This is a genomic window from Pseudobutyrivibrio ruminis DSM 9787, assembly GCF_900218035.1.
In the GTDB taxonomy this organism is placed as follows: domain Bacteria; phylum Bacillota; class Clostridia; order Lachnospirales; family Lachnospiraceae; genus Pseudobutyrivibrio; species Pseudobutyrivibrio ruminis.
The window spans coordinates 1-115,343 of record NZ_OBMR01000009.1 but is presented as its reverse complement, the minus strand read 5'-3'; the positions used below and the strand labels follow the sequence as shown (position 1 = coordinate 115,343).

The following is a 115,343-nucleotide window of genomic DNA, read 5'->3' as shown; positions in this document are numbered from 1 at the left end:
CTCTTCGACTTTTTTATTGATTTGTGTAAGCTCCATATACGAATTACGCATAACGATCATGTTGCTGACCATCAAGCGATTTTCACGTTCCATAAATTCTGATAGCTCGAAATACAAAACTGAAGCGATTTTATATTCTTCGATTTGTCCTACTCTTCTGTAGTAACGAATCTTCAGTGTAAGAAGCTTTCTTTCTAAGTTTTTGATAGATGTGTGCTTGGTTAAATCATCAAGAACTGTGTAAGCTTTAAAGAAATCATCGTATTTTTCAATTTTAAGAAGCATGTGAAGATAATCATAGAAATCATCAAACACATCCAAAATAGGCATGCTTGTGCTGGCATGCTTATTAACCATTTCAATCCAATAGTCTCTTGCTTCATCCTCGCCTATTGCCTGATGAACTCGTGCAAAATAGCAATAGATGATTATTCTGTCCATCTCCATTAGATATGGAAGACAATCTGTTCTGAGCTTCTTCTCGATTTCAAGACATCTATCTTCCCTGTCAAGATTTAAGTAAGCTCGTCCCATGCCAAGTAGGATGGCTGTGTAACTTTCAGTAAAACCATCCAAGCTCTTATGATCAAGAATATATCTATATGCAATTTCAGTATGAGAAATGGATTTCTGATATTCCTCGATGTTAAGGTACAATGAACCAAGATTCATGTGAATCATCCACTCTATATCTGGAAGTGAATAATCCTCACAAATACTGATTGCTTTAATGAAATAATCCAGGGCAAATGGAGCATTTCCGCGATTTAGAGATACAATGCCTAGCATATTATTTGCCATGGCAACATAGCCCCATTCTTTTACGTGCTCCATAGGTCCCATGCAAGAAAGCATTTCAGAATAGAAATTTGATGCGTCATTTAAAAGATAATAGGTTTCGCCCTTAGAAAAATAAGCATACCCAATAAGGGCATCATCCTTCATGCCCTTACCGTAAGCTAAAAGCTTATCGCAAGCTGATAAAACTGTTCCTGAGTCCTTGCCTCTATTTTTTTGTATTTCACCTATGAGAAGTTGAACTTCTCTGCTGTAGCTACGGACATCCATTAATTAAGCTCTCCCTACTAGTCTGTTAATCTCCTAAGCCTGCTTTAATACATTTGTTAATTTGGCAAAATCTTCAAGTGATAACGCCTCTCCTCGTACAGTTGGTACGAAACCACACTGCTCTATAGCATCAGCAATTTGCTCCTTTGAAAAATGAAGCCCATTGCTAAGACCGTTCAATAAAGTTTTTCTACGCTGATTAAATGATGCTCTAATAATCTGGAATAAAAGCTTCTCGTCACATTCAACTGGCGGATTGTTGTGACATCTCAGCGATATTACTGTGCTTGATACCTTTGGCTGTGGCATAAAGCAACTTGGTGGAACCTCACATATTATCTCTGGATTTGAATAATACTGAACCGCTAAAGACAAAGCTCCGTATTCCTTGGAACCAGGTCCTGTTTTCATTCTGTCGGCCACTTCTTTTTGTATCATGATTGTAATTGACTCAAGTGGTACATGACTTTCAAATAACCCCATGATAATTGGAGTTGTAATGTAGTATGGCAGATTTGCCACTACTTTTATCGGCTTTCCACCGTTTTTCTCAAGGGCCAATTTGTTAATATCAACCTTTAAAATATCCTGATTGATAACTGTCCAATTCTTGTATGTAGATAATGTATCATCCAAAATTGGGATAAGTGTTTTATCGATTTCCACTGCCACAACTTCCCTTGCTTCCTCGCATAGACGTTGTGTCATTGTTCCTATACCAGGGCCGATTTCCAATACGAAATCGTCTTTAGTGATGCCTGCTGCATCAATGATATTATCCAGGACATTGCCATCAATAAGAAAGTTCTGTCCATATTTCTTTTGAAATGAGAATCCATGAGCTTCCAAAACAGCTCGCGTATATGTTGGATTACTTAAATATGCCATATTTATTTCCTTTTACTTTTAGTATACACCCTCAAGGCGTTTTCATAGGTAACATCTTCCACTTCTTTTACAGATAGGCCCTTTAGCTCTGCAACCTTTTCAGCCACATGACTTAGATAGATTGAGCTGTTACGCTCGCCTCTATGTGGGACAGGCGCCATATATGGACAATCTGTCTCAAGAACAATGTTTTCAATTGGAATAGCCTCAACCGTCTCAACTAGCTTTCTGCCGTTCTTGAAAGTGACTACTCCTCCAACACCAATATACCATCCCATTTTCACATATTCCATGGCTATTTCCTTGGAATATGAATAACAATGGACAATACCTTTCAATCCTTGTGTATTATACCTAATAATTGTGTTTAAAGTGTCTTCTGCCGCATCTCTAGAGTGAATTATTACCGGTAAATTTAACTCCACTGCCAAATCCATTTGTCTGTCGAACCAAAGACGCTGTTTTGCTCTTTGTTCCGGCTCCTTCACCCAGTAATAATCAAGGCCGATTTCACCTATTGCAACAACCTTTGGATTTGATGAATTATCCCTTAGCCAATTGATAACATCTTCGTTAATTTCATCAATTTCCTCTGGATGTATTCCTATGGCTGCGTATACATTATCGTATTCCTCAGCCAGTTTTATACTTTCCTTACAGCCTCTAAAGGTTGCTCCTACATTTACAATATTACCGATATTGTTTTCTCTCAATAAATGAGAAAGAAGTTCGACTCTATCCTCGTCGAACTTCTCATCATCATAATGAGCATGTGTCTCAAAAATCATATTAACAAATCTCCGCGCCTGATGGCATTGACTTCTCTGGTGTCATGAGTGAAAGATTGCCTTCTGCATCCTCTGCGCAAAGAAGCATACCTTCTGAAAGAACACCTGCAAGCTTTGCTGGCTTAAGGTTTACAAGAACCATAACCTTCTTTCCAACCATCTCCTCTGGAGAGTAGTGCTTGCTGATACCTGAAACAATCTGTTTTGTCTGTGAACCAATCTTTACCTGTGAGCAAAGGAGCTTCTTTGAACCCTTAACTGCTTCACAAGAAACAACCTTACCAACCTGGAACTGAAGCTTCATGAAATCGTCAAATGTGATTTCAGGCTTTGCTTCGATATCGATGCCCTCTTCATCATCAGCATCTGCTTCCTCTGGCTGTGCTGGATGAAGCTCTGCAACCTTTGCCATAACCTCATCAAGGTCAAGACGTGCGAAGAGAATCTCTGGTGCATCTGTTACCTTGTCACCGTTTACATAGTGACCAAAAGTAGAAAGCTCATCGTAAGGAATTTCCTTAGCACCAATCTGAGCTAATACCTTTTCTGATGTCTCAGGCATGAAGGCCTTAAGAAGAGTAGCACCAATTGAGATACCCTCAACCAAGTTGTAGAGAACAGTAGCAAGTCTATCCTGCTTTGTCTCATCCTTTGCAAGTGCCCAAGGCATTGTCTCGTCGATATATTTGTTACATCTCTTGAAGAGATTGAATACTTCTGTAATAGCATCTGCAACACGAAGTTCAGCCATCTTTGACTCAACTGCTGCAACTGTACCTGTAACTACAGCCTTAAGATCTGCATCAACTTCCTCTGTAACACCCTTATCCTCAACAACGCCACCGAAGTACTTGTTGCTCATTGAGATTGTACGGTTTACAAGGTTTCCAAGTGTGTTTGCAAGATCTGAGTTTACACGCTCTACCATGAGTGGCCATGAAATAGCACCATCATTCTCGAATGGCATTTCGTGAAGAACGAAATATCTAACAGCATCTACACCGAAGAAATCAACTAATTCATCTGCATAGATAACATTTCCCTTTGACTTAGACATCTTGTCATCGCCACCATCAGCTGACTTTGTAAGAAGCCATGGATGTCCAAATACCTGCTTTGGAAGTGGAAGATCAAGTGCCATAAGGAAAATAGGCCAATAAATTGTATGGAAACGGATGATATCCTTTCCGATGAGGTGAAGGTCAGCTGGCCATAAAGCCTTGAACTGATCAGATGACTCACCATCACACTCATAACCGATACCAGTGATATAGTTTGTAAGAGCATCAAGCCATACGTAAACAACGTGCTTTGGATCAAAATCTACTGGAATTCCCCATGTAAATGATGTACGGCTAACACAAAGATCCTGTAATCCTGGAAGAAGGAAGTTATTCATCATCTCGTTCTTACGAGAAACTGGCTGAATAAACTCAGGATGTGTATTGATATAATCAATAAGCTTGTCAGCGTATTTGCTCATCTTGAAGAAGTATGCTTCTTCCTTTGCTGGCTGAACCTCACGACCGCAGTCTGGGCATTTGCCATCAACAAGCTGTGACTCTGTCCAGAAAGACTCACATGGTGTACAGTAAAGTCCTTCGTATGAGCTCTTGTAAATATCGCCCTTATCGTAGAGCTTCTTGAAAATCTTCTTAACCTGCTTCTCATGATCCTCATCTGTTGTACGGATGAACTTGTCATAAGATGTGTTCATTAAATCCCAGATATTTCTAACCTGACCTGAAACATTGTCAACAAACTCCTTTGGAGTGATGCCTGCTTCAGCGGCCTTTAACTCGATTTTCTGACCGTGCTCATCTGTTCCTGTCTGGAAGAAAACATCATATCCTTCCTGGCGACGGAAACGAGCGATTGAATCTGCAAGCACGATTTCGTATGTGTTTCCAATATGTGGCTTACCTGATGTGTAAGCAATTGCTGTGGTGATGTAATAATTGCCTTTGTTACCCATTCTTAACTCCTACTCTTCAAAAATATCCTCTATTTTTTCTCCACATGCACTACAGTACATGGAGCCATTTTTGACTAATGCGCCACACTTAGGGCAGGCGACACCGCCTTTAAGTGCCATGATATCATCTGATATCTCTTTGATTCGAAGAGTCACAGCGGTGATTCGTTTGATATCTTCGCTGTCCTCATCTTTGTGCTCTTGATAATATTTCTTGCCAAGCTTTTCATAAAGCTTGATAAGTTCACCTTCTTTGACCTTTTTGTCATACTGCAATTTGGTCATATCTGTGGCGTTTTGAGCTTTTTTTCCAAGGTCTTGGGTGGTACTTCTAATGCTATCTGAAAGATTGTCTAAAAGACCCATAAAATTACCTCCTTATTCAACCCTTTAAACTTTATGATTTTACCATAACACTGTACTTTTTACCACATTTAATCTATGCTACACCGCCATCTCTTACAATGATATAAGCAAGATATGCCACATAAAGTAGCAACATGATGATTCCATTAGCTCTATTGAGGTTCTTTTTCTTTAAACACATGATCCATACAACAGCTGAAAATGCTACAAGAATCAATGTATCAATAGCGTTTACTGTAAGGTAAGTCATAGGTGAAATAGCACCTGCTGTACCTAAAATCAAAAGAATGTTGAATACATTTGAACCAACAACATTTCCGATTGCCATATCAAGCTCGTTTTTCTTAGCTGCAACAATTGATGTAACAAGCTCTGGAAGTGATGTTCCAAGGGCAACAATTGTAAGACCAACAAGAGTTTCTGACATACCAAACTTAAGAGCTAAAGTTGTACATGAAGCAACAACCCAATCACCACCAAATTTGATAGCAACTGCACCACCGATAATGTAGATAATGCAAAGCCATGTTGGAATATCTACGATTTCTTTTTCTACATCCTCTTCAGCAAGCTCTGCTTCATGTGCTCTGTGATTTTTTGCGGTCTTTAGCATTGAACCAAGGAAAACAACGAAGACTACTAAAAGAATTGCGCCGTCTAAATGTCCAACTGAGCTTCCGATTAATCCCATGATCATAAGAGCAACTGCACATGCTACCGAAAATGGAAAATCCTTTTTGATTGTGTCATCAGCTACTTCAAGGGCTGAAAACAATGCGCAGCTACCTAAAACCACCATCAAATTAAAGATATTTGAGCCAATTACGTTTCCAATTGCAAGCTGATTGCTGTTTGCTAAAGAAGCTGTAACAGAAACTGAAAGCTCTGGAAGTGATGTTCCCATTGCAACGATTGTCATACCAATTACAAGTGCTGGAACATGAAGCTTTTTTGCTACTGCAGATGCGCCTTCAACGAAGAAATCCGCCCCCTTAATCAAAAAAACGAATCCTACTACCAAGAGAATCAAAGCTCCTGGTATTGTGCTAAAAAATGACATTTTGTTCTCCTCCTTTAAAACCCAAATGATATTCCATATAAATGCTCAAGCAAGATTTTCACGCCTAGGAAAATCAGGATAAATCCGCCTAATAACTGGGCCTTTGCCTTGAACTTATTACCAAAAATATTTCCCACATAAACACCACCTGCTGAAATAGCAAATGTGGTAAGCCCAATTATTAAGATTGCACGAAGTATGTTAAATCCTTCGTAGAATGAGAAAGTAACACCACAGGCTAATGCATCAATACTTGTGGCAATTGCAAGAAGTGTAAGCTCCTTGTAATTAAGTGGTGGATCCATGATTTCCACCTTATCCTCATCCTTCCATTCTTTGATTGCCTCAATAGCCATTTTGCCACCTATATACAACAGAAGTACGAAGGCAATCCAATGGTCATAGGCTGAAATCATATCAGCAAATGCGCTTCCCAAAATGAAACCAATCAGTGGCATCAACGCCTGAAAACCACCGAAGAATAGTGCTATCATAAACATTTGCTTTTTATTTACCTGCTTCATTGCCAGTCCTTTGCAGATAGCTACAGCAAATGCATCCATAGATAGACCTACACCGAATAAAAATATGTCTACTACACTCATATTAAACTCCTTTTTTTGTGAGGGCTAATATATAACAAAAAAAGACCCACGTGTAACCAAATCTATGGCTACACGTGAGTCTCACTATTTAATGTTTGCCAGGGAAAAACCCGAGTCTGTTGACAAACAACGCATTCGTTTAATAGCGCTAGCTACTCCCTCACGAGATGTATACAATATACTAAACATCCTCGCATAATGTCAACACTAGGATTTAATAGCACCATCTACAAGACCGCCCATAATCTGCTTTTGTGCAAATAAAAACAGGATTATCATTGGGATAATTGCAAGGAATGCTGCTGTCAAAATCAAATCCCACTGTTTTACATATGAGCCGATGAATGCTTGTACTGCAACCGGAAGTGTTTTCACCTTTCCGTTATGACCAAGCATCAATGAAGGCAGCAAGTAATCGTTCCAAATCCACATGCCGTTCAAAATTGTAACCGTCACAATTGGTGGTTTTAGAAGAGGGAAGATAACTCTAAAATAAATACCTTCTGGAGAACAGCCGTCAATTGATGCGGCTTCCTCAAGCTCGTATGGTATGGTCTTTATAAATCCATTTAAGATAAACACTGTCATTGCACCACCAAATCCTAGGTAAGCAAAAATAATACCAGGGAAGGATTGAAGCATTGTAATTCCAAGGAATTTTCCCACATCTCTAAAAGTTGATATAAGTGGAAGCATAACTACCTGGAATGGAATTATCATTGATGCGATAAATACCATGTATATAAATGCTGACCATTTCGTTTTATTTCTGCAGATTACCCAAGCTGCCATTCCACCAAATAGTGCCAGGAGCACTAGCGAAAACACTGTTACGATTGCTGATGTGGCAAAAGCAGACCAAAAACTAAAATTGGTATTATTAATTACTGATGTCAGGTTGTTCATCAATTTTTCCACTGACATACCAGCCACACTCACCGGATTACTAACTATATCATTTGCATTTCTAAATACATTAATCACTATTAGGAAAAATGGAAATAAAACAAGCATTGCAATGATAATAACTAAAACTCTAATTATGAAATCTATTACTGTAAATTTCTTTACCATTACATCTCCACCTCCCTCTTGTTAGATACACGAACCTGAATAATAGAAACAATTGAAAGGATGATGAAGAACAATACAGCTTTTGCCTGGCCAAGTGCGTAATTATTCTTTGTTATTGCTGTGTTGTAGATATTAAGTGCCAGCATCTGAGTTCCATTTGTAAGGTACTGTCCCATGAAGTTTACAGAGCCTGTTCCATTTGTTAATGCCATATTTACATCGAATTGCTTGAAGGCAGACTGCAATGTAAGGAATGTACAAATTGTAATTGTTGATGCAATCATTGGTAGCTTTATTTTAAAAAATGTTTGCACAGCTGTTGCTCCGTCGATTGATGCAGCCTCTATTACATCTGTTGGTACTGTTGTAAGTCCTGTAATGTAAATCATCATGATATATCCTGCATACTGCCAGATATAAACTAAAACAATTGCAAAAAATGCTGTGTTATATTTTGAAAGCATTGAGCTGTTATATTCAAATAATTTCAAAGTCCAATTTAAAACAACATTGTTAAAAACAAACTGCCATAAATATCCAAGTACGATACCACCAATAAGATTTGGTATAAAGTAAGCTGCTCTGAAAAATCCCACAGCTCTTATTTTGCTTGTACATAAAACTGCTAATGCAAGGCCTATTACGTTTACTGCAATCATATTTATGATTACAAATAAAACTGTTATTATAAGTGACCACAAGAAGCTGATTTCTGTAAACATTGCCTTGTAATTACTAAGCCCAACAAAAGCTGTCATTCTTATTCCGTTCCAATCTGTTGTTGAATAAAATAATCCCAGTCCAAAAGGAATAATCACTGTTACTACAAAGCAAAACAGCAGTGGAAATAAAAATATTATATTTATTATTGTCTTATGATGTTTTTCTGTTGGGTAGAAGTACAATCCTCCCAAAAAAGCTATTGCTCCAATTATTAATAAGGCGCCTCTAAATACAAACTGACTACCTGTAATATCCAGTGCTAATGCTGAAATTATTCCAAAGCAGCCTGCCGCCAATAATACTAATGACAAGGATTTTTTACTATCTGTATTCATGCCACTATCCCCCTGCAAATTCAATATGAGATGGAAAGCCTAGAGACTTCCCATCTCATAAGTTTAATTACTGTGCATATGCGTTTTCAGTTACCTGCTTGAATGTTGATATAAATTCTTCCTTGCTAAGAGTTCCTGATGCAAAGTCAGCAAATACCTGACCTGTGTAATTCTGTGAATATCCATCTGTCATTTCAAGCCAATGCCATGCTGATGTCTTGCCTGCAGCAGTGTACTCTGAAATTGTCTCAGCAAATGGATCATTTGCTACGTATGTGCATGACTTATATGGGCTGATAAAACCTGCTTCCATAACAAGAACTTCCTGAGCTTCATCTCCTGCCATCCACTGTAAAAATGCCTCTGCTTCTGTTACATTTCCACCGTTATATACTGCCCACCATGATGGAGAGTTTGTGAGGATTGTGTCGATTCCTTCTTCGAATGCATATGGAATCATTCCACATTCAAAGTTGCCTGCTTCTTTATATGCATTAGCGTCATCACCTGTCATTGTTGCACCAATCCAAGAACCCTGAGTTACGAAAGCATATTTTCCAGATGCAAAATTAAGAATCTGCTGATCATATGTGCCTGATACTAAAAGTGACTGGTCTGCGTATTCATTAAAGAGCTCAACCATATCTGCAAAATCAGCAAATCTTGCATCATCAAGCTTTCCACCATCACTTAACATATCGATGTATGTTCTATCATCTCTATCTAGACCCGCATCAAGGTAATTTCCAAAAAGATGATTTCCTGTTGACCAATATAGGTTAACTGGCTCTGCATAGTAACCAATTACAGCTGTAAGTCCAAGCTCATCCTTCTTTGAATCGATAGTTTCAAATGCTTTTCTCATAGATTCTGGTCCAGTGATTGATGCTGGATCAACTCCTGCTGCACTCAAAATGTCAGCATTGTATGCAAGACCAACTGCTTCTGTAGTGTATGGGAATCCGACCACCCCATCATCACTTGTGTATGCTGCATCTGTATCACTTACCCATGCCTGGTCGCTCATATCCTGCAGCAATCCATCCCAGTTATCAAAGTCTGCTGCCCCACCGCAAACGAAGATATCCGGCATATTATCTGACTGATAGTAGGCCTTGAGCTCACCTTGGATATCGATACCACCGCCCATTGATTCGATTTCCACATGAACGCCTGTCTCTTCTTCATACATTTCAGCAAGCTTCTTCAATTGTGAATCTACTTCGATTTTTCCGTTTACTAATCGAATAGATTTACTTGAATTTCCGCTGCTTGTACTTCCACTGCCAGTGTCGCCACATGCAACGATGCTTGCTCCCATAAGTCCTACCAGTAGTAATGATAATAACTTCTTCTTCATACCAATACCTCTCCTTCTTTTTTATTTTTAGAGCTTTTGCTCATTGGTACCTGATTAAATCTCCCAAACTCCTGCAAACCATGCTGGGACACTCATATCCATATTTAAATCCACATTATCGTAATTACGAATCAAGCAAGCCTTTCCTTCCACGTCAAAATCCAGCTTGTATTGCACCTCATTGGCACTTACATTACATACAACAAGTATCTTTCTGTCCCCAAACTGTCTTGTGTATGCAAATATATTTTCATCTTCCTTGTCTAAAAGCTGGTATGTGCCATATACGATAATGTCTGACCACTCGCTTTTTCTTCTAAGCTCAATCAGCTTTTGATAATAATAAAATACAGAATTGCTGTCCTCTAATTCTGATTTTGCATTGATTGTCTTGTAATTTGGATTTACTCCTATCCAAGGTTTTCCTGTTGTAAATCCTGCTTCTTTTGTTTCATCCCACTGCATTGGAGTTCTGGCATTATCTCGGCCTTTTGCTCTGATTCCTGCCAACAAATCCTCCTCTGTCATGCGATTTCCACCAACTAATTCCTTGTAAGCATTGATTATTTCAATGTCTCTACATTCATCAATTGATTTGAAAGGATAATTTGTCATTCCAAGCTCTTCGCCTTGATATATATAAGGCGTACCCTTCATCATGTGAAGAACTGTGGCGATGCACTTTGCTGATAGTGGTGAGTCATCTCCAAGTCTTGATACGATTCTAGGCTGATCGTGATTGTCCCAATACAACGAATTCCATGCCTGGCCCTCGAGCTCATTCTGCCATTTACTTAAGTTTGCCTTAAGATCTGGCAAGTAGAATCTTTTGGTTGTCCATTTTCCTCGTTCGTCGTAATCTAGTCCTGTGTGCTCAAATTGGAAAACCATATTCAGCTCAGAATTATCTAAATTTGCATATTTCTTTGCTTCCTCTATAGTTACGCCTGCGCACTCCCCAACTGTGATCAAGTCGTATTTTGAAAGCACTCGCTTTCTCATTTCCTGTAAATACTCATGAACTCTTGGGCCATTAGTTGTATTGGACAAATCCCCATAAAGGGCATCTCCTTCTTTTTTACCATCTGGTAATCCAGGCACTTTGGAAATCATTGATATTACATCCATTCTGAATCCATCAATACCCTTTTCACACCACCAAGTCATCATGTTGAATACTTCATCTCTGACTTTTTCATTGTCCCAGTTCAAATCCGGCTGCTTTTTTGAAAAGCAATGTAGATAATACATTCCTGTTTTTTCATCAAACTCCCATGCCGACCCTGAAAAACATGAGCCCCAGTTATTTGGCTCTTTGCCGTCCTTTGGCTCTCGCCAGATGTAATAATCTCTCTTAGGATTATCCTTTGAAGATCTGCTTTCGATAAACCATTTGTGCTCATCCGATGTGTGATTAACTACCAAATCCATTACGATTTTGATTCCATGCTCGTGAGCCTCTTTTAATAGGGCGTCGAAATCCTCCATATTGCCGAAATCATCCATTATGTCCTGATAATCTGAGATGTCATATCCATTATCATCATTAGGAGATTTATATATTGGACTTAGCCAAATTACATTTATTCCAAGCTTTTGTAAGTAATCTAATTTACTTCGTATACCATTTAAATCACCAATGCCATCACCATTTGAATCACAAAAAGATCTTGGATAAATCTGGTAAATGACACTTTCTTTCCACCATGCCTTTTCCATTCTGTCCTCCTTTAGTTATACGAATAACCTTATAACTAAAAATTAACCCAAGAATAATCTTGGGTCAAAGGTTATGCACATAACTATTACTATGTGACATATTTAGTTTTTTATTTTTATTAATATTTTACAACTGCCTACATGACTCCCTAATAACCAGCTCTACCGGCAGTTTTATGTCATGGTCCACTGGCTTATTCTTAATCATTTTCATCATGCTATCTACTGCAGATTCTGCTTTTTGCTGTACGTTTTGGCGTATTGTTGTAAGCTCTGGTGTGGATAGTTTTGAAAACAATATATCATCATAACCTGCTACTGAAATATCTTCAGGTACTGTTTTTCCATGCTCGTTTAAATATTTTATTACTCTTAATGCGTAGAAATCTGAAATACAAAAAACAGCTGATTTTTCTATTAAGGCTGGATAGATTCTGTCCAAACCTTCCTGCAGTTCTTCCCTTTTCATATCGATAATAAAGTGAGAGCTTTCATCGATTTCAATACCATTATCGATAAAGCTTTGGCGGAATCCGCGCCATCTATGTCTTGTATCTTCCTCATCATTGTCATCTAGCATGGCCACATTTGTATGACCTATCGATGCCAAATAACTGCCAATTTTGTAGCCACCATCATAATCATCAATAAAAACTTGCACCAGCTTATCGTACTCATAAACGAATGCCGCATCTAAAGTAACAATGGGTTTCACAAACTCCTGGCTGATTGCAATCATGGCTTCCTTGGTGTAGTTGCTTAGAATCAGTCCATCCAAATTCCATCTTAAGGCATCCTTAACAACTCGTTCTGGTGACTGGTCTAGAATAATCAAAATATATTTATCTCTTTTTCTAAATTCCTTTTCAAGATAGGAGAAGAGGATACTAAAATATGGATCACCCATAATATCCTTTTTATCGCTGGAATCCATTACCGCTACGCCAATTAAGCCTGAGCATCTGCTTACCAGATTGATTGCAGATTGATTCGTAATATATCCACTTTCCGCTATTTCTGCTTCAATTCGTTCTCTTACTTCCTTTGAGACCTTTTCATACTTGCCATGCAGTACATACGACACAGTTGCTGTACTTACCCCGCATGTTTTTGCAATGTCTTTGATTCTTACCATAGCATTCTCCTCCTTGTTTTTAGTTATACGCATAACCTATTTACCTGTCAATATTTTTATGTTAGCGTTTACTTAGATTAATCTAAGGAGTGGCTTTTACATGGAAAAAAAATGGTGGCACAACAAGGTAGCTTATCAAATCTACCCAAAGAGTTTTTATGATACCAATGGGGATGGTATTGGAGATATAAACGGAGTTATTGAAAAACTAGATTATTTGCGGAATCTTGGAATTGATATTATTTGGCTTTCACCTATTTACTGTTCACCTTTAGCTGATCAGGGATATGATATTTCTGATTACTACGATATCGACCCTCGCTTTGGCACTATTGCTGATTTGGACCGTCTAATTGAAGAAGGGAAGAAGAGGGGTATTGGAATTGTAATGGATTTGGTGGTAAACCATTGCTCTGATGAACATGAATGGTTTAAAAAAGCCTGCGAAGACCCTGACGGAGAATACGGCAAATTTTTTTACATTGAAGATTACAAGGATGGTGATCCTTTGCCTTGCAATTGGCGTAGCTACTTTGGAGGTAGTGTATGGGAAAAATTGCCAGGACATGACGACAAAATCTATCTTCATGTGTTCCACAAGAAACAGCCAGATTTGAACTGGGAAAACCCTAAGCTTCGCAAGGAAGTTTACCAAATGATTAACTGGTGGCTAGATAAGGGTATTGCTGGATTTAGAATCGACGCCATCATCAACATTAAAAAGAAACTTCCATTTTCAGATTATCCTGTAGATGGTGATGATGGACTTTCCTCAATCGACAATATGCTAAAAGAAGCAACTGGGGTAGGAGAGTTCCTTAATGAATTAGCTGATGAGACATTCAGAAAGCATGATGCCTTTACCGTAGGAGAAGTCTTTAATGAAAAAGATGAGGAGCTTCCATTATTCATCGGCTCACATGGATACTTTTCTACCATGTTTGATTTTTCTGCTGAATCTACAAAAGAAGATATTTCTCCTGAGAACTATAAAAATGCGATTTTTAATGCACATGAGAGAGTTGATGGCATTGGTTTTCTTTCTAACATCATCGAAAATCATGACGAACCTAGAGGCGTTTCAAGGTTCATACCAAAAGAAGATTTAGATGACACCAGCAAAAAGATGCTGGCAGGTATATACTTCCTTCTTCCTGGACTTCCATTTATTTACCAGGGACAGGAAATAGGTATGGAAAACCTAGATAAAGTTAATGACGTTAATGATTTGGATGACTGTGCAAATGCCAACATCTACGAAACAGCATTACATGAAGGGAAGACACATGCTGAGGCCCTTGCACATCTTATAAATGTGACAAGAGATAATGCCCGTACCCCTTTCCAGTGGGATGACTCTGAGAATGCAGGATTTACCTCTGGAAATCCTTGGCTTTTAATTAATCCAAAATATAAACATATTAATCTTGCTGAACAGATTAATAATTCGGATTCAGTATTTAATTTTTATAAGGAGCTTATTTCACTTAGAAAGAATCCTGAATATGAATCAACTTTAGTATATGGCGAATTTGCTCCATACAAACCAGAGCAGAAAAACCTTCTTGCCTACAGTAGGGTAGGAGAGAAGAGTGTAATGGTTATTGCTAATTATCAGAAGGATGCCCAAACACTTAGTTTACCTTCTAAAATAAAAAAGGTTTTGCTTTCCAATACAAGCAAAACCTTAGACAATTCTTCATTTAACGGCACAGAAATTGTGCTCTCTCCTTACGAATTGTTAGTTGTTGAAATGGTTTAAATACGGGCATCATTTAAACCATTTCTATTGAATTTTTTATAAATAAAATTCACAATGAAAAAGCTTGTGATTCCACCACAGATTCCTATCAAGGAACCTGCTAGCACATCTGTAGGCCAGTGTACAAACACATACAAACGGCTTATGGCGATTAAAGCTGCTAGTACAAGTGCTGGAATTCCAAGCTTTTTATTTCTTGTAAAAATAGCAGTTGCCACAGCAAAACTGGCATTTGAATGACCTGATGGAAATGAAAAATCCTTTGGAATACTTACAAGCATCTGTACGTCTGTCTCAAGCCAACATGGTCGACATCTCATAATACTTGGCTTTAGAATCACATTGCAAATAATAACTGTCATGATAAGTGATATTGCTGCCTGCACACCCATCTTTCTATTGAATGGCAAAATCAAGAGTAGGAGAGTAACAACTATCCAAAACCATCCGCCATTTCCTAAGGAAGTAATCTTTGGAACTATCCAGTCTAAAAAGCTATTATGTATGCTCTGAAACCAGTGGAGTAAATCAAGCTCCCATTGAAAATAAAAAATGTTACCCATTATTTATATTCTCCTTTATAAAAAAAAGTGCCAAGTTATCTTGACACTTTTATTATATCATTTTTAGATTTTATGCTTCAATCTTGCAGAACGATTTCTTGCCCTTCTTAAGAAGGAATTCCTCTGCAAATGCATCCTTTTCGTATGATGTAAATGGATCAGCAACCTTATCTCCGTTAACTGAAACACCACCCTGCTGAACAGCACGACGAGCCTCTGCACGGCTAGCTGTAAGACCAGCAGAAACAAGGATCTGGAGGATATCTACCTTACCGTCCTTGAAGTCTTCATCTGAAAGCTTATGGCATGGTACGTTTTCTGAGTTTGCTCCACCTGCGAAAAGTGCCTTAGAAGCCTCGCGAGCCTTGTCAGCCTCCTCTGTACCGTGAACCATCTGTGTAAGCTCATAAGCAAGGATATCCTTTGCTTCATTAAGCTGTGCACCTTCCCAGCTATCCATCTTCTGGATTTCCTCGATTGGAAGGAATGTAAGCATACGGATGCACTTAAGAACATCTGCATCACCAACATTTCTCCAGTACTGATAGAACTCGAATGGTGAAGTCTTGTTTGGATCAAGCCATACTGCGTTACCAGCTGTCTTACCCATTTTCTTACCCTGTGAATCAGTGAGAAGAGTAATAGTCATGGCGTGAGCATCCTTACCAAGCTTACGTCTGATAAGCTCTGTACCACCAAGCATGTTTGACCACTGATCGTCACCACCGAACTCAAGGTTACAATCATAGTGCTGGAACATGTGATAGAAGTCGTATGACTGCATAATCATGTAGTTGAACTCAAGGAATGAAAGTCCCTTTTCCATACGCTGCTTGTAGCACTCAGCACGAAGCATGTTGTTAACTGAGAAACATGCACCAACTTCTCTAAGAAGCTCTACGTAGTTGAGGTCAAGTAACCAATCAGCGTTGTTAAGCATAAGAGCTTTGCCATCAGAGAAATCGATGAAACGCTCCATCTGACGCTTGAAGCACTCAGCGTTGTGATCGATGTCCTCACGTGTAAGCATCTTTCTCATGTCTGTACGACCTGAAGGATCGCCGATCATAGTAGTACCGCCACCGATAAGGGCGATTGGCTTGTTGCCAGCCATCTGTAATCTCTTCATAAGTGTGAGAGCCATAAAGTGACCGGCTGTAAGGCTATCTGCAGTACAATCGAAGCCGATATAGAAAGTTGCCTTGCCCTCATTTATTAATTTTTTAATTTCTTCTTCGTTTGTTACCTGAGCAATCAGGCCACGAGCAACTAACTCGTCATAAATTGTCATTGCAAAATTCTCCTTTCTCACATTTTTGAATAGTTAGTTTTGTATAAACAAAAATCCCTCGCCCCCATTACTTAGGGTCGAGGGATTTAAATTAGAGGTGCCAACCAGATTTGAACTGGTGATAGAGGTGTTGCAGACCTTTGCCTTACCACTTGGCTATGGCACCTTATTAAGTAAAACGGAGAAGGAGGGATTTGAACCCTCGCGCCGGTTGCCCGACCTACACCCTTAGCAGGGGCGCCTCTTCGGCCTCTTGAGTACTTCTCCAAAGTTGTAGGTAAATTACTTATTTTGTTTCGACGCAAGTGTTATTCTACTAGAGTAATGCACCATTGTCAACAATATTTTGGGGAAATCTTCACGATTTCCCCAAAAATTTTTCACACTTTAAAATCTAGTAAAAAGACTAGTTGATTGTTGCATGATAGAAGTACTTCATTCCCTCTACAGTACCATATACACCCTTTACATAATCCTTGATCATGTATGGATCGTTGTAGTAGTAGATAGGGATGATGCACCATGTATCCATAAGGTAATCCTCAGCCTCATGCATAAGCTCTGCACGTGCAGCAAGATCTGCCTCTGTACGAATACCTTCAATCATCTCATCATACTTAGCCCAATCAAGATCCTTGCTAGAATCCTTACCGAACTGTGGATTGTTGTTTCCTGATGCTGTTGTGTACATTTCAAGCATGTTTACAGGATCGTTGTAGTCCATAATCCAGCCTTCACGAGCGAAGTCATACTTACCAGCCTTACGTGTCTCCTGGAATACGTTCCACTCTTCCTGATCGATAGAAAGGTTAATTCCGATTGTTGCAAGGTCAGCCTGGATACACTCACCGATCTTTACGTTACCTTCTACGTTGTTTGTAAGGTATGTTAATGAAATATCCTGTGTAAGAGCATCTGAAGCTGTATCATATAATCCGATAGACTCAAGAAGTGATTTAGCCTCTTCTACGTTTGCTTCGTAATCTGTTGAGTAGTAATCCTTGTTCTTGAACTCACCACCGTTACCATCTGAGCATCCAGCTGGAACAAATGATGTAGCAACTTCCTGGTTGTTCTGACCTACTGTGTCAATGATGTACTGACGGTCAATTAAAAGAGCGATAGCATGACGGAATACCTTAGCCTGCTCCTCATCAAGACCAAGCTCATCATAAAGATCTGTGTTGTAGTTGAATGATGCATAGTATGTACCAAGGTTATCAAGTACTACATACTCTGAGCTTGTCTTAGCTGTTTCCATTTCCTCTACAGGAATATCATCGATGAAATCAAGATCTCCTGTTGTGTAAGCTGTGTAAGCAGCTGTTGTTTCAGCTGTAAGCATTACGTTAAGTGTTGTAACTGTTACTGAATCAGCATCCCAGTAATTGTCGTTCTTTACATATGTCATATCTGAATCATGGTTCCATGATTTAAGAACATAAGCACCGTTACATACGAAGTTTTCGCCTGCATCGTTAGCCCATGTACCAACTGGATCACCATCAGACATAGAAGCTTCTACAGCTTCCTGGTTAACTGGGAAGAAGAATGGGAATGCACATAAATCAAGGAAATATGGGCATACGCTCTTAAGTGTTACTGTAAGTGTCTTACCATCTTCAGAAGCAACTACATCACCATCACCAAGGCCTTCTTCATATGTGAAGCTTGGGAAAATCTCGCAAAGGTAGCTGTAATCAGCTGCAACCTCTGGAGAAGCTGCACGCTTCCAAGAGTATACGAAATCTGTTGCATCAAGATCATCACCGTTAGACCACTTTAAACCATCACGCATTGTGAATGTGTATGTAAGTCCATCATCTGATACCTCATAGCTCTCTGCGCAAGCTTCCTCAAGCTCTCCTGCTTCATTGTAACGCATTAAACCTTCAAATGAGTTTACTGCAAGACATCCACCATCTACTGATGAGTTAAGAGCTGGATCAATGTGAGCTGGCTCACTAGACATCCAAATGTTAAGTGTTGTCTTATCTTCCTTTGTTGTTGCAACTGCTGGTGCTTCACCTGTAGATGAACCCTCAGTAGATGCTGCCTTATTGCCACAAGCAACCATTGAAAGTGCCATAGCAGCAACAAGTACTAATGAGACTAATTTCTTCTTCATACTATCCCTCCTATAATTTTAATCTCTTTTATATTTCAATCCCTATAGGAATTAAAACCAATACCTTCTCTTATTTGTTCCAACATGCAACCATGTGACCATTTCCTCTATCTGTAAATGGAGGCATCTCACATGCACACTGCTCTGTAGCGTAGCGACATCTTGTTCTGAATGGACATCCGCTAGGCATCTTTAGAGGACTTGGAACATCGCCCTCAAGAATAATTCTCTGGCTCTTTCTAGCTGTCTCAGGATCTGGAATTGGTACTGCTGAAAGAAGTGACTGAGTATATGGATGAATTGGGTTGTCCATAAGCTCATCTGCATCAGCAATTTCCATCATGTGACCTAAGTACATAACAGCAATTCTGTCAGAGATATGCTGAACTACTAATAAATCGTGAGCGATAAATAAGTATGATAAACCTCTTTGCTTTTGAAGGTCCTCAAACATATTTACAACCTGTGCCTGAATTGAAACATCAAGAGCAGATACAGGCTCATCACAAACGATGAATTTTGGATCTACAGCAAGAGCTCTTGCAATACCGATTCTCTGACGCTGTCCGCCTGAGAACTCGTGAGCATAACGTGTTGCATGCTCTGCGTTAAGTCCTACTGTTTCCATAAGCTCCATGATTTTGTCATGGCGCTCTCCCTTTGATGTGTAAAGCTTGTGCACATCAAGAGGCTCACCAATAATATCTTCTACAGTCATACGTGGGTTAAGAGAAGAGTATGGATCCTGGAATACCATCTGCATCTGCTTACGATATGGCTGCATTTTTACATCAATTTTTTTCTCGCTATCAAAAAGAACATCGCCATCAAATACAATACGTCCGCTTGTTGGCTGGTAAAGACGTAGAAGAGTACGTCCTACTGTTGTCTTACCACAACCTGACTCACCTACAAGACCAAGTGTCTCACCTGGCTTGATTGTAAAAGAAATATCATCAACAGCCTTAAGAGGTACTGTTCTAAATCCATTTTTTACTGGGAAGTACTGCTTTAAGTGGCTTACTTCTAAAATATTCTCGCTACTCATTTACTACTTCCTCCTGCTTCATATTCTTAATATTCATCCAACATGATGCCATGTGTGTCTCGCCAACTCTGATTTCTTCTGGCTTTTCCTTTAAGCAAATCTTCATTGCTTCATCGCAACGAGGACAGAATGCACAACCTTCTGGCATGTTTAAAAGATTGATTGGTGTACCACCGATTGGTACTAATCTTTCTTTGCTGTTTGATTTTGTTGGAATAGAGCGGAGTAAGCCCTTTGTATATTCATGTGAAGGAGAGTAGAAGATATCATCTGCTGTACCTCTTTCACAAACACGACCACCATACATAACGATGATTTCATCACACATAGATGCGATTACACCAAGGTCATGAGTTACCATGATGATTGCCATACCAAGCTTTTTCTGAAGATCCTGCATAAGCTCAAGAATCTGTGCCTGGATTGTAACATCAAGGGCAGTAGTAGGCTCATCGGCAATAAGGATATCTGGTTCACAAGCAAGTGCCATGGCAATCATAACACGCTGTCTCATACCACCTGAAAGCTCATGTGGATACTGTTTGAGACGCTTTTCTGGCTCATTGATTCCTACAAGGCTAAGTAATTCCTTAGCTCTTTCGTTTGCCTGTTCCTTTGTTTTATTTGTATGTAAAAGAATTGCCTCTTTTAACTGATAACCGATTGAAAATACTGGGTTAAGAGATGTCATTGGATCCTGGAAAATGATAGAAACGCATCTACCACGGAAACCTGCCATCTGCTTAGCATCCCAATCTACAATGTTTTCGCCTTTGTATAAAACCTTGCCTCCGGAAATGCTTCCATTGTCAGCAAGAATCTGCATTATAGAATATGCAGTAACTGATTTACCTGAACCAGACTCACCTACGATACCAAGAGTCTTTCCTGGCTCAAGTGTAAAATTAACTCCGTTTACAGCACTTACATCACCGTTATCTGTAGTAAAGGTAGTATGTAGATCCTGCAACTCTAATATGTACTTATAATCTTCCATCACTATCACCTCTTATCTAGATAACTTTGGGTCGAATGCGTCACGAAGACCATCGCCAAGTAAGTTTAATGCAAGTACAATCAAGCAGATTGCAAATGCTGGGAACAAAAGTCTTTCTGGATATGTCATCATACCGCTTCTTGCTTCGTTTGCAAGAGAACCAAGTGATGGCATTGGAGCAGAAACACCAAGTCCTACGAATGAAAGGTAGCTCTCTGTAAAGATAGCTGATGGAATCTGAAGGGCAGTAGTAATGATAATTACTGATAAGCAGTTTGGTAAAATGTGCTTCAAAATTGTACGTGATGTAGATGTACCGATACATTTTGCAGCAAGAACATATTCATTCTGCTTGATAGTAAGAATCTGACCTCTGATAAGACGAGCCATACCTACCCAATATAAAAGTCCAAATACGATGAACAAAGCAATCATATTTGTTCCAAGTTTTGCAAAAATAGTTCCTTTGATAATACTTCCAAGTGTTTCGTTTAAAACTACAGCAAGAAGAATTATCAACAACATGTCTGGTAAAGAATAGATGATATCAACAATTCTCATCATAACAAGGTCAACTCGTCCACCAAGATAACCTGAGATTGAACCGTAAAGCATACCAATCATTAAAACAAGGATTGATGCAAAGATACCAACTACAAGTGAAACTCTAGCTCCATAAATTACACGGATAAAATAATCTCTTCCAAGAGAATCAGTACCAAAGATGTGAGGGAATACGCTTTCCCCTTTTGCTATCTGCTTAAGCTCTGATGCACTGTATTCAAATGGATGTAAGTTTGCAGAACCTTTCATGATATCTGCATAACCGTAAGGAATAACAAGTGGTGCAAAAATAATAACTATGATAAGTGCTATAAGAATTCCAATAGCAAGCATTGCTAATGGATTCTTTCTAAGACGTCTCATACCATCCTTAAAGAATGTAGTAGATTCGCCCATAACATCCTGCTGTCTTTTTTCTTCGTCTGTTGCCTTTTCAAAATCCTGCATAGAAAACTTGCTAAGGTCAATCTGTGCAGAAAAAGGCGCCTTTTTAAAATTGTCCTTCATCGAATATAACTCCTTTTCAATTGATTCTTAGTCAAGCTTAATACGAGGGTCAACAATCTTATAAACAATATCTGTTATAAGGTTTGCAATTACCATTACTGTTGCAAGGAAGATGGTAGTTGCCATGATAAGTGTGTAGTCACGGTTTGTGATAGCACTTACGAACTTTGATCCAAGGCCCCCAAGGTTGAAGATTGCTTCTACTACCATTGAACCTGTAAGAATTCCAGCAACCATTGGTCCTACATAAGTAATAACTGGAATTAATGCATTTCTAAGACCATGAACGAAGATAACTTTTCTCGATGAAACACCCTTTGCCTTTGCTGTACGGATGTAATCCTGTCCAAGTGCATCAAGCATTGATGTCTTTGTAAGTCGAGTAATATATGCAAGTGGAGATAAACAAAGAGCAAGCACTGGCAAGAATACTAAGTTTTCTCCAGCAGAGAAAGCTTGTATCACACCAAGCTTTACACTAAATACGTAAAGCAAAATAGTTGCTACTACGAATGATGGCATCGATGTAATTATCGTAATGAAGAAGATAATCAATCTATCCTGCCATTTATTTCTCTTAAGTGCTGCAATTGATCCAAGGATAATTCCAAAGATGATTGCGAAGAATGCTGCAATTAAACCAATCTTTGCAGAGATAGGAAAACTCTCCGCGAAAATATCTTTAATCTCACGACCGTTTTTAAGAGATACACCGAAATCACCGTGTGCCATATTTTTCATATAAATAATGTACTGCTCCCACAGAGGCTTATCCAAATTATATCTAGCCTCAAGCTGTCTAATAACAGCTTCATTGACTGCCTTTTCTTTATTGAAAGGACCGCCTGGAATAGCATTCATTGCAAAGAATGTAATCAAACTAATAATGATTACTGTAACGAATGCCAGCAAAACTCTTTTAACAACATATTTTGCCAATTTTTTATACTCCTTTTCTTGTACTACTTTATTTAAAAACCCCGCACAGTTTTTAAATCTAATTTAGAATTTGAAATTCCTTGATAGCCGTTTCGTATAGGTTGTTTCCATCTGAATCAATAACAACGATTACTGGAAAATCCTCTACATAAAGCTTTCTAATTGCTTCAGCTCCAAGGTCGTCGTAACAAATCACTTCTGAAGATTTGATACATTTTGATAGAAGAGCACCAGCTCCTCCAACAGCTGCAAAATAAACAGCTTTGTTTCTAACTATGGCATCTACAACTTCTGGATTTCTTTTGCCCTTACCAATCATTGCCTTCATTCCAAGGTCAAGAAGCTGTGGGGCATATTTATCCATACGGCTTGCTGTAGTGGGACCTGCCGACCCAATTGGTCTTCCTTCCCTGGCAGGGGATGGTCCCATATAGTAGATTGTGGAATTTTCAATAGGTATTGGAAGTCCTTCTCCCTTATCAAGAGCTTCTTTCATCCGCTTGTGGGCGGCATCTCTAGCAACATATATTTCTCCTGTGATGTAGACATAGTCACCTGAATGAAGTGTTGTTGCTATTTCTGAAGTTATTGGAGTTTGAATTTTATGCTCCATTAAATCTCCCTTGTAATATGCCTATTTACGTGGCAACAAATATTGATTGCCACTGGTAGTCCTGCAATGTGAGTTGCATATGTATTAATGTTTACTGCTAGAGCAGTAGTAGTACCACCGAGACCGCCTGGTCCAATGCCTAGATTATTAATCTTTTCAAGCATTTCATCCTCTAGGTCTTTAACCCATGGGGTTGATGGTCTATCGTCGAAGCTTCTTGTAAGTGCTTGTTTGGCCATGAGGGCTGACTTTTCAAAAGTTCCACCTATGCCAACACCAACAACCATTGGTGGACAGGCATTTGGCCCAGCATCTTTTACCGCCGTAAGAATAGCTTCTTTAACTCCCTCGATTCCATCAGCTGGCTTCAGCATGAAAATTCTACTCATATTTTCAGAACCAAATCCTTTTGGTGCCAATGTAATCTTTAATTTGTCCCCAGCCACATAATCATAATGGATTACTGCAGGTGTATTATCTTTTGTGTTGATTCTTTCAATTGGATCTGAAACTACTGACTTTCTAAGGTATCCCTCAGTGTAACCTTTTCTAACGCCTTCGTTTATAGCATCTGTTAAAAGTCCATCGTCGATATGAACTTCCTGCCCAATCTCCACAAAAAATACTGCCATTCCAGTATCCTGACAAATAGGAATCTGCTCCTTATCTGCTATATCAAGATTTTCTTTAAGCTGGTTTAAAATTTTCTTTCCAAGCTCAGATTTTTCAGTGTTAACAGAATTTTTTAATCGTGAATTCATATCATCAGATAGATAATGATTTGCTTGAATACACATTTCACTAACGATGTTAACAATATCTGCTGTTTTAATGTTCTTCATCACTATATCCTGTTAATGCTTTAATTTATCGTCACTTTAAATGAGTAAAGCAATAAGTTTTAAATAAAAAGGGCTGCTATTTTTTAAATAACAGCCCCATTGCTATTACACACTTTTATGATTCGGTTGTTGAACCTTCATTTAATTCTTCAACCTCTTCCGCAAGTATTGTATCACTTTTTCTAACTTTTGCAATACTAATCAACTTAGTATTTTCTTTTAAGTCGATTAGTTTTACACCAGATGTAATTCTGCTAAGTAGAGCAGTACCGGCAACATTGATTCTGATGATTGTACCTGCATCATTAATGAGCATTACTTCATCATCCTTTTCTACTGCCTTTGCTCCGATAAGGTTACCAGTCTTTTCTGTAATCTTGTAACACTTAACACCCTTACCACCACGGTGGATTGTGTTGAACTCTGTCATAAGAGTACACTTACCAAGACCATTCTCTGATACAGTCATAAGGCTTTCACCCTGAGAAATAAGCTGCATTCCAATAATCATATCATCTGCAGCAAGGTTCATACCGATAACACCCATTGTTGCACGACCTGTTGGGCGAACCTCTGTCTCGCTAAATCGAATTGCCTGACCATATTTTGTAACCATAATTACATCTTCATCGCCATCTGTAAGCTTAACCTCAATAAGCATATCATCATCACGAAGTGTAATTGCTGTAAGACCATTCTTTCGAATATTCTCGTATTCAGTTATCTTTGTCTTCTTAACAAATCCATCTGCAGTTGCCATGAATAAGTATTTATCTTCGCTGTAATCCTCAATAGGAATCATAGCAGTTACCTTTTCATCTGGCTGAAGCTGAAGGATATTAACTACTGCAATACCTCGGCTTGTTCTACTGCTTTCTGGAATCTCGTATGCTTTGATTCTGTATACTCGACCCTTATTTGTAAAGAAGAGGAGATAGTCATGGGATGACATCATAAGCATTTCAACAACGTAATCATCATCAATTGTATCCATACCCTTGATTCCCTTACCACCTCTATGCTGAGTCTTGAAGTTGTCCTCATTCATACGCTTGATATATCCGAGCTTTGTGAATGTAACAACTGTGTTAGTAACAGGAATCATATCCTCCATATTGATATCGTACTCATCAAATCCGATTGATGTACGTCTATCATCGCCATATTTATCAGCGATTTCTGTAATTTCAGTTTTGATTACTGAAAGAAGAACCTTTTCATCTGAGAGAATAGCCTTCAATTTTCCGATTAATACCTGTAATTCATTGTATTCCTGCTGAATCTTGTCTCTTTCCAAACCTGTAAGAGCACGAAGACGCATATCAACAATGGCCTGAGCCTGAGCATCTGAAAGACCAAAGCGCTCCATCAATGTAGCCTTTGCTGTTGCTACATCAGCTGAACTACGGATAATCTGAATTACTTCATCGATATTATCAAGGGCAATAAGTAATCCCTCTAATATGTGAGCACGTTCCTCAGCTTTGTTAAGCTCGTACTTTGTACGACGAGTAACAACATCCTTCTGGTGATTAAGGTAATGTACAAGCATTTCCTTAAGGCTAAGGATCTTTGGCTGATTATCAACAAGTGCAAGCATGATAACACCAAAAGTATCCTGAAGCTGAGTGTGCTTATAAAGCTGATTTAAAATGATGTTTGGATTTACATCACGTCTAAGCTCGATACAGATTCTCATTCCTTCACGAGATGACTCATCACGAAGATCAGTGATTCCGTCGATTCTCTTGTCTTTGTGAAGCTCTGCAATCTTTTCAATAAGACGAGCTTTGTTTACCATGTATGGAAGCTCAGTAACAACAATTCTGCTTTTACCGTTGTCCATTGGTTCGATTTCTGAAACGGCACGAACTCTGATTTTAGCACGACCTGTACGGTATGCTTCTTCAATTCCAGCCTTTCCAAGGATTACACCACCTGTAGGAAAATCTGGTCCCTTTACAATATCAAGAAGCTCATCGATTTCTGTATCTCTATCTTCCTCGATTTGATTGTCGATGATTTTATTAACAGCACCAATTACTTCACGAAGATTGTGTGGTGGAATGTTTGTAGCCATACCTACGGCGATACCAGTTGTACCGTTAACAAGAAGGTTAGGGTAGCGGGCTGGAAGAACTGTTGGCTCTTTTTCAGTCTCATCAAAGTTTGGCATGAAGTCTACGCCATCCATGTCAATATCTTTACCAAGGGTGAACTTTTCATCCTTGTAGTTGATACCAAACATTGTCATGGAAATCTTTGAGAGACGTGCCTCTGTGTATCGCATGGCAGCGGCGCCATCACCATCCACAGAACCGAAGTTACCATGGCCATCTACCAGTGGATAACGTGTGTTCCATTCCTGTGCCATGTTGACAAGTGCACCATAAATAGAACTATCACCATGAGGGTGATACTTACCCATTGTATCACCGACAATACGTGCACATTTTCTATGTGGCTTGTCGGGACCATTATTAAGCTCAATCATAGAGAAGAGAACTCTACGCTGTACTGGCTTAAGACCATCTCTTACATCTGGAAGTGCACGTGAGGCAATTACACTCATGGCATAATCGATGTATGAGGTTTCCATTGTTTGTTTCAGATCAACATCATGAATATTATCAAAAATTTTGTCGTCCATATTTTTCCTTCGTCTTTGCTATCGGGGCATGCCCCGAAAATTTTTTACGATTAGATATCTAAGTTCTGTACGTATTTAGCGTTAGCCTCGATGAATTCACGTCTTGGCTCAACCTTGTCACCCATAAGAGTAGAGAATGTAACATTGATTTCAGAAGCATCTTCATCATCAATAACTACACGCTTAAGAATTCTCTTTTCAGGATCCATTGTTGTTTCCCAAAGCTGCTCAGCATCCATCTCACCAAGTCCTTTGTATCGCTGAATCTTGTTTGAGCTGTCACGACCAACTTCTGTAAGAATCTGATTTAATTCTTCATCAGAATATGCATACCAAACCTTTTTGTTTTTCTCCAACTTGTAAAGTGGAGGAGTAGCAAGATATACATAGCCCTGCTTAATAAGCTCTGGCATAAATCTGTAAAGGAATGTAAGCATAAGTGTTGCAATGTGAGCACCATCAACATCGGCATCAGTCATGATAATGATTTTGTGGTAACGAAGCTTTGAAATATCAAAGTCTTCATGAATACCAGTACCAAATGCTGTAATCATTGCCTTGATTTCGGCATTGCTGTAAATTCTATCTTCACGAGCTTTTTCTACGTTAAGGATTTTTCCACGAAGTGGCAAAATAGCTTGTGTTGCGCGGCTACGAGCTGTCTTTGCTGAACCTCCAGCGGAATCACCCTCTACGATAAAGATTTCGCAGTTCTTTGGATCTTTGTCTGAGCAATCTGCAAGCTTTCCAGGAAGTGACATTCCTTCAAGAGCTGTCTTTCTACGAGTAAGATCACGAGCCTTTCGAGCTGCCTCTCTTGCTCGCTGCGCAAGCAGCGATTTTTCACAGATATTTTTAGCAATTGTTGGATTCTGCTCAAGGAACCATGTAAGCTGTTCTGATACAATTGCATCAACAGCTCCACGAGCTTCTGAGTTTCCAAGCTTTTGCTTTGTCTGACCTTCAAACTGAGGCTCTTCAATCTTGATAGAAATAATAGCTGTAAGACCTTCTCGAATGTCATCACCATCAAGCTGTGGATCAGAATCCTTTAAAATCTTGTAATCTCTAGCATATTTATTAAATACTTTTGTAAGAGCACCTCTGAAACCAGTAAGATGTGTACCACCTTCTGGAGTTACGATGTTATTTACATAACTGTAGGCCTGATCCTGATATCCATCATTGTGCTGCATAGCAACCTCAACGTAGATATTATCCTTCGTACCTTCGCAATAAATAACCTCATCGTAAAGTGCTTCGTTTCCACGGTTGATATACTGAACAAATTCCTTGATACCACCTTCGTAGTGGAAGCTCTCTTCGTGTGGCTCATCACCTCTTGTATCTGTAAGAGTAATTCTAAGTCCCTTTGTAAGGAATGCTGTCTCACGAAGTCTTACTTTAAGTGTCTTATAATCAAAAATTGTTGTTTCAAAAATTGTATCATCTGGAAGGAATGTTACTTTTGTTCCAGTCTCTTCAACAGGACATGTTCCAATTTCTTTAAGAGGATACATTGTCTTTCCACGCTCATATCTCTGCTTAAAGATTTTTCCTTCACGCTTGATTTCTACTTCAACCCAATTTGAAAGGGCATTAACAACTGAAGCACCTACACCGTGAAGTCCACCTGATACCTTGTATCCGCCACCTCCGAACTTTCCTCCGGCATGAAGCACGGTAAATACAACCTCTACCGCAGGGATACCTGCCTTACTGTTAATTCCTGTAGGAATTCCTCGGCCATCATCGACTACTGTAATCGAATTGTCAGGATTAATTGTTACTTGAATATGAGTACAAAATCCAGCAAGTGCTTCATCTACAGCATTATCAACTATCTCATATACTAAATGATGAAGACCTCTTTCTGATGTAGATCCAATATACATACCAGGACGCTTACGAACTGCTTCAAGTCCTTCCAAAATCTGTATTTGGTCTGCACCGTACTCCTGATTTACTTCCTTACTCACCTGTGTTCCTCCGTTATTAATTCTATAGAACCATTTGTTACTTTATAAACTGTGTTTAGCATAAATCTATTTTTTACAAATTCATCAAGACCTGTACAGGTAATGATAGTTTGTGTATCAATTAAATTATCAAGCAAATCACTTTGACGATTTTTATCAAGCTCAGATAAAACATCATCTAAAAGTAATATTGGTTTATCGTTTATTGTATTTTCAACTAGTTTTATTTCTGAAAGCTTCAGCGAGAGAGCGCAGGTACGCTGCTGTCCTTGGCTTCCATATTTTCTAATATCAATTCCATCAACAGTAATTTTGATATCGTCCCTATGAGGACCAACAGAAGTTTGGCAAAACCTCATATCTTTTTCTTTATTTTTAACCAATTCATCAAGGAAAAATATGTCCTCAATATTTGGATCATAGGTTACTTCTATGTTTTCCTTGCCAGAAGTAATCTTTGAGTGGATATCTTTAACAATAATGTTGATATCATTAATAAATTGCTGACGTCTTGTGATTATCTTTTTGCCATAGGATATAAGTTGTTCATCCCATAAGCTTAAAGTTTCTTTTAATTCAGGCTTATAAATCATCTCTTTAAGAAGAGCATTTCTTTGATTTAGAGCTTTGTTATAGTTTGTTAAATCTGAAAGGTAGATTTTATCAATTTGGCAAAGCTCAGCATCCATAAATTTTCTTCTTTCTGAAGGACCATTTTTTATGATGTTTAAGTCCTCAGGAGAAAAGAAAATAATATTTATAAGTCCAAATAATTCGGCTGCTTTTTTTATTGGAACCCTATTAATAGCAATTCCTTTTGATTTGTTTTTCTTAAGGTGAATATCAATTTGATATTCCCTTTCGTTTTTTACAACAATTGTTTTGATATGACTTTCATCAGTATCAAACTTTATTATTTCTTTGTCACGACTTCCCTTATGGGATTTTGTTGTGCCACTTAAATAAGCAGCCTCTAATATATTTGTTTTACCTTGAGCATTATCTCCATAAAGAATAGTAGTATGATCATCAAAATTTATATTAAGTGATTCATAATTTCTAAAATTCTTAAGTTCAATGGATTTAATTATCATTAGTAACTGTTACGCTTTCTCCATTAAATTCAACAACATCGCCAGGATAAATTTTCTTGCCTCGACGAGTTTCTACTTCGCCATTATATTTAACAAGACCTTCCTCAATAACTTCCTTTGCCATTGCACCTGATTCAACAAGATTTGCAAGCTTAAGAAGCTGGCCAAGTTTTATAAATTCATCTCTAATTTGAATAGTTTCCATTAGTTTGCTCCTGGATTATTAAAGTTTACAGGAAGAACGATGTAAATAAATGAACCATTGTCATCCTTGATGAAACATGGGCTCTTTGCATTTAACATGTAAAGATTTATTTCTTCATCGTCTATTACCTTGAGGGCATCGATAACAAACTTTGGATTAAATCCAATCATGATATCTTTTCCCTCTTTTACAATATCAATATCTTCGTTCATTGATCCAATGAATGATGAAATTGAAAGTGACATTGTGTTGTTTGTTGCATTTACAATAATTGGCTTCTTGTCACCTTCGTTAACAAGAATAGTTGCTCTATCAATACAATCAAAGAATTCTCTTTTATTGATTTTGATTTTTGTTTCATAATCAGCTGAAAGCATCTGCTCAATTTTGAAGTACTCACCTTCAATGATACGAGATACAACAGTAGTCTGATCAAATTCAAAAATGATGTGGTTATCAGTAACAAAAATATTTACTTCATCATCAATACCACCATCAATGATTTTAACGATTTCATTAAGTGTCTTCTTTGGAACTACAACCTTTACATCAGGTGCATCGTTTTTTAATTCTACATTTCTAATAGAAACTCTATGACCATCAAGTGCTACTACTTTAAGCTTATTATCTTTAATTTCAATAAGCTCACCAGTCATCATTTTATTATTATCATTATCAGCAACAGAGAAGATTGTCTGTCTGATGATATCTCTTAATGTAAGCTGTGATAAAACGATTGGCTGATTTCTAGGAATTACAGGAATATAAGAAAAGTCTTCTCCAGATTTTCCTACAATATCAAATTTAGCTTTTTCACATGTGATAGATGTTTTAAATGAAGAATCTGTTTCTATAGTAACTTCATTTTCAGGAAGCTTTCTTACAATCTCAGAAAACTTTTTAGCATCAAGAGCAATGATACCTCTTTCTAAAATGTTTCCATTAACAATAGTTTCAATTCCTATTTCCATATCATTAGCAGTGAGTTTGATTTCACCAGATGAAGCATCAATAAGAATACATTCAAGTATTGCCATTGTAGTTCTGGTTGGCACTGCCTTTGATACAATATTTACTCCTTTAACAAGGTCAGCTTTTTGACAAGTAATTTTCATTTGATACGCTCCCTTTCTTAAACATAAATAATAAATAATTTTATTCTAAGTATTATTCTTATAGGTTGTTGATTTGTATATAACTGTGAAACACCAGTATTTATACGTAAAACATGAATTAATAACTCATGAAAAACTGTGAATTAAGTATTGATAATTTATGGATAAATTGTGAATAAAAAGTGTCTAAATTTTCAAATATTAACCGTTATGTGATGTAATAAACATGGTTTTAACAATTTATCCAAAGGGTTATCAACAAGTTATTAACATTAATTAGGATTAATCTTTTTCTTAATTGTTTCTACAAGGTTTCTTGTATTTTCATCTTTATCAATTTCATCCTCGATTTTATTAGCACCGTGAATGATTGTTGAATGATCTCTTCCTCCAAGAAGAAGACCAATTGCTTGTAAAGATGAATCTGTCATTGTGTTACATAAATACATGGCAATTTGTCTAGGTCTAACTACTGAACTAGAGCGGTTTTTAGATGCCATTTGATCAACTGTAATATTAAAATGCTCAGCAACAACTTCTATTATAAGCTGCGGAGTTATTTCTCTTGAAACATTAGGAGAGATGAAGTTTTGTAATTCTCTCTCTGCTATATCCATAGTAATATCAATCTTTTCAAGTCTTGAGAAAGCAATAAGCTTATTAAGAGCTCCTTCGATTTCTCTAATGTTTGATTGAATATTTTCTGCAATATATTTTCTGATTGATTCATCAAGATTAAAGTTTTTTTCTTCAATCTTTTTATTAAGAATGGCCATACGTGTTTCATAATCTGGATATCCAATATCAGCCATAAGACCCATATCGAATCTTGATTTGAAACGATCATCTAATGTCTCCATATCCTTTGGAGGTTTATCAGATGAAATAACAATTTGTTTACCCATTGCATGCAAAGCATTGAATGTATGGAAAAATTCTTCCTGTGTAGATTCTTTTCCTATAATAAACTGAATATCATCTACCATTAAAACATCTACTGTACGATACTTATCGCGGAAGCGTTGCATAGCAGTAGCATTATTGTTTGTTCTAAGGTTTTCAATAACCTCGTTAGTAAATTCTTCTGATGTTACATATAATATGTGAGTGTTTGGATTTTGATTTTCGATGTAATTACCAATAGCTTGCATTAAGTGAGTTTTACCAAGACCTGGTCCACCGTAGATATATAGTGGGTTGTAAAATTCTCCTGGTGATTCAGCAACTGCAAGAGCTGCAGTTTGAGCAAATCTATTATTTCTACCAACGACAAAATTATCAAAAGTAAACTTAGGATTAATAGTAGAATTTCCCATTCTTTTTTCTTCAAAAGAAGGTGTTTCTTCTATTTTAATGTGTTCGATATTTTTCTCTTTTTTGATTTGGTTTGCATTGTCTTGAGATATAACTAAGATGTCATCATATTGAATTCCAGTAAGTTCTGCGATTGTGATACGAAGTGGAGTAGTAAACTTTCTGGTTACATAACCAAGTGTCATACTGTTTTGATCACCGTTATAGATGATATATAATTTATTATCTTCTATTTGAAATAATTCTAGAGGTTTAAGCCAAGAATCATAAGAAACATCAGTGACTTTATACTCATTTTTTAAGTAGTCTAGGATTTCATCCCATTTTTTAACAAGTTCTTCCATATAATTTCCCTTTTATCCACATTTAAACTATTTTATATTCTACCCTAAATACGGCTTTTATTCAATAATTAGTGTAAAAACGTGTAGGGGGTAGTTTAAAGGCTAAAATGGCTTATTTTTTGAATTTGAGCGTTTAAAATTGATATTGTGAGTTATCCACAGTTCTAGAAGAGAGTTTTCCACAATTTTTGCCTTTAAAATTCTTATATTTTTCTGTTTTTTGTGGAAAAATGTTAATTATTACTATTTTATCCACATGGTTATCCACAGCTTGTAGATAAATAAAATATTTTTTTTAACGATTTTCCACTATATTTAGTATTGTTTATTTTAGATTTCATTTATATCTTGTGTTTTTTAGTTATCCACATTGTTTCATTATTATAATAATGCTTTTTATTATTGACTTTATGGGCTTTTCCTTATATAATTTCAACTGATGTTTTCTCATAAAGAGGAGGTGGATATATTATGAAGATGACATATCAACCAAAAAAGAGACAGAGATCCAAAGTTCATGGATTTAGATCTAGAATGAGCACAGCAGGCGGACGTAAGGTTCTTGCTTCAAGACGTGCAAAAGGAAGAAAGAAATTATCAGCTTAGGCCACAGACCATGTGGTCTTTCTTTCTATTTTAAGGAAAATTTTTGTTATGGAATTTAGTGAATCTCTAAAAAAGAATAAAGACTTCACAACTGTATACAGAAGAGGTGTGTCTAAAGCTAATCGACAGCTTGTAATGTATATCTACCATAATAATACAGATCGAAATCGAATTGGAATTTCTGTTAGTAAAAAGGTTGGAAATTCAGTAGTACGACATCATTTGACGAGACTGATAAGAGAAAGTTATAGACTTAATGAAGAGATGTTCAATAGTGGTTTGGACATTGTAGTCGTTGCAAGAGAAGCCAGTGCATCTGCAACTTTTGATGAAATACAAAAATCTTTACTTCATCTTGCAAATCTTCACAGGGTAACTCGAAAATAAATGGAATCGTCGTTTCTATTATGTTGAAGAAGATATTTATATATTTAATTAAGTTTTATCAGAAATATATTTCTCCAATGAAAACCACCAAATGTCCTTATTATCCAACATGCTCTTGCTACGGCCTTGAGGCAGTTCAAAAGTATGGAGCTATAAAAGGCGGTGGATTAGCGCTCTGGAGAATTATCAGATGTAATCCTTTTTCTCATGGTGGATTTGATCCGGTTCCATAAGTAACTGGAGGTTTTACATTGAGCGATTTATTTCTTACCGCTTACGGTGGATCTATCCTTGGACCTATTGCTAAGGTTTTAGGATGGATTATGGATAAGATTTATGTTTTTCTCGCTGGTTTAGGTGTTGAAAACATAGCTCTTACAATCCTTGTTTTTACTATTCTTATTTATGTTTGTATGTTTCCTATTACATACAAGCAGCAAAAGTTTGCAGTACTTACTCGTAAGATGCAGCCTGAGATGAAGGCTATTCAGGATAAGTACAAAGGTTCTAGAGACCAGGCAACTATGCAAAAGCAGCAGGAAGAGACACAGGCTTTATATGATAAGTACGGCATTTCACCTACTGGTAGCTGTGTTTACATGTTAATTCAGATGCCTATTCTTTTTGCACTTTATAGAGTTTTCTATAATGTACCTGCTTATATTGGTTCTGTTAAGAATATTTTTACAGAATTAGTTAACGGTATTGTTGCTACTGATGGTTTTGCTACTACAATGCAGACTATTTACGATGACGCTGGAATTAGATTACAGCAGACACCTGAATTTGCATCTGCAGATCCTGATGCTGTTTCTAACTTTATCGTTGATGTTTTGTATAAGCTTCCTGCTTCAGGATGGGCTGAGGTCACTGACAAGTTCCCAAGCTTATCTTCATCAATCGATTCTGTTGTTGCAAAGCTTGAGCAAATCAACTATTTATTCATTTTAAATATTTCTGATACACCACTTAACCTTGTTAAGACTGGTTGGGCTGGAAAAGATTTTGGATTAATCATTGCAGCTTTAATGATTCCACTTCTTTCATATCTTTCACAGCTTGCTACAATTAAGCTTATGCCTACAAACACTGAGGGTCAGTCAGATCAGATGGCGCAGCAGATGAAGACAATGAATCTTATGATGCCTTTAATGTCACTTTTCATTGGTTTCACTGTTCCTGTTGGTCTTGTATTCTACTGGATTGTCGGTGGTGTAGTTCGTATTACACAGCAGTACTTCTTAAATAAGCATTTTGAGAAGATTGATCTTGAAAGTATTATTGAAAAGAATAAAGATAAAGCAGCTGCAAAGGCTGAAAAGCGTGGTATTCGCCAGGCTCAGATTTACGAAGCAGCTCGCATGTCTACAAAGTCTTCTTCTATGGCTGACAAGGCAAACCTTGTAAAGAATAATGAAGAAGCTCTTAATGCAGCTAACGAGTTAAGAGCAAAAGCTAATGCTAATTCTCTTGCTGCAAAAGCAAATCTTGTAAAAGATTTCAATGAACAAAATAATAAGTAAGGGGGCAATAATCTTGGAATTCAAAGAATTTACAGGTAAAACTGTTGATGATGCACTTACTAATGCTACTGTTAGTTTAGGTGTTACATCTGATCAGATTAAATACGAAGTTATTGAAGAGGGAAGTACAGGTTTCCTTGGAATCGGTTCAAAGGATGCAATTATTAAAGTTGTAATTTCTGCAGATGAAGATCCAAAGGAAGTTGCTAAGGAATTCCTTGATGGAGTTTTCGAAGCAATGCAGCTTGAAGTTAATATTTCAATGTCATTTGATGAAGATGATAAAACTCTTTCAATTGATTTAGCTGGTCCAGAGATGGGTGTTTTAATTGGTAAGCGTGGACAGACACTTGATTCACTTCAGTATCTTACAAACCTTGCAGTTAATCGTTCATCAGAAAATTATACTAGAGTAAAAATCGATACAGAAGATTACAGACGTCGTAGAAAAGAAACTCTTGAGAATCTTGCAAGAAATATGGCAAGCAAAGTTAAGAGAACAAAGAAGTCAGTTACTCTTGAAGCTATGAATCCTTATGAGAGACGCATTATTCATTCTGCACTTCAGAACGATAATAATGTTACAACTCATTCAGAGGGTGAAGAGCCATATCGTTATGTAGTTATTACTCTTAAGAAATAATTTTTGATTTTTTAGGGTTAGTCTTTTAAATTGGACTAACCCTTCTCTTTGTTTTTAAAAGAATCTAGATAAATATCATTTTAAATAGTATTTTATAATTAAGTGTTATTTAAAATTATATTTATAATTTTTATGGAGGTTTGATTTGTACCATTCAGATACTATTGCAGCAATCGCTACATCCATGAATAGTTCTGGAATAGGAATAATCCGCGTTAGTGGAGAAGATTCTATTTCTATTGTAGATACTATTTTTCGTGGTAAGAATAAATTAAAAGATTGCGATAGTCATACAATTCAATATGGTCATATTTATGCCGGTGATGAGATAGTAGATGAAGTACTTGTACTTATCATGAAAGCTCCTCGTAGTTATACTACTGAGGATGTTGTTGAAATAGATTGCCATGGTGGCATTTTAGTTCTTAAAAAAGTTTTATCTCTTTTAGTTATAGCTGGAGCTCGTATTGCAGAGCCAGGTGAGTTTACAAAGAGAGCTTTTTTGAACGGACGTATAGATTTATCAGAAGCAGAGTCTATTATGGATTTGATTTCTTCAAATTCAGAGCTTGCTATGAAAAATTCTATTAAGCAGTTATCTGGATCATTAAATAAAATCATTGTTGATTTACGTGATAAGATTTTATATGAAACTGCTTTTATTGAGTCTGCATTAGATGATCCAGAGCATTATGATTTAACAGGCTATCCGGAAGAACTTAAAGGTAAGGTTGAAGGAATTATTGATACTGTTGATGGATTAATAGATTCATTTAATTCTGGTCATATTTTAAAAGAGGGTATCAATACTCTTATTCTTGGAAAACCAAATGCAGGAAAATCTTCTTTGCTCAATACACTTTCAAGAAGAGAGAGAGCAATTGTTACAGATATTCCTGGCACCACACGTGATACTTTGGAAGAGCAGATTACTATCAATGGTGTTAGTTTAAATATTATTGATACAGCTGGTATTCGTGAGACTGATGATGTCGTAGAGAAAATTGGTGTTGATAAAGCTATCGATTCTATTGATGATGCAGATTTAATTTTATTTGTATTGGACTCATCAAGACCGCTTGATGAAAATGATGAGTTCATTATCAATAAAATTTTGGATAAAAAAGTTATTATATTACTAAATAAATCTGACCTATCTACGGTAATCAGCGAGGAAGAAATATACAATAAATACAATAAATGCGTTATTTCATTTTCGTCAGTAAGCCTTGATGGTCTTAAGACACTTGAATCTACCATTACTGATATGTTCTTTAGTGGTGAGGTTCGCAGTGATGATACTTTATACATTACAAACTCTCGTCAGGCTGCTTGTCTTTCTAATGCAAAGAGTAGTTTGGAAAATGTACTTTCTAGTATCGATAATATGATGCCAGAAGATTTCTTTTCTATTGATTTGATGGATGCCTATAGTTATTTAGGTGAAATTACTGGTGAAACAATAGATGATGATTTAGCTAATAAAATTTTCTCAGAATTTTGTATGGGAAAATGACACTTGAAATCGAGCTTTGCGATGATTTCGAGTGTCAGGAGGGCCTTTGCCCGATTATAAGAAATAAAAGGAGTTATTTATGTCTGTAGTTGAAGAATCCTATGATGTAGTTGTTATAGGTGCAGGTCATGCTGGTTGTGAAGCAGCTCTTGCATCTGCTCGAATGGGATTAAATACAATTTGTTTTACTGTAAGCATGGATTCAGTTGCTTTAATGCCATGCAATCCAAATATTGGTGGTAGTTCAAAAGGTCATCTTGTCAGAGAGTTAGATGCACTTGGTGGACAGATGGGTATCAATATTGATCATACTTTTATTCAATCAAAGATGCTCAATTCTTCTAAGGGACCTGCTGTTCATTCTCTTAGAGCTCAGGCTGATAAAAGTGCTTATTCACTTCGAATGAGAAAGACAATGCAAGATACAGATAATCTTACACTTAGACAAGCTGAGGTTACCGAATTAATTATGGATGGTAAAAAGGTTGCAGGTGTTAAGACTTTATCTGGAGCAATTTATCATGCGAGAGCAGTAGTAATATGTACAGGTACTTATCTTAGAGCTAGATGTTTATACGGAGATGTAATTGAACATACTGGCCCTAACGGTTTAAAGGCAGCTAACCATTTAACTCAATCATTATTGGATAATAATGTAGAAATGAACCGCTTTAAAACTGGTACTCCGGCAAGAGTTGATAGTCGTTCTATTGATTATTCTAAGATGGAAATCCAGCTTGGTGATAATCCAGTAGTTCCATTTTCATTTAGTACCAATAGAGAAGATGTTCAGATTGAACAGGTTCCATGTTATCTTACTTATACTAACGAAAAGACTCATGAAATTATTAGAGCCAATCTTGATAGATCGCCAATGTATTCTGGTGTAATTGAAGGAACTGGTCCAAGATACTGTCCAAGTATCGAAGATAAGGTAGTTCGTTTTGCTGATAAGAATAGACATCAATTATTTGTTGAGCCAGAAGGTCTTAATACAAACGAAATGTATATTGGTGGTATGAGTTCTTCAATGCCAGAGGATGTTCAGTACGCTATGTACCATACAGTTCCTGGTCTTGAAAATTGTAAAATTGTTCGTAACGCATATGCGATAGAGTATGATTGTATTAAAGCTACTCAGCTAAAAGCATCACTTGAGTTTAAGGATATTGATGGTCTTTTTGCTGCAGGTCAGTTTAATGGAAGTAGCGGATACGAGGAGGCTGCAGCTCAGGGATTAGTTGCAGGTATTAATGCAGCGTTAAAATTACTTGGAAAAGAACCAATGATTCTTGATAGATCTAATTCATATATTGGTGTTCTTATTGATGACCTTGTTACAAAGGAAACTAAAGAGCCATATCGTATGATGACATCAAGAGCGGAGTATAGACTTCTACTTAGGCAAGATAATGCAGATTTACGCCTCTCTAAAATTGGTTACGAGGTTGGTTTATTACCTAAATATCGCTATGATCATGTGGTAGAAAAGGAGCGTCAAATCGAAGAAGAGGTTGCTCGAGTTAAAGAAATCAATATTGGTGCTAGAAAAGAAGTTCAAGCTCTACTTGAATCATATGGAAGTATTCCTCTTTCAAATGGTATTAAGCTAGTAGATTTGATTAGACGTCCAGAGCTTGATTATGACAAGCTTGCTCCTATTGATCCAGATAGACCAGAGCTATCTGATGAGGTAAGAGAGGAAGTAAATATTTACATTAAGTATGAAGGTTATCTTACAAGACAGGCTAAACAAGTTGCTCAGTTCAAAAAGCTTGAGTCAAAGATGATTCCTACTGATATAGATTACGATGATGTTTCTAGTTTACGAATTGAAGCTCGTCAAAAACTTACAAAACTTAGACCAGCTAACATTGGACAGGCATCAAGAATCTCTGGTGTAAGTCCAGCAGATATCTCAGTACTTTTAGTTTATTTGGAAACTTATAAGAGTAAAGAAAAATAATCGGTCTGTTTTAAGGGTACTTCTATATACCCTCAAAACAATACAATTTTTTATTATAGGAGATTTATGAGTAGAGATTATTCATATTTGAAGAATACAATTATTGATTGGAATCTTACTTTAGATGACAAGCAAATAAATCAACTAGATTTATTCTATGAAATGTTAGTTGAAAAAAATAAGGTAATGAATCTTACTGCTATTACAGAGTTTGATGAAGTTATTGTAAAGCATTTTGCAGATAGTTTATCTATAGGTAAAGTTATGCCATTAAACATTAATACTGTATGTGACCTTGGAACAGGAGCAGGTTTCCCAGGTATACCTATGGCTATAGCTTATCCTAATATTCAATTTACTTTAATCGATTCATTAAATAAACGTATCAAGTTTTTACAGGAAGTAGTTGATGCATTAGGTTTAAAGAATGTTACTCTTATTCATGCTAGAGCAGAAGAGGCTGGTAGAAATAAACTATACAGAGAAAATTTTGATTTAGTTGTTTCTAGAGCCGTTGCTAATATTAGTACTTTATCTGAGTATTGTTTACCTTTGGTAAAACTCAATGGATATTTTATTAGTTTCAAATCAGGTGACATAAAAGAAGAGGTATCTTTATCTGGAAATGCTATACAAAAATTAGGTGGCTCTATGGAAAAACCAGTTTATTTTTCTCTTCCTGATACTGATATTAGTAGATCATTTATTATTATTGATAAGAAAAAATCTACACCTAAGGCTTATCCTAGAAAAGCTGGTACTCCTAGTAAGGAACCTTTAAAGTAATATTTTCACATGAAACATTAATATGGGGGATGGTTTATGGTAAATGACTTCCTAAAAAAATATCAGGAAGAACTTATTTCTGAAAAAATACAACTAAAAGAAGATATGGATTTATTAGAAACTAAGATAAAAGAAGAAAAAAAGTTTCTTAATGTATTAGAAGAGTCTAATGAATCTTACTTTGTGGAGTTTACTCCAAGAGATATTAATGCCAAAAATAATGAAAAGGCAGCAGAAATACGTCAAATTCTTTCTGAGTTAGAATCTCAAATGAGTAATAAAACTAAACAAATGAAGTTTTATGATAGCAGATTAGTAGAACTTAATGCTTTGATAAACAATACTGCTGTTATAAATAGACCATCTGATACTAATAACAATCAAACTACTATTAATAATAGTATTGATGATAGTTTTAAAAATCAGCTTCTATCTATTAAAGATATTATAGTTTTGGACCCTTATAGAGCAAAAATTGAATTAGAAAAATTAATTTCTACACTATAAAATAGTTACCAAAACTAAATATAGAAAATGTTTCACGTGAAACATTTTCTATTTATTAGCATTATAAACACAAAATATAGTATAAGGATTTTTGAATCAACTTCTATATATTGCTATTTTTAACAATAATGTTTCACGTGAAACATTTCTAAAGCGGATATAATTAATCAATATCTAGTAAATAAACATCCATATATCGCAAACCAAAACAGAAATTCTTGGTAGAATTGAATATATTGGAATGATATAATTTTACTGTTCACAAATTTAAATACTAAACTATAAAAGAGGGAGACAATAAATGAAGAGAGTAATTGCAATAGCCAACCAAAAGGGTGGAGTTGGTAAAACTACTACAAGTATTAACCTTTCAGCATGTTTAGCTGAAGCAGGAAAAAAGGTTCTTGTTATAGACACTGATCCACAGGGAAATGCAACAAGTGGACTTGGTCTTGATAAGGATGAATGTGAAAATACTGTTTATGACTTAGTTCTTGATCAATGTAGTATTAAAGAATGTATGTATAAGGTGGAAAATATTCCTAACCTTACTATTATTCCTTCAAATGTAGACTTGGCCGGAGCAGAGATTGAGCTTCTTGGTATTAATGAAAAGGAATATATTCTTAGAAATGCAGTTGACTATGTAAAGGATGACTTCGATTATGTAATCATTGATTGTCCACCATCTTTGAATATGTTAACTATTAATGCTATGACAACAGCTGACTCCGTACTTGTACCAATTCAGTGTGAGTATTACGCACTTGAAGGTATTAGCCAGTTGATTCACACAATCGATCTTGTACAGCAGAGACTTAATTCAAAGCTTAAGATTGATGGCGTTGTATTTACAATGTACGATAAGAGAACAAATCTTTCTTCTGATGTTGTTGATACAGTTAAGAATAATCTTAATGCAACAGTATATCAGACAATCATTCCTAGAAATGTAAGACTTGCCGAAGCTCCATCTCATGGACTTCCAATTAATTTATATGATGAGAAGTCTGCTGGTGCAGAAAGCTATCGTAATCTTGCAAAAGAAATCATTGGAAGAAAGGATTTATAATTATGGCAGCAAAAAAGGGAGGATTAGGTAAGGGACTTGATTCCCTTATTGTTAATAAGAATGAGGGTGTAGTAGTAGCTAACCCAGAGCAGCACGGTGCTCCAGTTGAAGTAGAAATTGATAAGGTTGAGCCAAATAAACTACAGCCTAGAAAAAACTTTGATGAAGATAAGTTACAAGATTTAGCAGAAAATATTAAAATACATGGAATCATCAATCCACTTCTTGTTCAGGATAGAGGTTCATATTATGAGTTAATCGGTGGCGAACGTAGATGGAGAGCTGCTAGAATTGCTGGTCTTAAGAAAGTACCAGTAATCATTATGAATCTTAGTGAGCAGGAATTCGTAGAGATTTCTCTCATTGATAATATTCAGCGTGAGCAGTTAAACCCAATCGAAGAAGCAATGGCTTTTGCTAGACTTATTGATGAGTTCAAGCTTAAGCAGGATGAAGTAGCAGAGCGAGTTTCAAAGAGTCGTACTACTATTACAAATGCTCTTAGATTATTAAAGCTTGATAAGCGTGTTCAGGATATGATTGTAGATGATAAGCTTACTACAGGTCATGCTAGAGCAATGCTTGCAATTACTGATTTAGATAAGCAGTATGAATTCGCTGAGAGAGCATTCGACGAAAAGATGTCAGTTCGTGATGTAGAGCGTGAGGTAAAGAAGCTCTTAAATGACAAGGCTGATAAAAAATCTAAGGCAGCTGGACTTGATCCACAGCTTGCTGCAGTTTACCAGCAGACTCAGGAAAAGCTTAAGGGTGTACTTGGCACAAAAGTATTTATCAATGCAAAAGACAATAAATCAGGAAAGCTTGAAATCGAGTATTATTCTCAGGATGAGCTTAACAGAATCGTAGATTTGCTTGAATCTATAAAATAAACATATGTTCGATTGGAGAAATAATAATGATAGAACAATATCTTGGAATTAGTACAGACTACATTGTAATAGGACTTGCAGCACTAGTTCTGATAATGACAATACTTTTAATTGTATTTATCGTGCAAATGCATAAGCTTAAAAAGAGATATAAAATCTTTATGCAGGGTAGCGATGCAAAATCATTAGAGGATACACTTGTTTACAGATTAGAGCAGGTAGATGAGCTTATCGAAGCAAATGCTAGCAATGAAAGAAATATTGATGCAATCTTCAAGAACATGAAGGATTGCTTCCAAAAAATTGGTCTTGTTAAATACGATGCATTTAACGAGATGGGTGGAAAGCTTAGCTTTTCACTTTGCATGCTTAATGAGAAGAACTCTGGTTATATCATTAATGCAATGCACTCAAGAGAGGGTTGCTATACCTATGTTAAGGAGATTATAGATGGTAATTCTATAATTCAACTTGCAGAGGAAGAGGAGCAGGCTCTCAATCAGGCTTTAAATGTTTAATGGACGGTATATGATGCATAAATTTTTACCAGCAATTGGATTTAGTAAACTTAATAAAGAAACACTAGAAAATCTTATTCAAGAAATAATTCTTCGACCTGATTACCAGGAGTCTGCAATAGATTTTGAGGGTAATCAGTTTGTTGAACTTAGATATATGGTGGCAGACAATGTTGGACTTGTTTTGCGTGGAATCTATAACGATAAAGATGAATTTATTTTAGATTACTATTATCCAACTTATCTTGGTGAGAGTATATCATCTAATAACGAGGTAGATGTAATAAAGCAATCTGATAAAGAATGCTATCATGTCATGGTGGATGAATTAAGATTAGGTGTTAATCTTATTTTTCATCTCCAAAACATGGGAGAGTATCTCAGAAGAAATACCACCAACGGTAAAGGTGTTAAGCGTGATATTAGATTGGCAGCCTTATCTTTGGAGGGAAAAGTTATTCTTCCTCTTTACGACAATGAAAAAAGTCGTATAAAGGAGAAAATGAATAACAAGAAAAGAATTGATCTTGTAGAGCAGGCTAGAGAGGGAAATGAAGAAGCTCTTGAAAGCCTTACAATGGATGAAATTGATTTATATCAGCGTATTACAAGAAGAGTTTCACGAGAAGATATCTTGAGTGTTGTCACAAGTTTCTTTATGCCTTACGGAATAGAGAATGACAAATACGAGATTATGGGTGACATTCTTGATGTTAAAACTGTTGTAAATCATCTCACAATGGAGGAATTATATCTGCTTGTAGTAGAAAGTAATGATGTAGTTCTTGAAGTGTGTATAAACAAGAATAATTTATATGGAGAACCTACAATAGGACGCCGTTTTAAAGGCACTATTTGGCTACAGGGAACTGTTGATTTTTCTTAAGCTTTAGATTAAAATCAAATAGTTGTCGAGTTTGAGTAGCTCAGCTGGATAGAGCGTCCGCCTCCTAAGCGGAAGGCCGTGGGTTCGAATCCCATCTCGAACATGATTGGAAGGAGTCTATGAAGTAGGCTCCTTTTTTGAATTAGGAAATATAACACTTTGTCCACACAAAATTCGCAACTTTGGGGTAAAATACCTTTGTATGGAGAATTGTATATTGTATAATAGAATGTAAATAACACAATTCTAGGAAAAGGGGGAAAATAAATTAGAGGAGGACGGTAATGTATGGCAGAATTAAGTTTAACTAAAGAGCAACAGGATACTCTTGGAGAAATTGCGAACATCAGCATGGGTTCGTCTGCAACATCTCTAAGTGCATTATTAAATAATTTAAAGGTAGATATTACAACACCAAAAATCGAGTTAATTCGTAAAAGCGAATCGCTTGATGATTATCACAATGTTTGTGTGTTGGTACATATAAATTATATTAAAGGATTATCAGGAAGTAACGTATTAATCCTAAAAGAAAATGACGTAAAAATAATCGCTGACCTTATGATGGGTGGCGATGGAACAAATATCAGTGGTGAAATTGGAGAACTTCAGTTGTCAGCTGTTTCAGAAGCTATGAACCAGATGATGGGAAGTGCAGCAAGCTCAATGTCACAGCTACTGAATAGAGTAGTAGATATTTCACCACCAAAAACAGACAATATTGACGTAGAAAGCGTAAAAATATTCGAGAGATTATTTGAATCACCTGAAATAGATTTTGTAAAAATAACATTTGATCTAAAAATTGGAACGATAATAGATTCAGTTATGGTACAGCTGTATCCTATTTCGTTTGCACAGGATATGGTATCTCTATTTGAAAAAAAGGATTAACTAGGGGGCACAATGGACGAGAACACAAAGAAAATTCAAACAGAAATAGCCAAGGATAAGATTCAGATTATTCTATCCAGCATAGCACTTGCTGTGTTAATTATCATGGAATTTTATATCATGATAAATTTCAAAAGCAATTTCATGGCTATGGCGGTAGGAATACTTCTGATGATTGTTGCATTGTTTTTCCTTATAAGTGCCATGTTAGATATATCTCTTAAACAAAAAAACATGGAGCAGGAAAAGTATGAGGAAATCTACAATGCACAAAAGGCATCGTATCTCGTCATAAAGAAAAGCTTTGATGAAATGGATCAAAGACTTCGAGCAATTGAGGAAAACAGTGCTTTACCTGCAGAAGATATCATAAATGCACAGAAAGCAGTAGCTAAGGTTACTATTTCACGAAGCAAGGAAAACACAGATGCTTTGATGAACTCAAATGATGAGTTAATCAATCAGCTGGTAAATATTCAGGAAAAGCTTGAAAACAGTAACAGTCAGATTCTTGAAAAACAGCAAACTTTATTAAAAGAAACAAACCTTGATATACAGCAAAAGATAGCAGCACTTACATCACAGATATCAAATATCGAAGGTAAAATTCAAAATGGAATTCCTGTTATGGCTCAGCCTATGCAGATGACACCACCTCCAGTGATGCCAGTAATGCCTGAACCTGCAGTGACACCTGAACCTGAACCAGAGCCAGTAATGGAAGAACCTATGGTTGAGGAAGTTCCATTAGAAGAACCAGTAGTAGAAGAAGCTCCAGTGGAAGAAGTAATTCCAGAGGAGTCAGTAGCTGAGGAAGCTCTTGCAGAGGAGATAACCAATGTAGAAGATATTCAGATTCCAGAAGAAGCAGTAGAACCAGCAATAGAAGAAACTCCTGTTGAAGAAATACCAACAGAAGAACCAATTGATGACGTAGGACTTGACTTAGACGCTGTAATTGAAGAAGAATCTACAGAAGAGCCAGTTGAAGACCTTGGTCTTGATTTAGATGCTATAGTAGAAGAACCTTCAGTGGAAGAGAAAATTCCAGTAGAGGAATTGCCAGAAGCTGAAGAACCAGTTGATGATTTAGGCCTTGATTTGGATGCAGTGGTAGAGGAAGAAACTACAGAGGAGCCAGTCGATGACCTTGGCCTTGACTTAGATGCAGTAGTAGAAGAAGCTCCGGTGGAAGAGGTAGTTCCAGAAGAGCCAGTGGCTGAGGAAGCTCCAGTAGAAGAAGTAGTTCCAGAGGAACCAGTAGCAGAAGAAATCCCAGCCGAGGAGCCGGTTGTAGAAGAACCTGCAGCTGAAGAAGCTCCAGTAGAAGACATAGGTGCAAACTTGGATGCTCTGTTAGAAGAGGTTGGAGATATTCCAGAAGAGGAACCAGAGCCGGAACCTGAACCGGAGCCAGAGCCTGAGCCAGAGCCAGAAGATGATTCAATAGTTATCCCAGATGTAGGAATTGATTTAACAGATCCTAATAGGGTAATGAGTCCAGAAGAAATAGAAAAGCTATTTGCAAATATATAAAATTAAGATACCTGTCTCAAATCAGAGGCAGGTATTGTTATTTATATATTCAATAAACGATAAAGGGAGGGCGTGTTGGAATTTTCAGATAACTGTAGTAAAAAAAGTTGTTAAAAAACGTAAAAAAATGAAAAAAAGGCTTGCAAAATAATCAATCAGGCTATATACTTATATTCGTTGCTGAGGCAATAACAAATGAATGAGCGCGATTAGCTCAGCTGGCAGAGCACCTGACTCTTAATCAGGGTGTCCAGGGTTCGAACCCCTGATCGCGCATTTGACCATCGAAGTTTTTTCGGTGGTTTTTTTATATCTAAAAATATTCAAAATAAAAGCCTTGATTGTAATAATCAAGGCTTTACTATTATCTACTTGTAATGAGCTTACAAATTGGATTTCCTTTACTAGAAAACTTCTCTTCGTATTCAGTCATAATATTGCCGGCGTTCATAGTCTCATCATTATGTAAATCGTAAGTTACGGCATCAAGTTTCCATAAAGGATGATTGTCTATTTCTTCTACAGAAAAATCAAATAAATCTCTGTTGTCAGTTTTGAATTCAATATGTCCTTCTTTAGAAAGAATTGAATTATATCTGTTTAAGAAAGTAGAAGATGTAAGGCGACGCTTTGCATGTCTGTCCTTTGGCCATGGATCGCTGAAGTTTAGATAAATTCTATCTACTTCATGGCAAGCAAAGATATCAAGTATCTCAGCAGCATCAAAACAGATAAAACGAAGATTAGGAATTTCTTCATCCTGCACCTTCTGAACGGCTCTAAGTAAAACAGAAGTATATCTTTCGATACCTATGTAGTTGATATCAGGGTTCTCTTTTGCAAGAGTAGTGATAAACTGTCCTTTACCCATTCCGATTTCAATATGAATAGGATTGTCATTGCCAAATACTTCTTTTTTATATGAGCCCTTGAGCTTTGTAGGGTTCTGAATGCAATAAGGACTATTTGCAACAACCTCATCAGCTCCTGGGATATTTCTTAATCTCATAATAACCTCCAAAAATAAAATCAAAATGGATTATAACATAAAAATCGTAAGATTAGTATTGCAACAGACTAAATAGAGAAGTTATACTAAATAGTCGTAAAGGAAAAAGAGTATGAATATAAAAAGAAAACTTGCAAAGGCATTAGCCTTTATTTTTATTGCTAATAGTATATTTACAATGAAATCAATCCAGGCTGAGGCTGCAGATTATTGGCCTAGTGGAGTTGATGTAGTGGCGGAATCAGCCATTGTAATGGAAGAGGAAACAGGAACAATCCTATATTCTAAGAATATGGATGATGTACATTATCCAGCTAGTATTACAAAAATAATGACAGCACTTATCGTTCTTGAAAATTGCGATTTGGATGAGACAGTCACATTTTCTGCAGAAGCGGTATATGGTACAGAGCTTGGTTCTTCCAGCATTGCCAGAGATGTTAACGAGGAAATGACAGTTGAGCAAACACTTTATGGAATGATGCTAGAATCAGCAAATGAGTGTGCATACGCATTAGGTGAGCATGTTGCTGGTGATATGGATAGCTTCGTTGATATGATGAACGCTAAGGCAAAGGAGCTAGGCTGCAAGAACACTCACTTCAATAATTCCAATGGTCTTCCTGATGAAGAGCATTATACAAGTGCTTATGACATGGCGCTGATTTCAAGAGCTGCATACAAGATTCCAAAGTTTGCAGAAATAGTTGGAACAAAGAACTACACAATCCCAGCTACAAATAAGCATTCAGATCCAACGCCACTTAATAACCACCATCAAATGCTTCATTACTACAAGACAAATCAGTATTTGTATGAGTATTGTCTAGGTGGTAAAACAGGATACACTGTAGTGGCAGGTGCAACACTTGTTACATATGCAAAGAAAGATGGAATGACACTTGTGTGTGTTGTAATGAAAGATACAACCACAGATGAGTATACTGATACAACAAACCTGTTTGAGTACTGTTTTGACAACTTTAGCAAGTATGCAGTAGCGGATTTTGCTTCAATATCAGAGGATGATGTTAATGTAACAGGAATCCTTAGTGAAAACAGTGAATTAATAAAAGTAGATGAAGATGGAATAATCGTTATTCCAAAGACAGCCAGCATATTAGATGTAACCTCAACAGTAGTTCCTTATTCTGATTCAGAAGATTCGTCAGTTATAGGCCAGCTACAATACTCATATGCAGATAAGTCTGTAGGATATGCAAATCTGATATTTACAAACGCAGAAACAGCCGGAAGCTATCCATTCGATAATATTCCTGTAGAAAATGGTGGAAGCGGTAAAGAATATATACAAGTTGACTATCCAAAAATTGGGTTAGTAATCCTTATAGTTCTTGCGGTTATTTGTTTGATTATGTTTATAAGAAGTAAATCAAGTGAGATACTTTTATTCAGACATCGATTTATGAGCAGACATCAAAGACCACAAAAGACAAACATGACTATCATTAGAGATAATGGTAAGAAAAGAAAAAGACGTAGATAAACGACAAGAAATGTCCTGATTCTTTATAATAACGACAAAGCATAATAAAAACGACAGCCTATATTTGTTAGACTGTCGTTTTGCATTTTCACAGACATCAAAATTATTTTCACGTTTGCAGAAAATATTTATCTATTTATCAGACTATTTATCAGAATTTCCAACTGATGCTTGTTGTTTGTAAACAATATGATTCCATTTGAAGAGTTAATCATGGTTATTACCTTGTCTGCAAATGTATCTGATTCAGAAAGAAGCTGGAATAGATAATCCTTATATTTTCCATCGGCCTTCAAAAATAAAGTTTCATAATTTTCAAAAGGAACGAGCTCGCAATGAGACTTTGTCATAAGAAACGCAATTTCTTTATCCTGGCCAAGCTGTTCTTCAGTTTTGTTTATGATGAAATAGCCTCGATCATCCTTTGGCATACCAAGAGATTTAACTGCACGTTGAACCTGCTTTGTTAAGCTGTCACTGGCAGGATATAGAGACTGGAAGTAGCTCATGAAATCAGAAGCGCTTTTGAAATGTTCATTTGTACCTCGTTCTAGCACCTCTGTCATTAGTATCTTCTTAATTACCTTCTCACATTCTTTACGAGAAGGATTTTTTCTAAGAGTGATTTTTTCTTCAGACATATATTCCTCCAAAAAGACAATATTAATTGCTATATTTGTATTATAGGACAATTTTACGACAAATAGAAGACAGATTATAAAATATAATAGAACTAAGGATTAGTTGACACCTCAATAATAGAATGTGATAATGAAGAAAATAACCTCGTAAAGCAAGCAGGAGTGGAAAAAATGGAAAACTTATTTTCAAGAGATGAAAAGAAGCAGTATCAGCTGGAGCAGATTAATGATTTAGTAGAGGCCAACGGCGGATTAATTAAAACAAGTGAAATTGAAGCCCTGGGAGTAGACTATCGTCGCGTGCTTAAGTTCGTAGAAGAGGGATATTTAATCAGAGTAAAAAGTGGATACTACACTACAAAGTATTTTGAATGCAGTGAAGAACAGTGGATTTATAAATTGTTTGGGGAAGATGGCATCCTCACAATTGAATCTGCGCTTTGGGTATATGGTTATTTGAAGGATAGACCATACAAGTGGAGTATTGCGATTAATAAAAATACTAGTAAATCCAGATTCCACATTGATTATCCAATCGTGGAACCATACTATACGGAGCCAGAAGTTCTTGAGCTTGGCGTAACAGAGACGGATTTTGCTGGTGGGCGCATGAAAATCTACACAAAAGAAAGATTAATCTGCGACGTACTGAAATATCAAGAAAAGATAGATAGAGAAATATTCAAAACAGGAGTATTAGCCTACATCATGGATGAGAAAAAAGATGTGGCGAAGCTTATGGAATATGCCAAGGAACGTAAGGTCCTTAAAAAAGTCCAGAATATGATAGGTGTGTGGTTGTAATGATTAACAAAGGAAACATAAAGGAAAAGTCGGAACAACTAAATATTCCTTTCAAGAATTTGCTTTCTGCAGCAGTCTGTGAAATTGTAATAGAACTTCTTGCCAATGGAAAATATTGCAACGAGCTATATCTTTGTAACTCCGCAGAATTCAAAACAGATGTCTACAAAGATCTTTGCATCAGTAATATCTACTACGAGTATGTAAGAGACCTTGATGACAAAATGGCAATCCTTTATATGCGAGATATATTAAAGGAGATAATGGCCAAAGGAGCCCTCGAGGGCATGGCGGTAAATGGTTCTGTTGGAGAAACAGGAATCAGTTTAAAGATAACCGTCGACGATATGTATATTCCAATTAATCTATATTTCAAAAAGCACGGTGCAAGCCATGAACCGGAAAAGATTAGTTTGGAACTTATTGCATATGGAAATAGAAAAGTAGATGTGCTTATCAATCCAAAAGAGGAAGAGCTATCAAAGCATTTGCTTGAAATAATAGATAAACTAGAGCTTATTAACAACATGGATTATTATTATGATGCATATGAAATCCTTACATCAAATCCAGTAAATGGACGAAAGGTAAAAGATAGATTAAGTGAGCTCGTAAAAGAAAAAGGAATAGTCATTGATGATTCAAGACTTAATATGCTAAAAAGCTACGGTGACTACACCTACATGAAAAGAAAGTGGAAGGTTGAGTTGAGGCAAAAAAAGAAGTCCGAGCCACAGTGGTCGGACGTTAATAATTGCCTAATGAATTTTTTAAGCCCAATCTGGGACGCCATGGAAAAGAACATGGTCTTCCTTGGAGATTGGATGCCACAGCTTAAGCGCTTCCTTGATTAAGGATTAGCAAACAAAGTTGTGCTTCAAAATGGAGAAGACAGCATAGTAATATGAGTTTCTGTCGTTTACTTTGTAGAACTGTTGCTCCATAGAAACAGTGGAAATGCTGTCAATAACTTCTGTATCCACAAGATTAGTATAGCATCTAGCCTGAATATAGCTTTTGGTAGCTTTTTTGAAAAAGATACCTTTGAAAAGAGGGCCGATGCAACGCTTGTGATAAACACCACAGATGGTATCTAAAAATTCACCATCAAACTTAAAAGATGTGATGTCGTAATTATATGAATGGTCATAGAGATAAGCTGCAATGCGTGGATCCATAAATGGAGTGTCCACTGACATGAAAAATGCTCTATCTCCTGAAATCATTGTAAGGCAGGAAAGAATGGCGCCTACAGGGCCGGCGTTTCGATAGATATCAGGGATTTCCTGAGCATCAAGGCCCAAATGAGTAAGGTCACCACGCTCATTTACTGAAAGGTAAATCTTATCAAAAAATGGACTGAATTTATCGTAGATATATTCAACCATAGTTTTATCTTCAAAGGGTAAAAGTGCTTTCTTTGTACCCATGCGGGAACTATCGCCACCGCAAAGGATAACTAAAGTCCTATTCATAACATCCTCCTTGCTTTGATAAAATCCATTATATTGATTCTTTGTAGAAAATAAAAGCTAGAAAATGAGTTTAGAAAAAATATTAGAAGATTATTCAAAATCGAATATGTATCCATTCCACATGCCAGGCCATAAGAGAATGCTTGATGGACCATACAAAATAGATATGACAGAAGTGGACGGAGTGGATGATTTGCACGACCCTGAGGAGGTTATAGCAGAGGAGCAAGAAAGGTTAGCCAAAATTTATGGAGCAGATAAAAGCTTTATTCTGGTTGGCGGCTCTACTGTTGGAAACCTTGCTGCGATATACAGCAGCTGCAGTGAAAATGATTTGATTTTAATTCAGAGGAATTCCCATAAAAGTGTTTATAATGGTGCAATCCTAAGACACTTGAAGGTTGGATATATTAATTCTAAGGCAGATGAAAATGGAATATACAGGGCAGCAACTTTAGAAGAGATTAAATCTGCAGTAGAAAAATACGGCAGGCCTAAAGCAATTCTTCTGACGAGTCCTACATATGAGGGATATCATTGCAAGCTAGATGAAATATCAAAGTATTGCTATAAAGAAGGCATAATATTGATTGTGGATCAAGCCCATGGAGCACATCTAGGATTCAATGATGAATTCAAAGAATCTGCAGTAGGAAAAGCAGATATCACTATCCAAAGTCTCCATAAAACTTTACCGGCTCTTACACAGACAGCGGTAATGCATGTGAGTGGAAATAGAGTTGATAGCCGAAAGATAGCTGCAGCCCTTGATATTTTCGAGACTAGTTCACCAAGCTATGTACTGATGAATTCCATTAGTCACTGCATGACCATTCTTGAACAATCCGCGGATATGTTTAGGGATTATGTGGATAACTTACAGGATTTCTACAAGACTAGTGGACAATTAAAACACCTGAAAATAGTCGTTGAATCTGGCGAAACAAAGGACCCGGGAAAGCTTGTAATAATTACAAAGCTCACAAATATCTCCGGGGTGGAGCTGGCAAGAATTCTTAGGGAAAAATACGAAATAGAAACTGAGCTTTCAAGCTTTTCATATTTGCTTGCCATGACAAGCATTATGGATTCCAGGGAAGGTTTTGAGAGATTAAAAAAAGCATTGCTTGAAATTGACGAAGAACTAGAGAATGGAAACGTAGATGTGCCAATGGTCTGGATTGATAGCGAAAAAATAATGGAGCCTTGGGAAGCCAAAAAGGGCGAAGGTCGACAGGTCAACCTTTCACAGGCCACAGGATTTGTATGTCAGGATGAAATTTGTCTTTATCCGCCAGGGGCACCTGTTGTAGTACCAGGGGAAGTCATTTCAGCGGAAGCAATCAAACTGATCCGCCAGGCAAAAGAATGTGGAATACACGTAACGGGAATAAATAATGACTGTATCTACGTTGTCAATTAAGCTTGGCTGAATTATACTTTAGATACAAAAGAAAAAAGAGGACAAAATGGGAAGTATTTATTGCATAATGGGCAAAAGCTCATCGGGAAAAGACACTATATTTAAGCTTTTGCTAGACAAAGGGGATTTGGACTTAAAGCGAATTGTTTCATACACAACCAGACCTATCAGAAGTAATGAAAAGCCTGGTGATGAATACAACTTCGTATCCATCGAGGAAAAGGATAAATTAGTAGAGGCAGGCAAGGTAATCGAAATTCGTAAATACGATACTGTTCACGGCCCATGGTTTTATTTCACTGTAGATGATGGCCAGATCGATTTATCAAAAAATGATTATCTTATCATTGGTACAGTTGAAAGCTTTGTAAAGATTCGTGATTATTACGGAAAAGACGCTGTTTTGCCGATATATATAGAGGTAGATGATGGTGTTCGTCTTTCGAGAGCACTTGAAAGAGAACGCAGTCAGGAACACCCAAAGTACGAAGAGATGTGCAGACGATTCTTGGCTGACCAGCAGGATTTCTCACAGGAGAATCTGGATGCAGCGCAGGTTTCTAATGTCTTCAAAAACGATGATGACAGCAGAATCACTTGCGATAGAATCGCCGCCTTTATAAAAGATAGAAAGGGTTAGCATGGATATTAGAGTAAATGATGTGAGCCAAGTTCAACCTACAGACCAGGCAAAATCCACAGCACCTGTAGATGACACATTCAAATTTACACTTGCAGCAGCCGTAGATGATGCTGAGCTTCAGGAAAAGCTCACAAATCTTTTAAATGACATAACCACTCAGGGAAAACTTTTGTCTGAGCATATGGATATTCGTGACATGAAGCGCTACCGCGGATTGGTCAAGGATTTCCTTAACGAGGTTGTAAATCGAAGCCACAAGTTTTCGCGAGAAAACTTTTTAGACAGACGTGGTCGCCATAGAGTTTATGGTATGATAAAGCTTGTAGATGAGCATATGGATGAGCTGGCAACAGCCCTCGTTCAAGATGAAAAAGACCACATTGATATATTAAATAGAGTAGATGAAATCAGGGGATTGCTCCTTGATATAATCACCTAGATTAGGAGAATTTTGTTAGATGAGCTTTGCGCAGATAGTAGGGCAGGAAGAGGCAAAGAGCCTATTAAGAAATGCAGTTAAAACAGGAAATCATAGCCATGCCTATATTTTCAGCGGTGAAAAAGGCTCTGGAAAGATGATGCTTGCAGAGGCATTTGCAGCAATGCTTCAGTGTGAAAATCCATCTGAAGATGATGCTTGTATGGAATGTCATTCCTGCAAACAAGCTCTATCGAGAAATAATCCTGATATTATTTACGTTAGAAGAGAAGATGGCAAGAATAACATCAGCGTAGATGTAGTACGTGAGCAGATTGTAAATGATGTTGATATCAAGCCATACAGCAGCAAATATAAAATCTATATCGTAGATGAAGCAGAACGAATGAATCCTCAGGCGCAGAATGCCATTCTTAAGACCATTGAGGAACCACCGGAATACGCGATTATCATTCTGCTTACAGCAAATCATAATGCATTTCTTCAGACAATCCTGTCTAGATGCGTTCTTATCCAAATGAAATCCGTAGATACAGAAAGCATAAAGCGGATATTGCAGACACAGTATGAGACCGTTGATTATCAGTCTCAGATGGTGGCAAGCTTTGCCCAGGGAAATGTGGGAAAGGCCATTGCACTTGCTACAGATGTAACTTTCAATGATGTTAAAAATCGTGTTGTTGCCCTATGCAAAAAAGCAAGCAAAATGGATGAGCAGCAGATAGCTGACGAAGTAAAATCCATCAAAGAGGACAACGATAGGGATAAAAAAGAAGATTCTGATAATGAGAAATTTCAGCCATTTATCGAGCAATTGCTAGATTTAATAACTCTTTGGTATCGAGATGTGCTATTATATAAATCGACATCGAGGGATGATTTACTCTTATTTTCAGAGGATGCCTTCGATATTCACGACCAGGCACAGAGCCTGTCATATCATGGCCTAAACGAGATTTTCAATGCAATCTCAGAAACTAGAGCCAGACTAAATGCAAATGTCAATTTTGAATTGACCATTATGCTTCTTATACAGAGGATGAGAAATCCTGAAAACTAAAGGAGACACTAGATGATAAAGGTTATTGGAGTACGCTTCAGAGGAGGCGGAAAAGTATATTATTTTGATCCAAACGGCATAGAGCTTAAGCGTGAGGATCAGGTTATTGTTGAAACAGTTCGCGGTGTTGAAATCGGAACAGTTTTACTTGTAGACAAGGAGATTTCAGATGATGAGGTTCCAGGACCTATCAAGAAAATCATCCGCAAGGCTACAGAAGAAGATGCTAAAAAGGCTATCAAGAACATAGAAAAAGAAAAAGAGGCTATGCGAATTTGCGAGGAGAAAATCGCAAAGCGTGAGCTTGAAATGAAGTTAGTTGGTGCTGAGTACACATTTGACAACAACAAGCTTATTTTCTATTTCACAGCAGATGGACGTATCGATTTCAGAGAGCTTGTAAAGGATCTTGCAGCAGTGTTCCATACACGTATCGAGCTCCGTCAGATTGGTGTTCGTGACGAGACAAAGCTTATGGGCGGTATCGGAATCTGCGGTAGAGAGCTCTGCTGTAAAAGCTGGTTGGGAGATTTTGTCCCAGTATCAATCAAGATGGCAAAGGAGCAGAACCTTTCACTTAACCCTACAAAAATCTCAGGACTTTGCGGCAGACTTATGTGCTGCTTAAAGAACGAGCAGGAGACATACGAATACCTTAATAGCCGCCTTCCAGGAATCAATGACGCAGTCACAACTCCTGAGGGAATCAAAGGTACAGTTCAGTCGGTAAACGTTCTTCGTCAGACTGTACGAGTTCTTTTTGAAGATGGCGATTTAAAAGAGGTAAAGGATTATCCTACATCAGTACTTAAGTTTAAGCCTCGTAAAAAGAAGGTACAGGTTTCTAAGGAAGAGGCAAAGGAACTTGCCGACCTGGAGGATAATTAATGAATAATCTGTTGCAGGAAGACGAGCGACTAGATGATTTACAAATAAATGGATATCAAATAATTCAGCATCCTGACAAATTCTGTTTTGGCATGGATGCTGTCTTGCTATCGGGCTTTGCTAGCGTCAAGGAAGGAGAAAGGGTTCTGGATTTGGGAACAGGCACAGGGATTCTGCCTATTCTTCTTGAAGCAAAGACAGAGGGAAAGCATTTTACTGGCCTTGAAATCCAGCCAGAAAGCGCAGATATGGCACGCCGATCAGTAATGTTTAATCATCTGGAAGAGAAAATTGATATAATAGAAGGTGACATCAAAAGTGCTAGTGAAATCTTTGGAAAAGCTTCCATGGATGTGGTCACCAGCAATCCACCATACATGACAAATCATCATGGATTAAAGAATCCAAACGATGCTAAGGCCATAGCTCGCCATGAGCTGCTTTGCACGCTGGATGATGTGGTGCGAGAAACAGCAGCTGTTTTAAGACAGCGAGGCAGATGTTACTTTGTACATAGACCATCACGCATAGTAGAAATCTTTGAAGCCATGCGAAAGTACAAGCTTGAACCAAAGAGGATGCGTCTGGTTTACCCATACGTGGACAAGGAGCCAAACATGGTTCTGATAGAAGGTGTGCGTGGCGGCGGAGCCCAGCTTACAGTGGAGGCGCCATTGATTGTATACAAAGAGCCAGGCCAGTACACAGATGAAATCTACGAGATATACGGATTAGATAAATAATTATCTTCCGATAGGAGATTATAAATGTCACAGACAGGAACAGTATATTTAGTTGCAACTCCAATAGGAAACCTTGAGGATATGACTTTTCGAGCAGTAAGAATTCTCAAAGAGGTTGATTTGATTGCAGCAGAAGATACAAGAAATTCAATAAAGCTATTAAATCATTTTGAAATAGATACACCAATGACCAGCTACCACGAGTTCAATAAAGTGGAGAAGGCCATAACTCTAATAGAAAAATTAAAAGAAGGTCAGAATATTGCAGTCATCACCGACGCAGGTACACCTGGCATATCAGATCCAGGGGAAGAGCTTGTTAGGATGTGTTACGACGAGGGAATCGAGGTCACATCAGTGCCAGGACCAGCAGCATGTATCACAGCAGTTACCATGTCTGGCCAGGCATGTAGACGATTCGCTTTTGAGGCATTTTTGCCAAAAGACAAGAAAGAACGTCGTAGAGTCTTAGAGGAGACCAGAAACGAGACAAGAACTGTCATTATTTATGAAGCACCACATCATCTGATAGGCACATTGAAAGAGCTTGCAGAGGTGCTTGGTGAGGACAGAGGAATCACACTTTGTAGGGAGCTTACAAAGAAGCATGAAGAAAAAGAGAAGACCACAATCGGTGGAGCTTTAAAATCCTACGAGACGAAAGAGCCTAGAGGAGAGTACGTTCTTGTTATAGCTGGCAAATCTAAAGCAGAGGTTTTAGAAGAAGCAAGAGCGGCATTTGAAGACATGACCATTGAAGAGCACATGGATATGTACTTAAGCAAGGGCATGGATAAAAAGGAAGCCATGAAGGCAGTGGCAAAGGACAGAGGAGTCAGCAAGCGCGATATTTACAACGCTTTGCTATAGGAGATAGGAGAGTATAATGCATTTCATCGTGGATTTGTTTACAAACAAGATTTTTTTAGCACCTGCAGCAGGATGGTTTATTGCGCAGATTATTAAAATCATCATCGATACTGTAAAATCAGGTTTTTGCAAGGAGAGATTATACGGCGGAGGGGGAATGCCAAGCTCTCACTCAGCCACGGTTACAGCGCTTATGGTTGTGACTGGCGCAATTTACGGGGCTTCTTCATTTGAATTTGTAATGGCATTATTCTTTGGAATTGTTGTTATTTATGATGCAAGAGGAGTTCGATTTGAAACACAGCGCCAAGGTAAGGCACTGAACAATCTTAACGAAGAGCGTAAGGAAGAAGGCAAGCAGCCACTTGATATCAACAGATTCAAGGAAAAGATGGGTCACACCATTCCAGAAATAGCTGTTGGAATACTCATCGGAATCATCTGTGCTGTAGTTGTTTTACACCTTAACATATAGAATCTAAGAAGGGGGGAAATGTTTTGGATAAAATTGAAGAACTGAAAAATATGATAGAAGATTCGTCGAAAATCGTATTTTTTGGCGGAGCGGGAGTATCCACAGAAAGTGGAATTCCAGATTTCAGAAGCAAGGACGGCTTGTACAATCAGCATGATGTCAGATTTGACATGTACCAGCCAGAGTATCTACTTAGTCACAGCTGTCTGATTAGGGAGCCAAAGGTTTATTTCGAATTTCATCGACAAAAGATGGATACGCGAAACATCGAGCCAAACAATGCCCATAAATATCTGGCAAAGCTTGAAGAAATGGGTAAGCTCACAGGCGTGGTCACTCAAAATATCGACGGACTACACCAGAAGGCTGGCAGTAAGAAAGTCTATGAAATCCACGGCAGTGCACTTCGTAATTACTGCATGAACTGTGGAACCAGCTATCCAGTAGATTTCATTTTTGATTCAGAGGATGAGATTCCAAAGTGCGATTATTGCGGCGGAACAGTCAGGGCTGATATCACTCTTTACGAAGAGGGATTGCCTGAGGATGCAGTGGAAGGCGCAATCAGAGCCATTTCAGAAGCAGATATGATGATAATTGGCGGAACATCACTTACAGTGTACCCGGCAGCATCATTTGTTAATTACTTCAGAGGAAAATACCTGGTAATAATCAACCAAACCGATTTATCAGTTCGTAGAGCAGAGAACACGCTGGTGATTACCGATAGAATCGGACAGGTGTTTACAGAATTGGCAAAGCTTCAGGGAATAGAATTGTAATTCACTGAAAATAATACAAAAAATACAATAAAAATTCAGTTAAGCCTTGAAAAACGCACGGCTTCATGCTATTATCTTAATTCGTGGTATAAAACATTTATATCCTTGCTAGGCTAGCATTGCTAGTTTGGCCAATAGACCAAAAGGAGGTAGAAAGCATGAACAAGTATGAATTAGCACTCGTTGTTAATGCGAAGATCGAAGACGATGCAAGAACTGCCACAGTTGAAAAGGCAAAGGAGTATATCACTCGCTTTGGTGGACAGATCTCAGACGTCGATGATTGGGGCAAGAAGAGACTTGCTTATGACATTCAGAAGATGAATGAAGGATACTATTACTTCATCCACTTCGATGCTGAGCCAGGCGTACCTGCTCAGATCGAGGAGAATGTTCGCATCATGGACAACGTACTTCGATTCTTATGCGTTAGAGCTGACGAGGCTTAATAGTATAAGATAAGGAGATTAATTATGAATAAAGTTATTCTTATGGGACGTCTCACAAGAGACCCAGAAGTTCGTTACGGTGGAGCAAACAACAGCGCTGTTGCAAGATTTTCATTAGCAGTTGATCGTAGATTTAAGCGCGATGGAGATGAGCAGACAGCTGATTTCATTAACTGTGTTGCATTTGGCAAGACAGGTGAGTTCCTTGAGAAGTATGCTCGCAAGGGCACAAAGTTCGTAGTTGAAGGTCGTATTCAGACAGGCAGCTACACAAACAAGGACGGCCAGAAGGTTTACACTACCGATGTTGTATGTGAGAATGTTGAGTTCGCAGAGAGCAAGAATTCTCAGGGCGGCGGAAACAGCAGCTTCGACGGTGGCGCAGGTTTCGCACCAAGCTCAGATGCAGGCGACGGCTTCATGAATATCCCTGATGGAATTGACGAGGAATTACCGTTCAACTAAGTCAAGGCAACGAAAGCTTTGACTAACATCTATAGGAGGTTAAATCATGGCTTTTAATAAGACAGGCGATGGTCAGCAGAGAAGAAGACCAATGCATAGAAGAAAGAAAGTCTGTGTTTTCTGTGGTAAAGATAACGTTATCGACTACAAGGATACAGCAAAGCTTAAGAAGTACATTTCTGAGCGTGGAAAGATTCTTCCACGTCGTATCACAGGCACATGTGCTAAGCACCAGAGAGCTCTTACAGTAGCTATCAAGCGTGCTCGTCACGTTGCACTTATGCCATACGTACAGGATTAATTCTTGAATTTACAAACAAAGGCGTTTTGAGTCACAATTGTGGCTTGAGGCGCCTTTTTATTTTACAGAAAGAAGGAGATAATGGGGGAAGAAACATGATTAAAATAAACGATTATTTGTATGATGGAGAGACAATTTTTAGGATATTACAGAAATATATAGATGATCTGGAGGAAAACGCATTATCAACTCATAATCAGGTGGACTTAGTGCACTGCGCATTTCTTGAAACTATATATGAGCTTTTAGAGCACAACGAATTTTTAACCTCTCAGTCTCAAAGAATTCGTGAGTTCTATAAATATATGGTAGTAGCATATCCATATTTGGCATTCACCTTTAAGGGGCGAATTAAATCTATTATCCGGTCGGAAGAAAAGTTTAATAGATACATTGTGGACTTCATATATGAATACTATCAGAAGTACCATCATTTCCCAGCGACCCAGGAGATAAAGGAAAAATTAAGTTGTTTTAGGGATGTACTCGCCTATCGAATCGTTATCTCTTTACCTAAGTGTCATTTAAAAAAGGGACAGGATTTAGAAGAGGAAGAGATTAAGCTTTTATATGAAATAGCAAATAAAATGCCTGTGTTCTTGGAATCCCAGGGGTTTACAGTTGTTAAGGCAAATTTGGAAGGGCGTGAATGCTCGGAATTGTTGGATAAAAGTTTGTGGGATACCTATAGAGATTATGTTCATAAGCCAACCAGTTTTGGATATAGATCCTTACATTTAACCTTGTTTGATAATCAGGCAAGGTGCCACGTTGAGGTGCAGCTTAGAACGAAATCCATGGATGATAGTGCTGAAATTGGAGAGTCTAATCATCTGAGATATGTGGAGTCTCAGGAGCAGCAGAAAAACAGAAGATTAGAGATACCGGAAGGGGAATGTGTATTCTTTGATGAGGCTTATGAGAGGGTTGTATCCTTGGAAAATTTAGATTTGGCAAAACTTGATGTAAATATGTTTACTGCAGTAAATAACAGCTTGATAAATGATGGCTGTGGGTTATTTAGGGGACGACAGATTTTACCATTTGAACACTTATCAAGATTTCAAAATGGATTGGTGGACTAAAAATCAATTTCTAACGCAGTATAAATATACACAATTGTGTTATAAACATTCTTGTTGACAAACAAAAGAAAGGATAGATATAATTTTGCACATAAATAAAGCGTGAATGTGCAAAGGGGCATATGTCGATTGACATGTGCCTCTTTTTTTATATTCAAAAACGCATATACGCTAATAAAGGAAAAGGAAGGTAATGGTATGATGAAACGAAAAAAATTAATTGCACTTATTATGACAATGGTTGTTGCCATGGCTATGATTACAGGTTGTGGTGCTAGCTCAAGCTCAAAAAAAGGAGAATATGAGGGAGAGCTGATTATGGCTACTAACGCGACATTCCCTCCATACGAGTTTGTTGAGAATGGTGAGTATGAGGGAATAGATGTTGAAATAGCAGGAAAGATAGCAGAGGAATTAAATCTAGAGCTTGTTATTGAGGACGTGGAGTTTGGTTCTATCATAGCAGGTGTTGAGAGTGGTAAATACGATATGGGAATGGCTGGAATGACAGTCACAGATGAGAGAAAAGAGAGCGTAAACTTTTCTGAGACATATGCGGTAGCAGTTCAGTCAGTTATAGTTCCAGCAGGTTCTGATATCAAATCCATTGATGATATTTCAGCTGATACAAAGATTGGTGTGCAGCAGGATACAACAGGTGATATCTATGCTACAGACGATTATGGCGATGAAGCAATTGTTCGCTACAAGGCAGGTCCAGATGCTGTTCAGGCTTTGGCGTCAGGCAAAGTTGATTGCGTAATCATCGATAAGGAGCCAGCAAAGGCTTATGTGGCAGCAAATGATGGACTTGAGTTGCTTGAGTCAGCATATGCAGAAGAGGAGTATGCAATCTGTGTAGCAAAGGGAAATGATGAGCTTCTTGAAAAGATTAATACAGCTTTGACTAAGCTTAAATCAGATGGAACTATAGATGAGATTGTTAGCAAATATATTTCTGCTGAGGATTAAAGATGATGTGGTTCAGTAATTTTATTTCAGATTTCAAATTTGTTTTTTTAGAGAGTGAAAGATATAAGCTAATCATCGAAGGATTATTTGTAACACTGGAAATCACATTGTTTGCAGTGTTGATAGGTATAGCTCTTGGTACTGTAGTGGCATCCATTCGTTCAACCTATGATAAGAACATTGAAAGTCTGAAGAAAAGAAAAAATTTAGGATACTACGTATTATGTGTTTGCAATGTAATTTGCAAAATATATCTAACAGTAATTAGAGGTACGCCAACAGTAGTACAGCTTTTAATTGCCTATTTCATAGTATTTGCTACATCAAACAATGATGTTCAGATAGCAGTGTTTGCCTTTGGAATTAACTCAGGTGCATATGTGGCAGAAATAATTCGAGCAGGAATTATGGCAGTGCCAGAGGGACAGTTTGAGGCAGGACGTTCACTTGGATTTAATTACCTTCAGACGATGTTTCATATAATCATTCCGCAGATGGTAAAGAATGTATTACCTGCTCTTTGTAATGAGTTCATTGTGCTTATAAAGGAGACATCAATTGCAGGTTATATCGGAATTACTGATTTAACAAAGGCAGGAGATTTAATTCGAGGACGTACATTTTCAGCATTTCTTCCGCTGTTTGGTGTGGCAGTTATCTACCTTCTTTTAGTACTTGTATTAACATATCTCGTTGGAAAATTGGAAAGGAGGTTACGAGCTAATGAAAGATAACAAAATAATTCGAGTGGAAAACCTGAAGAAATATTACAAGGGTGGAACCATAAAGGCGCTTGATAATATTTCAATTAATGTAGATGAGGGAGAGGTTGTTGTAATTATTGGACCTTCTGGTTCGGGAAAATCAACACTTTTACGCTCGCTGAACCTCTTAGAGATTCCAACAGAGGGAAATATATTTGTAGATGATGTTTTAATTACAGACCCTAAGACAGATATCAACAAGCATCGTCAAAAAATGGGAATGGTGTTCCAGCATTTTAATCTATTTCCTAACATGAATATCTTGAAAAACCTTACAATTGCACCTACAAGACTTTTAGGAAAGTCAAATGACGAGGCAACGGAATATGCAATGGAGCTTTTGGAAAGAGTTGGTTTGGCAGATAGGGCGACGGCTTTCCCAAGCCAACTGTCAGGTGGTCAAAAGCAACGTATCGCAATTGTCAGAGCCCTTTGCATGAATCCTAAGATTATGTTATTTGATGAGCCCACATCAGCCCTCGATCCAGAAATGGTAGGAGAGGTTTTGGATGTAATGAAGGAGCTGGCTGCCCAAGGAATGAGCATGGTAGTTGTTACTCACGAGATGGGATTTGCCCGAGAGGTAGCAGACAAGGTAGTCTTCATGGATGCAGGTCAGTTGATTGAGCAGGGGACACCAGAGCAGATTTTTGAGCATCCACAGTCAGAAAGACTTAAAACATTTTTAGACAAAGTAATATAGGAGAAAGCAAAGGCGCTTTACATTCATAGTGATGTAGTGCCTTTTTATTTTGGAAAAATGTTGAAAATAAATGAAGAAATGTTGCAGCTGACAAAAAATATGGTAGCTGTAAGCAGTGTAAATACTACAAAGGGAGAAAAGAATATAGGGCTCTTCATTGAAGAATATTTAAGAGCAATACCATATTTTAAAGAACATCCTAAGCAGGTTATTGTGCAGACACTTAAGAACGATAAGTTGGAACGAAGAAATGTGTTTGCACTGTTGCTTGGCCAGAAGGATAAAAATAATAAAACCATAATTTTCCATGGTCACACAGATACCGTTGGGGTGGAAGATTATGGAGCGCTTTCTGGATATGCTTTTGATTGTGATGGTTTGGCAGAACAGTTAAAGCAGATTGAATTGTCAGAAGAAGTCAAAAAGGATTTGGAGTCAGGTGAATATTTATTTGGTCGCGGTGCCTGTGACATGAAAAGCGGTGATGCAGTATTCATGATTTTGCTTAAGGAACTATCTGAGCATGTAGATAATTTGTCTGGTAATATTCTTCTTTCCTTGAATCCTGTTGAGGAGAATCTTCATACGGGAATTATTGAAGGAATAGAAGTAATTGAAAATCTGAAAAAAGAATATAACTTAGAGTACGTATTGGCGATAAATAATGACTACACTTGCCCTATGTATCCAGGGGACAAGCATCATTATATATACACTGGTGTAGGCGGAAAGCTTCTTCCATGCTTTTATATTCAGGGACGTGAAACACATGTGGGACAGTGCTTCGAAGGTTATGATCCTACCACAGTAATGGCGGAGTTAATAAAGGAATTAAATTTGAATCCTGAGTATTCGGATTCCTACGAGGGGGAATATGCTCTGCCTCCTACACTTTTGAAAAGTAAGGATTTGAAGGGCTGGTATAACGTGCAGACAGCCAAGGAAGCTTTGGTATATTTTAATTATTTTGTTTTGAATTCAGATGTTCGTGACATAACTAAAAAGCTTCTGACTGCAGGTGATAAGGCTGTTAGAAGAGCTACAGCAGATTTGAATAATAAGTACAAAGCCTATTGTGAAAAGTCGGGAAAAGATTTTCAGCAGATAAAAAACAGCTGGTCTGTCATGTCATATGAAGATTTATATCAGATGGTAAAGAATCAGGATGAATCCATAGATAAAATTCTTGCTGAGGAGACTGTAAAGCTACAGGAGGCTGGAGTGGATAAAAGGGAGATTCCCGTATCGTATATACAAATTTTGCTTGCAAGGGCAAATATTTATCATCCAGTTGTAGTGCTTTACTATGCAACTCCTTATTGTCCACATAATACCTTGAAAAAGGATGATGAAACAGTGGATAAGCTTGGAGAAATTCTTAAGACTGTGGAAAAAGAATATAACATCACATATAAGATGGATGGATTTTTTCCGAGTCTGTCAGATAGCAGCTATTTATCACTAGATGATTCCATGGAATCAATTGCTACACTTAAACGAAATTTTCCTCAGATGCAGCAGCTATATCCATTGCCTTTGGAACAGATTAAAAAGCTGAATATTAAAGCTGTCAATTTTGGAGTTTACGGAAAAGATGCTCATAAAAGCACAGAGAGATTACAGATACCATATAGCTTTGGAGTGTTACCAAATCTGATTATGAAAACTACGGAGGTATTTTTAAATGTTTGTTAAAAATGGTACGGGGGAATTAAAGAAGGTTTTGGTTTCAAGACCTGAGTATTTAAAGCCAGCGCCAATAAATGAAATAGCTAAAAAGTGGAAGGATACCACTATGGATGTGGAGGTTATGCTTCGTGAACATGAGGAGTTTGTAAAAAGCTATGAGGATGCTGGTATTGAGGTGGAGTTTTTAGACGCAGATGATGAGCGCCCAAACTCAGTTTTTGCAAGAGATTTTGGTGGGTGTGTAAAGGAAGGATATATCCTTGGAAACTTCAAGCTGGACATGCGCTACATGGAACATGTTGATTATGAGAAGCGTATGGCTGAGCTTGGTATTCCAAAAATAGGAGAAGTGAAGAAGGGACTCTTTGAGGGGGGAGACTTCATGTTTATGAGTGAAAAATGGGTAGCGGTAGGTATGGCTGACAGAACTGATGAGGAAGGTCTAAAGGAGCTGAAAGCCATATTGGAGCCGCTTGGATATGAAGTGACTGGAGTTCCTCTTAAGAAAGAATATTTACATTTAGATATGTGTTTTAACTTGGTAGATGATCATTTGGCTGTGGCATATGTGGATGGCTTGCCAGAGGATTTCAAGGAGCTTTTGAAAGAAAGAGGAGTGGAATTAATACCTGTTCCCGAGGAGGCAATCTTTTTACATGGCTGTAATTTACAGGCTCTTGGAAATCATACCGTACTCTCGCTTAAGCAGAATAAAAAGGTTAATGAGGAATTGGTAAAAAGAGGCATGAAGGTAATAGAGATGGACATTACCGAAATTTTAAAGGCAGGCGGCGGACCACATTGCATGACATTTCCGCTTGAACGTATATAAATAATTATGAAGGGACACTATAGTAATGAGTATTTTTTTAGTAGATGAATATAAAGAGATGGAGCCTTATGTTCCAGGGGAACAGCCAAAGGATAAGTTATACATTAAATTAAATGCAAATGAGACCTCGCTGCCACCTTCACCAAAGGTATTTGAGGCAATTTCAAAAAGCGAGATTTGGAATATGAGCTATTACGCCGATCCACATTGTCATGAATTTCGTAAAGCAGTTGCATCTGTATATGGAGTGACAGAAGAAGAGGTTTTTGTAGGTAACGGAGCAGATGAGGTACTATCCTTTGTACTTATGAGCTTCTTCAGAAGAGGAATGAAGATATATTTCCCAGATATTACATATGGTTTCTATCGTACTTATGCAAAGACCTATGGACTTGATATGGAGGAGATCCCAGTTAAGGATGACTTTTCAATCGACATAAATGATTACATGGATTTGGAAGGAGATATTATTTTTGCAAATCCTAATAATCCTACGGGAAAAGCAATTCCAATAGCGGATATTGAAAAGCTTGTTAAAAAGAATCCTAACAGAATGGTAATAGTGGATGAGGCATATGCAGATTACTGGGGAGAGACATGTTTGCCGCTCGCTACAAAATATCCAAATCTTGTTGTTGTTCGTACTTTCTCAAAATCTAGAAATATGGCGGGAACACATATTGGCTTTGCCATAGCGTCAAAAGAAATTATTGCTGATATGAATAGCATAAAGTTTTCTTTTAATCCATTTAATCTTAATTCTGTTACTATGGCAGCTGGAATTGCAGCAGTGAAGGACACTTATTATCTGGATAAATGCATTAACAGAATTGTAACCAATCGAGAGCAGTTCAAATCAGATTTGGAGAAGCTGGGATTTCATGTTATTCCATCAAAGGCAAACTTTGTATTTTGTTATCATGATGCAATTTCTTCATCGGAGCTTTGTGAGAAGCTGAAAGAAGAAGGAATTCTCACTCGTCACTTTGCTGATGAAAAACTAGATAAATATCTTCGAATCACCATTGGAACAGAACAGGAAATGGCTGTTGTACTGATTGCAATCAAGGAGATTTTAGCGGAGGTAAAGGTTTGAAAAAAATTGTAATTGCGGATTATGAAAGCGCACTGGAAGAGGATTATTCCATCACAATTGAAAGCATTGAAGAGGCACTTGGAGAGCCAGTTGATACGGTAGTGCATGCCTATAAGGATAAGGATGATTTTATCAAGGTATTGCAGGATGCAGATGGGCTGGTCACTGGATTTATTGAGGCTGATGAAGAGATACTGGCCGCATGTCCAAGCTTAAAATGTATTTCAGTTAGTGGTGTGGGATATTCAAATATCAATCTTGAGAGCGCTAAGCAGAACAATGTGGCAGTGTGCCATATTCAGGAATATTGTACGCAGGAGGTGGCAGAACATGCCATTGCACTGATGTGTGCCCTGAATCGTAATCTGAAATTCTATGACAGACAAATCAATGATAAGAGGGAGTGGAAGTATTATTCAATAGATGGAAATCCTAATTTATGCAGTCAGACACTGGCTATATTTGGATTTGGGAAAATTGGCAGACGTGTGGCAACAATAGCTATTGCCCTTGGAATGAAGGTTTTGGCTGTGGATCCATACGCTGCCAGTGAGTATGATGTGGCTGGAGTGGAGTTTGTGAACAAAAAGGAGGCATTCTCCAGAGCTGACATTATTACTAATCATATGAATCTTACCGAGGAAAACAGACACTTTTTTGATGAGGATGCTTTTGTTAAAATGAAGCGTAGACCGATATTTATTAATGTAGGGCGTGGAGGCAGCGTTAATGAACAGGCTCTTGTAAATGCTCTGAATAGGGGATTGATTAGAGGCGCGGGCATAGATGTTCTTGAAGAAGAGAATCCAGATTTAAATATATGTAGTTTGCTTCACCGAAAAAATGTAATCATAACACCTCACAGTGCGTTCTACAGTCAGGAGTCTATCGAGAAACTACAAAGAATCAGTGGGGCAAATCTCGGATATTTCCTCGCTGGAAAAAATGAGGAGATTACTGAATTAGTTAGGTAAGATGAGTGTATTAGTTTCAATCACATTAAAAATTTTTGTTTTGATGGCGGCAGGATTTTTTGCTGCACATTTTAAAATTATGGATGAGGCTGTGAAGAAAGGATTATCAGAAATGTTGATATACATCTTTCTTCCAGCTAATTTGTTTGTATCATCGCAGGCAGATTTTTCTACCAGGCAGATGATAGGAATTGGTTATACTATCGTATTTACGTTAGTATACTATGCTATTGTTATTTCATTATGTTATTTAGGCAGTCGCCCTTTCTTTAAGGATAAGACCAAGAGTGGAATGTTTGCTTTGCTTATCGCATTTGCCAATACTGGCTTTATTGGCATGTCTATTATTAGAGAAACTGTGGCTGGCTCAGGTCTTTTATATGCAGCAGTATATAATTGCATTTTTGATGTAGTATATTTTTCTATAGGCGTAATGCTTTTGCAGAGCGAGAAGGAAAAGATTTCCATCTATGCAATTATGAAGAATGCAATCATATGGATTGCTATCGCTGCAATTATTCTTTATGTGATTCCATATCGTTTCCCAGTGGTTTTAACAGAGACAGTAGATGTGTTAGGCGGATGTATGCTTCCTGTTTCAATGATGATTATTGGTGCGGAGCTTTATACTATTAAGCCTGACGAAGTACTAAAAGATAAGGTGGCTTACATTACATCCTTCTTTAGAATGATTTTGGTGCCAGCTATTACACTTGTGGTTTTGATTTTTTTACATGTGGAAAAGTCACTTGCTATGACAATGGTTCTGTTGACAGCAATGCCATCAGGCTCACTTAATGTAATCATAGGACGCAAGTATGATGCAGATGTAAAATATGCTACCACAACAATTATGCAAAATACGATTATCATGCTTTTGACCTTACCAGCATTTATTTACCTGTGTGAGAGATTCTTAATTTAAGAGTCGGGGGCATAGTAACCGGTAATGACTGACAATGCATCCATATTATTGGACAGTAAGTCACGTTGCACTTATGCCATACGTACAGGATTAATTCTTGATATGATTATAAAGCACTTTCTAGGGAAACCTAGAGAGTGCTTTTTTTATGTTTAAACATCTAAATCAGCCTTCCATAACTTGTTACTGGCTTTATGAATTTTGCAGGATATAGCAAAGAAATAAGTGGTTAATATAATTATCGACTTTTTTATTCAAAGCCTAGTTTTTAGTAGGTCATAAATTGTTCTCAATTTTGTTGTACAATCACCATATACAATTATGTCAAAGGATGGTATCAACCTATGAAGCTTAGTCCTATGAGAAAAATTATATCTATAAATATTATTTCGCTAATTCTTGCTATCCCATTTTTTATATCCGGGGTTTCTTTTGCTGCTTCAAGCAATGAGAATACCATCATTGTCGGCGTTCCAGCGGATAGATGCCCTATGATTTATATAGATGATTCTGATGGTGCAATCATTGGAATTGGACCAGAATTACTTCGTATTGCCTGTGAGAATATCGGTTATAACGTAGAATTTATTGCTATGGAAGAATCTTCACTAAAGGATGCGCTAGATAATACCTCCTATGATATAGTCATGCCTTTAGGAAGCGAAATTGAAAGTGCATCTGGACAGTCATCAATCGTTTCTGACGATTTAATGCTAACTCCTCTCACTGTTGTAACTTCTGAGGGAGATAATGTATCAGACATTAATCGTGCAAAAATTGGAATGCTTCAGTCTCAAGCTGGTATAGCAGACACAGTAAAAAGCCTATATCCAGATATTGAAGTCATACTGTATAAAGATATGTCCAAGTGTGTAGACGCCCTACGTAAAGACGAAGTTGACGCATTACTTCAGAATTCCTACGTTTGGAGTTATGTCCTTCAGAAGCCTTCATATATCGATTTGCATGTTCAACCAACTACAATGCTTTCTATTGAATTTAGAGTTGGTGCTTTAGATACACCTGAAAATCAGGCTCTTATAGAAAAACTTAATGAAGGTATTGCTATGATTAGTGATACCCAGCGTCAGGCTGTTATTTTAGATTATACTTCTCGTAAACTGTACAAATATGATGTACAGGACTACCTTTACGCCGATAGATATGTCTTTATCATGTGTGCAATTGTAATTGTTCTTGTAGCACTTCACTTTCTAGCAAAGCAACAACTGTTAAAGAAAAGAACCAACAATCAAATTCGCCAAATGATAGACTATGACTCACTTACTGGTGCTCTTAGTATGGCCGGATTCCGTGAAAAAGTAAAAGAACTACTACTGGAAAATCCTTCCACTCCATATATTATTTCTTACAACAACATTAAGAATTTCAAATTCATAAATGAAAAAATGGGAATGAACTCTGCTGATGAACTTCTATGCTTCTGGGTAGAAAAATCATTGGAGTATTTCTCTGACAAAGAGGCTATGGCCAGAATTGATGCAGATCATTTTGCTGTTTTATGCTGCCTACCTGATGACAACGGTTTCGAAGCAATGGAAACAAACGTATTTGAACCAGTCAAAAAATATTATATTAATCAGGGCAACGACTATGAAGTTCAGATATCCAGTGGTCTTTATGTCTTAACTCCTGAAGATTATAAAAATATTAACGTTGATAAGATGCTAGACTGTGCTAGATTAGCTGAAAAGAAAGCACATTTATCTATTACCGGGGGGTACGAAGTATATAACATAGATCAATGGGAAGCAGGAAGACTGCTTTCAGATATCTGCGGCCATTTTTCTACTGCTATAAAACAGAATGAAATAAAAGTCTGGTATCAACCTCAAGTCAACTATAGAACTGGTGAAATCATAGGCGCAGAAGCTCTCTGTAGATGGAACCACGAAAAGCTAGGTTGGTTGAGCCCAGGTCAATTTATCCCAATGCTAGAACAAACTGGTCTCATCTACGATTTAGATTGTCTAGTTTGGGAAATAGTTTGCAAAGATATTCATAGATGGAACGAGCAAGGATTTAAACGTTCTATATCAGTTAACCTATCTCGATTTGATATAGAAAAGAACAAAAACATCTCAAAGCACTTCAAGAATCTTATCGAAAAGTACGATATTGAACCTTCTCAGCTAAGCATAGAAATCACTGAGAGTGCCTATGTTGATGATAACGAATTACTATTAGAGACAACTGCTCAGCTACAGGATATAGGATTTGAAGTTGAAATGGATGACTTTGGCAGTGGCTATTCATCCCTAAATATGCTTACAGAAATTCCAGTTGATGAAATTAAACTTGATTATGTTTTCCTAAAAAACACTAAGAACTTTGAGAAAAGCAAAATTGTGGTCAAGCATATCCTACAAATGCTTCGTAACCTAAAATATAAATATATTGCTGAAGGCGTGGAAACTAAAGAACAAGCCGATTTTCTTATTGCTATAGACTGTGAACGAATGCAAGGCTTCTACTTCTACAAGCCAATGCCTGTAGAAGAATTTGAAATTCTCGATTTCGATAACATAAACAATAGACCACACTAATAAAAAATCTACTATGTTGCTAACGGAGATAAAGTTGGTTCTACAGAGTTGTAATATTGTATTATAGGCTGCCGATGGCAGCCTTTTTCTATGCAATAAAATATATAAAAATATATGGGCATTACTATTTGGTAGTGCTCTTTTTTATGCAAAGGTTGTCATAGCAACAACCTTTTGTTGTCGGTTCATACATCGAACTAAGAGGTATTACTGGGTATTATAAAGAAGTTAAGATATCACTTTGAAATAGTCTTTAAGTAGCTTTAAGTAGTTATACTGTCGTTATATATGGACACATGTATTCTTCAGAATAGTAAGCATAGACAAGCTGTGTTATCTAGGAGGAAGAAATGACAATACTAGTAGATTACGAAAATGTAACAAATCATAATGGACTTAAAGGGTTAGAGTATGTGAATGATAAGGATATCTTGATAATTTTTTATTCTGCCGCGTGTAAGAGTATTAGGAAGGGTGACGTAACCTTAATTGAGCAAAGTGGTTGCAAATGGAGTACATATAAGTTACAAGCTCCTGGAAAGAATGCATTAGATTTTTATATATCAGTACAGGCTGGAATATTAGCGGAGCAGGGAGAAAGACATATTGCCATTATTAGTAACGACAAAGGCTTTAAGGCAGTTGTTGATTTTGTAAACATAAAATATAAATCAGATGGCATGATTATTGTTAAAGCACCAACAATTGAAGCTGCAATTTCTGCTATGAATGATCCTGATGATAATAAGCGAAAAGCCCTTGTAGATTCAAAAATGGCATTATTAAATATAGAAGAAGAATTTGCCAAATATCAGGAAAAAGAGAGACTATGCCAAAAAATAAAGTATGCATTTGATGATACAGAATATGAAAATCTTGTAGATGAAATAATATCGTTTGTATCTATACATGATAAAGTTCAGAAAAAGCAAATGTATGCAGATTCTATGCATGTATTCGGAAGAGATAGCGGAAGAGAAATCTATAATATTATCAAAGAAGTGGTATAAAAAGAAGTTTAATAGGCAAGAGCAGATAATCATTTTGATAGAAGAAAGATAAAAGAGAACTACCCTAAAGATTTTATGTTGGACATTGAAGAATTAAGAAGTTATATTATTGGAAATAGTAAAGAAGAATAGTTGTAGTTGCAAGTTGGCAGTTACAACATATAAAATATTTAGAAATATAGCTAGAACAAATACTGGGAGAAAAAGATGTTAAGGCTTGAAAAAGTAAACGGGAATAATGTGTGGGACATATTAAAACTTGGGCTTGATTTTATTAAGACATATCCATGCGGTCCAGCTGAATATTGTTGGTTATCTTATGAACCAGAGAATCAAGTTGCAAAGGATTTATATGCATCTTTTGGATTTGTTGAGACTGGTGATATGGATGGAGAAGAGATTATTGCAGTACTAAAACTATAAAAGAAAAACATTAATTGTAAAGAATTAGAAAGTATATAAACATGGATCATTTTTATTTTATTAGACACGGGGAAACTGTTTGGAACGTAGAAAATAAGATTTGCGGTGAAACAGACATCGAGCTTACAGAAAAAGGGCATGAGCAAGCTATAGAAACAGGAAAAAAGATATTAGAGCAGGGAATTACTGCGGATGTAATCCTAACATCGCCTCTTGTAAGAGCAAAAGAAACAGCAAGACACATTTCTGAAATTACAGGAATACCAATGGAAATAGAGCCAAGGCTCAAAGAGCAGAATTTTGGTAGATATGAGTCTACGCCAAGAGATGGAGCAGAATTCCACGAAGCAAAAAAGGACATGGCAAGCAGATTTGGAACTGGTGAATCCATGCTTCATCTTGCTCAGAGAATCTATAATCTTATAGATGATATAAAGGCAGGAGATAAAGAAGTTATCCTGGTAGCCCATAATGGAATTGCAAGAATGGTGGAATCCTACTTTAAAGAAATGACAAATGAGGAGTTTTCATCTTGCGGAATCAAGAACTGTGAGGTTAAGAGATACAATTTTTAATATACAAAAGGAAATATAAAGGGGGCAATAATGAAACAATATATCGTAGATGCATTTACAAACACACCATTTGCAGGTAATCCAGCTGCAGTGTGTGTTATGGATAGCTGGCCATCAGAAGAATCAATGATGAAGCTGGCAATGGAAAATAATCTGTCTGAAACAGCGTTTATTGTAAAAGAGGAACAGGGCTATCACTTACGTTGGTTTACACCAGGTTCAGAGGTAGAACTATGTGGACATGCAACACTTGCATCTTCATTTGTAATACTAAATTACATAGAAAAGGATTCAGACCTAGTAGAATTCAACACTCTCAGCGGAAAACTTACAGTAAAGAGAAATGGAAATCTCTTGGAGATGAATTTCCCTACATATGAACAGCCTGAAATACCTGTTACAGATGAAATGGAAGAAGCTTACGGCGTTCGCCCTATAAAGGCTCTTCTTGGACCAGACCTTCTCTGCATTTTTGAATCAGAAGAGCAGATTAGAAATATGAATCCTGATCAGGTTAAGCTCTCAAAGCTTCCAGGCAGAGGACAGGATGCTACAGCAAGAGGAAAAGATGTAGATTGTGTCTCAAGAACTTTCTTCCCAAAACTTCTTGTTGCGGAAGACCCAGTATGTGGTTCAGCTCATTGTCAGATAGCAGCTTATTGGTCTGAAGTATTGAATAAGAAAGAAATCAAAGCTTACCAGGCTTCAAAGCGTGGTGGTTATGTACATTGTAGATTAGAGGATAATAATCGAATCACTATCAGTGGAGAAGCTACACTAGTTGCTGTATCAGAGATTGTGGCTGAATTATAACTTACGAAGGGGCGACTTATGAAAAGAACAAAAGCTATTTCCCTATATATCGCAGGAGCTTTAGGCCAGATTGCATTTGTATGTCTAGTTGTATACCTGCTTAGAAATATCGGATTTACGGTGGACTATACTTCGCCACTAGGCATGACAGCTATTGCTATAGGTGGGATATCATCAGCTTTATGGGGAATAATAGTTTCTGTAAAATATAGAAAAATATCTTTTAAAACAATCGTAGCTGACTTTTTCAAAGTCAAGCAAAGCTATAAAGATTATCTATTGGCCGTATTATTTATTTTCATAGATTTCCTTCCAGTGCTATTTGGCGGAAAGGTAATAATAAATACATGGTTCATTCCAATAGTGATGTTTGTAAAACATATCGCATTTGGTGGGCTTGAGGAGATTGGCTGGAGATATTTCTTTCAGCCAGCATTGCAGGAGAAGCTTAACTACATATGTGCTACTCTTATTACTTTTGTGGCATGGAGTATATGGCATTTTTTATATTTCTATATAGAGGGGACAATTGCTGATGTAAGTTTAGTACCTTTTCTCATTGGGTTATTTACTAACAGTTTCATTTTGTCAGCACTTTATGTAAAAACAAAGAATCTATGGCTATGCGTGATGACTCATTCTTTGATAAATGTATTATCGCAGTTAGCAATTGGCGGGGGTGATTATCTAGGCTATGTAAGTAAATTATTGATTATTTTAATAGCAATAAGAATTGCTTATGGTAGCGATAAAAAGATATAATTGAATCGAGAATAGGAAAGGAGGACATTGCCGATGATCAATTCCTCAAATTTCCTCCACATTGTGGAGGCCTAAACTCGACACTGCGGGTTCAAGCTAAGCTTACCCGCTAAAATATATAAGGCTGTAAGGAGAAATCTTTACAGCCATTTTTTAGAAATGGAGAATGCTTATGAAAAGACAACAAAGATTATGTATAACACTTATAGTCATAGCATTATTCTTAATAGTAGGCTGTATTGTTTATTTTGCATCTGACAATCATGAAAGTACAAATGAATATGATGTAAATACTGCAAGTGTTAGTGGTACAAATCAACTTAGCACAATAAATGAAGTTTCATCAGGTGATAAGGAAGAAACAAATGAAGAAAAAACAATTCAGATAGAACTGGAGGAAGTTGAAGCCGAATATACTAAATTGAATAATACTGATACTAGTAATATGTCCCAATTTGAAATAAATGATCTGGCTAGTGAAAGATATACTCTTTGGGATAATGAATTAAATTCTATTTGGGAGCGTCTTGCTGAGATGTTGTCAGGAGATGAGAAAGATGAGCTTGTTAAAGAACAAAAAGAATGGATAACCAAAAAAGAAAGAAATTCAGAAGTAGCAGGTATTGAGAACGGCGGAGGTAGTGCTGCTCCATGTTTAATGGATGATGAAGCTGCTAGTATTACAAGAGTTAGAGTTTATTATTTGGCAGAAAAGCTTGCAAATCTTTTGAATGAGCCATTTGAAATCTCTTCAGATATTCAAGCTGAATTGGATAAACAGGATTATTCTTTAGATGATGTACTTGAAGAGTTTGAAGGTCAGTGGATTTTTGATATTGATAGAGGTGCTTGTATCGGTATTGAGCGCAGTAGTGAATCAGCCTACGGTCAGGAAGATAGTGAATGGACCATCTGGATTACAGGTGGAGATCTGTATACCGAGAAAGATGTGTATGGATATATCTATGGATGCGTAGTATTCCATAAGGAGGACGATTCAGCTAGTGGCTATACTGTTATTGATAAATGGGATAACTCAGTTTCAAGTTGGTATGCGGGTTCTATAAATGAGCTTTTGAATGCAGGCGGATTAGATGAAAGTATAGTAGGTTATTAATAAAAGGATGGCACCAAGATGCTATCCTCTCGGGGTGTGGCTCAGATGGTAGAGCACTACATTCGGGATGTAGAAGTCGCGCGTTCAAATCGCGTCACTCCGATTATTACAAATCATGAGGGGATACTTATGGATATATCTAATGAAGACTTAGAACGTTGTAAAAAAGTTGTAGGGAATCTCTTTCTTAAAAGAAAAGGGATTGAGTTAACCGACGCACAGTTATCAAGCATTACAAAGGACATCATGATAATATCCGACTCCCATGGGGGAGGTTTGTCGAGCAATATTATTCTAGGATTTGCAAAAGGTTATATAGATTCAAATCTGTATGCGAAATATATCGATACCAATCAATCCAAGCTTGAAGATCTCATAGCTGATGCAAAATCTGATATTCAGATTTATTTTGATAATCCAAACACAATGCCATCATATATGACACAGTCTCAACTTGAGATGATAATGAAAGAACTTGAAAATATGGCATACTATAAAGGGGAAGGAAGTTTTAATCCTTATTATCCAAGAGGCATTTCAGATAGCTGGGATTATAATGATGCACTTGCTAAGAAATTAATGAGTATTGCTGATATATATGTAAAATTAAAAACTAAGATGAGACAATAGAATAACTAAATCTAAACGGATGGGTATAGATATGGCAGAAATCGATAGATTAAAAGAGATAGTAGAAACCCTAAGAAGTGAAAACGGCTGCCCTTGGGATAGAGTGCAGACACATGAAAGTCTAAAGCCTGAGTGCATAGAAGAGGCAGCTGAAGTCATTAATGGAATTAATAATTACACCAAGACTGGAGATGCAGAAAACCTTAAGGAAGAGCTTGGTGATCTTCTCCTTCAAGTAATGTTCCATTCTGTAATAGCAGAAGAGGAAGGCTTATTTACCTTTGATGATGTAGCAAAGACTGTATCCGAAAAGATGATACGTCGTCACCCGCATGTCTTTGATGGGGTAACATATAATTCTAAAGAAGAACAGCATGCTGCCTGGGAAGAACTAAAAAAAGCTGAAAAAGAAGGTAAAGAATGGTTTGCGGATACACTTCCAGAAGCTTTTGAAGAAGCTAAAGAACTTGTCGAAAAAGCAAAAGAGCGAAAGGGCTATAATTAGTTATGGAGATTATATTAGTAAATGAGAATGAACCATATTGGGATAAGCTAATAGCATTTTCTAGAAATTGCTCATGGAACCCAGGCAAGAATTTAGCTAATAGGATGGAAAAACATGACTTCAAAGATAAAGAGCAAATATTTGTTGCTATAGAGGCTAACCAGATAGCAGGATTTTGCGTTTTTGAAGAGAACGGATATATTCCACCTGAATATAATTACCACCCATTTATAAATCTAGTATTTGTAGATGAATCCTATAGAGGCAAAAGAGTTTCAGAAAAGCTAATAGAAAAAGCCCTAAGTTATGGCAAAGAACTAGGATTAAATAAAGTTTATCTAAAAAGCGAACATCGTGGCCTATATGAAAAATATGGATTTAAAAAGATTGCAGATTTTACTCCTATTGTAGGTCTTGCAGATCAAATATTTGAAAAGAACATATAAAAGAACTAAAAGGATTTTAAACCCCAATATCGAAATTCATTCCAGAGAGGAGGCCATTATCGGCTTCCTTTCTGTTTTTTTGATAAGGATTATCTTCGTTTGGATAGGCAATCTTAGTGTGGGTGGTGCCGCCTGAGACGTAGGTGCGGCCGCACTCAGGGCAGACAGCAGTATGGATAGAAACAGAGGCCTGAAGGACTTTGCCGCCACTTTCCTCAGCTTTGTCGTAGGCATTATTTACGTGCTCCTGCTCATGGCCGCGGACACGTGCAGCAGCTGCATTAGGTGATATATGAGCAGCAGATTTAAAGGATACTTGTTCGTCAGATCCGTCCTGATATTTTCTGCTGGCGCAAGTTTCGCATTCAATTACACCAGCACGTTTTGCAGCGCGTTCGCTGGTAATATTCTTGGCTAAGGACTCACTTTTGCCCTCAGCACGCAGTTCATCTGCAATTTTAGAATCAACAGGAGTTGTAGCGCCAGAATTAAAAGAATTACTATATGGAGAAAAGTTAGTGTTTATGCCATTAATACCCAACATAGAATCACCACCTTAAAACGAACAAAGGTTATATATAGTAATAATAACACTAATGTACGTCTAAAGTATGAAGTTGTATAATAAGAGCTAAATTTAGTTATATTAGGGAGTATGGAAGGAAAGCCAATGAAAAGAAGGATAGCTTTATCAATATGCTTGGCCTTATCGCTAGTAGCATGCGGCAAGCAAACGGTTATGCAAGAGCAGGTGTCGGCCCAGGAGGCCAACTATAGCCAGCCACAGCCTGTGGAATCTACCACAGAAGATAATGGTGAATACGATTTCACATTATGCTTCGCCGGCGATATCAACTTTGATGAAAATTGGGCCACAACCCAATATCTGAATACCTGCGCAAATGGTATAGCGGACTGCATTTCACCGGAGTTGATAAGTACCATGCAGCAGGCCGATATAATGTGGATAAATAACGAGTTTACATACAGCGACCGTGGACAACCACTGCCCGGAAAAGCCTACACTTTCAGAGCCAATCCGGCCAGAGTAGAGAATCTGAAGTTGCTTGGGGTTGATATAGTAGGTCTTGCAAATAATCATGTGTACGATTATGGAAAAGATGCATTGCTTGATACCATGGATACCTTGGATGCAGCAGGGATTCCATATGTGGGAGCAGGCCATAATCTGGCCGAGGCTAGTGAGCCAGTATACATGGAAGTCCAGGGAAAGAAGATAGCTTTCGTGGCTGCATCCCGTGCAGAAAAGAACAAGATGACACCACAGGCCACAGATATCGAGCCAGGAATTCTCAGATGCTATGACACAGCCCTCTTTGACGAAGAGATAAAAGAGGCCGATGCCAATGCGGATATTGTGGTGGCGCTACCTCATTGGGGTACTGAATATTCCACAGTGCTGGAGCCAGTCCAAACGGCCACAGCCCATGAATACATCGATGCCGGCGCGGATGTAATCATAGGCGCCCACACCCATTGCCTTCAGGGCTTCGAGTTTTACAACGATGTACCAATAGTCTACAGTCTTGGAAATTATTGGTTCAACGAAAAGACGTTGGATACCATGCTTATCACACTTCATTGCTATGGAGATAATGATGAGGAAAATATGGACGTTATCATTACACCAGCATTGCAAGCAAACTGCACAACCCAGTACGTTGCTGATGAAGCAAAGCAGCGCCAGCTGTATGATAAACTGGAAGAGATTTCTGTTGAAGTAGAAATTGATGATAGTGGGATTGTTAGAAAACAAATAAAATAAATTATAAATAAAAAAAAGGGAGTTTTAACTATGGAAAAAAATGCAGGCTATTATTTTACACTAGCTGAGGTTGCACTTAAGGCTGCAAATTATGACGAAGCTTTGGGCTACATGGAGACAGGGCGCGAAATTGATCCTAATTTTATGGATTGGGATTTGTATGAAATCTATATCTGGTTTAACCGTGAGGATTATTATACAGTAGCGGAGCTTTGCCACAACTATTATGAGAAGGATGATCAGAATGTAAAGGTATTAGAAATCTGGCAGGAAGCATGCGAGTACCTTGAGTGGTATAAGGATGTTGTTGGAATAGGATATGCTGCAATCGATTTAAATACAGATAATCCTGAGGTTTATGCAAGAAATGCAAGGGCATATGCTTTGTATAATCAATATCGAGATGCTATCGACTGCCTAGAGGAGGTTGTAGACAAGTATCCTGAGTTAAATATGGATCTTGAAAAGCTTTATTATGATTTGGTTACAGATGATGGCCATGGTGGAATGGAAGATGCAACCAAATCTATTGAATATGCTGAAAAAGCAAGAAGTCTTGGTGAGTTTGATTGGAGAATGGAATATCGTGATATCAATATGAGAATGTATATTGGTGACAACGATAATGCAATCAAGGTTGCCGAGGAAGCAATCGAGAAACTAAAAGATGTAGAGTTGGATGAAGACGATGCGGCAATGAATCCAGATCTTGTATTTAAATGGCTGATTGGAAAAAATATGCTTTTGAAGCGAGAAGATCATTTCTGTATGCCACTGGATAAAGAAAAGACAAGAGCGGCAGCTGAAAACTTGAAGCAGACATTCGAAGAATCTATGGCAAGAAATGAGTTGGATACGCAAGGTTGTACATTGGAAAACCTTTACACTTGCTATAGGCTTCTTGGGGAATATGATGAGGGAATTCAGTTTATGACTGAAGCTGAATCAAAAATGGATGAGGATACAAAGGAAGCGCTTTCTGACACTATAAATCGCCTGACAGGCCGTTTATATGTTTTGAAAAAAGATTATGCAAAGGCTAGAGAGTGTATCTTAAAGGATATAAAATCCATCGACCTTAGTCAGTATCATGATTACGAATCTGACAAGATGGTTACAGCAGAAAATCTAAATGAATTCAAACGCATAAACATTAATCCTGAGGTTGATAGATTGCGAGATGTGCTGGTAACCCTTGTGGAAATGCCGGAATTATTCACTCAGGAAGAGAGAGAAAAGTCAATAAATGACCTTCTTGAGTTTATAGAAAAAGTAGTTGAATTAAATCTGGATGGAATGGATGTAATGATTCCTTTTGTTGGCCATGCAATTCATTATTCACCAGCAGTTACTACTGATTACGAGAGATTATATAAAATCATAAACTCGAAATTCATGAAGAAGATGTTTGCAAATGCAACAGAATACTATCGTGATATGTACTACAAAAATCTCATGCGTATTTGCGCATTTATGCAAAAGGATAATGAATCAAAGGCTTATGCAAAATCGTATCTTAATTTGATAAATGATAAAAAGTATTGCATAGATAAAAAAGTAAGTTTTGATGAAGCATGTAAGGTAGCAAGAATCAGCAATCGAATTGATATTGCTGCCCTTGGAACAGCATATCTATACATGGGTAAAATCGAGGATGCAAAAAACACATTATTGCTAATGATGATGAACCCTGTATGTTGGTTCTGCGATAAGAGCGGATGCTTAGAATACTATTTGCTGAAAGCAGAGATAGATATAGCAGAAGGAAATTATGAAGAAGCACAAAAGTATCTTGATGAAGTCGAGAAAACTGAGTGGAATAATCATGAGGAAATTGCTGCTTCTTTGAAGCTGTATCTTAAAAGCAAGAATCTAGTTTAATGACAAATTGCGAGGAAAAAACATGACAGAATTACAAACAGGCAGACCAACGGACACAACAGGACGTTTAGACAGGGAAGTCAGAGTATACGATTATCTGGATAACCTTGGAATTGAGTACAAGCGTATAGACCATGCACCCGCAGACACAATGGAAGTTTGCGCCGAGATAGATAAATCCCTTGGTGCATTAATTTGCAAGAACCTGTTTTTGTCTAACAGACAGAAGACAAACTTTTATCTACTGATGATTCCAGGAGATAAAAAGTTCAAAACAAAGGAGCTTTCAAAGCAGATAAATTCAGCAAGGCTGTCATTTGCAGACCCAGAGGATATGCTCAAATATCTAGATATCGAGCCAGGCTCAGTTAGTGTGATGGGGCTGATGAATGATAAAGACCATGCGGTACAGCTTTTGGTAGACGAAGATGTGAAAAACAGCGAGTTTATCGGTTGCCATCCATGCGTAAATACATCAAGCATGAAGATAGCGGCAAAGGATATTTTTGATGTATATCTTCCAGCAGTAGGCTACGAGCCAAGAATAGTTACATTGCTTGGCGAAGACTAGAATTTAAAGGATGGAGGAAATGACATGGACAAGTTGATACTTGGATATTTGGTCATTGCTAATATTGCAGGCTTAGCCGTAATGGGAATCGACAAAGCAAAAGCCATCAAAGGTGCTTGGCGCATTCCAGAAAAGACATTATTTTTATTCAGCTTAATAGGCGGAAGCATCGGAACATGGGCAGGGATGTACCTGTTCCACCACAAGACAAAACACTGGTATTTTGTGATTGGCATGCCAGCAATTCTGATTATCCAGTTGGTTATAGCGGCATATTTTATGGGCTTGATATAGGAGAAAAATCATTAGTGAAATATAAAAATATAGTAGAAGCAAAGTTCATATCACGTCCAAATCGCTTTATAGCCCAGGTAGATATTGATGGGCAGGAAGTAACAGTTCATGTGAAAAATACTGGCCGTTGCAAGGAATTATTGCTTCCTGGCAGAGTGGTATACCTGGAAAAGGCCACAAATCCTGAGCGCAAGACACCATATGATTTGGTTGCCGTTGAGACACCTATCGGAATAATCAACATCGATTCTCAGGCGCCAAATGCAGTGGTGAAAGAATGGCTGGAAAAGCAGGATTACGATTATATCGATCCGGAGCATAAATATGGCGATTCCAGAATCGATTTCTTTATGAAAAAAGGTAAGGATGAATATCTTCTTGAAGTTAAAGGTTGCACACTTATTAAAGATGGTGTAGGCTTTTTTCCTGATGCGCCTACAGAGCGAGGAGTAAAGCACTTGAGAGAGTTAGCAAAGGCTACAAAGCTTGGCTATAAGGCTATGGTGGCTTTTGTAATTCAAGTAGATGGAGTTACAGAGGTGCGCCCCAATGTGGAGACTCACCCAGAGTTTGGAGCTGCTTTACAAGAGGCTAAGGACGCAGGCGTACAGGTGCTGTTTTTGCAGTGCCATGTAGAAAAAGATTTATTGGAGATTATTAATTAACAGATGAAACGTGATTATAAAGGAATATTGCTTACAATTATGGGGGCCTCCTGTTGGGGGCTCTCAGGTTCTGTGGGCCAGTATTTATTTGATGTGCAGCAGATGGATAGCCAGTGGCTTGTGCCTATCCGTCTGGGCATGGCAGGAATTATCTTACTTATTTACTGCCTTATAAAATACAAAAAAGAGACTTTCAAGCCATGGGCCACACCTGGCCAGTCTATAAACATGCTGATATATGGCTTGCTAGGAGTTAGCTGCTGCCAGTTTCTATATTTCCTAACTATAGAGCTTTCAAATGCAGCCATAGGTACGATTTTGCAGGATTTAGCACCTATTTTCATTTTGATGGTGACATGTCTGAAGGGAAAAAGATTACCAAGAGTCGGTGAGATATGTGCAATACTACTGGCAATCCTTGGTGTATTCTTCCTTACAACCCATGGAAACATCGAAAACCTTTCAGTACCAAAGGGTGCGCTGATAGCGGGAGTTGGTAGCGCGGTATGCGTAATGATTTACAATGTACTTGCGCCAAGAATCACCAGCGACACACCTGTAGTTATCGCTCAGGCCTGGTCATTCTTGCTTGGCGGAGCCTTCGGATGCCTTGTCTTTAGGATATGGCAAATCCCTTACACACCAAACATTTACGGACTTCTTGGCATAGCCTTCGTAGTACTTGTTGGAAACATTGGAGCATTTACTCTATACATCAGTGGAGTTAAGCGAATCGGCCCAAACAAGGCCAGCCTTTACAGCTTCGCAGAGCCTATAACTGCTGCAATCATCGGAACTACAATCCTTGGAAACAAGTTCACAGTGTACGATGCGCTTGGATTTACGCTGATTTTCCTGATGCTGTGTAGTATTACATTTTCTAAAAAAGAATAGAGGTTATAAGACAACAGACAAAAACTGTTGTCTTTTTTATTGAAAAAATAGATGAAAGTGTCATACTAGAAAATGCAGAAAAAAGGAGACATAATATTATGAAAAAGAAAGCTTTGTTATTAATGTTAAGCGCAAGCCTTATTTTAACAGGCTGCAAAACAATTAAAATTACAATTGAGGATGATGAGGATACACAGACTACAGAGTCAGCAGCGTCAGCGAATTCAGAATCAACAACTGATACAAAAGAAGGTTCAACTGAAACATCCGAATCTGCAATCGCAGATGATGAGCTTGAGAACAATGATGAAAATATCACAGAAACACCAGCAGCTATCACCATCAAAAATCCATCATGGGATAAGTTCAATAACACAGGATTAAATGCTGATGATTACCCACATCTTTCCCTTACCAAGACAAAGGAGGAGAGCCAGGACTGGCTAGACACTGATGTATGGTGCCAGAAGAATGGTTTCGAGTATCAGAAGCTTCCGTACTCAGATGGAACATTTACATACATGGGGCTCTATCCAAAGGATGATTATTCATGCACAGCACTTACAATTTCATCCGAGAGCACAGGGGATATCCTTTATTATTTGGATTTATACGAGCTTTGTTATGGCCCAGATGAATCAGGTAGATATTCACAGGCTGTGCAGGATATTCAGTATGCAGTGATGGATGATAATGCAAACATCCTTTATGTTTCAATAATGCACAACGGATATTCTAGCGAGAACCCATTATCAAGCCACATCGTAGCTATCGACCTTCAGAAAAATGAAGTGATTTGGCGAAGCGAGCCACTTGTATCAGGCCTTTGTAACTTCATCGTGGATGATGATACAATCATCTGCGGATATGGTTTTACATCCGAGCCAGACTATATCTACTTGCTTGATAAGCACACAGGCGACAAGGTGGATGAGATTTCGGTAAAATCGGCTCCAGAGCAGTTTGATATCAAGGGTGACACACTTTATGTGGCCACATACAACACAGCCTACGAGTTCACAATTCAAAGATAGAAAAGGATAAGTAAATGAGCGAAAACGAAAAACTTGAGTGGGAAGAGGTATCCTGCGAACACATCGTAAATGACGAATGGATAGATTTCAGAAAAAGCAGATACAGATTTCCAGATGGAAGAGAATTTGAGCCATACTACAGCTACAGCCGCCGCGACTATGTGGTAATAGTAGCCACAGATGAAGATGGAAATTACATCTGCGTTAGACAGTACCGTCACGGAATCAAGCGAGTGAACACAGAGTTTTGTGCTGGCGGAATTGAGCGCACAGATGGCAAAGAATACGGAAACCGCCAGGATGATGGTAGCACAGAGGATGCTCTTGCGGCAGCAAAGCGAGAGCTTATGGAGGAGACAGGATACGAAAGCGACGACTGGAAGTTTCTCCTTACTGTTCCATCAAATGCCACTATGGCTGATAATTACGCCTACATCTACGTTGCAAAGAATTGTAGAAAGGTGAGCGGACAGAACCTTGATGAGACAGAAGTCTTAAACGTACATCTTTACAATAGAGCACAGATTGATAAAATGATTGCCTCAGGCGAATTCCCACAGGCTAATCACATTCTCGCGTTGCTCCTTGCAGATAAAGAAGAGAATAGATAGTAAAAAAAGTGATTACTCCGATAATACAGAGTAATCACTTTTTGAATTCCATAAAATCCACTCATCATAGCCGGCATCATAGACAGCTTGAATTTCGCTGTCGATGGCGGCTTTGTCATATTCTATGTGGCCTTCCACATTTTCAGCGGTGAAGGCCTGAAGCCATGGGCGAACGGTCCCTTTATCCTCATCTGGGATGGAAGCCAGCGCATATGCGGAGCCTGATAAAGCACCGTAGATGGTATCGTAAGGATTGGCATCAGGTACATCCAGACCGAAATCTCCGGCAGCATAATGGGATGGATAAATCATTGGGCTGATGCAATCAACATTTGAGGCGAAGTCAGTGTAGCTTTGTCCGATGTGCTTTGCATCCACATCGCTTGTTATAATTGTTCCGAAGACATTGGCGCTGACAGGAGCAAACGCTTCTTCATGAACAGCAGAAGTGATTTGTGAAAGGAAGCTGTTGATGTATTCCTGTCTGCTTTCATCATCAGAGGCAACGCCATAAACAGCATCTTCTGAGTTCTGGCCCACTGGAAAACGAACATAATCAAGCTGAATCTCATCAAATCCAAGGAGAGCGCAATCTACAGCAATGTCTGTCACATAATCCCATACTTCCTGCTTGCATGGATTCACCCATGCATTTCCCATTGAATCAACCACCGGTTCACCAGTTGAATCCAGCAACGCCAGCTCAGGATGAGCCTCAGCTAAAACTGGGTCCTTAAAGCAAGAGATTCGGCCGATGACGTAAATATCGTTATCATGAAGAGTTTGTAAAAGCGCTTTAATATCCTTTATGTATGGGATACAAGCTTTGGTTTCGTCGGTATCTGGATTGTCTAGATAAAAGGAGATGTTTCCGGAATCTTCCTTAATATCAAGTACAACAGCATTTAAATCAGTGGAGTTGATAAGATCTATTAATTCATCCATTTTTTCAGTGCCGGCGGTTGGCGCAGTCACATAGATGCCATGGACCTTAGGATGTGAGAAGGTATGTTCATCAGGTGAAATAATAGGAGCGCATCCATTATCGTCACTACGTTCCTTGATAACGGTGGCTTTACTAACCGAACTTATAATCAGCACGGCAACAAGAATTGCCGCGGAAATTCCAAATGCAATAGCTAAAGGTAAATATCGTTTAATATATTTCATAAAAAATCTCCCCAAATGTATGTTAGGTATAATAATACAACATATTTAAATAATTTTAAAACGCTCTGGCAAAATAGTGTTAGAATTAGAACAAGAGATTTGTTGTAATGAGAATGATTCTATGATACAAAATATAGTAAAAATCTTAGGATAATAGGAGTGGATATGACATATTTAACTTGTTTTTTTCTCGATAATGAGAAGGATATTATTGTAAATCTCTACAAGGATCTAGACAGGATGTACTATGTTCTGACCACGCCAAATCACAGTACAGGCAACCTTATTCGTAATCTTTCAAAGACCTGTAACCTCCCACTTTCACAGGATGACAATGGAATGCTTATCATCACAGACGAAATCCCATGCTTTATAGATGGAAATAATCAGGAAAGCTATATCTTCAAACTGGCAGACACCGAGATTGCCAGCATTTTTCCAGATGGCACAGTAGATAGAAAAGCTACAATCCCAGCCATTGCAAAGACTCTCATGAGTCAGACAAAGGATTTCAAGCTTCCTGCTGGAAAGACAATATTCAAGACATTCATCCGCAAGGATTTAAAATTCAGAGCAGATTTGCACACCCACATGAACGGAAATTTGACAGGCGATATTCTCATTGCACTGGGAATCGCTCATCAGATTCGCTATCCACTTTATTATGTGAAGAAACTGGAGCTGGAGCTTACAGACGCCCAGTGGGAAAAGGTAAATGCCCAGCGTGAAAAGGTTGCCAGACAGTTCGTATCATCGGATTTGCAGGGCAAGTATTTGGACCGCAGAATCAATGATAATACATTTATAAACTTTGCAGACCTAATCCTAAACAACCTGGACAATGCAGAGATGAATATCGTAAAGATTAGAAATTCTCTGGCTGTTATAAAGGATGGACAGGCCGTATTTACAAACCTGGAAAAGGTTTACCTGTATCGCTATGTATTCTGTAAGGGAAAGGAAAGCGAGGAGCAGATACCTTTTGCAAAGGTGGATATGATTCCAGATGAGGATGTTAAAAACGCCCTTAAGCAGATGCTTCGTGATAGGGAAAATCCTGATTATTGCCACAACACAATCTTCCAGGATAAGCTTCTTTGGATTGCTAGAAGCTACAAAAAGCAGGGCGTTTGCTATGCAGAAATCAGTGACACAACCCTTGTTAAAAAGTACGAATCAATCGAAATGCTTAGACAGGTTCATGCCGTGATGCCAAGCATTTACCAAGAGACAGGTGTCATGATTCGATTCCTTGCAGCGATGCGTCGTATCCCTCTTACAATCGTTAAGGATGCCGTCACTCCAGCCAACTACCTGGAGCAGAACTTAGAGGTGCTTAAAGCAACAGCCCTTGATCCATATGTTGCAGGCTGCGATTTCGTAGGCGAGGAGATAAACGATATCATCACCCTCAAGCCTGCATTCAAAGAAATCGTAAAGATTGCAAAGGCTGATCCAAGCTTTGTTATCAGAGTTCATGCTGGAGAAAATGATAGCCAAAAGGACAACATAGCCCATTCAATTGCCTGCGTAAAAGAATCATTGGAGCCAGGCCAGAAGATGCCAAAGATGCGTTTGGGCCATGGACTTTATACATACAGCCTTGCATCAAAGAAGGGCAAGGAGACATTAAAAGAGCTAAAGGAAAACAATGTGGTTCTTGAGTTCCAAATCACAAGTAACGTGCGTTTGAACAACCTGAATTCACTTCAGAATCATCCACTTAAGCAGTACCTCGAAAAAGGAATTTCCTGTGTACAGGGTACAGATGGTGCAGCCCTCTATGGAACAAACTCAATCGACGAGCAGCTTTCTCTGGAGAAAATGCTTGGTCTTACGGACGAAGAGCTTAAGCAAATGCACGATTCCGAGAGCAAGATAATCGAAGAAAGCCAAAAGGCATATTCAGTAAAGAAGGCAGCCTTCGCTGAGCTTTTAGGTGACCGTGACATGGAGGAGGTTCTCCTTGAAAAGATGCAGGCCGTAACCATTTCAAAGGCCAAGGCAAAGTCTGCACCAAAGCTTGACGCCAACACGGAGCTGAAGGACCAGATTGAGGAAATTACATGGGACAGAACACCAGTGGTTCTCTTGGGAGGAAGCTTTAACACTGAAAATAGAACAACCAAAATCAGCGCCAATGCTATAAAGCAAATGGACGATATGCTTGAATACATGAGTCCGGACGAGGTTTGCTTTGTCATAGGTCATAAGCTCTCCGGCTATGAAAAATATCTTTTAGACCACAATGATAAGGGTTTCAGAATCTATTCATTTGTGCCTGCTCTTATTACAAAGAAAGAGGCAGAAAAGATTAAGGAAGCTGATGTTAAGGTTCGAGTTTCAATCGAGTCTGAAGGCATGGGAATATACAAAAGTATTAACTATGAGATTTTCGAGCGTCGCCCATCAGTGGTAGTAGCTTTTGATGGAAATAGTGCAGCAGCTAATCTTATCCAAGAGGCGAAGAATGGCAAGGGCCGCTCTGTAATACTGATTTGGAACCATTCCAAGACACTTATGCAGAAGGCTAAATCCCTTCACGGATATGTTTATTCATTCGATGGAGAAAACCCTTTGATTAATATTATTGATTCGTTAAAAACTAAATTTAAGAGCAAATAAATAACTCAATTTTATTTACTAAAAAATGCAAATGAGCTATATTTAAAGAAGCGAATTTTTAGCGACATAATAACAAAAAGGAAGAATATTTGTTAAGGAGGAAAAAATGGGTTTTTTTGATGATTTTGGAAAAAAGATTTCCGATGCTAGTCAAGGAGCTATTGCTAAGACAAAAGATTTTGCAGATGTAGCAAAGCTTAACTCAAATATTTCAGATGAGGAGCGCAGAATCAACAATGCATATCAGCAGATTGGTAAGCTCTATTTTGAAATGCATCTTGAAGACTTTGAAGATTGCTTTAAGGATCACTTTGCAGCAATCAATGAATCACTTGGAAAGATTCAAGACTACAGACAGCAGATTACAAACATCAAGGGTGTTGTAAAGTGCCCTAACTGCGGAGCTGAGGTTCCTAAGGATTCAGCTTTCTGTAGCTCATGTGGTACACCAGTACCAAAGCAGGAGGCACCTGTAGATGTACCTGCAGCAGAGGCTGAGGTAGTATCAGCACCAGAGGCAGCTCCAGTAGCAGAAGAAGCTCCTGTTGAAACACCTGTAGAGGAGGCTCCAGCAGTAGAAGCCCCAGTAGAAAAGAAGTGCCCATCATGCGGCGCAACACTTGAAAATGGTGCATTATTTTGCACAAATTGTGGAACTAAAGTAGAGGAGAATTAATAGTTATGGAAAAGACAAAATTAGGTTTACCAGTAGGTTTATTTGGAGCATTTGCGATTGCAGCAGTTGGTTTTGGCGGATATGTAGCAACAGCTCTTGTAGTAGGATATGTTCTTCTTATGGAAGAAAACACATGGTTAAAGAAGGCTGTAGTTAAGGCAGCTGCCACAATGGTATTCTTTGATTTCCTTATTGCATTAGTTGGAATCATTCCAGATGCTGCTGATTGGGTTGTATCTCTCATCAATACATTTGGTGCAGATATTTATGGAAACTTTGTTTCAGATATCTTCAACCTTGTATGCCGTGTTCTTAGCATTTGCGAAGATATCATCTTCATCGGTCTTATCTTCAAGGCTCTTAACCAGGGCACAATCGCTATTCCATTTGTTGATGGTTTAGTTGAAAAGAATATGTAATACAAATTTCATCATTTAAACAAACTAATTTGTTATACTGACCCCACAGTAAAGGTGGGATGCAGTATGGATTACAATTGGCAAGACGAGAGCAAGCCTTATAGTTCTGACGATGCATATGAGGATTTAGAGAAGCTTAAAGAAATGCTTCACGAAGCTCAGCGCAAAATCAACAGAGGCAAGCTTGAGAAAAGCGATATTGATTTAAGTATTAATATCGAAATGGATGAAAATAATAAATAGTGTTTAAACCCCTGATTAATTTTAATCAGGGGTATTTTTTTATATAAACCGTGAAAACTCGGTGAATTTTGCAAAAAAGATTGCGTGCTACTTAATAAAAAATATATAATAAATCCGTAAATTAAATAAAGAAATGAGGAAAAGTTATGTGGTTATTTTTTACCCTCGCAACAACCTTTATCTGGGGTCTTGCGGAGCTATTCTATAAGAAGGGAGCTAATCCGGACGAGAAGTTTGCTCATTTGAAGATATGCGTTTCCGTAGGTATCATCATGGGTATGCATGCAATCTTTACATTGCTTACTCAGGATATCGGATACGATCCAATCAACCTTGTTCGCTATCTTCCAGTATCCCTTTGCTACATTCTTTCAATGGCATTTTCATTCTTCGGAATGCGATTCATTGAGGAGTCAATCTCAGATCCAATCGAGAACACATCAGGTGCCATCGTTTCACTTATGTGCGTAATCATCCTTGGTGAGACAATTGCAACAGGCTCAATCATTGCTATCGTCATCATCGTTATCGGTATTCTTGGACTTGGCTTCCTTGAGAACAACGGCGATACCGACAGAAAGAAAAAGCTTGGAAAGAAGATGGCAATTATCGCATTTGCGATGCCATTCTGCTATGCAACACTTGATGCACTTGGAACATTCCTTGATATTTATTATTTGGAAATGGAAACAAGCCCACTTGCAAACGTAAACGAGGCAACAATCGAAGAGGTAGCTAACACATCTTACGAGCTCACATTCTTCATCTGTGCAATTCTTCTCTTACTTTTCATGTGGAGCCGCGGAGTGAAGTTCGAGCTTCCAAAACAGAGAGACAAAGTACTTGCCGGTGTTTGCGAGACAGCAGGTCAGTTTACATACGTATATGCAATGAGTGGAAATGGTGCAATCGCTGCTCCAATCATTTCAGCAGTATGTGTAGTATCACTTACACTTTCAAGAATCTTCCTTAAAGAAAAGCTTACAAGAAAGCAGTATCTATTCTTGTTCTTGGTCATCGCAGGTATCCTTATTTTAGCGACAATTGAGGGAGACTAAAAATCGTAAATGCGATATAATCAAAATAACAAAGGAGACACAATGGGGCGTACATTATATTTAGAATGTAATTCAGGCATTAGTGGCGATATGACTGTAGGTGCGCTTTTAGACTTGGGGGCTGATAAGCAATACTTATCCGAGGTCCTAAGTACCATAAATGCTGAGGGCTTCAAGATTGCTTACAGCAGAGTGAAGCGAGCAGGTTTGGATTGCATGGATTTTGATGTAATCTTGGATGATGAGCATGATGGTCATGACCATGACATGGATTATCTTTATGGACATCTCCATGAGGAGCATCATGAACATGAGCATCACCACGAACACCATCATGAGCATAGGGGCATGAAGGAGATAAATCAAATTATCGATTCTGCAGCCCTTACAGATAGAGCAAGAGAGATTGCTAAAAGGATATTTAATGTGTTGGCAGAGGCAGAATCAAAGGCCCATGGGGTACCAGTGGAGCAGGTTCATTTCCACGAGGTTGGGGCTATTGATTCTATCGTCGATATCATTTCCATTGCAGTTTGCATGGACAATCTGGATATCACAGACGTGATTGTTCCAAAGCTATATGAGGGCCAGGGAACTGTCAGATGTCAGCATGGCATTTTGCCAGTGCCAGTGCCAGCAGTAACCAATATTGTTTCTAAATACAAAATTGGATTAGAAATTCTAGACATCAATGGAGAGTTAGTTACTCCAACAGGAGCTGCCACAGTAGCGGCACTTAGAACAAGCGACACATTGCCAAAGGAATTCGTTATCGAAAAGGTTGGCATGGGTAGCGGAAAACGGGACTATGGTTTAGCAGGTTTTTTACGAGCAATGATTATTAAATAATCGGGGGGAAAAGGGGTTTCTTACATGGAGAAGATTGAAGAATTTAAGGATTACTCAGCTAGTGAAGTTTTGTATATGTTAAAGGATTTGCCTGATGCCTGCTGTGTTTTCAGGGTTATGACAGATCCTTTTGGCACTGTACATGACATGCAGTTCATTTTCGTAAACGAAAAATACGCATCTTTAGTTGGAAAACCAACAGCGGAATTAATGGGTGCAACATACTATACAACTGTTGCAAACAGGGATGAAGATTGGATAAGGCTCAGCTATCAGGCTGCAGTCATGCGCCAATCTGTCATCAACCGCACTTTCAATACACAGTTCAATAAATGGTTCGAATTCTGGGCAGTTCCAGTTTATAAAAAGGGCTTTTGCGCCTTCATCATTCATGATGTTACAGCTGAAAAGCGCAAGGAGGAAAACCAGGAAATTGTATCTAATTCTAATAATCTAATCTTGGATTGCGCCAAGGTTCTTTCCACAAGCGATTTTAAAAGAGGTATCAAGGCTACACTGAAAGCTCTTGGAACAAAAATAAAGGCAGACAGAGTCTATATTGTAGAGTCGAAGGGCGGTGACCTGGGAGATATCTATGAGTGGACAGACAAAAAGAGTGGCACAGGCCTGCCAAACAGAAAAGACTTTGAGAGATTTGATTTCTTCACAATGTGGGATAGGCAGTTGCTGGAGAATAGAGTTGTAATTGTTAATGATACGAAAGAAATCATCAAGAAGAATAAAGAAGTATACGAGGATGTACTGCAGGGAACAATTTCCCGTTACATTATCACGGCTATACAGGACAAGAGTGAGACAATCGGATATCTTGTTGCCGACAATTTCTCTTTGTACCTGGATATAAATCTGGCAGAAGTATTTGAGACAGTTGCCATCTTCATTTCCGAGGAGCTTAGAAACTACATCCTTGGTCAGGAAATGCAATATATGAGTTCCCACGATGCAATGACAAACCTAAGAAACAGGAATGCATTTACAGCAACCCTCAACATGATAGAGGGTATGAAGATACCTGTTGGGGTATGCTTTGCTGATATCAACGGTCTTAAGGCAATCAATGATGATCAGGGCCACGATGCAGGTGACGAGTACATAAAAGAAGCAGGAGCCATTGTAGAATCAGTCTTCAAGAAGAAATACAGCTATCGAATCGGTGGAGACGAGTTTATCGCCATTGTTCCTCAAGTAGAAAAGGAATATTTCGAGGAGCTAGTAGCAAAGCTACGAAAAAAATGTAAAAAGGTATCTATGGCTATAGGCGCTGTATGGCAGGAAAATGCAGAAAATATAGAAGAGATGATTAACAGTGCCGACAAGCTGATGTACAATGATAAGGCAGAGTTCTATTCTGCAAATAACGACCGAAGACACTAGGATTTATTATGGCAAAACAGAAAAAGCAGATTGAATACAGATATTATGAGATTCCAGAAGGCCATTATGTAATGGCGCTTTTGGGCGATAGTTGGGTTCGCAGTTACGGAGCGGAGCAGGAAAATCTTCTTCATTTTCATAACTATATGGAAATAGGTTACTGCTATTGGGGCAATGGCCAGCTCACAATCGAGGAGGCCAATGTTAATTACAAAGGTGGAATAATCACCATCATCCCAGAGAATATTCCACACGAGACCAAAAGTTTCAACAACGGAATCTGCAAATGGGAGTATCTGTACATCGATATTAACAGCTTCATAAAAAAGGAAATGCAGTTCAAGCGCATGCTTCCTGAGGAAGTGATAAAGCGCCTTAACAATCAGGGCTATGTAATTCAGTGGAATCAGAATAAGACCTTGAATACCATTGTTAGAAACATCATTGAGGAATACCGTGAGCAAAAGCCTTACTATAAGGAATCTGTAAAGGGCTATCTGAGAGCATTCATAGTGGAGTTGCTTCGTATCAACGAGGATATGAGTTCTTCCCTTACAATCGAGGAGAAGCGCCTAAATAGCTACATTGAAAAGAGTATAAATTACTTTGCAGAACACTATGCAGAGGAAATAAAGATGGCTGATGTGGCCGATGAATGTGGTCTTTCTGAAAGCCATTTTAGACGCATATTCGAAGAGACAATGAGCATGAAGCCTCTTGATTATTTGAATATGGTTCGAATAGACAAGGCATGCGAGATAATCCAGAACAAGGATTACGCCATGGAGGAAGTTGGATTTAGAGTTGGATATCAGACTCCATCAACCTTCAATCGTAACTTCAAAAAGCTTACTGGTAAGACACCTTATCAGTGGAAAAAAGAAGAGAATCATTTAGGAATAACAAAAAAGAATTATCAAATCAGTGCAAAGAAAGGATGGTAATTTAGCTACGCTAAATCGCCATCCTTTTTTCACGTTCTTAACATATTTTCGTAGAAAAACAATTATTTAACAATCTTTGATAGTCGAATTTGCACTTTTTTAGAGTGATTTTGTCAGACAATAAGCAGATATAACTAGTATTATGACCATATGAGGGGTACGTATTGGGTAATAAGTTGTGCATGATGCACAATAACCCCCGAACAATTTAAACAAATAAGGAGAAGAAGAGAATGAAGAGAAGATTACTTTCACTCATGCTTGTTGGTGCAATGGCAGCTTCTATGGTAGCATGCGGCAGCTCAAGCTCAGACACAGCAGCAACAGGCGATGCTGCTACAACAGAGGACGGCGCAGCTGCAGCCGACGTTCAGTCAGATGACGAGAACACACTTACAGTTTATGCTTGGGACGAAAACTTCAATATCCCAGCACTTCAGGCAGCTGAGAAGGATTACCAGGATGTTAATCCAGATTTCCATCTTGAAATTATCACACAGTCACAGTCTTCAGATGTTGAGAACGCTGTAACACTTGCAGCAGAGGCTGGCGACTACAGCACATTACCAGATATCGTACTTTTCCAGGATCACTACATCCAGCAGTACGTTACAAATTATCCAGATGCATGGCAGGATGTTGACGATGCTGATTGCGATTGGGCAGGACTTGGAGCTGAGAAGCTTTCATACTCTACAATCGATGGCAAGCATTACGGATTCCCTGTAGATGCAGGAACAGCAATCTTTGCTTACAGAACAGACCTTCTTGAGCAGGCTGGTTACACAATCGATGATGTAACAGGTATTACTTGGGACAGATTTGATGAAATCGGTAAAGATGTATACGCTGCAACAGGCAAGTATTTACTTTGCATGGACGGCGACGGAAACGACTTATTCTACATGATGCTTCAGGCTGAAGGTGCTTCGCAGTTCAAGAACGGCGAGCCATACTTCACAGAGAATGAGAAGCTTGTGGATGTATTCAACGTAGTAGTTAAACTTGCTCAGGACAATGTTCTTTACCTTGCAAATGACTGGTCAGATTACACAGATCAGGCTATTCAGGGCGACATGGTTGCAGGTGTTTACAATGGTAACTGGATCATTCCTACAATCGAGCAGGTTGCAGACAACTCAGGTAAGTGGGAAATCACAACAGCTCCTACACTTACAGGTGAAGAAGGATATGCTTCAAACGGTGGTTCTTCACTTTACATCACAGCTAACTGCTCAAAGACAGACCTTGCTAAGGACTTCTTAGCATACACATTTGGTGGTCGTTCAGCAGAGGACGGACAGTCTACAACATATGATGAGGCACTTACAAACGGTGGTGTTATCGGAACATGTGCAGCAGCTGCAGAGTCAGATGTTTACCAGCAGGGTGTTGCTTACTTCAACGATCAGCCAATCTACGCAACAATTGTTGAGTACACACAGCACGTACCAACAGTTGAGCAGTCAGATTACCACTACTCAGCACGTACACAGCTTGCTACAGCTCTTCAGAGCGTACTTACAGATGGCGTAGATGTTGATACAGCACTTGAGAATGCAGAGCAGCAGCTCAGATTTGATATGGGATTATAATTCCAATCAATAAAAAAGTACTAAAAGATAATTTTTGGGGAAGTGGTAAACCCACTTCCCTTTTTTAAAAAGAAGAGGGAATCGCCGTGGAAAAGAAAAGAAGAGGAATGACGCTTGCTAATAAGCAATTAGCAGCGGGCTGGATTTTCCTTACACCAGCAACAATACTCATTTTCATAATGAGTTTTTATCCAATTATTAAGGCTTTTATAACATCATTAAAAACAGGTAAGGGTGTCAATATCGCATTTGCTGATCCACTTACCTACAATTACACTCGAATGTTACAGGATAGTATTTTCATGACATCCATGAAAAATACATTCTTTTATTTAATAATACAGGTCCCTATCATGCTGATCCTTGCCATCCTTTTGGCACAGCTTCTTAACAACAAGGACTTAAAGTTCAAGGGACTTTTCAGAACATGTATCTTTTTACCATGTGCTACATCACTGGTTTCATATTCTTTGATTTTCAAGTCAATGTTTGCAACACAGGGTCTTATCAATTCAGTTCTTATAAAGATTGGTATCATCAGTGAAAACATTAACTGGCTTGGAACTCCATCAACAGCAAAGGCAGTAATCATCATTGCTTTGATTTGGAGATGGACAGGATACAACATGGTATTCTACCTTGCAGGACTTCAGAACATTGAATACTCAGTATATGAAGCTGCAAAAATCGATGGTGCAAGTGGTTGGAAGACATTCTGGTACATTACAGTGCCACTTCTTAAGCCAACAATCGTTATGACAGCAATCATGTCAATCAACGGTACATTACAGCTCTTCGACGAGTCAATGAACTTGACTAGTGGTGGACCTGCAAACTCAACAATCACAATGTCACACTACATTTACAACCAGGCATTTGGTCAGGGTGTTGGACAGTTAGGATACACATCAGCAATGTCATTTATCGTATTCATTTTGGTTGGAATTCTAGCATTTATTAGTTTGAAAGTAGGTGATACACGTGACTAAAAAGAGAAATAAATCAATGATACAGCGTAGGCTTATACCTACTTACATCTTTTTGATAATCTGCTCGCTAATATCAGTATTTCCACTTTATTGGATGATTGCAGCAGCAACAAACGAATCACTTGCAGTTGCTAGAGGTTCAATCACATTTGGAAATCAGCTTGCAGTAAATTTTGAACACTTAAAGAATGCAGTACAGGGTACTCTTTGGAGCAGTATGGGTAACTCATTCTTCTACTCAATTGTGCAGACTATATTTACACTTTTTGTATGTTCAATAGCAGGCTATGGCTTTGAGCTTTATCACGACAAGGGCAAGGATAGACTTTTCGGAATCCTTCTTCTTGCTATGATGGTTCCTGCAGTAGCAACAATGGTTCCTTTGTACGGACTTATTTCAAAGGCAAAATTACTTAATAGTGTTTGGGCTTTCATCCTTCCAGGAATCTCAACACCATTTATGATTATGATGTTCAGACAGAATTCTCGTAATTTCCCACCTGACATCATGGAAGCAGCCAGAATTGATGGACTTCCTGAATGGAAGATCTTCTTCAAGATGTATGTTCCAATTCAGAAATCAATCTATGCAGCAGCTGCTGTTATCACATTTATGAACGCATGGAACGCATACATGTGGCCAAAGGTAGTAATGAGCGACAACCGTGCTCAGACAATGCCAATGTTCATCGCAAACATTTCAAGTGGTTACACCGTAGATTACGGTATGACAATGCTTGGCGTATTGTTCTGCTCAGTACCAACAATGTTTGTATTCTTCGTACTTCAGAAGCAGTTTGCAGAAGGAATTACAGGATCGGTAAAATAAAATGAATGAATTCAATTATGAAATTGTAAAAGACCCAAGAGTTTTTCAACAAAATAGATTAGATGCTCACTCAGACCACGAGTATTACGACAGCGAAGCATATGCATACGGTGAAAAATCTAATTTCAAGTACTCTTTAAATGGCACTTGGAAATTTGAATTTGCCAAGAATTATGAGTGTTGCGACAAGAACTTCTATGAGGATGGAAGAGATTGTAAGGGATGGGACGATATTAAAGTCCCAGCCCATATCCAATTAGAAGGCTACGATAAAATCATGTACGTGAACACTCAGTATCCATGGGATGGTCACGAGGCCGTAGAGCCTGGCGAAATACCAACGGAGGAGAATCCAGTTGGTAATTACGTCAAGTATTTTACAGTTCCAGAATTCATGAAAAAAGGTCCAGTATACATCTCATTTCAGGGTGTAGAAAGTGGATTTGCTCTCTGGCTTAACGGCCAGTATGTTGGTTATAGCGAAGATTCCTTTACTCCTAGCGAGTTCGATTTAACACCTTTCATCAGAGAGGGAGAGAACAAGCTGGCAGTTCAGGTGTTCAAATGGACAGCTGGAAGCTGGTGCGAGGACCAGGATTTCTTCAGATTTTCAGGCATTTTCAGAGAGGTTTATCTGTATACAGTTCCGGAGACACACATTCGCGACATTCGTATCCAAACCCTTCTAGATGACGATTATAAGGATGCTACTCTTGTAATTGATATGGATGTTGTTGGAGAGGGACTTGTTCAGATGACTCTTTCTGATGATGATGCAGATGTGCTGAACAAAATGGCAGTAGAAAATGGCAAGAATCACATGGAAATTCATGTGAGGGAGCCAAAGCTGTGGAGTGCAGAACATCCTTATCTTTTCGATTTACAGCTCAATGTATTCGGCCCAACAGGCAGACTTTCAGAGGTAATAAAGGAAAAGGTAGGCTTCAGAAGATTCGAGATGAAGGACCATATGATGCACATCAATGGAAAGCGCATCGTATTCAAGGGTGTTAACCGCCACGAATTTTCTTCATCAACAGGACGTGCCCTTTCAGAGGAGGACATCCTCAAGGACATCATTACAATTAAGCAAAACAATATAAACGCAATCCGTACAAGCCATTATCCAAACCAGACATTCTTCTACAGATTGTGCGATATATTTGGATTGTACGTTATTGATGAAACAAATTTAGAGACTCATGGAACATGGCAGACACCTATCCAAATCCTGAAAATGAGGGATGATAGCTACGCTGTTCCAGGAGATAGACCAGAATACACAGACAACGTTATCGACCGCGCTCACAACATGTTTGAGCGTGACAAGAATCATCCATGTGTCCTTATTTGGTCACTTGGAAATGAAAGCTACGGCGGAAGCAACCTTAGAAAGATGCAGGACAAGTTCCATGAATGGGACAACACACGTCTTGTACATTATGAGGGTGTTTTCAACGATAGAAGAGTAGATTTGTCAGATGTGGAATCTACAATGTATGTCTACGTAAAGGACATCAAGAAGTGGCTTTCAGAGCACAGAGAGAAGCCTTACATTAACTGTGAGTACATGCATGCCATGGGAAATAGCTGTGGCGCCATGAGCAAGTACACAGAGTACGCTTATGAGGAACCATTGTTCCAGGGCGGATTTATCTGGGATTACATTGACCAGGCCATTACAAAGAAGGATGTAAATGGCGTTGAATTCGAAGGCTACGGCGGAGATTTCGACGATAGACCAAACGATGGCAGCTTCTCAGGAGATGGCATCTGCTACAGCAAGGACAGAGAGCCTAGCCCAAAGATGCAGGAGGTTAAATTCGATTATTCAAATATCAAGATAACCTTCGAGGATGGCAAAGCCATCATTGAAAACAGAAATCTGTTTACTAACACAAATGAATACACAGCCATTCTTACAGTAGAAAAGCTTGGCGATTTGATAGCAGAGGAGGAGCTAGTAATCGATTGCCCTCCACTTGAGACTACAGAATATGCTTTGGAGCTTGATTTACCAAGGGATGATGAGTATGTAGTGACACTTTCATTTGTCCTTACAGAAGATACAATGTGGGCAAAGGCAGGCCATGAAGTAGCCTACGGCCAGACTACAGTTGGACGCTTCACCTTCGAAAGAGGACCAAAGCAGCAGCTTAAGGTTACTCAGGGTTTCCATAACCTGGGCGTAAAGGGCGATGATTTTGAGGTGCTATTCGTAGGACAGAAGGGCCTTAGCTCATACAAATATCACGGAAAAGAGCTGTTAAAGCGAATCGTAATGCCAAACTTCTGGCGCCCAATGACAGAAAATGATTTGGCAAACCAGTTGCCATTTAGAGCGGCTCAGTGGAAGTTAGCAAGCAAATATATCTCAACATCTGTTATGGATCAGGGAATCAATGAGTTCCCACAGGTGGATGCCACAGATGAGCGAGTAAAGGTAACTTACACATATCACTTGGCTACAAAGCCTGCAGGAACATGTCAGGTAGAGTATGTAGTATATGCAGATGGACTTGTTGAGTGTAGTTTAAGACTTCCTGCATCAGCGGAAATAGGCGAGCTTCCAGAGCTTTCCATGACATTTGCATTAGATAGCCAGTTGGAGAACTTGGAATGGTACGGCAAAGGTCCAGAGGAGACATACAACGACCGCGACCATGGCAAGCTAGGAGTATTTAGAAATAAGGTAGCTGATAACATGGCTAAATACTTAGTGCCACAGGAATGCGGAAATCATCAGGATACAAGGTACGCAAAGCTTACCGACAATCGAGGAGACGGAGTCCTCTTCCTTACAAAGAACAATGGATTCTCGGCCCTTCCTTACACAGTACATGAAATCGACGAAGCAATGCATCCAACAGAGCTTCCACCAGTTCATTTCACACATGTGAGAATAGGCAAGCAAATGGGCGTTGCAGGAGATGATACCTGGGGTGCAAAAACACATCCAGAATTCATGTTAGATAATAGCAAAGACATGGAGATTTGCTTTAGTTTCAGGGGTATATAAGGTATAATTAGATTCGGCTACACACGTGGCCGGATCTTTTTATTTAGGAGGTAGGATAATGTTTGAATCAAACGACACATTCGTAGAAGAGGCAGTAAAGGTAATAGAAACAGCCCAGGATAAAACAAAAAAAACAGGTGCTGCTGTAGCAACATTCTGCTTGTTGGTTGGTACTGTTGGCTATTCAAGAGGGATTTTGACACTTATAATGGCGATTTTGCTCATTATTATGGGTATATTTACGATAATCTTATATTCGAACAAAAACATCGAATATGAATATGACTACACAAATGGTAGCCTTGAGATTGCTAAAATCATTAACAATGAGAAGAGAAAGAAGGTTGTTACTATTGAGTCTAGCGAGATAAAGATGGTTGCAGCTGTTGGAACAAACGAATCACTTAAGTTTGACCATGTTCAGCTTAAGACATATGACTGTTCAGCACACGATGAAGAAGTAAAAGATTACATCTTAGTGGCTCATAGCGAGGCAAAAGGCAACGATTTTAAAGTAATATTCAACCCTTCAGACAAGTTGCTTACAGCAATGGAGAAATACAATAAGAGAGACATTTATCGTTAGAATTAAAGGAGAAATGTGATGAACGAGCAGGAGTTAAAAGTAATTTTTGAGGAAAAGTTCGGCCAGGGTGGCGATATTCGTACATATTTTGCACCAGGCCGTGTAAATCTTATAGGAGAGCACACTGATTACAACGGTGGTCACGTGTTCCCATGTGCCCTTACAATCGGTACATATGCAGTTGCAAGAAAGCGCGAAGACAGAGTAATCAAGCTTTACTCAGCAAATATCGAGCATGTAGGAGTTATAGAAAGCTCACTTGATGACCTTACAAATAAGGATGCATATCATTGGGCAAACTATCCACTTGGCGTAGTTTGGGCTATGATCGAGAAGGGTTCAGAAATTAAATCAGGATTTGAAATGTGCGTTTGGGGCAATATTCCCAACGGTTCTGGCCTTTCATCATCAGCATCACTTGAGGTACTTACAGGCACAGTAATCACTGATTTATTTGGTATCGACAAGACAATGATAGAGTTAGCCCTTATCGGACAGTACTCTGAGAACAATTTCAATGGATGCAATTGCGGTATAATGGACCAATTTGCGGTTGCAATGGGTAAAAAAGACCACGCCATTTTCCTTGACTGTGCAGATTTATCCTATAAATATGCCAGCGTAAAATTGGACGGAGCAAAGATAGTAATCACAAATTCAAAGGTAAAGCACTCACTTGTAGACAGCGCATACAATGACAGACGTAACGAAAGCTCACAGGCTCTCGCTGATCTTCAGACAGTATGTGGCATCAGCACACTTGGCGAGCTTACAGATGAAGAGTTTGAAAAGTATGGCTCTGCAATCAAGGATGAAGTAAACTATCGTCGTGCAAAGCATGCCGTAGCTGAGAATCAGCGTACAATCAAGGCTGTAGAAGCTCTTAATAAAAACGACATCGAGACATTCGGCAAGCTTATGAATGCCAGCCACGTATCACTTCGCGATGATTACGAAGTATCATGCGAGGAGGTAGATTTCCTTGTAGAGACAGAGTGGAGCGTTCCAGGTGTAATCGGTGCCCGCATCACAGGCGGCGGATTCGGCGGCTGCACAGTAGCCATCGTAAAGGACGAAGCTGTTGAGAACTTCAAGGAGACAGTAGGTAAGGCATACAAAGAAAAGTATGGCTTAGACGCAGAGTTCTATGTAGTAGACATCGGTGATGGAGCTAGAAGATTAAGCTAATAAAAGATTTTGTAGGGAGGCTATCCGGTTGGATAGTCTCTTTTTTATGTGGACAATGATATAATCTAAAGAAAAGCCAATATGTAGGTTTAATCCGTACATATTGGCTTATTTTAATTGCTACCTTTTAGAGGAAATGGGCGCGAAGCTCTTCTGCAGGAATTGGTGAAAGGTAAGCTGGTGCGATGTCGAATACTGTCTTTGCACCTGTAGCGCCTTCCTTGTTCATGCGAGAAATTGCTCTTGCGTATGCTGTAAGTACTGCACCTGTAAACTCAGGGTTTGAATCGAGGTTTAAGCTGTACTCAATGACATGCTTGTTGCCATCAAATCCTGTCTCACCTGTGTAGATAACGCTTCCGCCATGTGGTAATCCACTGTGGTTCTTCTTCAACTCTTCCTCAGAGATAAAGTTTACTGTTGTATCATAATCTGAGAAGTAGTTAGGCATTTCCTTGATTTCCTTCTCGATGCGTGCCTTATCAGCACCTTCCTCAACAACTACGAAGCATTCTCTTGTATGCTTTTCTCTTGTTGTAAGCTCTGGATTCTCACCATTTCTAACTCTCTCAAGTGCTTCTGGAACTGGAACTGTGTACTGTCTAGCATCAACAACACCTTCGATACGACGAATTGCATCTGAGTGACCCTGGCTAACGCCCTTGCCCCAGAATGTGTAAGCCTGTCCCTTTGGAAGGATTGATGTTGCATAAAGACGATTCAATGAGAACATTCCTGGATCCCATCCGCATGAGATAAGACCAAGCTTTCCAGCTTCCTTTGAAGCTTTATCTACATTTGCAAAATGCTCTGGGATTCTTGCATGTGTATCAAATGAATCAATTACATTGTAGAGCTTTGCGTACTTTGGTGTCATTTCTGGTAAATCTGTAGCACTACCTCCGCAAATAACAAGTACATCTATATCTTCTTTTCCTGTATCCAAATCTGCTGTAGATTTAACAGGTGCGTTAGACTTTACTGTAACTGTACTTGGATCTCTTCTAGTATAGATAGCTACAAGCTCCATGTCTTCGCTAAGAGTAACAGCAGCTTCTACACCACGTCCAAGATTTCCGTATCCTAAAATACCAACTTTAATCATGTCATACCTCCATTATTCTTTTTAATCTTTTGTAATTTTAAAACAAGGATTAGTTGTATGCAACTGTTTAGATTAAAAAAGAGGCCACCCTTTCGGATAGCCTCCCTACATAGCTGCTTTCTTTATTTAGATAAATTTATAAATTGTAGTTGAGTGAGCCTTCTGGCCTGCTTTGGCAATTGGCTGCTCAAACTCAGGTACATTTACTGCATTTGGGAAGTACTGAGACTCGAAACAAACTCCGAAGCGCTTGCCGTAAGGGCAGTCACCCTTGCCGATATGGCTGTCATCAAGGTAGTTGCCAGCATAAAGCTGTACGCCAGGTAAATCAGTGTAAACTTCCATCTTTCTTCCGCTTGCAGGGTCTTCAAGTGTGCAACTTGGCTTTGAAAGAGATGGATTGTTGAGGCAATAATTGTGGTCGAAACCGCCTGCCCAGTTGAGCTGGTCATAGTCAGCCTCTGTATCCTGCTTGAGAGCCTTAGGAGTAGTGAAATCCATTGGAGTTCCCTTTACTTCACGGCATTCTCCGTGAGGAATAGACTCTGAATCTGTGTGAGTATATCTGTCAGCATCAATCCAAACAATGTGATCCATAACAGAACCTGAGTCATGTCCGTTCAAATTGAAGTAGCTGTGGTTAGTTGGGTTGAAGATTGTATCAACATCAGAAACCCCTGAATACTCAAGCTTTAATGAGTTGTCATCACCAAGAGTGTATGTGATTGTGATATCCATTTCTCCTGGGAATCCGCACTCGCCATCAGCCTTGTGGCATGTGAATGTGATGTGGCTGTCATCTACAGACTCTACATTCCAGATGCGCTTGTGCATTGGATGGAAGCCTGAGTGAAGATTGTTCTTGCCGTCGTTGGCATCGAGCTTGTACTCAACACCATTTAAAGTAAATTTTGAATCGCCGATACGGTTGCCATTAGGGCAGATGCAGCATCCAAATCCAGGAGAATTCTCAAAATAATCCTCAATATTGTCATATCCTAAAACTACATCTGTAAGAATTCCTTCCTTATCTGGAACCCAAAGCTCTAAAAGATTACAACCAAAATTCATGATTTTTGCCTGCATACCATTCTTATTGATAAGAGTATATGCAATCATGTCTTCGCCGTTTTTAGTAACGCCTACTTTTTCTTTTTCCACGATAAAAACCTCCCTATAAAATTAACTACACTAATGATAAATGTATGTGGTTTTTAATACAAGAGATACAAAATAATTAATCAATTTATAAAGGTAAAAATGTCAAAGAAATGACATTATGGTAATATATTTATATCAAAACAAGGTGGTCCGAGAATGAAGGCCAATAACAAGAAAATCTTTCGACTAATCAAACTTCAAATAGTACTGTTACTGCTGCTGGTTTCGGCCGTCACCTACTACTATGCCAGCGGTTATGCAGCTCAAGTCTCTGAGTTAAAATCAGAGGCTACTTCTCTTGTGAAAAAATCCACGGAAGATACATTCAGACAGATAGAAACCAGTGAAGTGTACGATGCAAACGGCAACACGATTTCTGTGTTGAAGGGCGAAAAGGATGTGTACTACATCACTTACGACCAGATTCCACAGAACGCGGTGAAAGCCCTCGTTTCCATCGAGGATAAAAAGTTCTTCGAGCACAACGGTATTGATTATAAGGGAATTGCCAGAGCCTTGTACACAATGCTCAAGGACAAGGAAATCACCCAGGGTGGTAGTACAATCACTCAGCAGCTTGCCAGAACAATCTTCCTCAGCAATGAAAAGACTTGGCAGCGTAAGGTGGAGGAGATATATATTGCATCAGAGCTTGAAAAGAAGTATTCCAAGGAACAGATCCTTGAGTTCTACTTAAATAATGTATATTTCGCCAACGGATATTATGGCATAGAGGCGGCAGCCAAGGGCTATTTTAGCAAGGATATTTCAGAGTTGTCCCTTTCGGAAGTCTGTTATCTGCTGGCTATTCCGAACAGCCCAACCTACTACGACCCAGTGGTGAATCCGGAAAACACAATCACCAGACGAAACACAATATTGTCGTCCATGCTGAAGGACAAGGTCATCAGCGAAGCAACTTACACGTCAGCAGTCAACGAAGAAATCGTGCTGACAAGACCAGACAGTATCAAGAATAACTACGTAGAAACATACGCATATTACTGTGCAACAAGGGCATTGATGAAGGCGAATGGCTTCGAGTTCAAGACTGAGTTTGATTCAGAAGAAGATGAGGAAGCCTACAACAGGGCTTACGATGAAGCTTATAATCAGTGGAACACCACATTATTTACATCAGGCTATCGAATTTACACATCCATAGATTTGAACATGCAAAATGAGCTGCAGGCGGCAATAGATTCCCACCTGGAGGATTTTACAGATGTAAATGAAGATGGCATCTACACAGTGCAATCCGCAGGAGTGTGCATCGATAACGAGACAGGCATGACCAAAGCAATTGTCGGTGGACGTAGCCAGGATGTGACAGGCTACACATTAAACAGAGCATATCAAAGCTTCCGTCAGCCAGGCAGCTCAATCAAGCCGCTTATTGTTTACACACCAGCCATCGAAATGGGCTACACTCCAGACAGCAAGGTGATGGATGTGAAGCAGGAGGGCGGCCCTGATAATGCGACAGGCACTTATGCGGGAGAAATCACACTTCGTCAGGCGGTGGCCCAGTCCAAAAACACAGTTGCATGGCAGCTTTATTCAGAAGTGACACCACAAAAGGGAATCCAGTACCTTAAGAACATGGGCTTTTCCCACATAGAAGATGACGACTATGGCATGGCAGCATGCCTCGGAGGTCTGACAGTTGGCGTAAGTCCTTTGGAAATGGCAAAAGGATATGCCACTATCCAAAATGATGGCTATATGCGAGAGCCAGATTGCATTTTACAAATCACTGATTCTGAGGGAGAGGTCCTTTACGAGGCCGAAGAAGAACAAGTGCAAGTTTACGAAGAAAATGCTGCCAGAACCATGACAGATATGCTACAATCGGTAGTGGCTGAGGGCACTGCCAGAGGTATCGACCTAGGTGAAATGCCAGCAGCAGGAAAAACCGGCACAACAAATAACAACCGTGATGGATGGTTTGTAGGATACACCAGATATTACACTACAAGTATTTGGGTTGGTTCTGATCAGCCCAAGAAAATAGCGGGCTTGACTGGCTCATCTTACCCAGCTAAAATCTGGGAAGAATACATGAACACTATTCACGAAGGATTACTTCCTGCGGAATTCAAAAAGCCAGTGGAATACATAGGCACAGAAGAGCAGCAGGATGAAGTAGAGATAGATGAAGAGGGCGAATCAGAAGAGGAGCCATACGGCGTCTTCGATGAGGAAAATCCTGGGGAAGAGCCTCAGGAGCCAAACACATATAGGATTATTACTGAAACTTATGATGGAGCAGAAGTTCCAGAGGGTGCCATACCAGATGGCGCTACAGATATAGAGATAACAACCACCACTGAATCAGTGGAGGATCAGGTTGAATAGAAGTAATATGGAGGATTTTGAAAGAAATGGCAAAGTACGGATTTGGATTGGATCTGGGGGGAACAACATGTAAGTGCGGCTTATTCACAGCAGAGGGTGAGCTACTTGAGAAGTGGGAGGTTCCTACAGACACATCAAACGGCGGTGTAAACATCCTTAAGAATCTTGCACAGACAGTTGTTAAGAAGATGGATGAAAAGGGCATTGCTGCCGATGATGTAGCAGGTGTAGGTATTGGAATTCCTGGCCCTGTATCAGATGACGGTGTTGTAAACCGTTGCGTAAACCTTGGATGGGGCGTATTCAATGTTGAGAAGGAATTCTCTGAGTGCCTCGGTGGTCTCAAGGTTAAGGCTGGTAACGATGCAAACGTTGCAGCACTAGGTGAAGCTTGGATGGGAGCTGCAAAGGAATACTCTAGCTCAGTAATGGTAACACTTGGCACAGGTGTTGGCGGTGGCGTTATCATCAACGACGATATCATCAGCGGTGCAGCAGGTGCAGCAGGAGAAATCGGTCACATCAGAGTAAACTATACAGAGGAAAACACTTGCGGTTGCGGCAATCACGGATGTCTTGAGCAGTATTGCTCAGCAACAGGTATTGCTCGTCTTGCAAAGATTCGTCTTGCTCAGAATGATGATGCAAGTAGCCTTAGAGATGTAGAAACACTTGATGCAAAGGCTGTTTTCGATGAGGCAAAGAAGGGCGACGTAGTTGCAAAAGAAATCGCAAGACGTGCTTGTGAATACTTGGCACAGGGACTTCAGGTAATCTCTTGTGTAGTAAATCCAGAAGCTTTCGTTATTGGCGGTGGCGTTTCAAAGGCTGGCCAGTATCTTGTTGATGAAGTAGAATACAGATTCAATCAAATCGCATTCCACGGCTGCAAGAGCACCAAAATCGTTCTTGCTTCACTTGGAAACGACGCTGGTATCTACGGCGCAATGAAGCTTATCCTTTAATAAGTAAAAAAGCAAACAAAAAGGCAGGTCAAACGACCTGCCTTTAATAATTCATATTTATTTTTTAATAACGCCAGCGTATCCCTTGCCAACAAGAACACTTGCAACATCTGTAAGTGTCTTGAATTCTACGTCGCGGCCACTTGCCAACCAATCCTTGTAAATAGATGTGATTGCCTTTGTGTATGAACGTACGATTGAAGGATGCTCAGTCTGGTTGAAGAACTTAGAAAATTCGTCACTGTTCAAAACCTTATCTACAACTGCATTGTAGAAGAATGAATATGACTCGTCGCACATAAGCTTCTTCTGAACCTTGCTGCATGACTCAAGATATTTGTAGAAGTATGTGATACATCCACTAAGATCCATGTCTAATGCATACTTTCCGATGTGCTCTAATAAGTCTGAAGAAACTTCTTCTTCAATTTCATCAATCAAATCATCCAAAGATGTATAGTGAAGATAAAATGTCTTTCTGTTGATTCCTGCTCTTTCTGTAAGATCGGTAATTGAGATTTCGCGATAGTCACGTGCTAGTACGAGTTCGTTAAATGACTTTCTAATTGCGGTAAGAGTTCTTCTTACACGTAAATCTTTGCTTCGTTCTCTCATGTTATACTCCTTTTCTTATTAATTACTTCCCTAAGGCGGATTAAGCAATAAATCCATTCTCTAACGTTAATGTTCTCCCCTATTCAAGTCCTATCATTATGTCTATTGTCTACTATACCACGGATGAGGTCGCTCGTGGACTTTTTAATAGAATTTTAATATTTTTTTTGTTGCTTGGACACAATTTGGAGTGTATAATGCAAATTGTCCGAAACCGAATTGTCCGGAACCGAACATTCCGAAGTCGGACATTCCCAAAGCAAATTAAAGAAAGAAATTATAGAGGAAAGGAGAAAAAAATGTGTTCAAAGGAATTTGACAATAAGACACATATAGGTTTTTTGTGCGGAAGCATAGGTCGCGAAGTTAAGGACGCTATTAACAGAGGCGCCTGCGACAACAAAATGGATCTTTGCACAACAAAGAACGGTTGGCTTATTGGTTATTTTGTTAGACAGACTGAGCCTATTTTCCAAAAAGATTTGGAAAAAGTTTTCCATTTTCCTAAATCTACATTGGCAGACATGATTCAGACTCTTGAAAGAGACGGCTTAATAGCGAAGGTATCAGTGGATGGAGATGCCCGCAAAAAGCAAATCGTTGTAACAGACAAGGGAATGGAATTCAATCATCTTATAGAGAATCAGATTCTTGAAGTTGAAGAATACGTAACAAAGGATATCTCTGAGGAAGAAATCGCCACTGTGATTCGCGTCCTTGAAAAGATGCAGCAAAATGCTAGGGAATACAAATCTTACGTAGAATTAAAGAAGGAGGATTAATCTTGGTAAAGAGATTATTACAGGAAATAAAAGAATACACCGCAGCAGCATTAGTTACTCCTATTTTTATGATTCTTGAAGTAGCAATGGAAATGATAATTCCACTTCTTGTAGCAGACTTAGTAGACAAAGGTGTTGAAGCGGGCAACATGAGCGAGATTTACCGAATCGGCGGATATATGCTCATTTGCGCAGTCGTAGGTTTGTTTGGCGGCGTAATGGGAGCTGTTTACGGAAGTAAGGCTTCTGCAGGATTAGCCAAAAACCTTAGAAAGAAGATGTTTGAAAACATTCAGACCTTCTCATTTGAAAATATCGATAAGTTCTCAACAGCAGGACTTGTTACACGTCTTACAACAGACGTAACAAACGTGCAAAACGCGTTTATCATGGTTCTTAGAATGGGATTCAGAGCACCAGTTACAGTTATTGTAGCTATGGTACTTTCTTTCAGAATCAATGTACATATTGCATCGAACTTCTTTTTTGCAATGGTCATCATTCTTGCATTCATGACTTTCGTACTCTTCAAGACAAGACCATTATTCGAAATTCTTATGAAGAAGTACGATGACTTGAACGCATCTGTACAGGAAAATGTCACAGGTATCAGAGTTGTAAAGGCTTACGTTCGTGAGGCATTTGAAAAGACAAAATTCGTAAAGGGCAGCCAGGGCATCTACAAGGCAGCAACAGCAGCAGAAAAAATGATCGCCTTCACAATGCCAATGATGAGTGCAGTTATTTATGTATGTATCATCCTTATCAGCTGGTTTGGTGCACATGAGATTGTTATCGAGGGCACACTTACAACTGGTGAGCTTGTTTCATTATTCTCATACTGCATGAACATTCTTATGTCACTCATGTTCTTCGCTATGATTTTCATCATGGTTACTATGTCAGTTGCCAGCATGAAGCGTATTTATGAAGTACTTGAGGAAAAGACAACAATCACAAACGGTGAGAATCCAATCTACGAAGTACCTGACGGATCAATCCAGTTCAAGGATGTTGTCTTTGGATACAACAAAACAGCAGAGCGTCCAGTTCTCGACCACATCAATCTTCAGATTAACTCAGGCGAGACAATCGGCGTACTTGGTGGAACAGGTTCAGCAAAGACTACTCTTGTTTCAATGATTTCACGTCTTTACGATGTGGATGAGGGTGAAGTTCTTGTAGGTGGCAACAACGTTAAGGATTACGATGTTGAGACAATTCGTAATCAGGTTGCTGTAGTTCTTCAGAACAACGTACTTTTCTCTGGAACAATCGCTGAAAACCTTCGTTGGGGCGACAAAAATGCAACAGACGAGGAAGTAAAGCGTGCTGCAAAGCTTGCATGCGCAGACGAATTCATCGAGAAGTTCCCAGATGGCTACAACACACACATCGAGCAGGGTGGTACCAACGTTTCTGGTGGACAGCGCCAGAGACTTTGTATTGCGCGAGCTCTTCTTAAGAAGCCAAAGATTCTTATCCTTGATGACTCTACATCAGCAGTAGATACAGCTACAGATGCAAGCATCCGCCGTGCTTTCCGTGAGGAAATCCCTGGCACAACAAAGCTTATCATCGCACAGCGTATCTCATCTGTTATGGATGCTGACAGAATCATCGTTATGGATGATGGTAAGGTCAACGACTTCGGTACACACGAAGAGTTGATGGCTAGAAATGAGATTTATAAGGAAATCTATGAGCAGCAGACAGGCGCCGGCAGCGGCGACTTTGACAAGGCTCAGGAAGGAGGCGAGGACTAATGGCTAGAGGACCACAACCAGGATCAATTCCTAAACTGACAAAAGAGCAGAAGGCCGCAAGACGAGGAGTTCTCGGCCGCCTTGTTAAATATGTAGGAAGCAGATACCCAGCACAGCTTGTACTTGTACTTATCTGCATCTTCCTTTCAGTAATCTGCAATGCAAAGGGAACAGCCTTCATGCAGGAGCTGATTGACGTTTATATTCTTCCAATGCTAGAAAGTGGCAGCACAGATTTCGGCCCACTTGCAGATGGAATCAAGACATTGATTGGATACTACGCAGTTGGTATCATCGCAATGTTCTCATACAACTTTATTATGATTTTCGTTGCCCAGGGCTCACTTAGAGACTTGAGAAATGAGATGTTTGAGAAGATGGAGGATTTACCAATCCGCTACTTCGACACACACGCACACGGCGATATCATGTCAGTTTACACAAACGATATTGATACTCTTCGCCAGATGATTTCACAGAGCTTCCCACAGATGTTCAACAGTGCAATCACCATCGTTACAGTATTTGTGTACATGCTTATGATGTCACCAACCCTTACAGGTGTGACAATCGCAATGATTATCATTATCTCACTTGTTACAAAAACACTTGCTGGCACATCCGGAAGATATTTCCGCAAGCAGCAGCAGGCTCTCGGTGCAGTAAACGGTAACATCGAGGAAATCATGAACGGACAGAAGGTTGTTAAGGTTTTCTGTCACGAAGAAGAAGTTATGGAGAAGTTCAACGGACTTAACGAGGAACTTTTCGACAATGCTTATCGTGCAAACAGACTTGCAAACTGTTTAGGACCAGTAAATATGCAGCTTGGTAATGTAAACTACGTTATCTGCGCAGTTGTTGGTGGAACACTTGCCCTCAACGGCTGGACAGGACTTACACTTGGAGCGCTTGTTTCATTCCTTCAGTTTACTCGTTCATTTATCATGCCAATCCAGCAGGTATCACAGCAGTTCCAGTCAATCGTTCTTGCTATGGCCGGCGCTGAGCGTGTATTCGAGCTTATCGACCAGGTACCAGAGACAGACGATGGCTACGTAATGCTTGTTAATGCAAGAGAAGAGAACGGTGAAATTGTTGAGTGTGAAGAGCGTACAGGAATGTGGGCTTGGAAGCACTTCCACAAGGCAGAAGGTACAACAACTTATCAGAAGCTTGAAGGTGATATCGTCTTTGACGACGTAGACTTCGCCTACAATCCAGACAAGGTTGTCCTTCACAACATCAAGCTTTTCGCTACACCAGGCCAGAAGATTGCCTTCGTTGGTGCAACTGGTGCCGGAAAGACAACTATTACAAACCTTATTAACAGATTCTACGATATCGCTGACGGAAAGATTCGTTACGATGGAATCAACATCAACAAGATCAAGAAGGCGGACCTTCGTCGATCACTTGGTATCGTACTTCAGGATACACATTTGTTTACAGGCACAATCGCTGACAACATCCGCTACGGTAAGCTTGATGCTACTGAAGAGGAAGTTATTGCAGCAGCAAAGCTTGCCAACGCAGACGGATTCATCCGCAGATTGCCTCAGGGTTACAACACAGTAATCAAGGGCGACGGCGGCAACCTTTCACAGGGCCAGCGCCAGCTCCTTGCAATTGCCCGCGCAGCAATCGCAGATCCACCAGTTCTTATTCTCGACGAGGCTACATCATCAATCGATACTCGTACAGAGAAAATCGTACAGGACGGTATGGACAAGCTTATGCACGGCCGTACAACATTTGTTATTGCCCACAGACTTTCAACAATCCGCAACAGTGATTGCATCATGGTTCTCGACCAGGGACGCATCATCGAGCGCGGCAACCATGAAGAACTTATCCAGGAAGGCGGTAAGTACTACCAGCTTTATACAGGTAAGATTCAGAACGCATAAAGCTATGGATTTTGGGCTGGCTCAGGCCTGGTTTCAGGCCGAGTGAGTTGAATATATTTGGAACCCTTCGCGGTGCTTCGGCGCTGCGGAGGGTTTTTTGTTGTGCTTTTGGGAGATGGTTGTGCTGTGTCTGGAGAATAGCTTGTGTTAGGGAGCTGGCTCGGAGTCAGTGGCTAATTTGGGGGAGTGGGGGAAATAGGCCTGATTTTTGATGCTGGTGATTATCGGCTATATTGGTTGACAAGTTTGATTTCAGCAGGTATAGTATCAAACGAGTTTTTGAAAGATTTGTTTTCATATAACAATCTAATTGTGGGTTCATGTATCGAACCCGAAATCCCATTAATACTTTAAATTGAATCAAATCATCGTAGATATACTCTCAGTCTGCCCGCACCAAGCGGCGGCCTGAGGGAATGGGCTTTTCGCTTGTGCGTTGGCTTTTATGGGCTGGTTTAGCCTGGCTGTGACGATAGATGATTCATGTTGAGAAGGTTGGAATAGGCATTGTAGCCTTGTTTTGCGAGGCAGCCTATGTTGAGAAGGAATAATAGGCATAGATTATTGCTGTTAGGAGAGGGGCTGTTACCAGTTTTAGCCCAATTATGTGGCACATTGGCGCCCTGAGAGGGGGAGCCAGACACGCGGAAAAGAGAAAAAGCTAAAAAGGCGTGTCTGTTAGGAGAGCCAGAGACACGCGGAAAAGAGAAAAAG

At 38.6% G+C, this 115,343-nt stretch carries 112 protein-coding genes and 5 tRNA genes (1 of these 117 running past the window's edge); 80 read left to right on the top strand and 37 right to left on the bottom strand.

Annotated features, from left to right (window positions below):
* From CRN97_RS10465 to CRN97_RS10410, 12 genes are all read right to left on the bottom strand, one after another.
* Positions 1-1,068: the 5' portion of a tetratricopeptide repeat-containing diguanylate cyclase gene (locus CRN97_RS10465; RefSeq protein WP_097076841.1), read on the bottom strand. It extends 558 nt beyond the left edge of the window; 1,068 of the gene's 1,626 nt are visible here — the first part of the coding sequence; it begins with the start codon at positions 1,066-1,068; its stop codon lies beyond the left edge, outside the window.
* 33 nt (positions 1,069-1,101) lie between these two features.
* Positions 1,102-1,956 (bottom strand): 16S rRNA (adenine(1518)-N(6)/adenine(1519)-N(6))-dimethyltransferase RsmA, encoded by an 855-nt coding sequence (gene rsmA, locus CRN97_RS10460; RefSeq protein WP_044939319.1) that lies wholly within the window; start codon positions 1,954-1,956, stop codon positions 1,102-1,104.
* Positions 1,957-1,958: 2 nt separating this feature from the next.
* Positions 1,959-2,744 carry a TatD family hydrolase gene (locus tag CRN97_RS10455; RefSeq protein ID WP_097076840.1) on the bottom strand — a complete coding sequence of 262 codons (786 nt, stop codon included), beginning with the start codon at positions 2,742-2,744 and terminating at the stop codon, positions 1,959-1,961.
* A 1-nt stretch (position 2,745) separates the two neighbouring features.
* Entirely contained in the window at positions 2,746-4,719 is a 1,974-nt protein-coding gene (gene metG / locus CRN97_RS10450; RefSeq protein WP_097076839.1) for a methionine--tRNA ligase, read from the bottom strand.
* 9 nt (positions 4,720-4,728) lie between these two features.
* Positions 4,729-5,085, bottom strand: coding sequence for a zinc ribbon domain-containing protein (locus CRN97_RS10445; RefSeq protein ID WP_074791019.1), 357 nt, complete (start codon positions 5,083-5,085; stop codon positions 4,729-4,731).
* Positions 5,086-5,158: 73 nt separating this feature from the next.
* Entirely contained in the window at positions 5,159-6,145 is a 987-nt protein-coding gene (locus tag CRN97_RS10440) for a calcium/sodium antiporter (RefSeq protein WP_097076838.1), read from the bottom strand.
* 14 nt (positions 6,146-6,159) lie between these two features.
* Positions 6,160-6,750, bottom strand: a complete 591-nt coding sequence (locus tag CRN97_RS10435) for a manganese efflux pump MntP (protein WP_097076837.1) — start codon at positions 6,748-6,750, stop codon at positions 6,160-6,162.
* A 207-nt stretch (positions 6,751-6,957) separates the two neighbouring features.
* The gene (locus CRN97_RS10430; protein ID WP_097076836.1) at positions 6,958-7,824 is read right to left on the bottom strand and encodes a carbohydrate ABC transporter permease; all 867 of its coding nucleotides are present in this window, start codon (positions 7,822-7,824) and stop codon (positions 6,958-6,960) included.
* On the bottom strand, positions 7,824-8,882 hold the full coding sequence (locus tag CRN97_RS10425; protein ID WP_097076835.1) for a carbohydrate ABC transporter permease: 1,059 nt from the start codon (positions 8,880-8,882) through the stop codon (positions 7,824-7,826). Before CRN97_RS10425 ends, CRN97_RS10430 begins: the two co-directional genes overlap by 1 nt.
* A gap of 67 nt (positions 8,883-8,949) precedes the next feature.
* On the bottom strand, positions 8,950-10,242 hold the full coding sequence (locus CRN97_RS10420) for an ABC transporter substrate-binding protein (protein WP_097076834.1): 1,293 nt from the start codon (positions 10,240-10,242) through the stop codon (positions 8,950-8,952).
* Between the two features lie 54 nt (positions 10,243-10,296).
* Positions 10,297-11,961: a glycoside hydrolase family 13 protein gene (locus CRN97_RS10415; RefSeq protein WP_097076833.1), complete on the bottom strand. Its 1,665-nt coding sequence runs from the start codon at positions 11,959-11,961 to the stop codon at positions 10,297-10,299.
* 127 nt (positions 11,962-12,088) lie between these two features.
* Entirely contained in the window at positions 12,089-13,096 is a 1,008-nt protein-coding gene (locus tag CRN97_RS10410; RefSeq protein ID WP_179670739.1) for a LacI family DNA-binding transcriptional regulator, read from the bottom strand.
* 100 nt (positions 13,097-13,196) lie between these two features.
* Here CRN97_RS10410 and CRN97_RS10405 point away from each other — a divergent pair, with 100 nt between their 5' ends.
* The gene (locus tag CRN97_RS10405; protein ID WP_097076831.1) at positions 13,197-14,858 is read left to right on the top strand and encodes an alpha-glucosidase; all 1,662 of its coding nucleotides are present in this window, start codon (positions 13,197-13,199) and stop codon (positions 14,856-14,858) included.
* Here CRN97_RS10405 and CRN97_RS10400 read toward each other — a convergent pair.
* The 17 genes from CRN97_RS10400 to dnaA form a co-directional block, all read right to left on the bottom strand.
* Entirely contained in the window at positions 14,855-15,421 is a 567-nt protein-coding gene (locus CRN97_RS10400) for a phosphatase PAP2 family protein (RefSeq protein ID WP_097076830.1), read from the bottom strand. The two genes, CRN97_RS10405 and CRN97_RS10400, sit on opposite strands and share 4 nt — an antisense overlap.
* Positions 15,422-15,491: 70 nt before the next feature.
* Positions 15,492-16,712: a tyrosine--tRNA ligase gene (gene tyrS / locus CRN97_RS10395; protein WP_097076829.1), complete on the bottom strand. Its 1,221-nt coding sequence runs from the start codon at positions 16,710-16,712 to the stop codon at positions 15,492-15,494.
* Positions 16,713-16,807: 95 nt separating this feature from the next.
* Positions 16,808-16,878 (bottom strand) — tRNA-Cys (locus CRN97_RS10390).
* 13 nt (positions 16,879-16,891) lie between these two features.
* A tRNA-Ser gene (locus tag CRN97_RS10385) sits at positions 16,892-16,979 on the bottom strand.
* Positions 16,980-17,118: 139 nt separating this feature from the next.
* Positions 17,119-18,840, bottom strand: a complete 1,722-nt coding sequence (locus tag CRN97_RS10380; RefSeq protein WP_097076828.1) for a peptide ABC transporter substrate-binding protein — start codon at positions 18,838-18,840, stop codon at positions 17,119-17,121.
* A gap of 70 nt (positions 18,841-18,910) precedes the next feature.
* Positions 18,911-19,888 (bottom strand): ABC transporter ATP-binding protein, encoded by a 978-nt coding sequence (locus tag CRN97_RS10375; protein WP_097076827.1) that lies wholly within the window; start codon positions 19,886-19,888, stop codon positions 18,911-18,913.
* On the bottom strand, positions 19,881-20,885 hold the full coding sequence (locus tag CRN97_RS10370) for an ABC transporter ATP-binding protein (RefSeq protein ID WP_097076826.1): 1,005 nt from the start codon (positions 20,883-20,885) through the stop codon (positions 19,881-19,883). Before CRN97_RS10370 ends, CRN97_RS10375 begins: the two co-directional genes overlap by 8 nt.
* Before the next feature lie 12 nt (positions 20,886-20,897).
* Positions 20,898-21,956 (bottom strand): ABC transporter permease, encoded by a 1,059-nt coding sequence (locus CRN97_RS10365; RefSeq protein ID WP_044939280.1) that lies wholly within the window; start codon positions 21,954-21,956, stop codon positions 20,898-20,900.
* A gap of 27 nt (positions 21,957-21,983) precedes the next feature.
* Complete coding sequence (locus tag CRN97_RS10360; RefSeq protein WP_044939277.1) at positions 21,984-22,895, bottom strand: ABC transporter permease; 912 nt, start codon at positions 22,893-22,895, stop codon at positions 21,984-21,986.
* Positions 22,896-22,953: 58 nt separating this feature from the next.
* On the bottom strand, positions 22,954-23,508 hold the full coding sequence (locus CRN97_RS10355) for a Fe-S-containing hydro-lyase (protein WP_097076825.1): 555 nt from the start codon (positions 23,506-23,508) through the stop codon (positions 22,954-22,956).
* On the bottom strand, positions 23,508-24,350 hold the full coding sequence (locus CRN97_RS10350) for a fumarate hydratase (protein ID WP_097076824.1): 843 nt from the start codon (positions 24,348-24,350) through the stop codon (positions 23,508-23,510). Before CRN97_RS10350 ends, CRN97_RS10355 begins: the two co-directional genes overlap by 1 nt.
* Before the next feature lie 115 nt (positions 24,351-24,465).
* Positions 24,466-27,000 (bottom strand): DNA gyrase subunit A, encoded by a 2,535-nt coding sequence (gene gyrA / locus CRN97_RS10345; protein ID WP_097076823.1) that lies wholly within the window; start codon positions 26,998-27,000, stop codon positions 24,466-24,468.
* A 50-nt stretch (positions 27,001-27,050) separates the two neighbouring features.
* Positions 27,051-28,979, bottom strand: a complete 1,929-nt coding sequence (gyrB, locus tag CRN97_RS10340; RefSeq protein ID WP_044939265.1) for a DNA topoisomerase (ATP-hydrolyzing) subunit B — start codon at positions 28,977-28,979, stop codon at positions 27,051-27,053.
* Entirely contained in the window at positions 28,976-30,073 is a 1,098-nt protein-coding gene (gene recF / locus CRN97_RS10335) for a DNA replication/repair protein RecF (RefSeq protein WP_090395198.1), read from the bottom strand. Before recF ends, gyrB begins: the two co-directional genes overlap by 4 nt.
* Positions 30,063-30,278, bottom strand: coding sequence for a S4 domain-containing protein YaaA (yaaA, locus tag CRN97_RS10330; RefSeq protein ID WP_033152527.1), 216 nt, complete (start codon positions 30,276-30,278; stop codon positions 30,063-30,065). The genes recF and yaaA overlap by 11 nt, the downstream gene beginning before the upstream one ends.
* The gene (gene dnaN / locus CRN97_RS10325; protein ID WP_033152526.1) at positions 30,278-31,393 is read right to left on the bottom strand and encodes a DNA polymerase III subunit beta; all 1,116 of its coding nucleotides are present in this window, start codon (positions 31,391-31,393) and stop codon (positions 30,278-30,280) included. Before dnaN ends, yaaA begins: the two co-directional genes overlap by 1 nt.
* 272 nt (positions 31,394-31,665) lie before the next feature.
* Positions 31,666-33,051: a chromosomal replication initiator protein DnaA gene (gene dnaA / locus CRN97_RS10320; protein WP_033152525.1), complete on the bottom strand. Its 1,386-nt coding sequence runs from the start codon at positions 33,049-33,051 to the stop codon at positions 31,666-31,668.
* A 471-nt stretch (positions 33,052-33,522) separates the two neighbouring features.
* Here dnaA and rpmH point away from each other — a divergent pair, with 471 nt between their 5' ends.
* The 17 genes from rpmH (at position 33,523) to CRN97_RS10235 (ending at position 47,060) form a co-directional block, all read left to right on the top strand.
* Positions 33,523-33,657, top strand: a complete 135-nt coding sequence (rpmH, locus tag CRN97_RS10315) for a 50S ribosomal protein L34 (protein ID WP_044939261.1) — start codon at positions 33,523-33,525, stop codon at positions 33,655-33,657.
* A gap of 48 nt (positions 33,658-33,705) precedes the next feature.
* Positions 33,706-34,044 (top strand): ribonuclease P protein component, encoded by a 339-nt coding sequence (gene rnpA, locus CRN97_RS10310; protein ID WP_044939259.1) that lies wholly within the window; start codon positions 33,706-33,708, stop codon positions 34,042-34,044.
* A 20-nt stretch (positions 34,045-34,064) separates the two neighbouring features.
* Positions 34,065-34,277 (top strand): membrane protein insertion efficiency factor YidD, encoded by a 213-nt coding sequence (yidD, locus tag CRN97_RS10305; protein ID WP_090395199.1) that lies wholly within the window; start codon positions 34,065-34,067, stop codon positions 34,275-34,277.
* A gap of 18 nt (positions 34,278-34,295) precedes the next feature.
* Positions 34,296-35,567 carry a YidC/Oxa1 family membrane protein insertase gene (locus CRN97_RS10300; RefSeq protein WP_074791069.1) on the top strand — a complete coding sequence of 424 codons (1,272 nt, stop codon included), beginning with the start codon at positions 34,296-34,298 and terminating at the stop codon, positions 35,565-35,567.
* 13 nt (positions 35,568-35,580) lie between these two features.
* The gene (jag, locus tag CRN97_RS10295; RefSeq protein WP_097076822.1) at positions 35,581-36,210 is read left to right on the top strand and encodes an RNA-binding cell elongation regulator Jag/EloR; all 630 of its coding nucleotides are present in this window, start codon (positions 35,581-35,583) and stop codon (positions 36,208-36,210) included.
* Between the two features lie 145 nt (positions 36,211-36,355).
* The gene (gene mnmE / locus CRN97_RS10290) at positions 36,356-37,726 is read left to right on the top strand and encodes a tRNA uridine-5-carboxymethylaminomethyl(34) synthesis GTPase MnmE (RefSeq protein ID WP_097076821.1); all 1,371 of its coding nucleotides are present in this window, start codon (positions 36,356-36,358) and stop codon (positions 37,724-37,726) included.
* A gap of 79 nt (positions 37,727-37,805) precedes the next feature.
* Positions 37,806-39,692, top strand: coding sequence for a tRNA uridine-5-carboxymethylaminomethyl(34) synthesis enzyme MnmG (gene mnmG, locus CRN97_RS10285; protein WP_097076820.1), 1,887 nt, complete (start codon positions 37,806-37,808; stop codon positions 39,690-39,692).
* A 66-nt stretch (positions 39,693-39,758) separates the two neighbouring features.
* Positions 39,759-40,478 (top strand): 16S rRNA (guanine(527)-N(7))-methyltransferase RsmG, encoded by a 720-nt coding sequence (gene rsmG / locus CRN97_RS10280; protein ID WP_097076819.1) that lies wholly within the window; start codon positions 39,759-39,761, stop codon positions 40,476-40,478.
* Positions 40,479-40,514: 36 nt separating this feature from the next.
* Positions 40,515-40,985 carry a hypothetical protein gene (locus CRN97_RS10275; RefSeq protein ID WP_044939244.1) on the top strand — a complete coding sequence of 157 codons (471 nt, stop codon included), beginning with the start codon at positions 40,515-40,517 and terminating at the stop codon, positions 40,983-40,985.
* A gap of 301 nt (positions 40,986-41,286) precedes the next feature.
* Complete coding sequence (locus CRN97_RS10270; protein ID WP_033152516.1) at positions 41,287-42,057, top strand: ParA family protein; 771 nt, start codon at positions 41,287-41,289, stop codon at positions 42,055-42,057.
* 2 nt (positions 42,058-42,059) lie between these two features.
* Positions 42,060-42,950 (top strand): ParB/RepB/Spo0J family partition protein, encoded by an 891-nt coding sequence (locus tag CRN97_RS10265; RefSeq protein ID WP_033152514.1) that lies wholly within the window; start codon positions 42,060-42,062, stop codon positions 42,948-42,950.
* 26 nt (positions 42,951-42,976) lie between these two features.
* Complete coding sequence (locus CRN97_RS10260; RefSeq protein ID WP_033152513.1) at positions 42,977-43,468, top strand: DUF4446 family protein; 492 nt, start codon at positions 42,977-42,979, stop codon at positions 43,466-43,468.
* Between the two features lie 10 nt (positions 43,469-43,478).
* Entirely contained in the window at positions 43,479-44,354 is an 876-nt protein-coding gene (locus CRN97_RS10255) for a DUF3881 family protein (RefSeq protein ID WP_179670738.1), read from the top strand.
* Positions 44,355-44,383: 29 nt separating this feature from the next.
* A tRNA-Arg gene (locus CRN97_RS10250) sits at positions 44,384-44,457 on the top strand.
* A 185-nt stretch (positions 44,458-44,642) separates the two neighbouring features.
* Positions 44,643-45,248, top strand: a complete 606-nt coding sequence (gene fliY, locus CRN97_RS10245; protein ID WP_097076817.1) for a flagellar motor switch phosphatase FliY — start codon at positions 44,643-44,645, stop codon at positions 45,246-45,248.
* A gap of 12 nt (positions 45,249-45,260) precedes the next feature.
* Positions 45,261-46,784, top strand: a complete 1,524-nt coding sequence (locus tag CRN97_RS10240) for a hypothetical protein (protein WP_097076816.1) — start codon at positions 45,261-45,263, stop codon at positions 46,782-46,784.
* A gap of 203 nt (positions 46,785-46,987) precedes the next feature.
* Positions 46,988-47,060: transfer RNA gene (locus CRN97_RS10235), tRNA-Lys, on the top strand.
* Between the two features lie 88 nt (positions 47,061-47,148).
* On the opposite strand, the gene trmB is transcribed toward CRN97_RS10235, so the two are convergent.
* Positions 47,149-47,793 carry a tRNA (guanosine(46)-N7)-methyltransferase TrmB gene (gene trmB, locus CRN97_RS10230; RefSeq protein ID WP_033152503.1) on the bottom strand — a complete coding sequence of 215 codons (645 nt, stop codon included), beginning with the start codon at positions 47,791-47,793 and terminating at the stop codon, positions 47,149-47,151.
* Positions 47,794-47,905: 112 nt separating this feature from the next.
* On the opposite strand from trmB, the gene CRN97_RS10225 reads away from it, so the two are divergent.
* Positions 47,906-49,300 carry a D-alanyl-D-alanine carboxypeptidase family protein gene (locus CRN97_RS10225; RefSeq protein ID WP_097076815.1) on the top strand — a complete coding sequence of 465 codons (1,395 nt, stop codon included), beginning with the start codon at positions 47,906-47,908 and terminating at the stop codon, positions 49,298-49,300.
* Positions 49,301-49,428: 128 nt separating this feature from the next.
* On the opposite strand, the gene CRN97_RS10220 is transcribed toward CRN97_RS10225, so the two are convergent.
* The gene (locus CRN97_RS10220; protein ID WP_097076814.1) at positions 49,429-49,941 is read right to left on the bottom strand and encodes a hypothetical protein; all 513 of its coding nucleotides are present in this window, start codon (positions 49,939-49,941) and stop codon (positions 49,429-49,431) included.
* Positions 49,942-50,112: 171 nt separating this feature from the next.
* On the opposite strand from CRN97_RS10220, the gene CRN97_RS10215 reads away from it, so the two are divergent.
* Positions 50,113-50,745, top strand: a complete 633-nt coding sequence (locus CRN97_RS10215) for a type IV toxin-antitoxin system AbiEi family antitoxin domain-containing protein (RefSeq protein ID WP_052169752.1) — start codon at positions 50,113-50,115, stop codon at positions 50,743-50,745.
* The gene (locus tag CRN97_RS10210; protein WP_097076813.1) at positions 50,745-51,599 is read left to right on the top strand and encodes a hypothetical protein; all 855 of its coding nucleotides are present in this window, start codon (positions 50,745-50,747) and stop codon (positions 51,597-51,599) included. Before CRN97_RS10215 ends, CRN97_RS10210 begins: the two co-directional genes overlap by 1 nt.
* Before the next feature lie 3 nt (positions 51,600-51,602).
* Here the strand turns inward: CRN97_RS10210 and mobA are convergent, their stop codons facing one another.
* Positions 51,603-52,220, bottom strand: coding sequence for a molybdenum cofactor guanylyltransferase (mobA, locus tag CRN97_RS10205; protein WP_097076812.1), 618 nt, complete (start codon positions 52,218-52,220; stop codon positions 51,603-51,605).
* 64 nt (positions 52,221-52,284) lie between these two features.
* Here mobA and CRN97_RS10200 point away from each other — a divergent pair, with 64 nt between their 5' ends.
* From CRN97_RS10200 to CRN97_RS10045, 32 genes are all read left to right on the top strand, one after another.
* Positions 52,285-53,643 carry an aminotransferase class I/II-fold pyridoxal phosphate-dependent enzyme gene (locus CRN97_RS10200; protein ID WP_097076811.1) on the top strand — a complete coding sequence of 453 codons (1,359 nt, stop codon included), beginning with the start codon at positions 52,285-52,287 and terminating at the stop codon, positions 53,641-53,643.
* Positions 53,644-53,689: 46 nt separating this feature from the next.
* On the top strand, positions 53,690-54,283 hold the full coding sequence (locus CRN97_RS10195) for a nucleoside/nucleotide kinase family protein (RefSeq protein WP_179670737.1): 594 nt from the start codon (positions 53,690-53,692) through the stop codon (positions 54,281-54,283).
* Position 54,284: 1 nt separating this feature from the next.
* Positions 54,285-54,725 (top strand): YaaR family protein, encoded by a 441-nt coding sequence (locus CRN97_RS10190; RefSeq protein WP_033152486.1) that lies wholly within the window; start codon positions 54,285-54,287, stop codon positions 54,723-54,725.
* 19 nt (positions 54,726-54,744) lie between these two features.
* Complete coding sequence (gene holB, locus CRN97_RS10185) at positions 54,745-55,785, top strand: DNA polymerase III subunit delta' (RefSeq protein WP_097076810.1); 1,041 nt, start codon at positions 54,745-54,747, stop codon at positions 55,783-55,785.
* Between the two features lie 12 nt (positions 55,786-55,797).
* Entirely contained in the window at positions 55,798-56,673 is an 876-nt protein-coding gene (locus tag CRN97_RS10180) for a PSP1 domain-containing protein (RefSeq protein ID WP_074791112.1), read from the top strand.
* Positions 56,673-57,416: a tRNA1(Val) (adenine(37)-N6)-methyltransferase gene (locus tag CRN97_RS10175; RefSeq protein ID WP_097076809.1), complete on the top strand. Its 744-nt coding sequence runs from the start codon at positions 56,673-56,675 to the stop codon at positions 57,414-57,416. Before CRN97_RS10180 ends, CRN97_RS10175 begins: the two co-directional genes overlap by 1 nt.
* A gap of 24 nt (positions 57,417-57,440) precedes the next feature.
* Positions 57,441-58,286 (top strand): 16S rRNA (cytidine(1402)-2'-O)-methyltransferase, encoded by an 846-nt coding sequence (gene rsmI / locus CRN97_RS10170; protein ID WP_097076808.1) that lies wholly within the window; start codon positions 57,441-57,443, stop codon positions 58,284-58,286.
* A gap of 16 nt (positions 58,287-58,302) precedes the next feature.
* A complete protein-coding gene (locus CRN97_RS10165) occupies positions 58,303-58,761 on the top strand; it encodes a divergent PAP2 family protein (RefSeq protein WP_097076807.1) in 459 nt (152 codons plus the stop codon).
* Positions 58,762-58,784: 23 nt separating this feature from the next.
* Positions 58,785-59,543 (top strand): NAD-dependent protein deacylase, encoded by a 759-nt coding sequence (locus tag CRN97_RS10160; RefSeq protein WP_090481942.1) that lies wholly within the window; start codon positions 58,785-58,787, stop codon positions 59,541-59,543.
* Positions 59,544-59,701: 158 nt separating this feature from the next.
* Entirely contained in the window at positions 59,702-59,992 is a 291-nt protein-coding gene (rpsF, locus tag CRN97_RS10155; RefSeq protein ID WP_044939204.1) for a 30S ribosomal protein S6, read from the top strand.
* Positions 59,993-60,016: 24 nt separating this feature from the next.
* Entirely contained in the window at positions 60,017-60,457 is a 441-nt protein-coding gene (locus CRN97_RS10150) for a single-stranded DNA-binding protein (RefSeq protein ID WP_033152471.1), read from the top strand.
* A 46-nt stretch (positions 60,458-60,503) separates the two neighbouring features.
* Positions 60,504-60,758: a 30S ribosomal protein S18 gene (gene rpsR / locus CRN97_RS10145; protein WP_028234190.1), complete on the top strand. Its 255-nt coding sequence runs from the start codon at positions 60,504-60,506 to the stop codon at positions 60,756-60,758.
* 95 nt (positions 60,759-60,853) lie between these two features.
* Positions 60,854-61,843, top strand: coding sequence for a nucleotidyltransferase family protein (locus CRN97_RS10140; RefSeq protein ID WP_097076806.1), 990 nt, complete (start codon positions 60,854-60,856; stop codon positions 61,841-61,843).
* 201 nt (positions 61,844-62,044) lie between these two features.
* Entirely contained in the window at positions 62,045-62,815 is a 771-nt protein-coding gene (locus tag CRN97_RS10135; protein WP_097076858.1) for a transporter substrate-binding domain-containing protein, read from the top strand.
* 5 nt (positions 62,816-62,820) lie between these two features.
* Positions 62,821-63,549: an amino acid ABC transporter permease gene (locus CRN97_RS10130; RefSeq protein ID WP_097076857.1), complete on the top strand. Its 729-nt coding sequence runs from the start codon at positions 62,821-62,823 to the stop codon at positions 63,547-63,549.
* Positions 63,539-64,282 (top strand): amino acid ABC transporter ATP-binding protein, encoded by a 744-nt coding sequence (locus CRN97_RS10125; protein ID WP_090531040.1) that lies wholly within the window; start codon positions 63,539-63,541, stop codon positions 64,280-64,282. Before CRN97_RS10130 ends, CRN97_RS10125 begins: the two co-directional genes overlap by 11 nt.
* Positions 64,283-64,339: 57 nt before the next feature.
* Positions 64,340-65,977, top strand: coding sequence for a M20/M25/M40 family metallo-hydrolase (locus CRN97_RS10120; protein WP_097076856.1), 1,638 nt, complete (start codon positions 64,340-64,342; stop codon positions 65,975-65,977).
* Positions 65,967-66,803 carry a dimethylarginine dimethylaminohydrolase family protein gene (locus CRN97_RS10115; protein ID WP_097076805.1) on the top strand — a complete coding sequence of 279 codons (837 nt, stop codon included), beginning with the start codon at positions 65,967-65,969 and terminating at the stop codon, positions 66,801-66,803. The genes CRN97_RS10120 and CRN97_RS10115 overlap by 11 nt, the downstream gene beginning before the upstream one ends.
* A gap of 25 nt (positions 66,804-66,828) precedes the next feature.
* Entirely contained in the window at positions 66,829-67,899 is a 1,071-nt protein-coding gene (gene hisC / locus CRN97_RS10110; RefSeq protein WP_097076804.1) for a histidinol-phosphate transaminase, read from the top strand.
* Positions 67,896-68,873 carry an NAD(P)-dependent oxidoreductase gene (locus CRN97_RS10105; RefSeq protein WP_179670736.1) on the top strand — a complete coding sequence of 326 codons (978 nt, stop codon included), beginning with the start codon at positions 67,896-67,898 and terminating at the stop codon, positions 68,871-68,873. Before hisC ends, CRN97_RS10105 begins: the two co-directional genes overlap by 4 nt.
* Before the next feature lies 1 nt (position 68,874).
* Positions 68,875-69,798 (top strand): AEC family transporter, encoded by a 924-nt coding sequence (locus tag CRN97_RS10100; protein WP_097076802.1) that lies wholly within the window; start codon positions 68,875-68,877, stop codon positions 69,796-69,798.
* Between the two features lie 359 nt (positions 69,799-70,157).
* Complete coding sequence (locus CRN97_RS10095) at positions 70,158-72,365, top strand: EAL domain-containing protein (RefSeq protein ID WP_242962068.1); 2,208 nt, start codon at positions 70,158-70,160, stop codon at positions 72,363-72,365.
* Positions 72,366-72,715: 350 nt separating this feature from the next.
* On the top strand, positions 72,716-73,375 hold the full coding sequence (locus tag CRN97_RS10090) for a PIN domain-containing protein (RefSeq protein WP_044939199.1): 660 nt from the start codon (positions 72,716-72,718) through the stop codon (positions 73,373-73,375).
* Positions 73,376-73,582: 207 nt separating this feature from the next.
* Positions 73,583-73,798, top strand: a complete 216-nt coding sequence (locus tag CRN97_RS10085) for an N-acetyltransferase (RefSeq protein WP_330400122.1) — start codon at positions 73,583-73,585, stop codon at positions 73,796-73,798.
* A gap of 41 nt (positions 73,799-73,839) precedes the next feature.
* Positions 73,840-74,373 carry a histidine phosphatase family protein gene (locus tag CRN97_RS10080; RefSeq protein ID WP_097076800.1) on the top strand — a complete coding sequence of 178 codons (534 nt, stop codon included), beginning with the start codon at positions 73,840-73,842 and terminating at the stop codon, positions 74,371-74,373.
* Between the two features lie 30 nt (positions 74,374-74,403).
* Entirely contained in the window at positions 74,404-75,186 is a 783-nt protein-coding gene (locus CRN97_RS10075; protein WP_097076799.1) for a PhzF family phenazine biosynthesis protein, read from the top strand.
* Positions 75,187-75,204: 18 nt separating this feature from the next.
* A complete protein-coding gene (locus CRN97_RS10070) occupies positions 75,205-75,948 on the top strand; it encodes a CPBP family intramembrane glutamic endopeptidase (RefSeq protein ID WP_097076798.1) in 744 nt (247 codons plus the stop codon).
* A 172-nt stretch (positions 75,949-76,120) separates the two neighbouring features.
* Positions 76,121-77,065, top strand: a complete 945-nt coding sequence (locus CRN97_RS10065) for a lysozyme inhibitor LprI family protein (RefSeq protein WP_179670735.1) — start codon at positions 76,121-76,123, stop codon at positions 77,063-77,065.
* A gap of 30 nt (positions 77,066-77,095) precedes the next feature.
* Positions 77,096-77,168, top strand: a tRNA-Pro gene (locus tag CRN97_RS10060).
* 26 nt (positions 77,169-77,194) lie between these two features.
* Complete coding sequence (locus tag CRN97_RS10055; protein ID WP_097076796.1) at positions 77,195-77,695, top strand: hypothetical protein; 501 nt, start codon at positions 77,195-77,197, stop codon at positions 77,693-77,695.
* A gap of 31 nt (positions 77,696-77,726) precedes the next feature.
* Positions 77,727-78,200: a MazG nucleotide pyrophosphohydrolase domain-containing protein gene (locus tag CRN97_RS10050; protein WP_097076795.1), complete on the top strand. Its 474-nt coding sequence runs from the start codon at positions 77,727-77,729 to the stop codon at positions 78,198-78,200.
* A 2-nt stretch (positions 78,201-78,202) separates the two neighbouring features.
* Positions 78,203-78,646, top strand: coding sequence for a GNAT family N-acetyltransferase (locus CRN97_RS10045; RefSeq protein WP_097076794.1), 444 nt, complete (start codon positions 78,203-78,205; stop codon positions 78,644-78,646).
* A 16-nt stretch (positions 78,647-78,662) separates the two neighbouring features.
* Here CRN97_RS10045 and CRN97_RS10040 read toward each other — a convergent pair whose 3' ends face one another.
* Positions 78,663-79,190, bottom strand: coding sequence for a hypothetical protein (locus tag CRN97_RS10040; protein WP_097076793.1), 528 nt, complete (start codon positions 79,188-79,190; stop codon positions 78,663-78,665).
* A gap of 126 nt (positions 79,191-79,316) precedes the next feature.
* Here CRN97_RS10040 and CRN97_RS10035 point away from each other — a divergent pair, with 126 nt between their 5' ends.
* From CRN97_RS10035 to CRN97_RS10000, 8 genes are all read left to right on the top strand, one after another.
* Entirely contained in the window at positions 79,317-80,432 is a 1,116-nt protein-coding gene (locus CRN97_RS10035) for a CapA family protein (protein WP_179670734.1), read from the top strand.
* 30 nt (positions 80,433-80,462) lie between these two features.
* Positions 80,463-82,313: a tetratricopeptide repeat protein gene (locus CRN97_RS10030; protein WP_097076791.1), complete on the top strand. Its 1,851-nt coding sequence runs from the start codon at positions 80,463-80,465 to the stop codon at positions 82,311-82,313.
* A gap of 22 nt (positions 82,314-82,335) precedes the next feature.
* The gene (locus CRN97_RS10025) at positions 82,336-82,884 is read left to right on the top strand and encodes a prolyl-tRNA synthetase associated domain-containing protein (RefSeq protein WP_097076790.1); all 549 of its coding nucleotides are present in this window, start codon (positions 82,336-82,338) and stop codon (positions 82,882-82,884) included.
* A gap of 24 nt (positions 82,885-82,908) precedes the next feature.
* Complete coding sequence (locus CRN97_RS10020) at positions 82,909-83,178, top strand: DUF1294 domain-containing protein (RefSeq protein ID WP_097076789.1); 270 nt, start codon at positions 82,909-82,911, stop codon at positions 83,176-83,178.
* Positions 83,179-83,192: 14 nt separating this feature from the next.
* Entirely contained in the window at positions 83,193-83,843 is a 651-nt protein-coding gene (gene sfsA / locus CRN97_RS10015) for a DNA/RNA nuclease SfsA (protein WP_097076788.1), read from the top strand.
* A 3-nt stretch (positions 83,844-83,846) separates the two neighbouring features.
* Positions 83,847-84,737: a DMT family transporter gene (locus CRN97_RS10010; RefSeq protein ID WP_097076787.1), complete on the top strand. Its 891-nt coding sequence runs from the start codon at positions 83,847-83,849 to the stop codon at positions 84,735-84,737.
* A gap of 98 nt (positions 84,738-84,835) precedes the next feature.
* Entirely contained in the window at positions 84,836-85,771 is a 936-nt protein-coding gene (locus CRN97_RS10005; protein ID WP_097076786.1) for a hypothetical protein, read from the top strand.
* Positions 85,772-85,785: 14 nt separating this feature from the next.
* Positions 85,786-86,382, top strand: a complete 597-nt coding sequence (locus tag CRN97_RS10000) for an NUDIX hydrolase (RefSeq protein ID WP_097076785.1) — start codon at positions 85,786-85,788, stop codon at positions 86,380-86,382.
* Between the two features lie 12 nt (positions 86,383-86,394).
* Here the strand turns inward: CRN97_RS10000 and CRN97_RS09995 are convergent, their stop codons facing one another.
* Entirely contained in the window at positions 86,395-87,552 is a 1,158-nt protein-coding gene (locus CRN97_RS09995; RefSeq protein WP_097076784.1) for a putative glycoside hydrolase, read from the bottom strand.
* A 165-nt stretch (positions 87,553-87,717) separates the two neighbouring features.
* On the opposite strand from CRN97_RS09995, the gene CRN97_RS09990 reads away from it, so the two are divergent.
* The 14 genes from CRN97_RS09990 (at position 87,718) to CRN97_RS09930 (ending at position 103,967) form a co-directional block, all read left to right on the top strand.
* Positions 87,718-90,177 (top strand): amidohydrolase family protein, encoded by a 2,460-nt coding sequence (locus CRN97_RS09990; RefSeq protein ID WP_097076783.1) that lies wholly within the window; start codon positions 87,718-87,720, stop codon positions 90,175-90,177.
* 106 nt (positions 90,178-90,283) lie between these two features.
* A complete protein-coding gene (locus CRN97_RS09985) occupies positions 90,284-90,853 on the top strand; it encodes a zinc ribbon domain-containing protein (protein WP_097076782.1) in 570 nt (189 codons plus the stop codon).
* Between the two features lie 5 nt (positions 90,854-90,858).
* Positions 90,859-91,272, top strand: coding sequence for a hypothetical protein (locus tag CRN97_RS09980; RefSeq protein ID WP_074791170.1), 414 nt, complete (start codon positions 90,859-90,861; stop codon positions 91,270-91,272).
* Positions 91,273-91,338: 66 nt separating this feature from the next.
* Complete coding sequence (locus CRN97_RS14160) at positions 91,339-91,515, top strand: hypothetical protein (protein ID WP_177175710.1); 177 nt, start codon at positions 91,339-91,341, stop codon at positions 91,513-91,515.
* Between the two features lie 146 nt (positions 91,516-91,661).
* A complete protein-coding gene (locus CRN97_RS09975; RefSeq protein ID WP_074791173.1) occupies positions 91,662-92,573 on the top strand; it encodes a DMT family transporter in 912 nt (303 codons plus the stop codon).
* 42 nt (positions 92,574-92,615) lie between these two features.
* Positions 92,616-93,422, top strand: a complete 807-nt coding sequence (larC, locus tag CRN97_RS09970; RefSeq protein ID WP_097076781.1) for a nickel pincer cofactor biosynthesis protein LarC — start codon at positions 92,616-92,618, stop codon at positions 93,420-93,422.
* Positions 93,423-93,446: 24 nt separating this feature from the next.
* Complete coding sequence (locus tag CRN97_RS09965) at positions 93,447-94,817, top strand: sensor domain-containing diguanylate cyclase (RefSeq protein WP_097076780.1); 1,371 nt, start codon at positions 93,447-93,449, stop codon at positions 94,815-94,817.
* An 8-nt stretch (positions 94,818-94,825) separates the two neighbouring features.
* Positions 94,826-95,761 carry an AraC family transcriptional regulator gene (locus tag CRN97_RS09960; RefSeq protein WP_097076779.1) on the top strand — a complete coding sequence of 312 codons (936 nt, stop codon included), beginning with the start codon at positions 94,826-94,828 and terminating at the stop codon, positions 95,759-95,761.
* Between the two features lie 233 nt (positions 95,762-95,994).
* Complete coding sequence (locus CRN97_RS09955) at positions 95,995-97,356, top strand: ABC transporter substrate-binding protein (RefSeq protein WP_074791183.1); 1,362 nt, start codon at positions 95,995-95,997, stop codon at positions 97,354-97,356.
* Positions 97,357-97,463: 107 nt separating this feature from the next.
* Positions 97,464-98,345 (top strand): carbohydrate ABC transporter permease, encoded by an 882-nt coding sequence (locus tag CRN97_RS09950; RefSeq protein WP_179670740.1) that lies wholly within the window; start codon positions 97,464-97,466, stop codon positions 98,343-98,345.
* A gap of 16 nt (positions 98,346-98,361) precedes the next feature.
* Complete coding sequence (locus CRN97_RS09945) at positions 98,362-99,174, top strand: carbohydrate ABC transporter permease (RefSeq protein ID WP_044939142.1); 813 nt, start codon at positions 98,362-98,364, stop codon at positions 99,172-99,174.
* Between the two features lies 1 nt (position 99,175).
* Complete coding sequence (locus tag CRN97_RS09940; protein ID WP_097076777.1) at positions 99,176-102,193, top strand: glycoside hydrolase family 2 TIM barrel-domain containing protein; 3,018 nt, start codon at positions 99,176-99,178, stop codon at positions 102,191-102,193.
* 58 nt (positions 102,194-102,251) lie between these two features.
* Positions 102,252-102,779 (top strand): DUF6106 family protein, encoded by a 528-nt coding sequence (locus CRN97_RS09935; RefSeq protein WP_074791186.1) that lies wholly within the window; start codon positions 102,252-102,254, stop codon positions 102,777-102,779.
* Between the two features lie 18 nt (positions 102,780-102,797).
* Positions 102,798-103,967 (top strand): galactokinase, encoded by a 1,170-nt coding sequence (locus CRN97_RS09930; RefSeq protein ID WP_097076776.1) that lies wholly within the window; start codon positions 102,798-102,800, stop codon positions 103,965-103,967.
* A 127-nt stretch (positions 103,968-104,094) separates the two neighbouring features.
* Here CRN97_RS09930 and CRN97_RS09925 read toward each other — a convergent pair whose 3' ends face one another.
* Positions 104,095-105,072 carry a diaminopimelate dehydrogenase gene (locus CRN97_RS09925; RefSeq protein WP_044939128.1) on the bottom strand — a complete coding sequence of 326 codons (978 nt, stop codon included), beginning with the start codon at positions 105,070-105,072 and terminating at the stop codon, positions 104,095-104,097.
* Between the two features lie 126 nt (positions 105,073-105,198).
* Positions 105,199-106,233: an aldose epimerase family protein gene (locus CRN97_RS09920; protein WP_242962066.1), complete on the bottom strand. Its 1,035-nt coding sequence runs from the start codon at positions 106,231-106,233 to the stop codon at positions 105,199-105,201.
* Positions 106,234-106,389: 156 nt separating this feature from the next.
* Between CRN97_RS09920 and CRN97_RS09915 the strand changes: the two genes are divergently transcribed.
* A complete protein-coding gene (locus CRN97_RS09915) occupies positions 106,390-108,591 on the top strand; it encodes a transglycosylase domain-containing protein (RefSeq protein WP_097076775.1) in 2,202 nt (733 codons plus the stop codon).
* 26 nt (positions 108,592-108,617) lie between these two features.
* Positions 108,618-109,556, top strand: a complete 939-nt coding sequence (locus CRN97_RS09910; protein ID WP_090395238.1) for an ROK family glucokinase — start codon at positions 108,618-108,620, stop codon at positions 109,554-109,556.
* Positions 109,557-109,613: 57 nt separating this feature from the next.
* Here the strand turns inward: CRN97_RS09910 and CRN97_RS09905 are convergent, their stop codons facing one another.
* A complete protein-coding gene (locus CRN97_RS09905) occupies positions 109,614-110,171 on the bottom strand; it encodes a TetR/AcrR family transcriptional regulator (protein WP_090395239.1) in 558 nt (185 codons plus the stop codon).
* A gap of 299 nt (positions 110,172-110,470) precedes the next feature.
* On the opposite strand from CRN97_RS09905, the gene CRN97_RS09900 reads away from it, so the two are divergent.
* Genes CRN97_RS09900 through CRN97_RS09890 form a run of 3 tightly spaced genes read left to right on the top strand, consistent with a single transcriptional unit; the run spans position 110,471 to position 114,629 of the window.
* Entirely contained in the window at positions 110,471-110,953 is a 483-nt protein-coding gene (locus CRN97_RS09900; RefSeq protein ID WP_097076774.1) for a MarR family winged helix-turn-helix transcriptional regulator, read from the top strand.
* Positions 110,954-110,955: 2 nt separating this feature from the next.
* The gene (locus tag CRN97_RS09895) at positions 110,956-112,719 is read left to right on the top strand and encodes an ABC transporter ATP-binding protein (RefSeq protein ID WP_097076773.1); all 1,764 of its coding nucleotides are present in this window, start codon (positions 110,956-110,958) and stop codon (positions 112,717-112,719) included.
* A complete protein-coding gene (locus CRN97_RS09890) occupies positions 112,719-114,629 on the top strand; it encodes an ABC transporter ATP-binding protein (RefSeq protein WP_097076772.1) in 1,911 nt (636 codons plus the stop codon). The genes CRN97_RS09895 and CRN97_RS09890 overlap by 1 nt, the downstream gene beginning before the upstream one ends.
* Positions 114,630-115,343: the final 714 nt, after the last annotated feature.

Bases quoted from the DNA above. Each gene is read 5' to 3' on its own strand.
- rsmA (WP_044939319.1), bottom strand. From the start codon at position 1,956: ATGGCATATTTAAGTAATCCAACATATACGCGAGCTGTTTTGGAAGCT.
- CRN97_RS10455 (WP_097076840.1), bottom strand. From the start codon at position 2,744: ATGATTTTTGAGACACATGCTCATTATGATGATGAGAAGTTCGACGAG.
- metG (WP_097076839.1), bottom strand. From the start codon at position 4,719: ATGGGTAACAAAGGCAATTATTACATCACCACAGCAATTGCTTACACA.
- CRN97_RS10445 (WP_074791019.1), bottom strand. From the start codon at position 5,085: ATGGGTCTTTTAGACAATCTTTCAGATAGCATTAGAAGTACCACCCAA.
- CRN97_RS10440 (WP_097076838.1), bottom strand. From the start codon at position 6,145: ATGTCATTTTTTAGCACAATACCAGGAGCTTTGATTCTCTTGGTAGTA.
- CRN97_RS10435 (WP_097076837.1), bottom strand. From the start codon at position 6,750: ATGAGTGTAGTAGACATATTTTTATTCGGTGTAGGTCTATCTATGGAT.
- CRN97_RS10430 (WP_097076836.1), bottom strand. From the start codon at position 7,824: ATGGTAAAGAAATTTACAGTAATAGATTTCATAATTAGAGTTTTAGTT.
- CRN97_RS10425 (WP_097076835.1), bottom strand. From the start codon at position 8,882: ATGAATACAGATAGTAAAAAATCCTTGTCATTAGTATTATTGGCGGCA.
- CRN97_RS10420 (WP_097076834.1), bottom strand. From the start codon at position 10,242: ATGAAGAAGAAGTTATTATCATTACTACTGGTAGGACTTATGGGAGCA.
- CRN97_RS10415 (WP_097076833.1), bottom strand. From the start codon at position 11,961: ATGGAAAAGGCATGGTGGAAAGAAAGTGTCATTTACCAGATTTATCCA.
- CRN97_RS10410 (WP_179670739.1), bottom strand. From the start codon at position 13,096: ATGGTAAGAATCAAAGACATTGCAAAAACATGCGGGGTAAGTACAGCA.
- CRN97_RS10405 (WP_097076831.1), top strand. From the start codon at position 13,197: ATGGAAAAAAAATGGTGGCACAACAAGGTAGCTTATCAAATCTACCCA.
- CRN97_RS10400 (WP_097076830.1), bottom strand. From the start codon at position 15,421: ATGGGTAACATTTTTTATTTTCAATGGGAGCTTGATTTACTCCACTGG.
- tyrS (WP_097076829.1), bottom strand. From the start codon at position 16,712: ATGACAATTTATGACGAGTTAGTTGCTCGTGGCCTGATTGCTCAGGTA.
- CRN97_RS10380 (WP_097076828.1), bottom strand. From the start codon at position 18,840: ATGAAGAAGAAATTAGTCTCATTAGTACTTGTTGCTGCTATGGCACTT.
- CRN97_RS10375 (WP_097076827.1), bottom strand. From the start codon at position 19,888: ATGAGTAGCGAGAATATTTTAGAAGTAAGCCACTTAAAGCAGTACTTC.
- CRN97_RS10370 (WP_097076826.1), bottom strand. From the start codon at position 20,885: ATGGAAGATTATAAGTACATATTAGAGTTGCAGGATCTACATACTACC.
- CRN97_RS10365 (WP_044939280.1), bottom strand. From the start codon at position 21,956: ATGAAGGACAATTTTAAAAAGGCGCCTTTTTCTGCACAGATTGACCTT.
- CRN97_RS10355 (WP_097076825.1), bottom strand. From the start codon at position 23,508: ATGGAGCATAAAATTCAAACTCCAATAACTTCAGAAATAGCAACAACA.
- CRN97_RS10350 (WP_097076824.1), bottom strand. From the start codon at position 24,350: ATGAAGAACATTAAAACAGCAGATATTGTTAACATCGTTAGTGAAATG.
- gyrA (WP_097076823.1), bottom strand. From the start codon at position 27,000: ATGGACGACAAAATTTTTGATAATATTCATGATGTTGATCTGAAACAA.
- recF (WP_090395198.1), bottom strand. From the start codon at position 30,073: ATGATAATTAAATCCATTGAACTTAAGAATTTTAGAAATTATGAATCA.
- yaaA (WP_033152527.1), bottom strand. From the start codon at position 30,278: ATGGAAACTATTCAAATTAGAGATGAATTTATAAAACTTGGCCAGCTT.
- dnaN (WP_033152526.1), bottom strand. From the start codon at position 31,393: ATGAAAATTACTTGTCAAAAAGCTGACCTTGTTAAAGGAGTAAATATT.
- dnaA (WP_033152525.1), bottom strand. From the start codon at position 33,051: ATGGAAGAACTTGTTAAAAAATGGGATGAAATCCTAGACTACTTAAAA.
- rpmH (WP_044939261.1), top strand. From the start codon at position 33,523: ATGAAGATGACATATCAACCAAAAAAGAGACAGAGATCCAAAGTTCAT.
- rnpA (WP_044939259.1), top strand. From the start codon at position 33,706: ATGGAATTTAGTGAATCTCTAAAAAAGAATAAAGACTTCACAACTGTA.
- yidD (WP_090395199.1), top strand. From the start codon at position 34,065: ATGTTGAAGAAGATATTTATATATTTAATTAAGTTTTATCAGAAATAT.
- mnmG (WP_097076820.1), top strand. From the start codon at position 37,806: ATGTCTGTAGTTGAAGAATCCTATGATGTAGTTGTTATAGGTGCAGGT.
- rsmG (WP_097076819.1), top strand. From the start codon at position 39,759: ATGAGTAGAGATTATTCATATTTGAAGAATACAATTATTGATTGGAAT.
- CRN97_RS10275 (WP_044939244.1), top strand. From the start codon at position 40,515: ATGGTAAATGACTTCCTAAAAAAATATCAGGAAGAACTTATTTCTGAA.
- CRN97_RS10270 (WP_033152516.1), top strand. From the start codon at position 41,287: ATGAAGAGAGTAATTGCAATAGCCAACCAAAAGGGTGGAGTTGGTAAA.
- CRN97_RS10265 (WP_033152514.1), top strand. From the start codon at position 42,060: ATGGCAGCAAAAAAGGGAGGATTAGGTAAGGGACTTGATTCCCTTATT.
- CRN97_RS10260 (WP_033152513.1), top strand. From the start codon at position 42,977: ATGATAGAACAATATCTTGGAATTAGTACAGACTACATTGTAATAGGA.
- CRN97_RS10255 (WP_179670738.1), top strand. From the start codon at position 43,479: ATGATGCATAAATTTTTACCAGCAATTGGATTTAGTAAACTTAATAAA.
- fliY (WP_097076817.1), top strand. From the start codon at position 44,643: ATGGCAGAATTAAGTTTAACTAAAGAGCAACAGGATACTCTTGGAGAA.
- CRN97_RS10240 (WP_097076816.1), top strand. From the start codon at position 45,261: ATGGACGAGAACACAAAGAAAATTCAAACAGAAATAGCCAAGGATAAG.
- trmB (WP_033152503.1), bottom strand. From the start codon at position 47,793: ATGAGATTAAGAAATATCCCAGGAGCTGATGAGGTTGTTGCAAATAGT.
- CRN97_RS10225 (WP_097076815.1), top strand. From the start codon at position 47,906: ATGAATATAAAAAGAAAACTTGCAAAGGCATTAGCCTTTATTTTTATT.
- CRN97_RS10220 (WP_097076814.1), bottom strand. From the start codon at position 49,941: ATGTCTGAAGAAAAAATCACTCTTAGAAAAAATCCTTCTCGTAAAGAA.
- CRN97_RS10215 (WP_052169752.1), top strand. From the start codon at position 50,113: ATGGAAAACTTATTTTCAAGAGATGAAAAGAAGCAGTATCAGCTGGAG.
- CRN97_RS10210 (WP_097076813.1), top strand. From the start codon at position 50,745: ATGATTAACAAAGGAAACATAAAGGAAAAGTCGGAACAACTAAATATT.
- mobA (WP_097076812.1), bottom strand. From the start codon at position 52,220: ATGAATAGGACTTTAGTTATCCTTTGCGGTGGCGATAGTTCCCGCATG.
- CRN97_RS10200 (WP_097076811.1), top strand. From the start codon at position 52,285: ATGAGTTTAGAAAAAATATTAGAAGATTATTCAAAATCGAATATGTAT.
- CRN97_RS10195 (WP_179670737.1), top strand. From the start codon at position 53,690: ATGGGAAGTATTTATTGCATAATGGGCAAAAGCTCATCGGGAAAAGAC.
- CRN97_RS10190 (WP_033152486.1), top strand. From the start codon at position 54,285: ATGGATATTAGAGTAAATGATGTGAGCCAAGTTCAACCTACAGACCAG.
- holB (WP_097076810.1), top strand. From the start codon at position 54,745: ATGAGCTTTGCGCAGATAGTAGGGCAGGAAGAGGCAAAGAGCCTATTA.
- CRN97_RS10180 (WP_074791112.1), top strand. From the start codon at position 55,798: ATGATAAAGGTTATTGGAGTACGCTTCAGAGGAGGCGGAAAAGTATAT.
- CRN97_RS10175 (WP_097076809.1), top strand. From the start codon at position 56,673: ATGAATAATCTGTTGCAGGAAGACGAGCGACTAGATGATTTACAAATA.
- rsmI (WP_097076808.1), top strand. From the start codon at position 57,441: ATGTCACAGACAGGAACAGTATATTTAGTTGCAACTCCAATAGGAAAC.
- CRN97_RS10165 (WP_097076807.1), top strand. From the start codon at position 58,303: ATGCATTTCATCGTGGATTTGTTTACAAACAAGATTTTTTTAGCACCT.
- rpsF (WP_044939204.1), top strand. From the start codon at position 59,702: ATGAACAAGTATGAATTAGCACTCGTTGTTAATGCGAAGATCGAAGAC.
- CRN97_RS10150 (WP_033152471.1), top strand. From the start codon at position 60,017: ATGAATAAAGTTATTCTTATGGGACGTCTCACAAGAGACCCAGAAGTT.
- rpsR (WP_028234190.1), top strand. From the start codon at position 60,504: ATGGCTTTTAATAAGACAGGCGATGGTCAGCAGAGAAGAAGACCAATG.
- CRN97_RS10140 (WP_097076806.1), top strand. From the start codon at position 60,854: ATGATTAAAATAAACGATTATTTGTATGATGGAGAGACAATTTTTAGG.
- CRN97_RS10135 (WP_097076858.1), top strand. From the start codon at position 62,045: ATGAAACGAAAAAAATTAATTGCACTTATTATGACAATGGTTGTTGCC.
- CRN97_RS10130 (WP_097076857.1), top strand. From the start codon at position 62,821: ATGTGGTTCAGTAATTTTATTTCAGATTTCAAATTTGTTTTTTTAGAG.
- CRN97_RS10125 (WP_090531040.1), top strand. From the start codon at position 63,539: ATGAAAGATAACAAAATAATTCGAGTGGAAAACCTGAAGAAATATTAC.
- CRN97_RS10120 (WP_097076856.1), top strand. From the start codon at position 64,340: ATGTTGAAAATAAATGAAGAAATGTTGCAGCTGACAAAAAATATGGTA.
- CRN97_RS10115 (WP_097076805.1), top strand. From the start codon at position 65,967: ATGTTTGTTAAAAATGGTACGGGGGAATTAAAGAAGGTTTTGGTTTCA.
- hisC (WP_097076804.1), top strand. From the start codon at position 66,829: ATGAGTATTTTTTTAGTAGATGAATATAAAGAGATGGAGCCTTATGTT.
- CRN97_RS10100 (WP_097076802.1), top strand. From the start codon at position 68,875: ATGAGTGTATTAGTTTCAATCACATTAAAAATTTTTGTTTTGATGGCG.
- CRN97_RS10095 (WP_242962068.1), top strand. From the start codon at position 70,158: ATGAGAAAAATTATATCTATAAATATTATTTCGCTAATTCTTGCTATC.
- CRN97_RS10090 (WP_044939199.1), top strand. From the start codon at position 72,716: ATGACAATACTAGTAGATTACGAAAATGTAACAAATCATAATGGACTT.
- CRN97_RS10085 (WP_330400122.1), top strand. From the start codon at position 73,583: ATGTTAAGGCTTGAAAAAGTAAACGGGAATAATGTGTGGGACATATTA.
- CRN97_RS10080 (WP_097076800.1), top strand. From the start codon at position 73,840: ATGGATCATTTTTATTTTATTAGACACGGGGAAACTGTTTGGAACGTA.
- CRN97_RS10075 (WP_097076799.1), top strand. From the start codon at position 74,404: ATGAAACAATATATCGTAGATGCATTTACAAACACACCATTTGCAGGT.
- CRN97_RS10070 (WP_097076798.1), top strand. From the start codon at position 75,205: ATGAAAAGAACAAAAGCTATTTCCCTATATATCGCAGGAGCTTTAGGC.
- CRN97_RS10065 (WP_179670735.1), top strand. From the start codon at position 76,121: ATGAAAAGACAACAAAGATTATGTATAACACTTATAGTCATAGCATTA.
- CRN97_RS10055 (WP_097076796.1), top strand. From the start codon at position 77,195: ATGGATATATCTAATGAAGACTTAGAACGTTGTAAAAAAGTTGTAGGG.
- CRN97_RS10050 (WP_097076795.1), top strand. From the start codon at position 77,727: ATGGCAGAAATCGATAGATTAAAAGAGATAGTAGAAACCCTAAGAAGT.
- CRN97_RS10045 (WP_097076794.1), top strand. From the start codon at position 78,203: ATGGAGATTATATTAGTAAATGAGAATGAACCATATTGGGATAAGCTA.
- CRN97_RS10040 (WP_097076793.1), bottom strand. From the start codon at position 79,190: ATGTTGGGTATTAATGGCATAAACACTAACTTTTCTCCATATAGTAAT.
- CRN97_RS10035 (WP_179670734.1), top strand. From the start codon at position 79,317: ATGAAAAGAAGGATAGCTTTATCAATATGCTTGGCCTTATCGCTAGTA.
- CRN97_RS10030 (WP_097076791.1), top strand. From the start codon at position 80,463: ATGGAAAAAAATGCAGGCTATTATTTTACACTAGCTGAGGTTGCACTT.
- CRN97_RS10025 (WP_097076790.1), top strand. From the start codon at position 82,336: ATGACAGAATTACAAACAGGCAGACCAACGGACACAACAGGACGTTTA.
- CRN97_RS10020 (WP_097076789.1), top strand. From the start codon at position 82,909: ATGGACAAGTTGATACTTGGATATTTGGTCATTGCTAATATTGCAGGC.
- CRN97_RS10010 (WP_097076787.1), top strand. From the start codon at position 83,847: ATGAAACGTGATTATAAAGGAATATTGCTTACAATTATGGGGGCCTCC.
- CRN97_RS10005 (WP_097076786.1), top strand. From the start codon at position 84,836: ATGAAAAAGAAAGCTTTGTTATTAATGTTAAGCGCAAGCCTTATTTTA.
- CRN97_RS10000 (WP_097076785.1), top strand. From the start codon at position 85,786: ATGAGCGAAAACGAAAAACTTGAGTGGGAAGAGGTATCCTGCGAACAC.
- CRN97_RS09995 (WP_097076784.1), bottom strand. From the start codon at position 87,552: ATGAAATATATTAAACGATATTTACCTTTAGCTATTGCATTTGGAATT.
- CRN97_RS09990 (WP_097076783.1), top strand. From the start codon at position 87,718: ATGACATATTTAACTTGTTTTTTTCTCGATAATGAGAAGGATATTATT.
- CRN97_RS09985 (WP_097076782.1), top strand. From the start codon at position 90,284: ATGGGTTTTTTTGATGATTTTGGAAAAAAGATTTCCGATGCTAGTCAA.
- CRN97_RS09980 (WP_074791170.1), top strand. From the start codon at position 90,859: ATGGAAAAGACAAAATTAGGTTTACCAGTAGGTTTATTTGGAGCATTT.
- CRN97_RS14160 (WP_177175710.1), top strand. From the start codon at position 91,339: ATGGATTACAATTGGCAAGACGAGAGCAAGCCTTATAGTTCTGACGAT.
- CRN97_RS09975 (WP_074791173.1), top strand. From the start codon at position 91,662: ATGTGGTTATTTTTTACCCTCGCAACAACCTTTATCTGGGGTCTTGCG.
- larC (WP_097076781.1), top strand. From the start codon at position 92,616: ATGGGGCGTACATTATATTTAGAATGTAATTCAGGCATTAGTGGCGAT.
- CRN97_RS09965 (WP_097076780.1), top strand. From the start codon at position 93,447: ATGGAGAAGATTGAAGAATTTAAGGATTACTCAGCTAGTGAAGTTTTG.
- CRN97_RS09960 (WP_097076779.1), top strand. From the start codon at position 94,826: ATGGCAAAACAGAAAAAGCAGATTGAATACAGATATTATGAGATTCCA.
- CRN97_RS09955 (WP_074791183.1), top strand. From the start codon at position 95,995: ATGAAGAGAAGATTACTTTCACTCATGCTTGTTGGTGCAATGGCAGCT.
- CRN97_RS09950 (WP_179670740.1), top strand. From the start codon at position 97,464: ATGACGCTTGCTAATAAGCAATTAGCAGCGGGCTGGATTTTCCTTACA.
- CRN97_RS09945 (WP_044939142.1), top strand. From the start codon at position 98,362: ATGATACAGCGTAGGCTTATACCTACTTACATCTTTTTGATAATCTGC.
- CRN97_RS09940 (WP_097076777.1), top strand. From the start codon at position 99,176: ATGAATGAATTCAATTATGAAATTGTAAAAGACCCAAGAGTTTTTCAA.
- CRN97_RS09935 (WP_074791186.1), top strand. From the start codon at position 102,252: ATGTTTGAATCAAACGACACATTCGTAGAAGAGGCAGTAAAGGTAATA.
- CRN97_RS09930 (WP_097076776.1), top strand. From the start codon at position 102,798: ATGAACGAGCAGGAGTTAAAAGTAATTTTTGAGGAAAAGTTCGGCCAG.
- CRN97_RS09925 (WP_044939128.1), bottom strand. From the start codon at position 105,072: ATGATTAAAGTTGGTATTTTAGGATACGGAAATCTTGGACGTGGTGTA.
- CRN97_RS09915 (WP_097076775.1), top strand. From the start codon at position 106,390: ATGAAGGCCAATAACAAGAAAATCTTTCGACTAATCAAACTTCAAATA.
- CRN97_RS09910 (WP_090395238.1), top strand. From the start codon at position 108,618: ATGGCAAAGTACGGATTTGGATTGGATCTGGGGGGAACAACATGTAAG.
- CRN97_RS09905 (WP_090395239.1), bottom strand. From the start codon at position 110,171: ATGAGAGAACGAAGCAAAGATTTACGTGTAAGAAGAACTCTTACCGCA.
- CRN97_RS09900 (WP_097076774.1), top strand. From the start codon at position 110,471: ATGTGTTCAAAGGAATTTGACAATAAGACACATATAGGTTTTTTGTGC.
- CRN97_RS09890 (WP_097076772.1), top strand. From the start codon at position 112,719: ATGGCTAGAGGACCACAACCAGGATCAATTCCTAAACTGACAAAAGAG.